The organism is Paraburkholderia nodosa (genome assembly GCF_001718195.1).
Lineage (GTDB): Bacteria > Pseudomonadota > Gammaproteobacteria > Burkholderiales > Burkholderiaceae > Paraburkholderia > Paraburkholderia nodosa_A.
In genome coordinates this window covers 401,562-516,599 of record NZ_MCNV01000002.1, presented here as the reverse complement: position 1 = coordinate 516,599, position 115,038 = coordinate 401,562, and the positions used below count along the sequence as shown (strand labels likewise).

At 62.9% G+C, this 115,038-nt stretch carries 104 protein-coding genes and 4 pseudogenes (2 of these 108 running past the window's edge); 55 read left to right on the top strand and 53 right to left on the bottom strand.

Annotated features, from left to right (window positions below; genetic code table 11):
• Positions 1-151, top strand: the 3' end of a protein-coding gene (locus BFD71_RS05615) for an SDR family NAD(P)-dependent oxidoreductase (protein ID WP_069262272.1). 596 nt of this gene lie to the left of the window's left edge; 151 of the gene's 747 nt are visible here — the last part of the coding sequence; the start codon falls outside the window, past its left edge; it ends in the stop codon at positions 149-151.
• A 35-nt stretch (positions 152-186) separates the two neighbouring features.
• Here BFD71_RS05615 and BFD71_RS40325 read toward each other — a convergent pair whose 3' ends face one another.
• Complete coding sequence (locus BFD71_RS40325; protein WP_141710580.1) at positions 187-372, bottom strand: hypothetical protein; 186 nt, start codon at positions 370-372, stop codon at positions 187-189.
• Positions 373-505: 133 nt separating this feature from the next.
• On the opposite strand from BFD71_RS40325, the gene BFD71_RS05610 reads away from it, so the two are divergent.
• The gene (locus BFD71_RS05610; protein WP_083245073.1) at positions 506-2,176 is read left to right on the top strand and encodes a phospholipase C; all 1,671 of its coding nucleotides are present in this window, start codon (positions 506-508) and stop codon (positions 2,174-2,176) included.
• A gap of 95 nt (positions 2,177-2,271) precedes the next feature.
• Here BFD71_RS05610 and BFD71_RS05605 read toward each other — a convergent pair whose 3' ends face one another.
• On the bottom strand, positions 2,272-3,642 hold the full coding sequence (locus BFD71_RS05605; protein WP_069262271.1) for an MFS transporter: 1,371 nt from the start codon (positions 3,640-3,642) through the stop codon (positions 2,272-2,274).
• 265 nt (positions 3,643-3,907) lie between these two features.
• Between BFD71_RS05605 and BFD71_RS05600 the strand changes: the two genes are divergently transcribed.
• Positions 3,908-4,648 (top strand): hypothetical protein, encoded by a 741-nt coding sequence (locus tag BFD71_RS05600; protein WP_141710579.1) that lies wholly within the window; start codon positions 3,908-3,910, stop codon positions 4,646-4,648.
• An 8-nt stretch (positions 4,649-4,656) separates the two neighbouring features.
• Here the strand turns inward: BFD71_RS05600 and BFD71_RS05595 are convergent, their stop codons facing one another.
• The 4 genes from BFD71_RS05595 to BFD71_RS05580 all read right to left on the bottom strand — a co-directional run bounded on the left by BFD71_RS05595 (position 4,657) and on the right by BFD71_RS05580 (position 9,421).
• Positions 4,657-6,417, bottom strand: coding sequence for a peroxidase family protein (locus BFD71_RS05595; protein ID WP_069262270.1), 1,761 nt, complete (start codon positions 6,415-6,417; stop codon positions 4,657-4,659).
• Between the two features lie 265 nt (positions 6,418-6,682).
• Positions 6,683-8,464, bottom strand: a complete 1,782-nt coding sequence (locus BFD71_RS05590; protein WP_069262269.1) for an ABC transporter transmembrane domain-containing protein — start codon at positions 8,462-8,464, stop codon at positions 6,683-6,685.
• A 68-nt stretch (positions 8,465-8,532) separates the two neighbouring features.
• The gene (locus tag BFD71_RS05585; RefSeq protein ID WP_069262268.1) at positions 8,533-8,835 is read right to left on the bottom strand and encodes a hypothetical protein; all 303 of its coding nucleotides are present in this window, start codon (positions 8,833-8,835) and stop codon (positions 8,533-8,535) included.
• Positions 8,836-8,851: 16 nt separating this feature from the next.
• Complete coding sequence (locus BFD71_RS05580) at positions 8,852-9,421, bottom strand: RNA polymerase sigma factor (RefSeq protein WP_069262436.1); 570 nt, start codon at positions 9,419-9,421, stop codon at positions 8,852-8,854.
• A gap of 176 nt (positions 9,422-9,597) precedes the next feature.
• Here BFD71_RS05580 and BFD71_RS05575 point away from each other — a divergent pair, with 176 nt between their 5' ends.
• Positions 9,598-10,539 (top strand): flagellar brake domain-containing protein, encoded by a 942-nt coding sequence (locus BFD71_RS05575; RefSeq protein ID WP_069262267.1) that lies wholly within the window; start codon positions 9,598-9,600, stop codon positions 10,537-10,539.
• Between the two features lie 11 nt (positions 10,540-10,550).
• On the opposite strand, the gene BFD71_RS05570 is transcribed toward BFD71_RS05575, so the two are convergent.
• The 4 genes from BFD71_RS05570 to BFD71_RS05555 all read right to left on the bottom strand — a co-directional run bounded on the left by BFD71_RS05570 (position 10,551) and on the right by BFD71_RS05555 (position 16,200).
• A complete protein-coding gene (locus BFD71_RS05570) occupies positions 10,551-11,561 on the bottom strand; it encodes a hypothetical protein (RefSeq protein WP_069262266.1) in 1,011 nt (336 codons plus the stop codon).
• Positions 11,562-11,563: 2 nt separating this feature from the next.
• Complete coding sequence (locus BFD71_RS05565; protein WP_069262265.1) at positions 11,564-12,085, bottom strand: (2Fe-2S)-binding protein; 522 nt, start codon at positions 12,083-12,085, stop codon at positions 11,564-11,566.
• Positions 12,082-14,745 (bottom strand): xanthine dehydrogenase family protein molybdopterin-binding subunit, encoded by a 2,664-nt coding sequence (locus BFD71_RS05560; RefSeq protein WP_256094499.1) that lies wholly within the window; start codon positions 14,743-14,745, stop codon positions 12,082-12,084. The genes BFD71_RS05565 and BFD71_RS05560 overlap by 4 nt, the downstream gene beginning before the upstream one ends.
• 102 nt (positions 14,746-14,847) lie before the next feature.
• Positions 14,848-16,200 carry a formylglycine-generating enzyme family protein gene (locus BFD71_RS05555; protein ID WP_370684248.1) on the bottom strand — a complete coding sequence of 451 codons (1,353 nt, stop codon included), beginning with the start codon at positions 16,198-16,200 and terminating at the stop codon, positions 14,848-14,850.
• 302 nt (positions 16,201-16,502) lie between these two features.
• Between BFD71_RS05555 and BFD71_RS05550 the strand changes: the two genes are divergently transcribed.
• From BFD71_RS05550 to BFD71_RS05510, 9 genes are all read left to right on the top strand, one after another.
• Complete coding sequence (locus tag BFD71_RS05550) at positions 16,503-16,928, top strand: DUF4399 domain-containing protein (RefSeq protein WP_069262263.1); 426 nt, start codon at positions 16,503-16,505, stop codon at positions 16,926-16,928.
• Between the two features lie 51 nt (positions 16,929-16,979).
• Positions 16,980-17,405: a DUF4399 domain-containing protein gene (locus tag BFD71_RS05545; protein ID WP_069262262.1), complete on the top strand. Its 426-nt coding sequence runs from the start codon at positions 16,980-16,982 to the stop codon at positions 17,403-17,405.
• 323 nt (positions 17,406-17,728) lie between these two features.
• Positions 17,729-17,998, top strand: a complete 270-nt coding sequence (locus BFD71_RS05540; RefSeq protein WP_069262261.1) for a hypothetical protein — start codon at positions 17,729-17,731, stop codon at positions 17,996-17,998.
• A 123-nt stretch (positions 17,999-18,121) separates the two neighbouring features.
• Positions 18,122-19,594, top strand: a complete 1,473-nt coding sequence (locus tag BFD71_RS05535; protein ID WP_083245092.1) for an efflux transporter outer membrane subunit — start codon at positions 18,122-18,124, stop codon at positions 19,592-19,594.
• Positions 19,595-19,708: 114 nt separating this feature from the next.
• Entirely contained in the window at positions 19,709-21,634 is a 1,926-nt protein-coding gene (locus BFD71_RS05530) for an FHA domain-containing protein (protein WP_256094498.1), read from the top strand.
• 22 nt (positions 21,635-21,656) lie between these two features.
• On the top strand, positions 21,657-23,042 hold the full coding sequence (locus BFD71_RS05525; protein WP_069262433.1) for an HlyD family efflux transporter periplasmic adaptor subunit: 1,386 nt from the start codon (positions 21,657-21,659) through the stop codon (positions 23,040-23,042).
• Between the two features lie 48 nt (positions 23,043-23,090).
• A complete protein-coding gene (locus BFD71_RS05520; protein ID WP_069262259.1) occupies positions 23,091-23,843 on the top strand; it encodes a peptidylprolyl isomerase in 753 nt (250 codons plus the stop codon).
• A gap of 18 nt (positions 23,844-23,861) precedes the next feature.
• Complete coding sequence (locus tag BFD71_RS05515; RefSeq protein ID WP_069262258.1) at positions 23,862-26,930, top strand: peptidase domain-containing ABC transporter; 3,069 nt, start codon at positions 23,862-23,864, stop codon at positions 26,928-26,930.
• Positions 26,930-28,249, top strand: a complete 1,320-nt coding sequence (locus BFD71_RS05510; protein ID WP_069262257.1) for a sigma-54 interaction domain-containing protein — start codon at positions 26,930-26,932, stop codon at positions 28,247-28,249. Before BFD71_RS05515 ends, BFD71_RS05510 begins: the two co-directional genes overlap by 1 nt.
• A 426-nt stretch (positions 28,250-28,675) precedes the next feature.
• Here BFD71_RS05510 and BFD71_RS42030 read toward each other — a convergent pair whose 3' ends face one another.
• The 4 genes from BFD71_RS42030 to BFD71_RS05495 form a co-directional block, all read right to left on the bottom strand.
• A complete protein-coding gene (locus BFD71_RS42030) occupies positions 28,676-28,966 on the bottom strand; it encodes a PAAR domain-containing protein (protein ID WP_083245070.1) in 291 nt (96 codons plus the stop codon).
• A gap of 89 nt (positions 28,967-29,055) precedes the next feature.
• On the bottom strand, positions 29,056-30,303 hold the full coding sequence (locus BFD71_RS05505) for a hypothetical protein (RefSeq protein WP_069262256.1): 1,248 nt from the start codon (positions 30,301-30,303) through the stop codon (positions 29,056-29,058).
• Positions 30,304-30,328: 25 nt separating this feature from the next.
• Positions 30,329-31,843, bottom strand: coding sequence for a T6SS phospholipase effector Tle1-like catalytic domain-containing protein (locus BFD71_RS05500; protein WP_256094497.1), 1,515 nt, complete (start codon positions 31,841-31,843; stop codon positions 30,329-30,331).
• Positions 31,840-32,304, bottom strand: coding sequence for a DUF3304 domain-containing protein (locus BFD71_RS05495; RefSeq protein ID WP_256094514.1), 465 nt, complete (start codon positions 32,302-32,304; stop codon positions 31,840-31,842). Before BFD71_RS05495 ends, BFD71_RS05500 begins: the two co-directional genes overlap by 4 nt.
• Position 32,305: 1 nt before the next feature.
• Here BFD71_RS05495 and BFD71_RS41320 point away from each other — a divergent pair, with 1 nt between their 5' ends.
• Entirely contained in the window at positions 32,306-32,746 is a 441-nt protein-coding gene (locus tag BFD71_RS41320) for a hypothetical protein (protein WP_176732817.1), read from the top strand.
• A gap of 505 nt (positions 32,747-33,251) precedes the next feature.
• On the opposite strand, the gene BFD71_RS05485 is transcribed toward BFD71_RS41320, so the two are convergent.
• The 7 genes from BFD71_RS05485 to BFD71_RS05455 form a co-directional block, all read right to left on the bottom strand.
• Positions 33,252-33,758, bottom strand: coding sequence for a DUF3304 domain-containing protein (locus BFD71_RS05485; RefSeq protein ID WP_069262253.1), 507 nt, complete (start codon positions 33,756-33,758; stop codon positions 33,252-33,254).
• 147 nt (positions 33,759-33,905) lie between these two features.
• On the bottom strand, positions 33,906-34,412 hold the full coding sequence (locus BFD71_RS05480; RefSeq protein WP_069262252.1) for a DUF3304 domain-containing protein: 507 nt from the start codon (positions 34,410-34,412) through the stop codon (positions 33,906-33,908).
• Positions 34,413-34,678: 266 nt separating this feature from the next.
• A complete protein-coding gene (locus BFD71_RS05475; RefSeq protein WP_069262251.1) occupies positions 34,679-35,188 on the bottom strand; it encodes a DUF3304 domain-containing protein in 510 nt (169 codons plus the stop codon).
• Between the two features lie 275 nt (positions 35,189-35,463).
• Entirely contained in the window at positions 35,464-36,798 is a 1,335-nt protein-coding gene (locus BFD71_RS05470; protein ID WP_069262250.1) for a DUF4123 domain-containing protein, read from the bottom strand.
• A 25-nt stretch (positions 36,799-36,823) separates the two neighbouring features.
• Positions 36,824-39,172 (bottom strand): type VI secretion system Vgr family protein, encoded by a 2,349-nt coding sequence (locus BFD71_RS05465; RefSeq protein ID WP_083245069.1) that lies wholly within the window; start codon positions 39,170-39,172, stop codon positions 36,824-36,826.
• Positions 39,173-39,534: 362 nt separating this feature from the next.
• The gene (locus tag BFD71_RS05460; protein WP_069262249.1) at positions 39,535-40,308 is read right to left on the bottom strand and encodes a PP2C family protein-serine/threonine phosphatase; all 774 of its coding nucleotides are present in this window, start codon (positions 40,306-40,308) and stop codon (positions 39,535-39,537) included.
• Positions 40,309-40,322: 14 nt separating this feature from the next.
• Positions 40,323-40,616 carry a hypothetical protein gene (locus tag BFD71_RS05455; protein WP_069262248.1) on the bottom strand — a complete coding sequence of 98 codons (294 nt, stop codon included), beginning with the start codon at positions 40,614-40,616 and terminating at the stop codon, positions 40,323-40,325.
• 476 nt (positions 40,617-41,092) lie between these two features.
• On the opposite strand from BFD71_RS05455, the gene BFD71_RS05450 reads away from it, so the two are divergent.
• Together BFD71_RS05450 and BFD71_RS05445 are read left to right on the top strand one after the other, a co-directional pair.
• Complete coding sequence (locus tag BFD71_RS05450; RefSeq protein ID WP_069262247.1) at positions 41,093-41,560, top strand: lecithin retinol acyltransferase family protein; 468 nt, start codon at positions 41,093-41,095, stop codon at positions 41,558-41,560.
• Between the two features lie 61 nt (positions 41,561-41,621).
• Entirely contained in the window at positions 41,622-41,864 is a 243-nt protein-coding gene (locus tag BFD71_RS05445) for a hypothetical protein (RefSeq protein WP_069262246.1), read from the top strand.
• 2 nt (positions 41,865-41,866) lie between these two features.
• Here the strand turns inward: BFD71_RS05445 and BFD71_RS05440 are convergent, their stop codons facing one another.
• The 3 genes from BFD71_RS05440 to BFD71_RS05430 all read right to left on the bottom strand — a co-directional run bounded on the left by BFD71_RS05440 (position 41,867) and on the right by BFD71_RS05430 (position 42,851).
• Positions 41,867-42,082, bottom strand: coding sequence for a hypothetical protein (locus BFD71_RS05440; RefSeq protein ID WP_069262245.1), 216 nt, complete (start codon positions 42,080-42,082; stop codon positions 41,867-41,869).
• A gap of 127 nt (positions 42,083-42,209) precedes the next feature.
• Positions 42,210-42,482, bottom strand: a complete 273-nt coding sequence (locus BFD71_RS05435) for a hypothetical protein (RefSeq protein WP_042267637.1) — start codon at positions 42,480-42,482, stop codon at positions 42,210-42,212.
• 96 nt (positions 42,483-42,578) lie between these two features.
• On the bottom strand, positions 42,579-42,851 hold the full coding sequence (locus tag BFD71_RS05430; RefSeq protein WP_069262244.1) for a hypothetical protein: 273 nt from the start codon (positions 42,849-42,851) through the stop codon (positions 42,579-42,581).
• 529 nt (positions 42,852-43,380) lie between these two features.
• Here BFD71_RS05430 and BFD71_RS05425 point away from each other — a divergent pair.
• Positions 43,381-45,480 carry a serine/threonine protein kinase gene (locus BFD71_RS05425; RefSeq protein ID WP_069262243.1) on the top strand — a complete coding sequence of 700 codons (2,100 nt, stop codon included), beginning with the start codon at positions 43,381-43,383 and terminating at the stop codon, positions 45,478-45,480.
• Positions 45,481-45,651: 171 nt separating this feature from the next.
• On the opposite strand, the gene BFD71_RS05420 is transcribed toward BFD71_RS05425, so the two are convergent.
• The 9 genes and pseudogenes from BFD71_RS05420 to BFD71_RS05400 all read right to left on the bottom strand — a co-directional run bounded on the left by BFD71_RS05420 (position 45,652) and on the right by BFD71_RS05400 (position 52,204).
• Positions 45,652-46,347, bottom strand: a complete 696-nt coding sequence (locus BFD71_RS05420) for a phosphatase PAP2 family protein (protein WP_069262242.1) — start codon at positions 46,345-46,347, stop codon at positions 45,652-45,654.
• A 255-nt stretch (positions 46,348-46,602) separates the two neighbouring features.
• Entirely contained in the window at positions 46,603-47,004 is a 402-nt protein-coding gene (locus tag BFD71_RS42795; RefSeq protein WP_083245068.1) for a DUF1488 family protein, read from the bottom strand.
• 149 nt (positions 47,005-47,153) lie between these two features.
• Positions 47,154-47,651, bottom strand: a complete 498-nt coding sequence (locus tag BFD71_RS05415; RefSeq protein WP_141710577.1) for a hypothetical protein — start codon at positions 47,649-47,651, stop codon at positions 47,154-47,156.
• Positions 47,652-48,169: 518 nt separating this feature from the next.
• Positions 48,170-49,813: pseudogene (locus tag BFD71_RS05410) on the bottom strand (phospholipase C); the annotation flags it as partial.
• Positions 49,795-50,094 carry a pentapeptide repeat-containing protein gene (locus BFD71_RS40320; RefSeq protein WP_256094496.1) on the bottom strand — a complete coding sequence of 100 codons (300 nt, stop codon included), beginning with the start codon at positions 50,092-50,094 and terminating at the stop codon, positions 49,795-49,797. The pseudogene BFD71_RS05410 and the gene BFD71_RS40320, both read right to left, overlap by 19 nt.
• A 4-nt stretch (positions 50,095-50,098) precedes the next feature.
• A complete protein-coding gene (locus BFD71_RS05405; protein ID WP_069262240.1) occupies positions 50,099-51,025 on the bottom strand; it encodes a pyridoxal-phosphate dependent enzyme in 927 nt (308 codons plus the stop codon).
• 116 nt (positions 51,026-51,141) lie between these two features.
• A pseudogene (locus tag BFD71_RS38920) lies at positions 51,142-51,279 on the bottom strand (AraC family transcriptional regulator); the annotation flags it as partial.
• 42 nt (positions 51,280-51,321) lie between these two features.
• Positions 51,322-51,495: a hypothetical protein gene (locus BFD71_RS41315; protein ID WP_176732829.1), complete on the bottom strand. Its 174-nt coding sequence runs from the start codon at positions 51,493-51,495 to the stop codon at positions 51,322-51,324.
• 442 nt (positions 51,496-51,937) lie between these two features.
• Positions 51,938-52,204, bottom strand: coding sequence for a hypothetical protein (locus tag BFD71_RS05400; protein WP_069262239.1), 267 nt, complete (start codon positions 52,202-52,204; stop codon positions 51,938-51,940).
• Between the two features lie 121 nt (positions 52,205-52,325).
• Here BFD71_RS05400 and BFD71_RS05395 point away from each other — a divergent pair, with 121 nt between their 5' ends.
• Complete coding sequence (locus BFD71_RS05395) at positions 52,326-52,856, top strand: isochorismatase family protein (protein ID WP_069262238.1); 531 nt, start codon at positions 52,326-52,328, stop codon at positions 52,854-52,856.
• A 19-nt stretch (positions 52,857-52,875) separates the two neighbouring features.
• Here BFD71_RS05395 and BFD71_RS41310 read toward each other — a convergent pair whose 3' ends face one another.
• From BFD71_RS41310 to BFD71_RS05385, 3 genes are all read right to left on the bottom strand, one after another.
• Positions 52,876-53,016, bottom strand: a complete 141-nt coding sequence (locus BFD71_RS41310) for a hypothetical protein (protein WP_176732828.1) — start codon at positions 53,014-53,016, stop codon at positions 52,876-52,878.
• Positions 53,013-54,242 (bottom strand): MFS transporter, encoded by a 1,230-nt coding sequence (locus tag BFD71_RS05390; protein WP_069262237.1) that lies wholly within the window; start codon positions 54,240-54,242, stop codon positions 53,013-53,015. The genes BFD71_RS41310 and BFD71_RS05390 overlap by 4 nt, the downstream gene beginning before the upstream one ends.
• A gap of 112 nt (positions 54,243-54,354) precedes the next feature.
• Entirely contained in the window at positions 54,355-55,275 is a 921-nt protein-coding gene (locus BFD71_RS05385) for a LysR substrate-binding domain-containing protein (RefSeq protein ID WP_069262236.1), read from the bottom strand.
• Positions 55,276-55,370: 95 nt separating this feature from the next.
• Between BFD71_RS05385 and BFD71_RS42025 the strand changes: the two are divergent.
• A pseudogene (locus tag BFD71_RS42025) lies at positions 55,371-56,306 on the top strand (alpha/beta hydrolase family protein); the annotation flags it as partial.
• Here BFD71_RS42025 and BFD71_RS38915 read toward each other — a convergent pair.
• The 5 genes and pseudogenes from BFD71_RS38915 to BFD71_RS05355 all read right to left on the bottom strand — a co-directional run bounded on the left by BFD71_RS38915 (position 56,228) and on the right by BFD71_RS05355 (position 61,750).
• Complete coding sequence (locus BFD71_RS38915; protein WP_083245066.1) at positions 56,228-57,166, bottom strand: DMT family transporter; 939 nt, start codon at positions 57,164-57,166, stop codon at positions 56,228-56,230. The pseudogene BFD71_RS42025 and the gene BFD71_RS38915 overlap by 79 nt on opposite strands.
• 138 nt (positions 57,167-57,304) lie before the next feature.
• A complete protein-coding gene (locus tag BFD71_RS05370; RefSeq protein ID WP_069262233.1) occupies positions 57,305-58,678 on the bottom strand; it encodes an LLM class flavin-dependent oxidoreductase in 1,374 nt (457 codons plus the stop codon).
• 49 nt (positions 58,679-58,727) lie between these two features.
• Positions 58,728-59,537, bottom strand: a complete 810-nt coding sequence (locus BFD71_RS05365; RefSeq protein WP_069262232.1) for a class I SAM-dependent methyltransferase — start codon at positions 59,535-59,537, stop codon at positions 58,728-58,730.
• 170 nt (positions 59,538-59,707) lie between these two features.
• A pseudogene (locus BFD71_RS38910) lies at positions 59,708-59,815 on the bottom strand (sugar O-acetyltransferase); the annotation flags it as partial.
• 36 nt (positions 59,816-59,851) lie between these two features.
• Positions 59,852-61,750: a potassium transporter Kup gene (locus BFD71_RS05355; protein WP_069262230.1), complete on the bottom strand. Its 1,899-nt coding sequence runs from the start codon at positions 61,748-61,750 to the stop codon at positions 59,852-59,854.
• A gap of 127 nt (positions 61,751-61,877) precedes the next feature.
• Between BFD71_RS05355 and BFD71_RS05350 the strand changes: the two genes are divergently transcribed.
• Positions 61,878-63,152 carry an NRAMP family divalent metal transporter gene (locus BFD71_RS05350; protein WP_069262229.1) on the top strand — a complete coding sequence of 425 codons (1,275 nt, stop codon included), beginning with the start codon at positions 61,878-61,880 and terminating at the stop codon, positions 63,150-63,152.
• Here the strand turns inward: BFD71_RS05350 and BFD71_RS41305 are convergent.
• Positions 63,138-63,293, bottom strand: a complete 156-nt coding sequence (locus BFD71_RS41305; protein WP_176732816.1) for a hypothetical protein — start codon at positions 63,291-63,293, stop codon at positions 63,138-63,140. The two genes, BFD71_RS05350 and BFD71_RS41305, sit on opposite strands and share 15 nt — an antisense overlap.
• Positions 63,294-63,661: 368 nt before the next feature.
• Here BFD71_RS41305 and BFD71_RS05345 point away from each other — a divergent pair, with 368 nt between their 5' ends.
• The gene (locus BFD71_RS05345; protein ID WP_069262228.1) at positions 63,662-63,874 is read left to right on the top strand and encodes a hypothetical protein; all 213 of its coding nucleotides are present in this window, start codon (positions 63,662-63,664) and stop codon (positions 63,872-63,874) included.
• 162 nt (positions 63,875-64,036) lie between these two features.
• Here the strand turns inward: BFD71_RS05345 and BFD71_RS05340 are convergent, their stop codons facing one another.
• Positions 64,037-65,536: an MFS transporter gene (locus BFD71_RS05340; RefSeq protein ID WP_069262227.1), complete on the bottom strand. Its 1,500-nt coding sequence runs from the start codon at positions 65,534-65,536 to the stop codon at positions 64,037-64,039.
• 159 nt (positions 65,537-65,695) lie between these two features.
• Between BFD71_RS05340 and BFD71_RS05335 the strand changes: the two genes are divergently transcribed.
• Positions 65,696-66,574, top strand: coding sequence for a LysR family transcriptional regulator (locus BFD71_RS05335; protein ID WP_069262431.1), 879 nt, complete (start codon positions 65,696-65,698; stop codon positions 66,572-66,574).
• A gap of 30 nt (positions 66,575-66,604) precedes the next feature.
• Here the strand turns inward: BFD71_RS05335 and BFD71_RS05330 are convergent, their stop codons facing one another.
• The 3 genes from BFD71_RS05330 to BFD71_RS05320 all read right to left on the bottom strand — a co-directional run bounded on the left by BFD71_RS05330 (position 66,605) and on the right by BFD71_RS05320 (position 71,289).
• Positions 66,605-68,731, bottom strand: a complete 2,127-nt coding sequence (locus tag BFD71_RS05330; protein WP_069262226.1) for a D-(-)-3-hydroxybutyrate oligomer hydrolase — start codon at positions 68,729-68,731, stop codon at positions 66,605-66,607.
• Between the two features lie 233 nt (positions 68,732-68,964).
• Positions 68,965-70,065, bottom strand: coding sequence for a TAXI family TRAP transporter solute-binding subunit (locus BFD71_RS05325; RefSeq protein ID WP_069262225.1), 1,101 nt, complete (start codon positions 70,063-70,065; stop codon positions 68,965-68,967).
• A 60-nt stretch (positions 70,066-70,125) separates the two neighbouring features.
• Complete coding sequence (locus BFD71_RS05320; RefSeq protein ID WP_069262224.1) at positions 70,126-71,289, bottom strand: zinc ribbon domain-containing protein; 1,164 nt, start codon at positions 71,287-71,289, stop codon at positions 70,126-70,128.
• Between the two features lie 831 nt (positions 71,290-72,120).
• On the opposite strand from BFD71_RS05320, the gene BFD71_RS05315 reads away from it, so the two are divergent.
• The 9 genes from BFD71_RS05315 (at position 72,121) to BFD71_RS05275 (ending at position 81,237) form a co-directional block, all read left to right on the top strand.
• Positions 72,121-73,941, top strand: a complete 1,821-nt coding sequence (locus BFD71_RS05315; RefSeq protein ID WP_069262223.1) for a S10 family serine carboxypeptidase-like protein — start codon at positions 72,121-72,123, stop codon at positions 73,939-73,941.
• 123 nt (positions 73,942-74,064) lie between these two features.
• A complete protein-coding gene (locus BFD71_RS05310) occupies positions 74,065-74,424 on the top strand; it encodes a 2-oxoglutarate dehydrogenase (protein WP_176732835.1) in 360 nt (119 codons plus the stop codon).
• A gap of 169 nt (positions 74,425-74,593) precedes the next feature.
• Positions 74,594-74,881 carry a hypothetical protein gene (locus tag BFD71_RS05305; RefSeq protein ID WP_069262221.1) on the top strand — a complete coding sequence of 96 codons (288 nt, stop codon included), beginning with the start codon at positions 74,594-74,596 and terminating at the stop codon, positions 74,879-74,881.
• Between the two features lie 206 nt (positions 74,882-75,087).
• Complete coding sequence (locus tag BFD71_RS05300; RefSeq protein WP_069262220.1) at positions 75,088-75,660, top strand: hypothetical protein; 573 nt, start codon at positions 75,088-75,090, stop codon at positions 75,658-75,660.
• A 257-nt stretch (positions 75,661-75,917) separates the two neighbouring features.
• On the top strand, positions 75,918-76,151 hold the full coding sequence (locus tag BFD71_RS05295; protein ID WP_069262219.1) for a hypothetical protein: 234 nt from the start codon (positions 75,918-75,920) through the stop codon (positions 76,149-76,151).
• Between the two features lie 151 nt (positions 76,152-76,302).
• Positions 76,303-77,370, top strand: coding sequence for a LacI family DNA-binding transcriptional regulator (locus tag BFD71_RS05290; protein ID WP_069262218.1), 1,068 nt, complete (start codon positions 76,303-76,305; stop codon positions 77,368-77,370).
• 72 nt (positions 77,371-77,442) lie between these two features.
• Entirely contained in the window at positions 77,443-78,417 is a 975-nt protein-coding gene (locus tag BFD71_RS05285) for a substrate-binding domain-containing protein (RefSeq protein WP_069262217.1), read from the top strand.
• A complete protein-coding gene (locus BFD71_RS05280) occupies positions 78,418-79,938 on the top strand; it encodes a sugar ABC transporter ATP-binding protein (protein ID WP_069262216.1) in 1,521 nt (506 codons plus the stop codon). It abuts the gene before it with no gap.
• A 24-nt stretch (positions 79,939-79,962) separates the two neighbouring features.
• Positions 79,963-81,237, top strand: coding sequence for an ABC transporter permease (locus tag BFD71_RS05275; protein WP_069262215.1), 1,275 nt, complete (start codon positions 79,963-79,965; stop codon positions 81,235-81,237).
• 61 nt (positions 81,238-81,298) lie between these two features.
• Here BFD71_RS05275 and BFD71_RS05270 read toward each other — a convergent pair whose 3' ends face one another.
• Positions 81,299-81,640, bottom strand: a complete 342-nt coding sequence (locus BFD71_RS05270) for a BON domain-containing protein (protein WP_256094495.1) — start codon at positions 81,638-81,640, stop codon at positions 81,299-81,301.
• A gap of 812 nt (positions 81,641-82,452) precedes the next feature.
• On the opposite strand from BFD71_RS05270, the gene BFD71_RS05265 reads away from it, so the two are divergent.
• From BFD71_RS05265 to BFD71_RS05220, 10 genes are all read left to right on the top strand, one after another.
• Positions 82,453-83,607 carry a porin gene (locus BFD71_RS05265; RefSeq protein ID WP_069262214.1) on the top strand — a complete coding sequence of 385 codons (1,155 nt, stop codon included), beginning with the start codon at positions 82,453-82,455 and terminating at the stop codon, positions 83,605-83,607.
• Between the two features lie 207 nt (positions 83,608-83,814).
• Positions 83,815-84,906, top strand: a complete 1,092-nt coding sequence (locus BFD71_RS05260; RefSeq protein ID WP_069262213.1) for a LacI family DNA-binding transcriptional regulator — start codon at positions 83,815-83,817, stop codon at positions 84,904-84,906.
• Positions 84,907-85,080: 174 nt separating this feature from the next.
• Positions 85,081-86,328: an ABC transporter substrate-binding protein gene (locus tag BFD71_RS05255; RefSeq protein ID WP_069262212.1), complete on the top strand. Its 1,248-nt coding sequence runs from the start codon at positions 85,081-85,083 to the stop codon at positions 86,326-86,328.
• A 106-nt stretch (positions 86,329-86,434) separates the two neighbouring features.
• The gene (locus BFD71_RS05250) at positions 86,435-87,460 is read left to right on the top strand and encodes a carbohydrate ABC transporter permease (RefSeq protein WP_069262211.1); all 1,026 of its coding nucleotides are present in this window, start codon (positions 86,435-86,437) and stop codon (positions 87,458-87,460) included.
• The gene (locus BFD71_RS05245; RefSeq protein ID WP_028204698.1) at positions 87,457-88,287 is read left to right on the top strand and encodes a carbohydrate ABC transporter permease; all 831 of its coding nucleotides are present in this window, start codon (positions 87,457-87,459) and stop codon (positions 88,285-88,287) included. The genes BFD71_RS05250 and BFD71_RS05245 overlap by 4 nt, the downstream gene beginning before the upstream one ends.
• Positions 88,288-88,354: 67 nt before the next feature.
• Positions 88,355-89,692 (top strand): GH1 family beta-glucosidase, encoded by a 1,338-nt coding sequence (locus BFD71_RS05240; RefSeq protein ID WP_069262210.1) that lies wholly within the window; start codon positions 88,355-88,357, stop codon positions 89,690-89,692.
• A gap of 13 nt (positions 89,693-89,705) precedes the next feature.
• Positions 89,706-90,836, top strand: coding sequence for an ABC transporter ATP-binding protein (locus BFD71_RS05235; RefSeq protein ID WP_069262209.1), 1,131 nt, complete (start codon positions 89,706-89,708; stop codon positions 90,834-90,836).
• A 28-nt stretch (positions 90,837-90,864) separates the two neighbouring features.
• Complete coding sequence (locus tag BFD71_RS05230; protein ID WP_069262208.1) at positions 90,865-91,086, top strand: hypothetical protein; 222 nt, start codon at positions 90,865-90,867, stop codon at positions 91,084-91,086.
• A gap of 688 nt (positions 91,087-91,774) precedes the next feature.
• Positions 91,775-92,005, top strand: coding sequence for a type II toxin-antitoxin system Phd/YefM family antitoxin (locus tag BFD71_RS05225; protein ID WP_069262207.1), 231 nt, complete (start codon positions 91,775-91,777; stop codon positions 92,003-92,005).
• Positions 92,005-92,394 (top strand): type II toxin-antitoxin system VapC family toxin, encoded by a 390-nt coding sequence (locus BFD71_RS05220; protein ID WP_069262206.1) that lies wholly within the window; start codon positions 92,005-92,007, stop codon positions 92,392-92,394. Before BFD71_RS05225 ends, BFD71_RS05220 begins: the two co-directional genes overlap by 1 nt.
• On the opposite strand, the gene BFD71_RS05215 is transcribed toward BFD71_RS05220, so the two are convergent.
• On the bottom strand, positions 92,373-93,422 hold the full coding sequence (locus BFD71_RS05215) for a LacI family DNA-binding transcriptional regulator (protein ID WP_069262205.1): 1,050 nt from the start codon (positions 93,420-93,422) through the stop codon (positions 92,373-92,375). The genes BFD71_RS05220 and BFD71_RS05215 overlap by 22 nt on opposite strands.
• Before the next feature lie 312 nt (positions 93,423-93,734).
• Here BFD71_RS05215 and BFD71_RS05210 point away from each other — a divergent pair, with 312 nt between their 5' ends.
• From BFD71_RS05210 to BFD71_RS38900, 9 genes are all read left to right on the top strand, one after another.
• The gene (locus tag BFD71_RS05210) at positions 93,735-95,030 is read left to right on the top strand and encodes an extracellular solute-binding protein (protein WP_069262204.1); all 1,296 of its coding nucleotides are present in this window, start codon (positions 93,735-93,737) and stop codon (positions 95,028-95,030) included.
• 60 nt (positions 95,031-95,090) lie between these two features.
• The gene (locus BFD71_RS05205; protein WP_256094494.1) at positions 95,091-96,008 is read left to right on the top strand and encodes a carbohydrate ABC transporter permease; all 918 of its coding nucleotides are present in this window, start codon (positions 95,091-95,093) and stop codon (positions 96,006-96,008) included.
• A 3-nt stretch (positions 96,009-96,011) separates the two neighbouring features.
• Complete coding sequence (locus BFD71_RS05200; RefSeq protein ID WP_069262203.1) at positions 96,012-96,842, top strand: carbohydrate ABC transporter permease; 831 nt, start codon at positions 96,012-96,014, stop codon at positions 96,840-96,842.
• 45 nt (positions 96,843-96,887) lie between these two features.
• Positions 96,888-98,018: an ABC transporter ATP-binding protein gene (locus BFD71_RS05195; protein WP_069262202.1), complete on the top strand. Its 1,131-nt coding sequence runs from the start codon at positions 96,888-96,890 to the stop codon at positions 98,016-98,018.
• Between the two features lie 108 nt (positions 98,019-98,126).
• A complete protein-coding gene (locus BFD71_RS05190) occupies positions 98,127-100,535 on the top strand; it encodes a glycoside hydrolase family 3 N-terminal domain-containing protein (protein ID WP_069262201.1) in 2,409 nt (802 codons plus the stop codon).
• Between the two features lie 88 nt (positions 100,536-100,623).
• Positions 100,624-101,391 carry an SDR family NAD(P)-dependent oxidoreductase gene (locus BFD71_RS05185; protein ID WP_069262200.1) on the top strand — a complete coding sequence of 256 codons (768 nt, stop codon included), beginning with the start codon at positions 100,624-100,626 and terminating at the stop codon, positions 101,389-101,391.
• A complete protein-coding gene (locus BFD71_RS05180) occupies positions 101,388-102,272 on the top strand; it encodes an SMP-30/gluconolactonase/LRE family protein (protein WP_069262199.1) in 885 nt (294 codons plus the stop codon). Before BFD71_RS05185 ends, BFD71_RS05180 begins: the two co-directional genes overlap by 4 nt.
• 153 nt (positions 102,273-102,425) lie before the next feature.
• Positions 102,426-103,052: a hypothetical protein gene (locus tag BFD71_RS05175; protein ID WP_069262198.1), complete on the top strand. Its 627-nt coding sequence runs from the start codon at positions 102,426-102,428 to the stop codon at positions 103,050-103,052.
• A gap of 181 nt (positions 103,053-103,233) precedes the next feature.
• Entirely contained in the window at positions 103,234-103,572 is a 339-nt protein-coding gene (locus BFD71_RS38900; protein ID WP_083245065.1) for a type II toxin-antitoxin system RelE/ParE family toxin, read from the top strand.
• 59 nt (positions 103,573-103,631) lie between these two features.
• Here the strand turns inward: BFD71_RS38900 and BFD71_RS05165 are convergent, their stop codons facing one another.
• Together BFD71_RS05165 and BFD71_RS05160 are read right to left on the bottom strand one after the other, a co-directional pair.
• A complete protein-coding gene (locus tag BFD71_RS05165; RefSeq protein ID WP_069262197.1) occupies positions 103,632-104,516 on the bottom strand; it encodes an amidohydrolase family protein in 885 nt (294 codons plus the stop codon).
• A gap of 38 nt (positions 104,517-104,554) precedes the next feature.
• A complete protein-coding gene (locus BFD71_RS05160; protein WP_069262196.1) occupies positions 104,555-105,052 on the bottom strand; it encodes a MarR family winged helix-turn-helix transcriptional regulator in 498 nt (165 codons plus the stop codon).
• Between the two features lie 111 nt (positions 105,053-105,163).
• Here BFD71_RS05160 and BFD71_RS05155 point away from each other — a divergent pair, with 111 nt between their 5' ends.
• The 5 genes from BFD71_RS05155 (at position 105,164) to mhpT (ending at position 112,585) form a co-directional block, all read left to right on the top strand.
• On the top strand, positions 105,164-105,991 hold the full coding sequence (locus tag BFD71_RS05155) for a p-hydroxycinnamoyl CoA hydratase/lyase (RefSeq protein ID WP_069262195.1): 828 nt from the start codon (positions 105,164-105,166) through the stop codon (positions 105,989-105,991).
• A gap of 35 nt (positions 105,992-106,026) precedes the next feature.
• The gene (locus tag BFD71_RS05150) at positions 106,027-107,478 is read left to right on the top strand and encodes an aldehyde dehydrogenase (RefSeq protein WP_069262194.1); all 1,452 of its coding nucleotides are present in this window, start codon (positions 106,027-106,029) and stop codon (positions 107,476-107,478) included.
• An 85-nt stretch (positions 107,479-107,563) separates the two neighbouring features.
• Positions 107,564-109,468: a feruloyl-CoA synthase gene (locus BFD71_RS05145; RefSeq protein WP_069262193.1), complete on the top strand. Its 1,905-nt coding sequence runs from the start codon at positions 107,564-107,566 to the stop codon at positions 109,466-109,468.
• A 12-nt stretch (positions 109,469-109,480) separates the two neighbouring features.
• Positions 109,481-111,268, top strand: a complete 1,788-nt coding sequence (locus tag BFD71_RS05140; protein WP_069262192.1) for an acyl-CoA dehydrogenase family protein — start codon at positions 109,481-109,483, stop codon at positions 111,266-111,268.
• A gap of 87 nt (positions 111,269-111,355) precedes the next feature.
• A complete protein-coding gene (gene mhpT / locus BFD71_RS05135; protein ID WP_069262191.1) occupies positions 111,356-112,585 on the top strand; it encodes a 3-(3-hydroxy-phenyl)propionate transporter MhpT in 1,230 nt (409 codons plus the stop codon).
• 19 nt (positions 112,586-112,604) lie between these two features.
• Here mhpT and BFD71_RS05130 read toward each other — a convergent pair whose 3' ends face one another.
• The 3 genes from BFD71_RS05130 to BFD71_RS05120 all read right to left on the bottom strand — a co-directional run.
• Positions 112,605-113,561, bottom strand: coding sequence for a PDR/VanB family oxidoreductase (locus tag BFD71_RS05130; protein WP_069262190.1), 957 nt, complete (start codon positions 113,559-113,561; stop codon positions 112,605-112,607).
• Positions 113,562-113,625: 64 nt separating this feature from the next.
• The gene (locus BFD71_RS05125; protein ID WP_069262189.1) at positions 113,626-114,678 is read right to left on the bottom strand and encodes an aromatic ring-hydroxylating dioxygenase subunit alpha; all 1,053 of its coding nucleotides are present in this window, start codon (positions 114,676-114,678) and stop codon (positions 113,626-113,628) included.
• 105 nt (positions 114,679-114,783) lie between these two features.
• Positions 114,784-115,038, bottom strand: the end of a protein-coding gene (locus tag BFD71_RS05120) for a GntR family transcriptional regulator (RefSeq protein WP_069262188.1). Its footprint extends 516 nt past the window's final position; only the last 255 of its 771 coding nucleotides appear in the window; its start codon lies beyond the right edge, outside the window — the gene reads right to left on this strand; it ends in the stop codon at positions 114,784-114,786.

The following is a 115,038-nucleotide window of genomic DNA, read 5'->3' as shown; positions in this document are numbered from 1 at the left end:
GCCGCTGAAAGCCGCGAACATCGCCGAGCGGCTGCCCGTCGGCCGCCTCGGTGAAGCCGATGAGGTCGCACAGGTCGTGTTGATGGTGGTCGGCAACGGCTTCGTCACGGGGCAAACCATTGCCGTCAACGGCGGCGTTAGTTTCATCTAGGCCGCCTGTTCCATTGCCGGCCGCCGCACTGCGGCTCAATTCATTTTATTCAGCTCGTTTGCTAACCGGCGCGCCCGGTGAGCAATCTTCATACCTGAAATCCCGGTGGCCTTTATCGTTGCGTCGGCAACTGAGCGTGCCAATCGAATGCCGAGTGCCGATTCAGCGCCAAACTTTCCAATCGAAAATATTTCGTAAGGAGTCTGACGCTGAGCATTCATAACCCGATGCTTTAATCCTCATGCCGTGTAGCCTCCGCATTCAGCTGGCATGAGCGCCACGATGCGAGCTGCATAACGCCTTCACCCGGCTTCACGGTGATCCCGACAATACGAAACCAACCAGGAGCCGAAAATGCAATGGCGTCACGTCGCAGTTGGTTCGCTCACAGCCGCAGCATTCGCATCGACAATTGCGTGGAGTGCTGGTGACGATCACGACAAGAATCATCCGGAACACAATCACACCGCCACTCCGATCAAGCACCTGGTCGTGATTTATGGCGAGAACGTCTCGTTCGACCATTACTTCGCGACCTACCCGCATGCGACCAACCCGTCCGGCGAGCCAGCATTCAAGGCGCAACCGGGCACGCCCGAAGTGAACGGTCTGACGGGCACGCTGCTGACGAAGAATCCGAACTTCACGAATGCGGCCAATGGCACGGGCGCTGCCAATCCGTTCCGTCTGGATCGGACCCAGGCGGCCACGGCCGACCAGAACCACGCCTATACGGCCGAGCAGCAGGCGTACGACGACGGCCATGCCGACCTCTTCCCGTTGTACACGGGTAACGGCACGAGCGGCGGCGCCGGCGCGTTCGGCACGAAGGGCCAGGTGATGGGCTACTACGACGGCAACACCGTCACGGCGCTGTGGAACTACGCGCAGCACTTCGCGATGAGCGATAACGCCTATACGTCGACCTACGGTCCGTCGACGCCCGGTGCGCTCGAAGTGGTCTCGGGCCAGACCAACGGCATGAAGGTTGTGCTCACGACCAAGAAGCCTTCGACCGCCGGTTCGTACTATGTGAACGACGGGCAGAACGGTTTTACGATGATCAACGACGTCGATCCGGCCTACGACCTCTGCTCGAGCGCGACCGACCAGGCGCAGATGACCGGCAAGAATATCGGCGACCTGCTGAACGCGCGTAGCGTTTCGTGGGGCGGCTTCATGGGAGGCTTCAACCTCGCGACGACGAACAGCAACGGCACGACCGGCTGCAAGCGCAGCACGGTCTCGCCGGTGGTGGGCTCGGCTACCGCCGACTATATTCCGCACCACAACTGGTTCCAGTACTATGCTTCGACCTCGAACCCGCAGCATCTGCGTCCGAGCTCGCTCGCCGCGATCGGTCACACCGAGGGCAAGAACGGCAACCCCGACCCGGCGAATCACCAGTACGATACCGACGACTTCTTCGCTGCCGTGAAGGCGGGCAATTTCCCGTCGGTGAGCTTCCTGAAGGCTCCGGCCTACCAGGACGGCCACGCCGGTTATTCGGATCCGCTCGACGAGCAGGCTTTCGTCACGAAGGTCGTGAACTTCCTGCAGGATCAGCATGACTGGGAAGATACGGCCGTGATCGTGGCATGGGATGACTCGGACGGCTGGTACGACCATGCCTACGCGCAGCCCACCAGCGCTTCGTACGACAGCGTGGCCGACCAGCTGACGGCCGCCGGCATCTGCGGCACGGGTTCGGCGCCCGCCGGCCTGAACGGCAAGCCCGTGAACGGCCGCTGCGGTCCGGGCACGCGCATTCCGTTCGTCGTGATCTCGCCGTGGGCGCGCGAGAACTACGTCGACCATACGCTGATCGACCAGGCGTCCGTGGTGCGTTTCATCGAAGACAACTGGCTTGACGGTCAGCGCATCGGCGGCGGTTCGTTCGATGCGACGGCAGGCAGCATCATGGGCATGTTCGACTTCGACCGCCGCGGCCGCGGCCACGAAGATCGCAGGCTGTACCTCGATCCGACGACGGGCGTGGTGCTCGACAAGGCACCGAAGGTTTGACCGTTGAGGATCGCTGATCGTTGTTGATCGGTAGAAAGAAGCGCGCCCCTGCCAGATTCGTCGGCAAGGGGCGCGCTGTGTTTTTCAGCAGCCGATCATGCGGGGCGGGAAGCGTGCCCGTGATCTCCTGTTCCGCGCGCGTCGTCGTATTCGCGCGAAATATCCTTGTTCGTGTAATCGCCCATGCGCCAGGCGGCGAGCAGACTGATCACACCGCACACGGCGATATAGATCGCGATTGCATAACCCGTGCGGTAATACGCGAAGAGCGCCGTTGCGATCAGCGGCGCCGGGCCGCCCGCAATCACGGAAGCCAGCTGATAACCGAGCGAGGCGCCGCTGTACCGCAGCCGCCCCGTGAACGATTCGGCGATGAACGCCGCCTGCGGACCATACAGCATGGCGTGCGGCACGAGCGAAAGCACCACGGCCGCGAAAATCAAAGCCGTGTTTTTCGTATCCAGCATGCCGAAGTAGATAAAGCCGAAGATGCCCGCGGCCAACGCGCCGATCATGTACATGCGCTTGCGTCCGATCAGGTCGGACACGTGCCCAAAGAACGGAATGGTCACGAACTGCAGCACGGCGGCAGCCAGAACCGCAGTGAGCATGAGGTCGCGCGAAACGTGCAGTGTCTTCACGCCATACGTGAAGACGAAGGCCGTGTAGATATAGAACGGCGCCTGTTCGGCCATGCGCGCCAACGCCGAGAGGAGAATGTCCTTGGGTTGGCGGCGAATGACCTCCAGCATCGGCGTTTTCTCGATCTTGTTCTCGGCGAGGAGCTTCGCGAAGATCGGCGTTTCGAGAATGCTCAGCCGGATATAGAGGCCGATCGCGACGAGCACGATACTCAGCAGGAACGGCACCCGCCATCCCCACGTCATGAAGGCGTCTCCGGAGAACGCGCTGACGGCGAGCACCACGAGATTGGCGATGAAGAGTCCCGCCGGCACGCCGAATTGCGGCCAGGAAGCAACGAAGCCGCGGTGCGAATTGGTGCGCGCCCACTCCATCGACATCAGGACCGACCCGCCCCATTCGCCGCCCACGCCCACGCCCTGGATGAAGCGCAGCACCGTGAGCAGAACGGCGCCCCAGATGCCGATCGAGGCATAGGTCGGAACGAAGGCCACGGCGAAGGTGGCGACTCCCATGAGCAGCAGCGTGACGATCAGCGTGGCTTTGCGGCCGACGCGATCGCCATAGTGGCCGAAAATGGCCGCGCCGACTGGCCGTGCGACGAAGCCCACGGCATAGATCAGAAAGGCCTGCAGGGTGCCGACTAGCGGGTCGGATTCAGGAAAGTACAGCTTCGCGAAGATAAGCCCGGTGACAATGCTGTAGAGGAAAAAGTCGTACCATTCGATCGTCGTGCCGATGGTGCTGGCAATTACGGCGCGGCGCAACTGGCGTTGGGCGTCTTCGTCCGAAAGGAGCGTGGCTCCCGGTTGATCGGCATTCATTTCGCACCCCCAAGGCAAGGGCGATATGGCCAATGCAAAACGCATGGCCAGGGTCCCGGTGGTGCGCAAAAAACGTGCCCCGATCGGCCGGGATGTTGGCTTCGCCGGATCGGGTGGAAATGATACGTCCCTCGGTATCGCTCCATCCTGATCGGCACGGGTTGAGACGTCGTGATACAGCTCGATGATATGTCACGTTGTGATGCAGTGTGCGCTTTTGAACGAAATCGCCATGCGGCAGTGCATCACGGAAGACGGAGGCGCGATGACTCCACCGCTATCCTCGCAGGCCCTCAGCCCTTCTGAGTATATTGCGCGGCATCTGCAGAATTTCGCCTCGAACACGCCGGCTTCGGCGAGTGTCGATCAGCACGCGCAATTGACGGTATGGAATGAGCACGTTTTCGTCGTCGCCGGCATTTTGTTCGTCGTGCTCGCGTGCATCGGCGCGCGCCGGGACAAGTGGGCGCTGTTTACGCTGAATCCCGGGGTGTCGTTCGGCCGGCGTCTTTATCTCTGGTGGTCCTGCGCCTGGCGTCAGTGGCTCGCGAGCGCGCTGCTCTTCGTGGTGGCCTTCTCCGTGTTGCGCTTATCGCTCGGAAAGATCGCGACGCCGCTCATGGCGTTCGCCGCGAACCGGGTGCCGCACGACCTCGCGCAATCTTCGCCGGCCATTTCGCTTGCGATTGCCGGCATGCCCTTCATCGTGCCCATGCTCGCGTATTTGCTGCTCAGCCTGCCGCTCGTGGGGTACATGGTGCGGCGCGGACTGGCCGCGCACGCCATGCCCGCACCCAGGCGTTTCGGCTTCTGGCGCGCCACGCTGCTCGGCTTGATCACGTATGCGTGGACCTTGCCGGCCAGCCTCGCCATTACCAATGTAGGGGTCTCCTCTGCGCAGCCACTTGCAAACGCACTGCGCGCGATACTGCTTGTGGCATGGGGCATGTATATCGTGCTGCCGCGCCAGGTGCGCAGCGTCGCGCGCCTGGCCGCCCCTCGGTAGCGGGGACTTCAGGCCGCCAGGTCGACGACCGCCTTCAGCGGTATCAGCCGCCATTCGCCGGCGGTCGCGAAAGCGATGATCTGCGAGAACGTGGCGGGCGCGTTGCTGAAGATCTCGGCTTCGAGCGCGGGCGCGCTACCGGTGCGATGGATGATCGAATCCGGGTCCTCGTCCAGCAGCCCGTAAAACACCTCGACGACGATGCGGCCCCCCACTGGGCCAAGGCGCGTCAATGCGCCGACGCCGAGCTTGCCGTCCTGCGTGCCGAGCATGTCGTCTTCACTGAACGTCTCGCCGACGGGCGCGAGTTCGAGCACCGGCCGTTGCGCTTCAGCGAGGATATAAAACCATAGCGGCGTATCGTCCTTGAACGTGTCGCCAAGCGCCGGGCTCTCGCCATCCGCATTCAGCGAGGCAATGCGATCGAAGCGGAAGGTCTTCGACGGATCGCTCGAAACCTGGGTGCGCACCACGAGTTCGTCGGGACCGAGCGGCGTCACGCCGAGCGCGCTCGCCACCGTTTCACCGCTTGGCAGGCCATAGACGTTGCCGCGCAACAGGTTGAGCATGGCCAGCGAACGAAAGCCCTTCGCCGATGCGAGATTGTTTGCCGCGTCGGGAATCGGCACATCGGACACGCTGTGCGGAAGTTTCGAAAGCGGATCGACGATCGATGGATCGAGCTTGTACGCGTATTGCAGACGCTTGACGTCGTTCGAGGCATTGTCGGCAACGCCGGTGGCGGCCTTGTTCGCGCCATCGAGTCCGGGCCCGCCTTTCTCGCCCGGCAACGGATGCTCGCGCGGGAAGAAGCGCTGCCAGTCGTCGATCACGTGTGTTTCGGGCAGCCGGTCGAAACCGACGAGGCTGTCCTTGTTGGCATTCGTGCCGTCGAATATCGGTGCACTGAAGTTGTCGTTCAGCACATAGCCGTTGCGCACGCCCGAGTGGCCATACCGGTACGCGGCCCCGGTGAATTCGCGCGGCAGGTTGCGTCTCGCCGGGCCCGGACCATAAAGCTTGTAGGCATGCGCGCGGTCCTGCTCGTGCGCGGTCACGAATGCATCGACGACGGACGAATCGACGATCCGATGCAGGAAATCTTCGACCAGCACGCGCTGATACGCCCAGCGCACCTGTGCGCGCGCCGCTTCGAACAGATCGCTTCCGCGCAGCGTGACGTCGGCTTTCGCGAGCCGCGCGACCACGCGGTTATGAAAACGCAGGAACAGCATCTGGATCTGGCAGACGATCGAATTCTCGTCGTTGCGCTTGTCGCCGATAATCGCGCGAGCGTTATAGGCATTCCCGGTTCGCGGCAGATCGTCGTGACCTTCGATCAGCGAGGCGCCCTGATAAATCCCTTTGTGCGGGTGGTTTTCGTCCGCATACATGTAGGGCGCGTCGTCGGGTCCTGGGCCGTACACGTTATCGAGGTCGAAGCGCGGCGTGCGCAGGTTCGTGGGCAACTGCCCGGTCTTGCGCGCCTGGATCAAGGTTAGCTGCGACGTGGTATCGAGCGTCAGGTCGTGATCGATGAACTGGCCGAAATACGTGTAGCCGGCCGGTACATAAAGGTTCTCCTCCGGGTCGGGATCGTTCGATACGGTGTCCGCTGCTGACTGCATGCCTCGCGCGAGTACGGCGAGGTGCGCAGGGTCATAGTGATTGAAGCGCGGCGGGAAAATCGAAGTCAACTCTTCGTTCAGGCCGCTCATTCCCGCATGGGCTTCGACGAGGTTGCGCGGTGTACCTTGGGGATTCATCATCGTTCTCCTAAGTAATTCATCGCAGAAAAGACACTCCGCAGGCGAGCTGGCGAAGGCCGTTCGACTTCAGGCTGAGTGGATTATTTTGAGGTGATGGCGGCGACGATCGCCGCAAACGGAGAGGGCGGATTGACAGGAAGCAGGATTAATTTTTCTGAAAGCTTTGAATGTGCGCTAACCCACGCTTGGGCGGCGCTTCGATTTGCGAACGTTCGACAACGCAGGCAGGCAATCGCGAATCGCGCCCAGGCGGCCCGGTTGATGGTTACGTGACGGTATTCGGGTGCTGCGCGCCGAACTGCAGCGCCGCGAGTTGCGCATAAAGCGGCGAACTCTGCAGCAGGTCCGCATGCCGGCCTTGCGCCACGATGCGGCCCTGCTCCATGACGATGATGCGGTCGGCCTGCTGCACGGTGGCGAGGCGATGCGCGATGACGAGCGTCGTGCGGTTCTGGGCAGCGTTGTCCAGCGCGGTTTGCACAAGGCGTTCGCTCGCGGCGTCGAGGGCGCTGGTGGCCTCGTCGAGCAGCAGAATGGGCGGGTTCTTGAGGATCGCGCGCGCAATGGCAATGCGCTGACGCTGACCGCCTGAAAGGCGCACGCCGCGCTCGCCGAGGAACGTGTCGTAGCCTTGCGGCAGTTCCTCGATAAAGCCGGCTGCCGCCGCCATGGAGGCGGCGCGCTGCACGGCTTCGAGCGTCGCGTCGGGCGAGCCGTAGCGAATGTTGTCGAGCACGCTGCCCGAGAAGATCACCGACTCCTGCAGCACGACGCCGATCGCCTGGCGCAGCGCCGCGAGCGACACCTGTTGCGTCGGCACACCGTTGATGCTGAGGCTGCCCGATTGCGGGTCGTAAAAGCGCAGCAGCAATTGAAAGAGCGTGGTCTTGCCCGCGCCCGACGGACCGACCAGGGCGACATGTTCGCCCGGGCGCACGTCGAGCGAGAAGGCGTCGAGCGCGGCAATGCCAGGGCGCGAAGGGTAGGAGAAGCCAACGTTGTCGAAGCGGATGCCCGCGCCATGAGCGGGCAGCGGTACGGTTGCCGCCGCCTGCGCCACCGGCGAGCGCGCGGCGAGCAGTTGCAGCAGCCGTTCGGTGGCGCCCGCGGCCCGTTGCAGATCGCCCCACACTTCGGCAACGGCGCCCACGGCGCCGGCCGTGAACACCGCGTAGAGAATGAACTGGGAGAGCTGGCCGGCGCTCATCTGCCCGGCCAGTACCGCCTGCGCACCGAGCCAGAGCACGAACACGACGGCGGCGAACACGAACACGATCACCACGGCCGTCAATCCGGCACGCGCCCGAATGCGTGTGAGCGCCGTTTCGAAGGCCGCTTCCACGGCGCCCCCAAAGCGCTTTGCCTCGAACGACTCCTGGGCATACGACTGCACCGTGGGCATGGCGTTGAGCACTTCGCCAGCCAGGGCGCTTGCGCTCGCCACCTTGTCCTGGCTCGCGCGCGAAAGCCGCCGCACGCGCCGCCCGAAGATGACGATAGGTGCGACCACAACGACCAGTGTCGCGATGATGTAGCCGGACAGCACCGGGCTCGTCGCGACGAGCATGGCCACGCCGCCGACCGTGAGGAGCACGTTGCGCAGGCCCAGCGAGAGGCTGGTGCCCACCACCGTCTGGATCAGGGTCGTGTCGGTGGTGAGGCGCGAGAGCACTTCGCCCGTCTGCGTGGTCTCGAAGAACTGCGGGCTCATGCGTATCACGTGGTCGTACACGGCGCGCCGCATGTCGGCCGTCACCCGCTCGCCGAGCCACGAGACCCAGTAGAAGCGCAGCGCCGTCGCCGCGGCGAGAATCAGCGAAACCACGAAGAGCGCGATGAAATAGCGGTCGATATGCGTGCGATCGCCGCTCGCGAAGCCACGGTCGATCAGGTACTTGAATGCCACCGGCAGCGCGAGCGTCGCGCCCGCCGAGGTCAGGAGCGCGAGGAAAGCAAGCGCCCAGCGTCCCGCATAGGGGCGCAGGAAGGGCAAAAGGGCGAAGAGGGGCGCGACGCGGGAAGGGCGGCGGGCGGCGACATCTGGCATGGAGCTTCCTGGCGGATCGACAATGAAGGGATTGTGCCAGCCCGAGGCGGGGCGAGGCTGGCACGGGTTTATTGCGCGGGCGGCGTGGCGCCATTGCGCAGTTGCTCGCGCTCTTCCGGCGTCATGTGCTGCCATTGTTGCCACTGGTGCCAGTGCATGCGTCGGCGGCAGCCGCCATGCCCGCGGAAACCGCCGAACAGGATCCGGCACAGCACCAGCAGTCCGATTGCGCGCGGATAGTCGATGGCATGCGCATTGGCGACGATCGCCGGTGCGATCCAGTTCCACAGGCCCATGACGATTGCGCCCAGCAGTGCGATGACCGCCACCATCAGCAGCGCCTTGGCGAATATTTTGCGGCGAAACTTCATTCCATTCTCCTTCGGTTCAAATCTCGAGGTCGTCCCATGACGCGCGCAAACGTTCGCGCAGATGCAGCACCGCATAACGTTTGCGCGCGAGCAGCGTGTTCACGCCCACCCCGCTCGCGGCGGCCAGCTCCTTGAAACTGCGCCCGTCCAGTTCGTGCGCGATGAACACCTCACGCTGACTGGCGGGCAATTCGTCGAGCGCGGCGCGCAGTGCGTCGAGCATCGCTGCGCGTTCGTAAGCGGCCTCAGGGCCGGCGTCGGGCGAGGGCAGCGCGAGGTCGAGGCGATACTCGCTTTCGCCCTCTTGCGGCTCGACGAGCGGCACTTCCTTGCGTTTGCGAAACCGGTCGACGATGCGATTTCGCGCCACGCGAAAGAGCCACGCACCAACCTGCTCGATGGGTTCCGGCAGCCGCCACGCCTGAACCAGTTCCTCGAACACGTCCTGGAGAATGTCGTCGGCTTCGTCCTGGTCAACTACGCGGCGGCGGATGAAGTTGCGCAGCCTCGAGCGCTCGCGGGCGACGGTCTCGGCGATTTCGCGGTCCTGCGTACTCGGCGGGCTGGGGGTGGGCGGCGGTTCCATACCCGTGTAGACGATCCGGAAATAGAAATATTGTGGCGCGTAATCGCGGGTTTTATGTGGCATGGATATTTCGTTAAACAAGACCCGAGATAGCCGCATATTTATTGACATCTGTCACTATATTTCGGTCACAATGCGGCATCGAACAAAACCAACAAATTCACACGCTATCGGTCATGCACCTTCACGAGCCTGGCAGCGGTACTGCGTCTAAAACGCTGGAACTGCTCGCGGACCCCGGGCAGTTGCCCCTCGAAACGCCGCTGCCATTGGCGGTGTTTCACCATGACGGAACGATGCTGCTGCCGCAAGGCGGGACGCTGAACGGCGAGCAGCGCGACTTCCTCTTCGCGCACTTCCAGCCTTATCGCAACACGGCAGACGAGGCGAGTCTAGCGAGCACGCAAGACAGCCTGGCCGACCGTGGCGAGCGTGGCAAAGGGCCGTTGACGCTGGACGACATGAATCTCGCCATTGGCGCGCTGCTAGGCATACGCAGCCAGGCGGGCATGGGGCGCGAGATGCTGCCGTGCCGGCTGATCGGTTTCCGGCCCGGCGGCGCGATGTTCGTCACGCCGCCCGCCGCGGCCAAACCCGCGTGGGAGCCGTTTCAGGGCGAACAGGTCGAGATCGTTGCGATCGCAACACAAGCCGTGTTCTGGCTCGTCTGCACCGTCGAGGCGGTCTGCACGCATCCGTTCCGCTATCTCGTGCTCTCCGAACCGGGCACGATACGCCGGCTGCGCGAACGCCGGGCCGTGCGCGTGCGCACGCAACTCGCGGTGCGCTATGGCGTGGACCTGACGGGCTCGGAACTGGACCGGCTCGGCATTGGCTGCGATATCAGCGTGCTGGGGATGTCGCTCGCCGCCGGGCGCAAGATCGGCGAGGTCGGCGAGCGCATATGCGTGGTGTTTCCGATCGAAGCGGGGAACGTCGGGGCGACGTTCCAGGCCGTCGCCGTGATTCGCAATCTGCGCGCCGATAACCCGCAGGCAGGGCTCACCCTGCACGGACTCGAATTCGACACGCTCTCTCCCGAGAGCCAGGTCGCCCTCAAGACGTTCGTGTTCGATCGGCAGGACGCCGTGTCTTACTGGGCCGGCATGCCGACCTGAACCGGGCGCGCTCAATGCAATGACCGGTTGTTCGAACTCGAAGGCATGGGTGTGAACGTGCAATTCGGGTCCTTGTGCGCCGCGTCTTTGCAGCAGTCCAGCAAGGCCTTGACCGACGCGAGATTTGCCTTGTCCCATTGTTCATTGCTCATGGCGTTGTCGGTCGGCATCCAGTGGTCCCATGGATAGCTGTTGGCGAGCCGGTCGTTGCCAGGCGCTTTCTGATTGCCCACAGAGAGTCCGAGAAAGGCGGTGCAGCTCTGCTCGCTGCCGATGCGGTGACAGCCAATGCAGGTGTTGCCCGGTGTGCTCATCGTCATGAGGTGATACGACGAGAAGGCCTGCCCGATGCTCGAATACTTACCCCATGGGTCGGTGGGCACCTTGTCCCACACTTGCCCGATATACGGGCTGAAGATGAAGGGGCCTGCGTCGTGGCATTGGAGGCAGGTGGGCTTTTCGGAGGCGACCACTGCGGGTGTCGCCCAGAATTCGACTGCGGAGGTGTGTCCTGCAGGTGGCTTTCTCTCGTTCGGCGGCGGCACGCGGGTCGCCACGAATCCACCACTCGCGGACACGCTGGCTTGCGATTTCGGTTGTGGCTTCGCCTCGAACCAGCAGGTCTTGCCGTTGCCTGAGTGATGCATCACGACGACTACGCCGTCATAGTGCGGGTCGTTATCGGGGCGCAGCGCGTCGCGCCGGCAATACGCGGAAATTTGCGTGTTGCCGCGCGATAGATTCAGGATCTTCGAAAACGGAATGCATTGACCTTTTGCTTCCGAAGTTGGACTCAGCAATGAAGGCTTGTCGCATCGCGTCGGGGACTCGTTTGGCCCGGGCGGCTTTCCATCGATCGTAATGGGAATCTCCGTTCCGTCATTGCAGTTGAACGGCGGGATTTCGCCAATTTCCTTCACGCACTGATCGGCGTATTCGAGCAAGGTCTGCTCATGCGTAAAAGCGGCAAGCGGCACGGCGAAGAGGAAGCACAGAGCGAACAGGCGGACGCGGACAGACATGGTCATCCTCCGCTTTTCATCTGCATTTGCGCGACTTTGCGAATCGCCTCGCGATACTTCACGTAGCCTGTGCATCGGCACAGGTTTCCGCCCACCCAGGTGTCGATTTCCGTTTCTAGCTGGTCTCCGCTGATGCGGTACGCCTTCACATGTTCGAGCATGGCGGTCGCGGCCATCAGAAAGCCGGGCGTGCAGTAGCCGCACTGAAACGCGAAAGATTCGAGGAAAGTCTGCTGCAGCGGCGAAAGCCTGTCGCCGTCCGCGAGGCTCTCCACGGTAAAGATATATTGATTCGCGACAGCGCTTACTGGTGTGACGCACGCCAGAGTCTTCTCCATCAGCGTGTCCTGGCTGCTGCGCAGGCCCACGGTGCACGCACGGCACGCGCCAATGCCGCAGCACACCTTGGTCCCTGTCAGGTCCAGGCGTTCGTGAAGGAATTCGGCGAGGCTCATATCGGTATCGGCGGCCGGTACCGTCACGGCGCGTCCGTTCACGTGAATCTTGACGTCGGCTTCGCTCACTGCAGGGCCTCGCGTATCTTGTCGGGCGTGACGGGGGTTTCCCTGAAGCGATGCCCGGTTGCCATGGCCAGCGCATTCAGCAGTGCCGGCGCAATGGGGCACATCACGGCCTCGCCGATGCCGCGCGCGCTGTGATGGTCCCCTTCCGGCGGCGGCAGCGCGATCAGTTCCTGCCGCGGGACGTCGGTCATGCGCGTGATGAGGTAGCGGTCGAGATTCCACGTGCCGTCGCCGGGGCCGTGATTGCCCAGCGGACACGCTTCGCTCAGCACATTGCTCATCGCCATGGCCACCGCGCCTTGCGACTGGCCTTGCACGATTTCAGGACAGATCAGGCGGCCGGCGCTGAGTGTCGTGACGACCTCTTCGACCTTTACGTGGCCGCTTTCGGGGTTCACGGACACCGCGACGAGCGCTGCCGAAGGCGCATAGTTCGTGCGCCCGAAATTGAACGTATCGTGTGGCGGCAGCAACTTGCCGTGAGGCAAGCCCTTGAGATGGTGCGTATCGGGGCCAACGGCTATGAAGTCGCAGTCCATCTCGACGGCGCCCGAGGCGAACGTGTACCGGCTTCTCCAGAATCCGCCGGCATAGGTCACATGGGCGGCGGCCACGGTAGGCAACTGCTGGCGGTTGATCTCGTCGAGCAACGCGGGCCAGCTGATTGCCGGGTGACCGGCCGCGGTCAGCTTGCCATTTGTCCACGTGAGGTCATGCCGCTCGATGTGCGGGTTGTTCCATATTGCGCGTGCGGCAGGCAGCACGCTTTGCAGCATCAACACCATCGCGGCGCGATCTACGGCCTGAAAGTGATGGAACGCACCGAGGCAGGCGCTCGAAGAACCGAAGGGGGCCGAGATCGCTTTGCTTCCGGTAGCATCCAGGATGCCCAGCTTTGTGTAATCGAAACCCGGTATCTGAAACGCCTCGACTTCGTTCATGGTGATTTTCTGCGCGTTCTGCCCAAGGCACGCCGCAGGAGCCAGGGCCAACGTCGTCGCCGCGCCATTGCCCATGTCCGTGTAATGCGTGAGCACATGCAGGCCCGCGTTCGGCTGAATCTGCACCATCGCGAATACGGCGTCTTTGCCGGTACCGTAGGCCTGGTTCGACATGGCGAGCCCAACGCCATACCGTAACCCGAGCGCGTGGCGTTGCGCGCGCACGCTTTCCCTGTTGCGCCATAACTCGTGGGCCTCAAGCTGGTTCAGCAGCTCGGCGAGTTGCAGATGGAACAGAATGGGTGCGCCAGTGAGCGTTTTGCCGTGCTGCTTGCGGAGCAGGTTAGTGCGTCGGATGTCGAATGGACTTTTGTGCAGCGCCTGGGCGGCCTCGTCCATGAGCGTTTCGATGGCGAGGTAAGCCTGAGGACCGCCGAAGCCGCGCTGCGAGCCGCCGAACAACGCGGGCGTATAACTCACGGAGCTTTGCGCAATGGCGCGCGGAATGTCGTAGCAACTCATGGCGCTCATGGCGGCAAGGTCGCCAACGGGGCCTGTGAGATTTTCCTTGGCGCCGCCATTGAAGCTGAAGGAACTGACGAGCGCCTGGAGCTTGCCGCTCTCGTCGAGCCAGATGGACTCCGTGAAATCCGTCTCCGCGCGTTTCAATCCGACCTGGAATTGTTCATAGCGCGATTGCTGCCAGCGCAACGCCCCCTTCGCGAAGGGCGCGGCGAGCGCGAGATAAACGGGAAAATACGATTCGTCGCGGCCGCCGAATCCGCCGCCTGGGTAGCAACTGATCACGTGAACGTGCTTGACGTTGATATTGCTGTCCTTGAACAACTTACATGCGGATATGCAGTCGCCGCGCGGTGATTGTGTGCCGAGCACCAGGTTCAGACAACCGGAATCCGCCTGAAACCACGCGAGTCCCGACTCCGGTTCCATGAAGACGGGATCGATTGCGGGCGTTCTGAAGGCGCCATCGAACTGGTGCCAGGCCTTGCTGTCGACCCTGGCGCTGGCCAGATCGTAAATTTCTTTACTTGCGCTGTCGCGTGCCTTGGTGAACTTCTCAAAGGGGAGGCTGCTACGCTGGAGGTTCGAAAACGACCTCGCGTCGTCGCGCACATAAACCTTGGACGCGGACGGATACAAAGTGGTGATGGCGCTTTCCGGTACCGTTGCGCCGTAACGGATCACGGACTCGTTGAAATCGAGCAGTTTCTTTGCGCGGCGATACGTATCGAAGTCTTCGAAGATCAACAAGGCGACGGGCTGGCCGTAGCAATTGGCAGGTTTGCCCTTCTGCGCGAAAAGATAGATATCCTGGCTAGCGACCGGATCCTTTTCGGCCGCGAGATAGATGCGATTGTCATTCAACGTCTGGTTGGATACCACGGCGATCGGGCGAAGATTGCGCGGCAATACGCTCAGATCGAAGCCTTCGAAATTCTTGTCGACGCAATTGCATCTCAGCGCATATAGCCAGTTTTCTTCTTTCGGCCAGCCTTCGAAGTCGCGCGCCTTGTAATCACGCGCGTAGATCTTCGCACCCGTGACCTTGCTCACGCCCTCGATGCGCCAGCGCGCCTTGCCGGGCTCCGGCGCCCAGTCGGGTGTGCCGTTCGGCGGCGGTAGTGCGGAGTGGGCGCGCGTCGCGCCTGGTACGGTTGGGCTGGCGGCCGTGAACGCGGTGATGGAACTGACTGACATCGTGACCGCGCCGCTCCCCATGGCCTTGAGGAATGTCCGGCGAGTGATCGGAACATCGCAAGCCATGTGCGTCTCCAGGCGAGACCCGCAGCGCGATCCGCATTATTTCATGTCGCGCGCTACGCGAAATCCATTGGCTTCGTAGCGAACGCTGCTGTCGTATTTGAAGCGCGTGGCGGCGAGCATATAGCCCGCGCCGTCACGCCACGATCCGCCGCGAATCACGCGCGTCTGGCAGTTGGGCTCGTCCCACGAGTGGCCATCGTTCGGCGCGTTCTTGTACGAGTTGTGCCAGCAGTCGCTGACCCATTCCCAAACGCCGCCGGCCATGTCGTAGAAGCCAAACGCATTGGCCGGGAACGACCCGACGTCGTCGGGCGCCTCGACGTGCCACGGCGGGCCACAGTCCTTGCAGTTCGCCGTGCCCTTGCGCATGTCGTTGCCCCACCAGTAGCGCGTTTCGGTGCCGGCGCGCGCGGCATATTCCCATTCCGCTTCCGTCGGCAGGCGGTAGGGCTTGCCGCTGATCTTCGAAAGCCATTTCACGTACTGCTGCGCGTCGTCCCAGCTCAGGTCGCGCACGGGGGCGTTCGGCGAGGCGTTGTTCTCGTTCGACAGGCGCGGGCAGGCGCTCGCGGCAACGCACGCGTTCCACTGCGCCACCGTCACCGCATACTTCGCGAGCGCGTAACTATGGCTGATCGTCACGTGGTGCGCGGGCCGCTCCGAGGCGTCGTCGGTGTCGATGCCCATGGTGAAGTTGCCGGGCGTCACCGCGACCAGCACCGGGCAAGCTGGGCAGTCCTGAATGTCGTGTGGACCCGGCTTCGAAATGGCCGGATTGCCCTTGGCAGCAACTGCCGCCGCAGCTGCAGCCGTTGCCGCGTTCGTCGCGGCGCCCGGCGGTGCGGAGGCGGGCGCTGCCGTGGTCTGCGCGGGTGGGGGCGGCGGTGTCTTTGCCTGAGGCGCTGGCGCGGGTGCCGGGGTGGGAGCGGCGGCCGCGGGGGTGTTAGCCGGGTGCGGGGTGGAAGCAGCGGGCGTGGCGGAGGCTGCAGCGGGTTTCGATGCCTCCGCACGCAAACGCGTCAGGCGGGCCTGCGCGAGCGGCGCGAAGCGTCCGTTCGGATAGGCCTTCAGATACGCCTCATAGTCGCTCGCGTATTGACTGTCCTTGATCGAATTCCAGAACGTGATTTCGTATTCCTGGGAGGTGTCTTTCGGCATCAGGCCAACGCGCACGATCGCGACGCCATAGCGTTGCCGCGCTGCGCCGGCCGCGGTGAGGCGCTCATGTCCGGCGTGGGCGCTTGCGTACCGGCCAGGAGCTTGCGGCTCGAGACGCGGCTGCTCGCGTGCCGGAGCCGAACGGTCATGCGCTGCCGGCGCGGCCGAACGTAGCGTCGAAGTCAGGCCTAGCGAGATCAAGAGGCACACAGGCAACACTAGCCGCCACATGTTCGTTCTCCCTATCAGGTGCCAACCCGGGTGCATACCCAGGCGTCATCGCCTTTCAATGCCGACGGTGCGCTACCCCGCTGCAGTCGCCAGCCGCGCTCGCATGAAACGCGGGCCGCCGCCGGCACAGGCACTGCCTGCGCACAACTACAAAATAGCACGCACGCCGCGCGATGCAGTAACTCGGTGGCACCGGCACGCGCGGCGCCGATTTATCTCCGTCCGCTTGAATCCGTCCTAAGCTGTAGAACACGCACCGAACTCCAAAGCGGCGCGCCGTCTGCCGAACAAGGAGCACGAAGATGCAACGAAGAGCAACCCTGTTGGCCCTGGCAGCGGCCGTTCTGATGCCGCGCCTCGCGTTTGCCGAGCGCACCCCGTCGCCGCCCGGCGCGGAGGTCTACATCATCTGGCCGCCCGACGGCGCGACGATTCCCACCGGCAAGTTCTGGGTGCGCATGGGCCTGCGCAACATGGGCGTTTGCCCCAAGGGGATCAACAAGGCGAACACGGGCCATCATCACTTGCTCATCGACACGGACCTGCCGCCGCTCGATCAGCCGATCCCGTCGGATCGCAATCATTTGCATTTCGGCGCGGGCGAAACGGAAGCCCGGGTCGAGCTTGCGCCGGGCAAGCACACGCTGCAGTTGCTGATGGGCGACTACAATCACGTGCCGCACGATCCTCCGGTCTACTCGAAGAAGATCACGGTCACGGTCAAGTAGCGAAGGACATCCGGCTTTGGCCGCAGCGCAAAAGAAGCGGGAGTGCACGCCATGAACAGGTTCCTCGTTTTTGCTGCCAGCCTCGTGCTGCTCGCGGGCGGTGCGGCGCAAGCAGGCACGACGCCGGTCGACCCGAACGCGCACGTTTATATCGGCTGGCCCAACGACGGCCAGGTCATGCCGGCCGGGCGGCCATTTCGCGTCTGGTTCGGCCTGCGCAACATGGGCGTGGCGCCCGCGGAAGTCGAGTTTCCCAATACGGGCCACCACCACCTGCTCGTCGATACGGACTTGCCGCCGATGGATCAGCCCATTCCATCCGATCGCAATCACCTTCACTTCGGCGCCGGCCAGACCGAAACGATGCTGCAGTTGCCGCCGGGCAAACATACGCTGCAGCTGCTGATGGGCGACGCCCACCACGTGCCGCACAACCCGCCGGTGTACTCGAAGAAGATCACCATTTACGTTAAGTGATCCATACGAATCGATCGCGAATGTTGCGGGATGATTCGAACGTTTGCGACGCTTTCACTTTCCCCCAGCAAACAGTGTTCGTAGCGCGCCAACATAAGCCGATCGACGCGTTGGCGCGCGCCCATCACCACGCACGACGCGCACGCGCCACGCGCCGCGCGTGAGACTCCGGGAATTCCAGAACAGTCCTTATGCGACGGGCGATGCGCGCCGTGCGCACGCGCACTCGTGCATCTGGCACGCCTCATGCCTTGTTGGACCCGAGCCCGCAACCATGCAGCTCACAATCCCAACAGTGTTGCATCCATTCCTGGAGAACTGCCATGAGCAAGCTGATGATCGCCGACCTGAGCGTCGCGCAAGAACTCGACCGCCGTGAAATGAGCGCCGTGCGCGGCGGCCTGGGCCTGTGGCCCGTCTGCTACCCGACGATGCCGAGCGTGAAGGTCGACTCCACCAACTTCTCCGCATCGCAGTTGATCGGCCAGACGAACACCATCCTGTCCAACACGGGCAACGACGTGGCGTTCGTGAACAACCTCCACGCTTCGACCAACCCCGTGCAAACGGCTCACAACACGATCAACTTCTGATCGTGCTGCCAGCCGTGGAGGCTTACCCGCCTCCACGGCGCCGCCCTCCACCGCATCCGCTGCACACCGCTTCTTCGTCGCGTCCTTCGCCGCCTTTCCCTTAAGGAGTCGATCGTGAACACACTGCTCTCGCCGTCCGCCGCGCACGTATGTCGCGGCGCGTCGCGCTGGCTGACCCGCGTCGTCGGAGCGGCCGGGTTGTGTGCCGTGGCGCTGTGCGGCTGCACGGATCTGGGCACGCCTGCGTATCGGCGCCCGGACATGCCTGAGAAGGACGCCTGGGCGCATACGAGCCGCACGTTTTCCGCGGCCGATACGGTCAATCCGCAGTGGTGGACAGAGTTCGACGATCCCTACCTGAATACACTCATCCAAAAGGCGATTGCGGGCAATATCGATATCCGGGTGCTGGCGGCGCGCATTGGCGTAGCCGGCGCGCAGATCGGGGAAGTGCAGGCCGGTGCACTTCCCACGGTCGACGCGGGCGCGGGTATCGACTATGAGAAGAGCACGGGGCTAGCGCTCTCGAAGACTTATAACGTCGCCACTCAGGTCAACTGGGACATCGATATCTGGGGCAAAGTCGAAAAAAGCGTGCAGGCTCAAAAGGCCGAGTATCACGCTAGCGAAGCGGATTGGCGCTCAGGCTATTTGACGCTCGTTACGAAAGTGGCGAGCACTTATTTCCAGATCCTCCAGTTCGACGATCAGATCCGCGACGAGGAAGACACGCTCAGGCGGAACAAGCAGATTCTCACCATCTACCAGCAGATGTACGCAAACGGTGTCGCGCCCAAGACCGAGGTGCTGCGCCAGAGCGCGGAAGTCAATGGCGTCACGAACGAACTGCTCGAACTGCACCGCGAGCGCGATACCGCCGAAAACGCGCTTTCCACGCTGGTCGGCGTGCCCGCCGGCGAGTTCAAGATGCCGTCGGGCCAGTTGCGCGAGCGCGTGAAGTTGCCGGATGTGCCCATGGGCCTGCCCGCGCAGCTGCTGGGGCGCCGTCCCGATGTGGTGGCCGCGCAGTACCGCATTCTCGAATCATATGACGAAGTCGGTTCCGCGCGGCTCGCGCAATTGCCGACTCTCAGTCTTACGGGCCGCGCCGGTACGGCCGCGTTCTCGCTCTCCGATCTATTCAAGGTGTTCACGCTGAGCTTCATGCCGAGCATCGACTTCCCGATGTTCGACCCCAGCGTGCATGCCCACATCAAGACGACCGAGGCCCAGAGCAAGGTCGCCGAAGAGCAGTATCGCCAGGTGGTGTTCACGGCGTTCGAAGAAGTCGAGAACGCGCTCGTGAACCTCGACGCGCATAAGAAGCAGCGCATCGAACTGCTGCAGCAGAACGAGCGGCTGCGCACCGTCGCGGCGCAGGTCGAGGCGCAGTTGAAGGAAGGGCTGGTGTCGCAGCTCGAAGTATTGGAGTCCGAACGTTCGCTCGCAAACGCAGAACAGTCGCTTTTGTCCAACCATGAACTGATCCTGAGCGACACCGTCACCCTCTACAAGGCAATCGGCGGCGGCTGGCCCGACGTCGATGTCGCCAGCGTGGCCTCGAATTCCGCTGTGTCGGCAGCGCCCGTCAAGTGAGCGCGCTGGTCGCAGCGGGCCGCGTCAGTTGTTTGACTCCAGCCAACAGTCGCCTACACTTTTCTCACACCCCGATCGCCATGTGCAAGGCGCGCGGCTCCACACGGAGAGTCAGTGCGCACGCGGCGCCTGCGCCACGCGCGTCCCGGCTCACAACTGCTGATCGCTGGCGGAATCATGGTGCCTGACGCCGCTTCCATTGCCGAGAGCCAGACATCGCTCGACCGAACGTTCGATATCGTGCTGCGGCCGATATCGCATGCAGAGCTGGGCGAGATCCGCATCGACAAGGATCTTTTCGCAGTCGGGCGGACCCAGCCGCCTTTTGCCGAGGCGAAGCCCGAGGTAGTCGTCGATGTCTCGCGCCGTCATGCGCGCATCTTCCGCGAGGGCGCGGCGGCCTACGTGGCCGACCTGGGCAGCAAGAACGGCACGGCGGTCAATGGCATCGAAGTCACCCAGAAGCCTCACGTTCTCAAAGACGGCGACGAACTCAGCTTTGCCGGCGCGCTCGCGTTTCGCGTGAGCTTCGCGCCGCGTACGGTGCGGGCGACCGCGCGGGCGACCGTGGTGACGCTCACGCCGGTGCGCGCCGATCTGGGTTTGCAGCAGATCGTCGTGACGAGCTTTCCGTTCCTCGTCAGCAAGGCCGACGAGACCTTTTCGCAGTATCACGACGCGTATCCGCACCAGGTGAACTATTTGTCGCGCCGTCATGCGCACATCTACGCCGAAGACGATGCGATGTACGTCGAAGATCTGGGCAGCACCAACGGCACGTTCCTTGACGGACAGCGACTCGACGATCATGCGGTCAAGCTCGAAGACGGCCAGCGGATCGCCTTTGGCGGCGAGCACTTCGTCTACCGGGTTGGCCTCGAAAGCACGAGTGGAAGCGATGCCACCGTGACGGCGACGCGCGAGCGCCGCGCCGCGGTGCTCGCCGAAGATGCAGACCGCACGACGTTCATTGGCAGCGCGCACTCGTTTCTCGATATTTTCTGCACGCCCCCCGCGCCTGCCCAGGACGACGAAATCAATCCCGATGCGCCGCAACCCGCGCCGGAGCCGGGCCACGACGCGCGACGCCGGCGCGGCAGGATCGAGGTCTTCCTGAGTGAGTTGAGCGAAGCGCTGGGCGGCAGCGGAAAGATCAACATGGGCGCGTTCGCGCGCTGGGGCGGCGGCGCGATTGCCGTGATCGTCGCGCTCGTTGCGCTCACGTATTTCCAGGGTGCGCCGCAGCGCGACATGCAGGCGTTGCTCACAAGCGGACAGTTCGAAAGCGCGGCGCGCATGGCCGATCAATATCTCACGCGCCACCCGAACGACAGCACGTGGCGCGCGATGGGGACGGAAGCGCTCATCAAGGCCGACGTGCCCGACTGGGTCGCCGCGATCAACGCTCGCGCGTTCGACCGTGCGCGTGCCATCGTGGAGGACATGCGTACGCTCGCGCGCCACAACCCGGACGCCGCGTCGCTCGTGGAAAACATCGGCTGGATCGGCGCACTGCAATCGTTCGTGCAGGGACGGGGCGGCCCGCAGGCGCCGATCCGCATCTATCGCGACGAGGCGCCGATCCATGCGCTGACGAGCCGCTGGAACGACGACCCCGGCGAGCATCAGCGTGCATTCGACCGGATTTCGGCCTACGTGCCGGCGTTTGCCGCCGTGTATGCCGATTCGCTCAGCCACCTGCGCAAGCTGCAGAGCGACGACTCGGTGTATGTGGCCGCGCTCGAGCGCATCCAGCAGACAATCGACAGCGCACTCGCGAGCGACCGCTTCGACGCGCTCACCGCGATGCTGAGCGACTATGCGCAGCGTTATCCGCGCCTCGCGGGGCTCGATGCCGTGCGCGCCGACGTCGACCAGTATCAGCAGATCGACAGCGAGGCGCACGCGGGCCATGTGCAGGCCGTGCACGACCGCCTGGCCGCCGCTCACTTCGCCACGCCGCCGTTCGCGGCCCATGCGGGCGCGCTCGAAAAGCTTGCGCTAGCGGGAGGGCATGGTGAATCCGCGCCAGCTCATTGAGCGCCTGCGCAAGGCGCTCGGCATGCATGATGGGCATGCCGCGCCCGAACCGCCGCGGCCGCTCGGCGAGGCGCTGGGCGACCACAGCGAGGAAGGGGTGGCGATCCTCACCGCGCGTCCGTGGCGCCTCATCGAAGCGACGATCATCACGATGGTGGCGCTCGTGGTGTGCGGCCTCCTGTGGTCGTTCGTCGGCCGCGCCGACGTCATCGTGAGCGCGCAGGGGGCGCTTGCCCCGGAGTCCGAGGTGCGCCGCATCTACGCGCCTGTGGATGGGGAACTCGTGGATATCTACATCGCCGAAGGTCAGCCCGTGGAGAAGGACGACGTCATTGGCCGCATCAATGCACGCGGCGCGATCCAGGCGGCGACCAACGCGCTCGACGCGCGCCTGAAACTCGACGACGCCGAGCGCGACTGGAAGGCGTTCCCCGAAAAGAAGGCGCTTATGGAGCGCAAGGCCGAGGCACTCAAGGCGCAGATGGACGTGGAAATGCATCTGCATGAAACGCGCGTGGCGGAAGGCACGAGCAAGCTCCAGCAGGCCGAGAACGCCCAGCTCGACGAAGCGCGCGGCAATATCGACAACGCGCGCCACGTGCGTGACCTCGCGAAGGAAGACCAGGACAAGTACGAGCGGCTGTTCGCGCTGCCCGGCGGCGGCGGGGTCTCGCAAAGCCAGGTCGAGGAAAAGCGCAGCGCGTTCCTGCAGGCCGATAACAACTACCGGATCGCGCAGGCGCGGCTCAGCGAATTGCAGGCGCAAACGAGCCACGACTTCGCTCAGGCGAAGGCGCAGCTCGAAGGCAGTGCCGGGCAGCTCACGTCGCTGCGCATCGAATACGACGCGACGGAGCGCGAAATCGCCAATACCGAGGACAAGTTGCGCCTGCAGGTGCAAACCGCGCGCCTTGCCGCCGACGCCGCGGCGCGCATCCGCTTCGAGAACATCGACAAGGACAACTTCCTGCTCGTGCTCGCGCCGGTCTCGGGCGTGATCACGGACGTGACGACGACGCAGCCCGGCGACAAGATCCAGGCGAACACGCCGCTAGGCGGCATTGCGCCGGCCAACGCGCGCCCGGTCGTGAAGGTGGCGATTGCGGAGCAGGACCGCGCGTTCCTGCATGAAGGCTTGCCCGTGAAGCTGAAGTTCAACGCGTTTCCGTACCAGCGCTATGGCGTGGTGGACGGCACGCTCGAATATATTTCGCCGACCACGAAGCCGCAGGTGCAGACGAAGGAACCGGTTTACGAGGGTCGCGTGCGTCTCGCGCGCGATCATTTTTCGATTGGCGGCGCGACGTATCCGTTGCGCTACGGTATGACGGCAACCGCCGAAATCGTAGTGCGCGAGCGGCGCCTGATCGATTTCGCGCTGGACCCGTTCCGGCAGGTCGCTGGCTGAAGATATTCACCAGTTCAGATTTCGGGAATCGGAAATCAGGGGAACGCAATGACGACAATCGTACGGATCGACGACGAAGCGATCGACACGGAAGATTTCATCCGCGTGCTGAAACTCACGGGGCAGTTCGAGAGCCTGGTCGAGCAGCAGGTGCGCGACCGGCTCACGGTCATCGCCGCGAAGAAAATGGGCGTAAAGGTGGAGCCCGACGAAATCCAGCAACGCGCCGACCAGTTTCGCCGCGTGCGGGGGCTGCACCGCGCGGCGGACATGAATCGCTACCTGGACGTGTTCGGCATCAGCCTCGACGAATTCGAGCACTTCATTACCGACACGCTCTATCAGGAGAAGACCTTCAACCTGATCTGCAACGACGAGGCGGTCGAAAGCTACTTCAAGCTCAATTCGCCGAAATTCGACAGCATCGAAGTGAGCCACATCGTGGTGGACTCGGAAGGCAAGGCGCGCGAGGTCATGTCGATTCTCGAGGACGAGCCGCAGGCGTTCGGCGAAATGGCGCGTGAGCATTCGATCGCCGATACCAGCGAGCGCGGCGGCGTGATCGGCAAGGTATTGCGTGGGTCGTTGAAGACCGACATCGAGGCGAAGGTGTTCAACGCGCAGGTCGGCGACCTGCTCGGCCCGTTTCCCGCGCCGGACGGCTCGTTCTTCGAAATCTTTTGCGTGACGGCAAAGCATCCGGCGTCGCTCGAAGCGGACGTCTCGTCCGAGGTGCGGCGGCTATTGCGCGAAGAATGGCTCGCGGAGCGCGCACAAGAACATATCATCGACGCGCACTGAGCGCGCAGAGTCACGCAGATGGACACCCAGGCGCCCCTACCTGCCAGCGCGCCGTCGCTGGTGGATTTTCTCGCATCGGTCGAACCGCTCTCGCTCTTCTCGCGCGAGGAACTCGACCGTCTTGCCGCGCAGATCGAAACGCACAACTACGCATTTGGCGACACGCTGTGCAAGCGCGGCGAGCCCGCAGCCGGACTCTATGTGATCCGCTCGGGCTCCGTGCGGATCATCGCCGAAGAGCGCGGCAAGGAAATGAGTCTCGGCGTGCGCAAGGAACGCGAAGTATTCGGCGAAATCGCCATGCTGCGCGACTACTGGCACGAAGTGTCGGTGCGCGCTTCCGCGAAAACCGAGGTGCTTTGCATCCCCCGCGCGGCGCTCGAGCCGTTGCTGGCTGCGAATCCGGCCGCGCAGTCGTTCGTGACGAGCTATGTCGCGATCAGCTCCGCGGGCGGCTTCGTCACGCGGCTTTTCGACCTGCGCGGCAAGCTTTCGCGCGCCGAGCTCGAAGAGTATGTGTCGAGCGTGGGCGTCAAGCGCGTGAGCGCGGGCAAGGAGATCATCCATCAGGGTGCCGGCGGTGACATGCGCCTGTATGTCGTGCGGCAGGGCGAGGTCAGTATTGCGCGCGAGGAAGACGGCAGCGTCTATCAGATCGCGACGCTCGGCGCGGGAGAGATCTTCGGCGAACGCGCTTGCCTGCTGCGCCAGAATCAGCCCGCGACCGCCACGGCGCTCACCGATGTACGGCTCCTGGTGATTCCCGAGAAGACTGTGCATTTCATGCTGGAGCGCAACCCGAAGTTGCGCGAGGTGCTGGAAGAGCGCGTGCGCTTCAACGAGCGCGAATTGCAGCGGCAGAAGAAGCTCGCCGAGCGCCGCAGCCGGCCCGTTGCCGTGGACAGCGGGGCGGATGCTGCATTTAGCGAACGCGTGGTCAAGCGCTTCGTGCTCATCGAGCAGGCCGAGGAGATGGATTGCGGCGCAGCGTGCCTCGCCATGATCTGCCGGCATTACGGCATACCCATGACGCTCGGCAAGCTGCGCGACCTCGCGAACGTGACGACGCAGGGCGCGACGCTGGACAGTCTCGCGCGCACCGGCGAGGCACTCGGCTTCACGACGCGCGGCGTGCAGTGCACGTTTGAGGCGCTGCAAGGGTTCGAACTGCCGTTCATCGCGCACTGGGAGGGCTACCACTATATCGTCGTGTACGGCGTGTCGAAGCAGTGGGTGAGGGTGGCCGACCCGGCGCTCGGCTTTCGCAAGCTGAGCGTCGAAGCGTTCGAGCGCGGCTGGAACGGCACGTGCCTGCTGTTCACCGAGGTCGAGACCACGGGCGCGCAGGCGGCGACGCGCTCGCCGTGGGTGCGCTTCATCGGCTACCTGCTGCCTTACCGGAAAATACTCGCCCACCTGTTTCTCGCGACCTTCGTGATCCAGCTGCTCGGCGTGGTGCCCCCGCTCATCATCCAGAACATTCTCGACAGCGTGATCGTCCACCAGAACGTGAGCCTGCTGCATCTCTTGATCGTGGGACTCATCATTTCGCACCTGTTTACGCAGCTCATGACGACGATACGCGCGCATTTGTCGAATTTCATGGTGCGCAGTCTCGACTTCGCGATGATGTCGCAGTTCTTCAAGCACACCATGTCGCTGCCGTTCTCGTTCTTCGCGCGCCGCAAAACAGGCGACATCTTCGCGCGCTTTCAGGAAAACCAGACGATACGCGCGTTTCTGACCGAATCGACGGTGACCACGGCGCTCAACCTGCTGATGATCTTCATCTACTTCACGATCATGTTCCTCTACAACGTGAAGCTGACGCTGCTGCTGATCGCGTTCGTGATTCCCATCATGGCGCTCACCGCCATTGCCACGCCGCGCATCAAGCGCTACGCGCGCGAGGTCTTTGCCGTGTCCACCGATGCGCGCTCCATGCTGATGGAGACGCTTGGCGGCGTCGAAACCGTGAAGGGCATGGGGATAGAAAGAGCGGTGCGCCTGAAGTGGGAGCGCAAGTACGCGAAGTCGCTCGAAGTGCAGTATCGCGCGCAGGCATTCAATATTCTCGTGGGTCTCGGCAGCCAGTTGCTCAACGCGGCGACCACGATCGTGATTCTCTGGGCGGGCGCCACGCTCGTGCTCGATCAGGAGTTGAGCATCGGCCAGCTCATTGCGTTCAATGCGTTCATGGGCAGCGTGCTCGCGCCGCTCATGGGCCTCGTCGGGCTCTGGAGCCTCATGAACGACGCGGCGGTCGCGATGGAACGGCTAGGCGATGTGCTCGACATCGAGCCCGAGCAGAAGCCCGCCGACCTCGGTTCGCGCGTGCTGCTTCCCGACCTGCAGGGCGACATCGAATTCAACGGCGTGTATTTCCGCTATGGCGGCAACGAAACGCCGTATGTGCTGGAGAACATCAGCTTCTCGGTGGGGCGCGGCCAGATGGTGGCGATCGTGGGGCGCAGCGGCTCCGGCAAGACGACGCTCGCGAAGCTGCTGGTGGGCTTCTACGCGCCGACCGAAGGCAAGATCAACGTGGACGGCTACGACATGAGCGCGATCGATCACGCGTACTTTCGCGCCCAGGTGGGCTACGTGATGCAGACGAACCTCGTGTTCTCCGGCACGATTGCCGAGAACATCGCGTGCGGCGATGCAACGCCGGACTGGCGGCGCATGGAGGAAGTGGCGCGCATGGCCGATGCGCACGCGTTCATCAGCAAGATGCCGCTCGGCTACGAGCAGGTGGTAGGCGAGCGCGGCATGGGCCTTTCGGGCGGGCAGATCCAGCGTCTTTGCATTGCGCGGGCGCTCTACCACGACCCGCGCCTGCTCGTGTTCGACGAAGCCACCTCGTCGCTCGACACGCAGTCGGAAAGCAACATCCTCTCGAACATGCACGACATACTCCAGGGCCGCACGGCGCTGATCATTGCGCACCGGTTGAGCACCATCATGCGGGCGGACAAGATCCTCGTGCTCTACGAAGGGGCGATCGTGGAGCAGGGGCGGCACGAGGAACTCGTCGAGCGCAAGGGCATGTATTACCAGCTCGTGCAAAAGCAGCTGGGGACGTGATGAAACTCTTCGATCCGCACGGATTCGGCAGCTCCGTTGTGTCATATGCGGGGCTGCTCGAGAAGATCGAGATCCTGCGCTCGACGCTGCGCTGGGCGCCGCGGCTCGAACGCACCGATATCGAAAAGCTCTTGAACCAGTCGAACGCGCTGCGCGACGAAGTCATGCAACTCTCGCGCAAGGAGCGCTTCGTCGAAGCGGCGGCAGAGGCGCCCGAAGCGCTCGATGCGCTGGCAAGGCCGGATGCCCTCGCGCCCACAGCGCACCGGCGGCGCGAGGCGCTGATCGAGCGCAGCTTCATCTTCGAAGGCATATTCGGCGACAACCCGAAGCTGCTCGCAGCGCTGGAGATCGCGGAAAAGGCGGCGCCCACCGATCTGCCCGTGCTGATCGACGGCGAGAGCGGGACGGGCAAGGAGTTGATGGCGAAGGTGATCCACGCCAACGGTGCACGCGCCGACCGACCGTACATCTCAGTGAACTGCGGCGCGATACCCGAGAACCTGCTCGAATCAGAACTGTTTGGACATCGCAGAGGGGCGTTCACGGGGGCGTCGAGCGATCGCAAAGGGAAGTTCGAAAGCGCGCATACGGGGACGATCTTTCTGGACGAGATCGGTGAGTTGCCGCTGCAGGGGCAGGTGAAGCTGCTGCGTGTGCTCGAATCGCACGAGATTCAGCGGGTGGGCTCCGATGAACCCATCGGGGTCGATACGCGCATCGTCGCCGCGACGAATCGCAACTTGCGCGAGCTCGCGGCGCAGGGGCAGTTTCGCGAGGACCTCTTTTATCGGTTGAGCGTGATTCATGTCACGCTGCCTGCGCTGCGAGAACGTAGCGACGAGATTCCGCTGTTGATTGCCTATTTCGGCGACGAGGCTGCTGCGCAGCTCAAGCGGCGGCCTATGAAGCTGACGCCCAAGTTGCGCGATTTTCTGCTTACGTATGCTTATCCGGGGAATATTCGCGAGCTGCGTAATCTCGTGTATCGGCTTTCGTGTCTTGCGGGTGAGACGGCCGATATCGAGCATCTGCCCGATGATATTCGGCCGAAGTCCGCTGCACTGGCTTTGCGGGTGGCGGAGGCCGAGGCGGCAGGCGCGCCTCTTTCACTGAGCGATGCCAAGCGTGCTGCTAGCGATGAGGCCGAGAGGGCGTTTCTCGAGCGCGGCTTGCAGGAGACCGGGGGTACGGTCGCGGAGCTGGCGCGGCGCTGTGATATGAATCGGTCGCACTTGCAGATGCTGCTCAAGAAGCATGGGATTCATTCCAAGGATTTTCGGCATGCCGAGAAGGTGAATCATGAGAAGGGGTCTTGATCTGGGTGCCGAGCGGTGCTTTTTGTCGTGGCTTTTGGCGCTTTTGGCCGTTCATGCCGGGAAGCCCTCTAACCTGGCTGATGCGGCGGGCAGTTTTTTCACTGTGCGATCTCCAGCCGGAAAGAGGCTCCCGAACAGTTCTCCCAGCATCATTGCGCCTCCGGCACCATGCCTGGCGGCAGGGGCATTGCAGCGTGGTTAGCGGCCGCGATGGCCGCGAGTGGCAATGGCGGAGGACTGCTGGCAGTCGCCTTCGACCCAGCCTTTGCGCTGCCGGTCAGAAAGATGCGCGCGGGCAATGAGAATGTCGGACCGGAACTTGCGTAGCATATGTCGTTACAGTCGAAGGTGAAGTTGCAATGCCAGATGGCAAAGCCGGTGGCCTGCCCTCGGAGGTGAAGCTGCCGCGGCAGTATTGGCCTACGCTCAAACATCCACGTAAGATGAGTATTGCGATGGAAGCAGACGTGGAGGTGGATCACACATGCACACGCACAGGTCATCGCTCAGTGCGCCTTCCCTGCCATCGGGTCCTGTCATTGACTGACGCGGCCCGTCGCGCACGATGTAGCCTGTAGACTGACATGCAGGACACCATACTTCGTCCTTCTCGTAGGCCTGCTCGTGTTCACCAACCCTGTCCTTGGGATCGCCACCCACTACGGTGCCATCCGCTGTCGTTCTGTCGCCCTTCAGAATGTCGTACCGCCTGACCATGATGTGACCTCCGGATTGATGAGATAAATCGTCTCGTGTTCCACACCGCAATCGAGTGGCACGCGGAACGCTCGCGGGGTGCCTGTTCGTCAAGTGACACTTCGCATAACCGAAAAACAGACTCCGGTCTTTCCAGCCGTCGCAACAAGCTGGGGCGCACCATCCTGCATCGCGCCATTGGCCGCGCACGCCACGGCAAACCACGGCGCCGCCGGCCCGGCATGGCCAACCATGTAGTCGATATCTGCCACCTTTGCGCCCATACCTGCCTTGACGACAGCTTTGGTTACCGCATTGGCGCCGGCACCATCGAGGCCGCCCTGCCAGATCCGTTTGATGTCCGCGGGCTTGCTACATCCCCATCGCAGGGTACGCGCGAGGGCGTCGTCTATGGCACAGTGATCTGTCCCGTTCGGCCGATGGAACATCGCGATCGGCGCGAGCGCGAATTTCTGGCATACCGCTTCCGGCGCAACGAGAAGGGCAACCATGGTTTCTGCACTCCCATCAAGAGGGAGCGCCTGACAAATTGCGTTCAGTCTCACGCAAACGAGAAGTCGTGCCTCCTCGTCGAGCCTGCGGTTGACCCGGTCAAGCCACGCGTCGGCGTACATCAGGTCGGACGTCTCTGGCATGAGTCTGACCTGAACCGGGCGCAGGTCCGTCCACGCCCATCGCCTTTCCCAGATCGCCAGCGCTTCGTCCGTGTCCACGACGCCCGGCAGCATCAACTGGACCTTCAACCTCAAATCTGGTGGGAGCGAACGTACCACTTCGGCAACCGCGTCGATCGCCACACTGAATGCCCATGCCAGGACATACCGTCGGCGCTCGTCGTCGTTCCTGAAACGCATCCCGCCCTCGTCTGTGTCCGGCTTCTCGAACCAGCGCGCATTGACCGGTAGAGCGCCTGACTCTGGGGCTGCCCGCGGTTCGAGCTTGGCGGATCCATCCAGCAATTTGCCAAAGTCATCGTCCTTCGCCTCACTGGCAAACCTGCATGTCGCTACAAGAATGCCGAGCGGGCGGCTTGCCCGGTCAAACACGTCGTTCACGTAGCTTTCGCGGGCGTCGTTCCACGCGATGGCGTCTAGCCGGCGCCCTTCGTAGACGCTATAGCGCCGAAGGACAACGAAGGTTGCGATTCCCAGCGGGTACACGGTAACGCATGTCCAGAACCAGGGTGTTTGAGTCGGCTCGCCCTTGGGCCAGAGAAGCAATACCATGAATATTCCAGCGATCACAATGACGAAAAACACGATGGTCCAGACGATGCGCGACGGCGGATTCTCCGGCATCGGTTCCAATGGCGGAAGCTTCGAGAAGTTGACAGCCATACCTGATTTCCTTCAGAAATCGCAATCAAGCAGTCGCAGCCTCTGGCGAGGGTTCTGCCATCGAACCGGACGGTTGCGTTGTCCCGGATTGGGCTGTCGCTACGCTTGCCCCCTCAACGTCAATGATCTGCCGTGGCTTGAGGTACCCGCTACCGTCGATGCGCAGGAACCCGGCTCGCGAGTCGTGCACGTATTGATCGAAGAAGCGGATCATGTTGGGCGACAGGGTCGGTGGGTTCAGCCACACATTCCAGTAAGCCAGTTGTTCGTCGGACAGCGGCTTGTTGTGAGGGCGATCACCACCGGCCGCTTCGATCACGCGATCGTATTCGCCTCGATCTGTCTTCCACAGCTGCGTCAGGTAGGCCCGCCAGTTCATCGTGTCCACGTCGATCTGCATTTGCTCGTGGAACTGCTGAATCCGCTCGAGTTGGGCCTGGATCTCCGGATCGGCCGAGCACACCCCGTTGTAGACGTCGCAAGGCCGCTCGCTGAACCGCACCTTCAACCAGCCATAGTAGAGGCGCATGTGCGCGAAGATCTGCTGCTCCAGAGTCCCGTTTGTGTTCACGGTGCCCATGTACTCATCGAACAGCGCCTTGACGTCGTCGTCATATTCGAAAAGGGCGAACACGTCCTTCTCGGCGAGCTTTGGTGCGGTGAACGGCACGCCGCTTATTGCTGCCTCAAGGCGCATGCGGTTCAGCGCTATGCGGGCGAGCAGGTCGGAGCGGGCCTGTTCCTCGGGCCGATAGCCGCCGCCCACATCGGAATGCACGCCCGGCAATACGATTTCTTCGTAGAATGCCTGCGTGCCGCGCACGGGCGTCACGGGAAAGCAGGCACGCAACTCATGGCCGGCGACGAAGTGCACACATCGCTCCACCTGCTCGGGCACCATCATGCGCATGTCGGAAAGGTTATGGGCTGGCAGCCCGACCGACTCGACCGTATCGAACACACCGAGAAAGCGGACGTGCAGCGGTGCCGACTGGCCGTCCACCGCCGTCGGACACGGCCAGTGCGGCACGCCGTCTTTCAGCGTGCACTTCTTCAGCAGCCGGTTCACGAACGCCCGGGCGAGTGTGGCACCGCGCGAGAATCCGAACACCGCGACATCGATGCGACTAACTTTGTGGTTTCGGCGAAGGGCGAGGTTTAGCTCACCCTCGGCTTTTGCTAAGCGAACGTCGCTACCCAGTCCAACGCCACCACCCATAATCTCGCTATCGCGGATCTTTTCCCACCAGCCAGGATTGCTTGCGTCCAGCGGCGTACCGACGCCCTGATAGTAGAGCGGAACGATCAGCGGCCTCTCGTCAGCAACGTGCCCCAAGTACAGGCGTGCGACATTTGACAACTGCTTTCGTGGTAGATCATTCTTGAGATTGTTTTCGGTACCGTCGAAGAAGAAGCTGAACCATGGCTGCTGCTCGCACATGGTGCAGGTCATGAACTCTTCCGCATGCTGCTGCGTGGCAGTCTTCATCGACCGCAAGAAGTGCATCGGGTTGTCGGTTATCCAGTCCTGCACTTTCATTCTCCCATTTGTCGCATGACTCGGCGCCCATAAAACAATTGATCTACTCGGGGACTTGGCTTGCCATCGTACTCTGCTGATTCAGAAACGAATTCGGCCTCGATATTGTGGCCGGGAAAGAAACGTACAATCAAAAAATTCATCGCGTCAGGCGCGCTCGACGTCGCACCCGCGACTGCCACGTCTTTGCTGTACGTCTTCCACTCTGACCTGGTTTCTTGCCGCCCCCCTACGCGCCACACTACCTTGATCGACTGGCCGACGCCCGGCATTAGTGAGCAACAGATGCTTCCAGACTTCCCACCTCGCGAAAATTCCGCCAACTGAACCCCTCCCACTCCGGTGTCTTTCCCCGAAGCCGTTTGAATCCAGAATTCATGGATGTAGTCTTCGGTATAGTTCGCTCCCCACGCCGACGCATCGACGTAGCCACTTGGCTGAACGACGGCGCACCCAGTCATCGTGCTCAACAACACTATGAAGAACCCACATATCACGCGTCTCATTGCTCACCCTTCGTTCGGTCATCGTCTACCGCCACCACGCCGTCGTAACGCCTTCTCTATTGACTCGCGACAACTTTCTCAGCGGCAAGACAAGATCTCGATTATTTCCCGTGCCATCGAAGAAAAAACTGAACCACGGCTGCTGCTCGCACGTGGTGCAGGTCATGAATTCTTCCGCATGCAGCTGCGTGGCGGTTTTCATCGACTGCAAAAAGTGCATCGGATTGTCAGTTATCCAGTCCTGCATCGTTATTCTCCTATGTGGCGCATCACGCGCTGCCCCGAAAACAGTTTGTCGACGCGAGGACTTGCCGAACCGCCCGATTCCCCTCGGTCCGGTATTAACTCTGCTTCTACGTCATGGTCGAGAAAGAATCAGACCATCAAGATGTTGTAGGAATCTTTCTTCGTTGGCATCGCGCCAGTGACCACGACGTCCCTGCTATACGTCTTCCACTCTGACCTGGTTTCTTGCCGCCCTCCAATGCGCCACACCACCCTGATCGTTTTCCCGACGCCTGGAATTCGCGAACAGCATTCGGAAGATCCCGTCCCCCCCTAGAGAATTCCTTGACCTGAATACCACTCAGCAGCGGATTCTTTCCGGACGTTGTTTCAAGGTGGAACTCAGGAATATAGTCCTCGGTGTAGTTCGCACTCCATGCCGATGCATCGACATATCCGCCTGACTGGCTAAGGGCGCACCCGCCCGCGCCAAATACCATCACCAGGAACGCGCGTACCATCCATCTCATTGTCTGCCTCGCTTTTTTTCGATTTCGGTTACCACGGTAGCAGCTAGCACGAGGTGCAGATCATAGATTCTTCTGCATGCTGCTGCGTGGCAGTCTTCATCGACCGCAAGAAGTGCATCGGGTTGTCGGTTATCCAGTCCTGCACTTTCATTCTCCCATTTGTCGCATGACTCGACGCCCATAAAACAATTGATCCACTCGGGGACTTGGCTTGCCATCGGGCTCTGCTGATTCAGAAACGAATTCGGCCTCGATATTGTGGCCGGGAAAGAAACGTACAATCAAAAAATTCATCGCGTCAGGTTCGATCGACGTCGCGCCCGCGATTGATACGTCCTTGATGTACGTCTTCCACTCTGACCTGGTTTCTTGTCGCCCCCCAACGCGCCACACCACCCTGATCGTTTTCCCGACGCCTGGAATTCGCGAGCAGCATTCGGAAGATCCCGTTCCCCCCCTAGAGAATTCCTTGACCTGAATACCACTCAGCAGCGGATTCTTTCCGGACGTGGTTTCAAGGTGGAACTCAGGAATATAGTCCTCGGTGTAGTTCGCACTCCATGCCGATGCATCGACATATCCGCCTGACTGGCCAAGGGCGCACCCGACCGCGCCAAATATCATCACCAGGAACGCGCCTACCATCCATCTCATTGTCTGCCTCTCTTTTTTTCGATTTCCGTTACCACGGTAGCAGCTCGCACGAGGTGCAGGTCATGGATTCTTTTGCATGCTGCTGCGTGGCAGTCTTCATCGACCGCAAAAAGTGCATTGAGTTGGCGGTTATCCAGTCCTGCATTCTTATTCTCCTATATGGCGCATCACCCGTTGGCCTAAAAATAGCCGGTCAACCCTTGGGTTTCGTGCGCCACGGGGATCATCGCCAGGAACAAACTCCGCTTCAATTTCATGCTTCGGAAAAAATCTCACAATCAAATAACTGTGACGGCTTGAATCTTTTGATACTTCCCCCTTCACCACGATATCCCGGCTGTATGTCTTCCACTCGGCCCTGGTTTCTTGACGCCCACCTACGCTCCACACTACCTTGATCGACTGGCCGACGCCCGGCATTAGTGAGCAACAGATGCTTCCAGACTTCCCACCTCGCGAAAATTCCGCCAACTGAACCCCTCCCACTCCGGTGTCTTTCCCCGAAGCCGTTTGAATCCAGAATTCATGGATATAGTCTTCGGTATAGTTCGCTCCCCACACCGACGCATCGACGTAGCCACTCGACTGACCGACGGCGCACCCGGTCAGCATGATCAACAACGGTACGAAGAATCCACATATCACGCGTCTCATTGCTCACCTTTCGTTCGGTGCATCGACTACTGCCACCACGCTGTCGTAACGCCTTCTCTATTGACTCGCGACAACTTCCAAGGATTACTTTCTCAGCGGCAAGTCAAGATCTCGATTATTTCCCGCGCCATCGAAGAAAAAACTGAACCACGGCTGCTTCTCGCACGTGGTGCAGGTCATGAATTCTTCCGCATGCAGCTGCGTGGCGGTCTTCAACGACTTAAAAAAATGCATCGGATTGTCGGTTATCCAGTCCTGCATTGCCGTTATTCCCCAATGTGGCGCATTACACGCGGCCCGACGAAAAAGAGTCTGTCCATGCGAGGGTTCGAAGGTCCGAAATCACCATCCCCGGGAAGGACCTCCGCCTCGACTTCATGATTGGGAAAGAAGCGTACAAGTAGTACGCTTTGGTCTCGCGTATCCGTGGGCATCCTTCCTTTCACCACGATGTCGCGACTGTATGTCTTCCACGCTGACCTGTCTTCTTGGCGCCCGCCGACGCGCCACACCACCTTGATCATCTGCCCCACACCAGGGATCAGCGAGCAGCATTCACGTCCACCTTTGCCGCCTCGCGAAAACTCCGAAACCTGAATACCTCCCATTCCGGTGTCTTTCCCCGAAGCCGTTTGAATCCAGAAGTCGTGGATATAGTCCTCTGTATAGTTAGTACTCCATGCCGACGCATCGACGTAGCCACTCGGGTGACCGATGGCGCAGCCGGCGAGTATGCTCAACGTCACGACGAGAAATCCACCTATCAGCTGTCTCATTGCTCGTGTTCCCTTTGTTCGATGACTACCGCCACATACCGTTAAGAGACCTTCTTCATCAATCTTCGGCTACTACTTCCAACAATTGAAGTCGGGGTCAGACATGCGCTGCTTCTCGCACCAGATTGTGAATGCAGTAGACATGCATCCTGTGAGTGATGTAGCCATAAGAAAAATGACCAAAAGTCGAAATGTTCCTTTCAAATTTCGCTCTATCTTTATCTAACGTCGCAGACGTGTTTCCGCTCGACGTCGTACTTGACGTTGGAGCTTCTTCACCACTGCCAAGCGGCCCCCTTCGGTTCATCAGCATGCATGCTCACGTAGATTCGCCAGTTGCGCGCAAACCTCACGACCGCTGTCCCTTCTCCATCGGCACGGGGCAGCTCCCCAGTCACCACAACCTCATCCGATGACGCTCCCGTTGGCCCGATCCACTTCACAGTGACAGGGGTGCCCGGAACCGGCACCCGCGCGGATGCGATTTCAATTGCCGCAGCCTCAAACCCTCTATCGTCAACGTCGCCCAGCATCGCGCTGCACGGATAGCTTTCACTGGATGACAGCAGTTCGATCTTTCGCCTGGGGATATCGGTGTCGTTCAAGATTTGGACGCGCACGAACGTGTAACCGCGCCCCATAATTTCTGTGTGGTAATCCTGTGCTGCGACTTCCGCGGCACGCAGGCGGGCGGACTCCGCCACCTCCCGCCAAACCGTTTGGCCCACTGCCATGTAGGCATCGATCAGCGTTTGCCCGCCGTCCGGAAAGCGCGTGAGGACAGCCTGCAGCGCAGGATGCTCATCGTACTGTCGTCCATACAACAGGCCCGATGCGGCGTACACACCCTGATCGACCTTGCCGGTCAGGCCATACTCGAATGCACGTTCAACGAGAGGCGTGATCCGCTGAAATTGCTCATTGGCGTCAAGCGAGTTGTCGAGCACGTCGGGACGGGCGCGTTTAAGCCATGCCAGCACCTGAGCGGGAGCGCCAACGCGGTAAATTTTCTCTTCCACATTTTCTGAGATGGGGAAAACGTCCCACGCCGTGGGGATCGGCAGATTCTCGCCGGGCAGTTCGACCAGTACGCCATGGAAATCCAGACACCACCATGCGACGCACGGGCCAAACATGTACCGCCGGATGTCGTCAGGCAGCGTCCGATACAGAACCGGCAGGTAAGACGGCTGATGAAAGAAGAACCACGATTCCTGGTCGTCCGATTCAAGCCGTGCGTGCAGCAGCGTCTGCAGGTGGTCGACGAGTGGTTCAACCTCATGCGTGACCCACAACCACGACACGAGCCGGCTATCGCGTCTGGCCAGCCCCAGAAGCACGCGGATCAGGCGCAACGGTTCAACGCCTTGCGGCTCGGGACATAAAACCAGCACGGGCCCCGTCTCCGACAGGTTGTCGAGACCGGTGTTAGCGTACAGCGATACGCGCGGCATCGTCTCAATGACGTCGGACAAGGCATACGGCCTGTCATCAGACATCGAGGCGAAATCGATCAGCGCATAAAGTTGCAGACGCGGATGAATCGCTTTGTACGCGGCGTACTGGGTTCGAAAACGTTCCAGCACAGGTTCAATTTCTGTAAGTGGCATACCGGATCAGTCGGTGGCAACAGAATTACATGCGTGCGAAAGGCATACCGGCGCGACTCGCGCGCTGCGCGCATTCCGTCTCAGCGGGTACGGGCAACACAGGCAGATCGCCAGCGAGGCTGGCTGGGCCCTGCCGGCTGAAGGCGGCCGATTTGATCTTCCGGTTACCCCGCGTGCCATCTTCAATGCCTGCGGACGAAATCCGGACATAGGACCCGCCGCATTTGAGGAGAAGCTCGCTTTTCGCTTCAATTGTGATCCGACCATTGGCACTGGTCATCCACATGTCCTTGTCCGACGTCAGGTGCATCTCATCGCTTTGTGCCTGAACCTCGACTTTGCCGCGCGCGGCATAGAGTTTCAGCCCAAACTTGCGCGCGAAAATCGACACGAGCTCACCGGCTGCGACCGTAAAGCGCTTCAAGACGCCGATATCGGCGTTCCCACCAGCGGTCGCAATCAGATGGTTGTCCGCACTCAGCTGGAGATCCGTCCCGGAAGCCAGTCCCATCCCGTCAGGTGCGCTCACAAGAACGCCGGCGCTCTTCAGGTCCCTGAGCGTTCCATTGAGCAGCTCGCGCTGACGCTCGTAGTCTGCTGCCACCGCTTGCGCCGCGATCGCAGCCTGACCGAGCGCCTGCATCTGCTGAAGGGCCTGCTCCAGTAATGCCTGAGCGGGTTGCATGTCCAGTTGCGTGCCCTGGGCAGCAGGTTGCGCGTGCGCCGAGATCAGGACGCCTTTAGCTCCTCGCACAGCGACGTGCTCGTCCGTACGCAACTCCGCACCTTTTCCCCGCTCCTTGCGACTGCCGTCGACCATATGCCCAAGATTGAGCTCGCTAGTCTGAAACGGCGTCGTCAGGTGAATATGCTCGACGCCTTCCTTGTCCTCCATGCGCATCTCATTCTGCGCAGCCGTGCGAATGAGATTGCGCGTATTGTTGAGATTGTTGACGAGATCCGGATGCAGGCTGTCATGCAGCGCTCCGATGATGATGGGCCGGTTTGGATCCGCGGCCGTAAATTCGAGCGCGACCTCCGCGGAATCGATCAACGGGAAGTGGTGACCGTAGTTGTCGCCGCTGTAGGGCTTGGCAAAGCGCACCGGCCGGCTCGTGCCACCCGGGCTCCACTCATCGAGATCGAACGGCAGCTTGATGACGTACCAGCCTTCTTCCGTCAGATAGGCATATTTGTAGTTTCCGGGTGACGTAATCCGGGCCGGCAGAATGCCCTTGATTTCCGGTTTCGGGATCGTGTCCATGGATGTTCGCCAGACCCGATCCGAAGGAATCCCCTCGAACGTCACGCGGTACGACTTGTTGCGCCCACCGTGCGAGCGTACCGACGTGATGAAGATCCCGTGTTTCGCATCGACCTGAACCGGGTCGACCAGCACGACCTCCCCGGCTTCCAGCCAGAACGGATTGCCGGTGCCGATGAACGTCACCTGACCCGCGAGGTGAGCCTCGTGCCGCAGACGGGCAATGCGCCGGCCTTCCTCCGGCGTCTCGTAGTGCTCGCCCCAGTGATAGTCGACGGCGTTGGTGGTCTTGTCGCCACGCGCCGTGTTCTCCTCGACCAGCAGCGAGACGTCGGCCTGGCGATGGTTGTAGTCGTGCAGGCGCACGGATTGTGGCACGCGCCGGGTACGCCGCCGCAGCGACTTGATCGAGTCGGCACCCACGCTCTCGAGGCCCGAATCACGACGATGCGGCACCGTACGCTGCTTGCGCGCGTACGCATCCAGATCGTCGCCGAACACCATCACCGCGTAATCCTTTTTCTGCTCCCACCGAAACCAGATGCCTTCTTCCGCACAGATGCGCTGGATAAACGCGAACGTCGTCTCGTGGTACTGGGTGATGTACTCGTGCCGCTTGTATGTACCGCGCAGGTTGAACCTGAAATCGACACCGGCCCGGTAACCGTAGTGCCGCAGCGTGTCGGTAATGATCTCTTCGACCGACTGCTTCTGGAACAGCCGGCTTGTCCTGCCACGGTTCAGGTCCGCCATCGCAGGCTCGAGCCTGACGCGGTAGCGCGTCTCGTCGGCGGAGGTCTCGTGCTCATCGAACTTCGTGATGATGCCGTGGACGGCCTGTGCGGGCGGCTTCTTGCTGAACTTTTCAGCGTTCTCGCCAAACATGCGTTGCAGGTGGCCCATGTTCGGGTCGACCGGATCGATGATGAACCGGGCTGGACGCCCGAGTACCTGATCCATCGGAATACCCGCTATCGGGCTTGTGAATTCAATCTCGTACTCGTAGAGCTGGCTGAGCCGGTCATGGCCCGCGAACTTCACTATCGAGAACGGCGCCGGATGGGGCGCCAGCTTCAATTCATAAGCCTGTAACGGCATGAGCCACGACATCGAAAACCTCCCGGATACGTCGCGAAAAAGGCGTTGGGACGCAAGAAGTACACTGAACGGAGCTGGCCAGCAATGCTCAATCGCCCGATCTTTGACCGGGCTCCCAGGAACAGCCAGATAAATCGTCAAGGATTGCCAGGTACAGGGGGGCTGTGCGAACCGTTCGCCGGTGTTCGCGCTGGCTCGCACGCCATCCGCGCGAGCCGGACGGAGGTCTGGCCGCGTGCGAACTGCAAAGTGCAAAGAGCCTCTGGGCGCGATGACCGCGGCAAAGAAAGGAGGTGCGGCCCCACACAGGGGCGACGCTGGGGTACCGAAGCGGAAACAAGGAAAGGCCAAAAACCAAAAACAAAAACAAAAAACTAACGCCCGACAGCAGGATTAACGAGCGTCCGATCCGACGCAGCCGGATCATCCACCCTCACAACGACAGCGGTAATGTTATCCCGCCCCCCAGCCTGCAAGGCCATTTCAACAAGCAAATCAGTGGCATGCTGGCAATCCCCAGCCTCGAGCGCCCGCACCATCTCGGGAACTTGCACTTCATTGCTCAGGCCGTCGCTACACAGCAAAAAGAGGTCTCCGTCGCGCACGACGATGCGGCCTTCGTCCAGATCAAGCCAGTCTGCCGCACCGACGGCCCGTGTTATCAAATGCTGCGATGGATGGTGGCGCGCCGCTTCGGCGCTCAAATGCCCCTGCGCCTGTAGCTCCGCCACGTAACTATGGTCGGTCGTGAGCGCTTCGAACTGTGCATCACGGTACAGATAGATGCGGCTGTCGCCCGCCCATAGCCAGCCAAACTCGCGCCCCTTCGCCATCAGCACGGCAACGGTGCTGCCTATCATGCGAACCCCGCGCCGCGCGGCTTCTTCGCGCAGCTGGTGGTTCACTGTTTGCAGCGTGCCGCGCGCCGTGGCCGAGAAACTGGTGAGGGTGTTGGATATGGCAAGCGCCCCAAGCGCGCGCACAATCATGCCGCTGGCCAGATCGCCCGCCGTGTGCCCGCCCATGCCGTCGGCCACTGCCCACAAGCCCCGTTGGGGCTGATCGAGACATGCATCCTCATTGAGCGCCCGCACACGGCCTACGTCCGTGCGCGATGCCGAGCTCCATAACAATCCGCCTGTCACGATCGAGCCTCCATAGGCTACGCGACGAGTCCGTTATTCCTGCCGTTCTGGCCCACGTTTACCGCAACGTTCGAGTTCGACGCCGAATTGGTCACATCGAGCGTCTGGTACTGATTGACGACCTGATTCGCGTAGAACGTGTTGTTGGTCTGATAGAGGTTGATGATCGGACCGAGCGGCGAAGGCTGCGCGGGCTCGTAAGGCTGTATCCAGCCGAATACCCACGGCGCGCCCGCGCCCCGGATAAACGACATGGCCTTGCGGTCGAGATCGCATTGCAGATGAAGGTCGGTGATGGCGAGCGAGGTCATGACAGGTCTCCGTCAAGATGATAGCCGCAGGTCCGCGGCGTTCCGACCATACCTTGCAAGCAGCATGCCATTTTTCGGCGAAACGCGGCGCTCGCGCGCCATCTCCCCGTGAGGCTTGCCCCATATGACATCGCACTCACGGAGCGCGGTCCGCGCGTGCCCGCGTCTCGTGCGGTCGCGGTGCGATGGTCGTGCGCTCGCCAACACGTTGCGTGCCTGTCGTCATCAGGACTCCGACACATACACAGTGCCGCTTCCTGAGCCGGATTGGCGGCGACCCGATGGTTCGACGCCGACACAATCGAAGCACACGAGTTGGTGCAACGCCGACACACGAGCGCCTCCAGCGCGCACAGTATCCCGCTCCGCCTTATAGAACCGTGATCGGCCGCCTGGCATATCTGATGCAGGGTAGTTGGCAACCGGCAAACGTCGAGCAGCACAGGAAGCCGGCAACCCGCCAGACGGATGCAGCCATGAGCCCCGACCTTCAACCGACGATGCACGCAGACGAACCGCCGCTCGGCGCGCATCTCGTATCGCGTCGCGCGGGCTACAGCCATCACGGCATCTATGTCGGCGGTGGGCGGGTCGTTCATTACGCCGGCTTGTGCGTATCGCTGCATCGCGGTCCGATCGAAGAGGTCACGCTCGAACGTTTCGCCGCCGGCTACGAAGTCGCCGTTGTCGCGCATCCGTGCGCAGCTTTCGTGGGCCGCGAAGCCGTCGCGCGGGCGCGCTCGCGTCTCGGCGAAGACCGCTATCGACTGCTCAGCAACAACTGCGAACACTTCTGCACCTGGTGCGTGGACGGCAAGGGCCGCAGCGACCAGGTCCGCACCTGCATTGCCCATCCGCTGGCCGGCTTGCGCGCGGTGCGCGCGCTGGTTCACGCGCGCCGCGTGCAGGCCAGCCGCGAAACGTACGTCGCGCACGCGGTGTAAGCGCCATATCCAGTCGAGACCAATACGACACGTATCGCCGCTACTTGCATCGGAGATCACCATGAATTCCGCCGAAACCTCGCTGCGCACTCTCGTCGACAAGTGGCTTGCACCCAACGCGCGCGTGCCGGCCCGTGTAGTACGTTTCAGCCGCACGCACGAGCAACGGCTGCGCTATGTTTGCGTCGAGGCAGTCCATCCCGCGCGCACGATTGCAATCTTCTTCTTCCGTCACGACGACGGCACGTGGTGCGTATTTCCGCCTGCCAGCACGCGTCCGGCGATGACCGCACGCGCTGCGTGAACTCAACGCAGCAGCGTCGGGCGGGGCCGCGCCGCGGGGACGGTTGCCGGCCCTCGCTGCGCGGGCGAGCCTTCGATCTCCACACGTACGCCGATAAACGGCCGCGGCACGAGTAGCGTGCGCTGCGAAGCGACGCGGGCGCCGCCCACGATCGCGGCCATTGCCTGCCTGTCCAGTTCCACGCTTTCCGGAAGGTCCTTGATGACGATAATGCTCATGGTCTGCTCCACGATAGCGGATTGGGCTCGAGGGGTGTCGTTCGAGTATAGGCGGTGGCGCGCGGCGCACGTAAACAAGCAGGCGGCGCCTCACGGCGCCGTCTACATTTTCCCTTCGCGGCAGCGGCTAGAACGTCACGCCGGTGTTCGCGTATTGCGAGGGATTGACCTTGAGATTCAGCGGCCCGAAGCCAGCGCCGATATAACCGATGTTATTGAGCGCGGCGACGTCGACCACCTGAACCTGGGAGATGTTCTGCACGATGTTGGGCGAGACGGTGATGTTGGCAATCGAGCCATAGCCACCGTAAGAGCTGCCGTTGCCGCCGCGTACGGCTGTCATGGCGCGGCGGTCGAGTGCCGTTCCGGGAGCCAGCTCGCGGATAACGAGGGAACTCATGATGAGCCTCCAGTTGCTGATGAATAGGGCGGGTGGACCCGGGCGGGCGCGGCACGCGAATGAACGCAGCGTGCGGCCGCGCCGCCGGCGGGACGATCAGAAGTTGATCGTGTTGTGGGCGGTCTGCACCGGGTTGACCGTCGCGTGAATGTTCTGCGCGAAGGCGACGTCGTTGCCCACGTTGTTCTCGATGGTGTTCGTCTGGCCGATCAACTGCTGGGCGGTGAAGTTCGTCGTGTCGTACTTGAACGACGGCGCCGGGTAGTAGCCGGGCCAGAGGCTCAGGCCGCCACCGCCGCGAACGGCGCTCATTGCTTTGCGGTCGAGTTCTTGCGCGACGCTCAAGTCGGCGATCATCAGCTTGCTCATGACAGTTCTCCAGAAGGGCAGTACGGTGTAGTTGGCGATTGAGCTGCAGTATCTTGCGGGCTCGCTCCTCCTGATGCACAGGCTGTGCCAGCGGCTTCGCGCCAGCCTCACGAACCGCTCGACGCCTTGTGCGACAGGGCTTTGCGGCAAGCCAGCCGGTGTGTGCGGGACAGGTGGCGGCACTTGCGCGCGAAAACGCTGATGGTGGAAGCCCAACAGCGCTGGGCGCGCTCGTTGGATTCGCTGCAACACGTGCGAGCCAAAGGCCTGGTTCAGGCACCGATTGCACTGCGCCGTGCCGCAGATTAATCTCTCATCAGACCTTGTTGCATGGTTGCAGGCGCGCGCCGGCTGAGATCACGGTGCGCGCAGGTCCGGCGGCGACTCTGTATGCTTTAAAGATGACGAGACCGCGCTGCAGCGGACTCGACGGGGATCGCGGCAGCAGCTACACGCGGCGCGATCGTGCGCCGGGAACGTGTGACGCAAAGCGCCTCGGCCATCCTGAAGCTGAGTTGAAGGCATACGAATGATGAGCCTTGCGCAGCTGATCCAGACATTCCAGAGCGGGGCGCTCTCACGCGAGGCGTTCTTCGCCGAGATCGACCACGTGCTCGCGGTCGACGCGGCCAATTGCGCTCGCCTGCGCGAAGCGGTGGACGCGACGCAAACGGTCCATCCGCTGCCCGATGCCGTGTATGCCGAGGTCCTGCGCCGCATCGAACATCGCCAGGACAACGCGGCGGCCGTCGACGACTCCACTCGCATTCACGAAGCCCTGGCCGCTGCGCGTAGCGCCACCACAGGCGACGATGCGGACCACGTGAAGGGAATCGGCGATACGCTCAATGGTCGCTTCGTGCTCGAAGAATGTCTGGGTGTGGGTGGCATGGGCACCGTATACAAGGCGCTCGATTTGCGCAAGCTGGAAGCTTCGGATCGCAAGCCTTATATCGCGATCAAGGTGCTGAACGTGCAGTTCCGCGGCCAGCCGACTTCGCTGATCGCATTGCAGCGTGAAGCCCGCAAGGCGCAGACGCTCGCGCACCGCAATATCGTCACGGTGTACGACTTCGACCGCGACGGGCCGCTCGTCTACCTCACGATGGAATATCTCTCGGGCAAGCCGCTCAGCAAGCTGCTGCGCGCGCCGGGTTTCGCGGGCATGCCATTCGAAAAGGCGCGGCCCATCATTGCCGGGATGGGGCAGGCGTTGGCCTACGCGCACGAGCGCGGCTTCGTGCATTGCGACTTCAAGCCCGCCAATGTTTTCCTCACCGACGGCGGCGATGTGAAAGTGATCGACTTCGGCATTGCGCGTGTGTTCCAGCGGCCCGAAGAAGATCCCGACGTCACTGTGTTCGATCCCGCGACGCTCGGCGGCATCACGCCCGCCTATGCGAGTCCGGAGATGTTCGAGCATCGGGAGCCGGACCCGCGCGACGATGTCTATGCGCTCGCCTGTGTGACCTATGAACTGTTGACTGGCAAGCACCCGTTCAATCGCAAATCGGCCACGCAGGCACGCAGCGACAAGATGCGCGCTGAGCGAGCGCCTGGCCTCGATCGCGGCCAGTGGCGCACCTTGAGCGCGGCGCTTTCGTTTGACCGCGCCTCGCGCACCGCGAGCGTCAATCAGTTTCTCCAGGGCATGGGCGTGCTCAAGCATGCACCGGCGTTCCCGGGCGCGCGGGTTGGCGCCATTGGCGTGGGGGCGGTCGTCGTCGCTGCGGGGTTATGGGTAGGATATCGCGTGCTTTCGGGACATGGGCAAACGGGCGCGAGGCCCTCGATGGCCGCTATGGCGCCCGCTGGCGCGACGAAGGCGGCCTCGGAGGCGCCGGCCTCGCCGGTGCTTGGCGCAGCGCCAGCCGCGGTTGTGGCGAGCATGCCTGCCGCGAGCGGGGTTGCAGTGGTTCCCGCATCGAGTGCGCCGGTGGCCGACGCGGCGTCGATCGCCGCGCTGAACACGACGCTCGCGCGCATTCCGTGCTCGGCGCTTGCGGCGTCGCTGCCCGAGCACGTGGTCCAGGTGCGAGGCTTTGCCAACACGGGCGAGAACATGGCGCACGTTCACGACGCGCTCGCGCAAACGCCCGGAGGGCTAGCCGCGAAACTCGACGTGACCGCGGTGGAGAACCACAACTGTGAAGTCGTGAGCGCGTTCGCGCCATATTGGCGCGCCAATCATCTGGCTGGCGGCGGCGCGACGATCCATACCCGGCCACTCGACGCACGTCTGACGCAGGGCATGCCGCTCATCGTCGATATCACCACGCCGCATTACGAGTCATACGTCAACGTGGATTATTTCGCGCTCGACGGCAGTGTCGTCCATCTGGTTCCCAGCAATGTCGAGCGCGACAATCAGGCGCCGCCCGGCTTCTCGGCGACGGTCGGGGGATCGGGATACTGGCTCGTGGACAAGCCGTTCGGCACGGAGATGATCGTTCTGCTGATCACGCCGGCACCGTTGTTCGATGGGCTGCGTCCGGCTTCGGAGTCTCGCTCGGCTTACCTCGCGGCAGTGGGGCAGCAGTTGAAACAGATGGAAGCACACTACGGCGAAGGGCGTATCGTTGCCGATTTCGTGCAGATCACGACGCACGCGCGCAGTGATGCACAGTAGTGCGAACTAGTTCACCGCGAGGGTCGTCATTCCCCCGTGATTGATTTCATCGCACCGAACGCCCAGCAGATGCGTTGCCATCGAGACGATGCCTGTTGCCATCACCATCGCGGAAGCGGTGGGCGGAAAAGCCGGCAGCCAGGATTGGCGTGGACTCGACGTCGGCATCTGTCATGTCGCTGTGTGCCATACCGAATGGGCGAGGCGCAGAAGATCGTCGAACTGTGTGACCAGTTCGAAACAGAGCAGAAAACCGACCGCCGCGACCGGCCCAGGGTAGCGCATGACGTAGCGCATGAAGGGTTTGACCGTGCGCCGTCTCACGGCTCTGCGCGTCATGATCCAGGTGATCACGATGCCGATGAAGGCACCGACGAGCAGATCCGTCGGGTAGTGATAACCCAGGTACGCACGCGGAAAGCAGACAAATGCCGCGACAGACAGGAACGCAAGAATGCCGATGCCTCTCCAGACGAGGAAGATCCCCATTGCCACTGCCGTCCACAGCATCGCGTGATCGCTCGGAAAGGAACTCCAGTGCATCAGCCCGGCAAGCTGTACGGGCGACGAGGCGAAATGCAGATTCAGCCCCGGTGTGAATAGCGGCCGCTCCCTGTACGGCAGAATGCGCGCAAGCAGGCGCCCCACCGCGAGTGCAATCAGGCCGCTCGCCAGCGTGGCGAGTACGATCTCGCGGCGCCAGCCGCGCCGCTCGTGTGGCTGGAACCAGATCCACCACAACAACGGGATCAACAGATAGCCCTTGAACGTGTAGAAGTCGGCAATTACCCCAATGGCGTAATTGACCTGTTGAGGAAGCTGGAGTTGAGTGAGGGCTCCCAGAATGACGGTATCGAAGCTGTTCATTATTGTGGCCATCCCGCTGATGAATTCGTGAGAAGGGCGGTCTCGAACAGAATCCTCAACCGCCTCCGTGCCACATACGCAAGGCATTTTTCATGTTCTTTTCAAGCCAGCGCACACGGTGAAAGCAGTTCGCAGCGGCGAGCTGCTGCGATGCAATCTCATACGTGCGCATATAGCGTGCCTTGGATCACACTGCAGTGCGTCAAGGACCCGGCGGCATTCGTATTCAAGGAAATCAGATCGCAGTGCGCGCCCTCACGTCAACGCACTTCCAGCTTCTAGAGGGTCCATGTCTGACGGTAGGCATGCGCTCGTGATTGCCATCTCGTCGCGTCGGGCAGCTTCCAGGAATTCGCCGTTGTGCCTGATGTCGGCTTCGTTCGTTTCTGGCCTGTATAAGCAGTCTCGCAAGAAAAGCTGGCAGCGTCCAGCGTAGATCCGATGGGGAAGAATTTGTCTTGTGATTGATTCGATCTCCTTTCTATGTGTTGCGAAGGCCGCTAACAGGCCGGCGCGGCCCGAGCGCGCACGAAAATAGTCTTCCAGGGCCTCCGGAGATATTTCGCACATGACCCAAGTGCCGTCGACGACGGCGCGATACCGGATCGTGCCACTCGCGTGGTAGAAGGCTTCTTCATCTGGGAATTGTATAAACACGGTCGCATACCTCTTTGACTGCCGGACCTGCCCTCAGCAACTGGTGTTCCTCGCACGTCTGATGAAGCGCTGAAAGCCTGCATCACGAGTTCGCCGTTTGAATCGAAATCAATTCTCAGTTCGTTCACAGCAAATAATCCCGGACGATGCTAGTTACCCTGATCGGACGACGCGCTGCTGCTGTGGGGAGGCGATAACGGTCCGTAGCGAAGGTGTTGCGCCACCGACATGGGCACCTTGGGCGAGAACATGCCGACGATCGTGAGCGCATAAACGATCGCCGCGACGCCCGCCACAACGCGTACGGGGCGGGCGATCGCTGAATTGCCGAGGCCGATGTTGAGGTAGAACCAGATGCCGAGCAGCGCGAGCAGCAGCAGGCGCGGCATGGGCTTCCAGCCGTCGCGCCCGACTTCGGAGATAGACCAGACGAGTGCCGCGACGAGCGTGAAGAAGACGCTCCAGACGCCCGCCGAGCGGCTTCGCACCATGAGGGTACCCGAGCCGATCAGTGCGAGGCCGGTGACGACGTAGTAGGGCGTGGAACCCATTGCGACGAGCCACCCGCCAAGCACAGCGAAGGCGGCGCCCACCAGTACCAGGACCTCCCCCGTCTCGGCAGGAGAGGCCTCGTGTCGGTTCGACATAGAAGAGCCCCCGCTCATGCAAATGTCAGGCATCGCGTCGCGCAACGCCAATCGCCGTCAGGGTCTCTGTGGGCCATCCGGCAATCGGCATACACGGCAACGTGCTTCGCTTGTGTTGCAATCGCCGTACCTTCCCGAGCATCAGAAAATTTGCAAGGGTCTGTGTAAAGGCGAGGCGTTATTCATTCGATACATAGCGCCACGTTTTTATCTCGGGCTGTGACCGAAGCCACAATCAGACATAGCGCTGATGGCGCGCTGGGGCGCTTGCATGGTAACCAGAAAATGAAGGAGAGACAGATTTGGATTCCAAATCAACCATATGAACTATCGAGAGGCTGAAAACTGAGGGAACGAAGCGACGCGACACGTTGACATATCTACAAGAAGTCAGTGTAGAAATGGCGCGTACTGCATCGTTTACCCTTGCATTGAATCGAAATCAAAACTGGAATGGTGAGAGCTTTCGAACTCCGCGCTGTCTGGCGCCAGACCTTCGCAGGCCGGTCGACTGGCAGCCCCGTCGGCGGGTCGAGAAACAGCTTGCGCTGCGCGATGTCTTCGTAGCGGCGGCCGAAGTCGAACATGCCCATGATGCTGCCGGCCTTGCTGTCGAACGACCCCCCGCCGATACGTTCTCCGTCGAGCCAGTTGTCTTCGATGAAGCGAACGACCGACGACTGGTCGATCAACGTATGGTCGACGTAATTCTCTTTCGCCCAGGGCGAAATGACGAGAAACGGAATGCGTGCACCCGGGCCGCAGCGGCCGTTCACGGGTTTGCCGTTCACGCCGTCCTGCGCGGAGCCGGTACCGCATTTTCCCTGACCGTTGAGGTGATCGGCGAACGAATCGTATGACGCGCTCGTCGGCGATGCGTACGCGTGGTCGTACCAGCCATCCGAGTCATCCCACGTCACGACGATGGCGGTGCTGGTCCAGTCCGGCTGGCGCTGCAGAAAGTTGACGACCTTCGCGACGAACGCCTGTTCGTCGAGTGGATCCGAATAGCCCGCGTGACCGTCCTGGAAGGCGGGAGCCTTGAGGAAACTCACGGCCGGAAAGTTCCCGGCGCTCACCGCGCCAAAGAAGTCGTCGGAATCGTACTGATGATTGGCGGGGTCCGGGGTCCGGCCATCACGTTCCAGGGTATGCCCGATCGCCTCGATCGAACTCGGGCGCAAATGTTTCGGGTTCGACGTTGACGCGTAGTACTGGAACCAGTTGTGGTGTGGAACGTAGTCCTCCTTGGCAGCACCGACGACTGCCGATAGCGTGCTGCGCCTGCACGCGGTCGTGCCATTGCTGTTCACGGTCTCGAGGTTGAAGCCGCCCATGAAGCCGCCCCACGAAATATTGCGGGCGTTCAGGAGGTCGCCGATGTTTCGGCCCGTCATCATGACGGTGTCGCGCTGGCTCGAGCATTGGTCGAAGGCGGGATCGACGTCGTCGATCAGCGTGAAGCCGCCCTGTCCGTCGTTCACGTAGTAGGAGCCCGGGACCGAAGGCTTTTTCGTCGTCAGCACGGGCCTCACGCCGTTGGTTTGACCCGAGACCACCTCCAGCGCGCCTGGCGTCGACGGGCCATAAGTCGACGACCAGGCATTGTCGCTCATCGCGAATCGCTGCGCGTAATTCCATAGTGCGGTGACCGTGTTGCCGTCGTAATAGCCCATGACCTCGCCATTGTTTCCGGAATCGCCGTCCCGGTCGCTCTTACCTTTGCCCGTGTACTTCGGGAACAGATCGACGGCGCCGTTGTCGTAGGCTTGCTGTTCTGCCGCATAGGCGTGATCCTGGTCGGCGGTCGCAGCTTGCGTACGGTCGATGCGGAACGGGTTCGCTGCGCCCGCGCCATTGGCCGGATTCGTGGCATTCGGATTTCTGGAGAGGAGGGGTCCAGAGAGGCCGTTCACCGCGGGCGTACCGGGCAGTGCGTTGAACGCCGGTTCGTCTGAAGGATTTGCCGCATGCGGATAGGTGGCAAAGTAGTGATCAAACGAGACATTCTCTCCATAGATCACGACCAGGTGCTTGATCGGAGTGGCAGTATGAAGGTCGTTCGGCCGATTCATGTGCTGGTCGTCATTTGCACCCCATGCAATGTGTAATGAGAATGCCGCGGCTATGAGCAAACCAAGCGCTAGATGACGCCAGTGCATGTCGAGCTCCTGTAAGTTGCGTTCCTCGTAGCGCAATGGGAGTTCCCGGCTGACGTTGCCGTGGCGATCGCAAGCGAGGGCCAGCTCGCGCTGGCCCTCGCCGGGTTACAACACGCGCAGGCCGCGAGATGCTGGAGCACATTGGAGAGTCGAAAGCCGCTTAGGTCTACAGACCGTAGGTCCGCGCCATCAAGGCGGCTGTTGCGTAACTGTGCGTTGCGCAGGCTGCCGCTTCGAACACGGCGCCGCGAAGATCCGATCGTTTCCGCCGCTGCGGGCACCAGGTCATCGGCTATCTGCCTCGCTTGCCCACGCGCGTATCTGATCGATGGTGGCCGTCGCGCCGCCGCATACGACAACCAGAATATTCCGGTATTTGGCCAACGCGGGATGCCTCTCGTAGGCGACGGACAGCGCTGCGCCGCAGGCCGGCTCAACCAGAATGCGGTGATCCGCAAGAAAGCGCTCGCAGGCAGCGAGTGCGCTGGAGTCCGATACGACGATACTGTGGACAGGGTGCTCGCGCACGCAGCGCAAGGCCTGCTCGCACACCCGCTTGGCGCCGAGCGAAGTGGCGACGCTGGAGATACAGGGCAATGCCACCGTATGACCCGCCTCGACAGCGGCATGAAGCGAAGCGGCGCCATCGGTTTCGACGGCCAACACCGGCACGTCGTGCCAATGATTGCGCTGGAGGCCTTCCACGACGCCACAAAGCAGGCCGCCGCCGCCAACGGAAAGCACGATGGCATCGGGTTTGAAGCGGGCCTGGGCAACTTCATCGATCATCGAGGCATGGCCGTGCCACAGCAGTGGATCGTCGAAGGGATGCAGAAACGCGTCCGTCGCGCCCAGCAAGGTCAGCGCGAACTGGTTGGCCTCTTGCCAGGAACTGCCGTGCACCACGACCTCTGCAGCTTCCAGGCGGAGCAACTCCCTGGCGCGTTCCGTCGTCGTTTCCGGCACCACGACAAGCACGGGAATGCCCAGGCGCCGGCCCGCATAAGCCACGGCAAGACCCGCATTTCCCCCGGACGACGATACGAAACGCTGCGCGCCACGGCTTTGGTGAACGGCGCAAGCGTGGCCGATGCCCCGGATCTTGAACGATCCACATGGCTGCAAGGCGTCGAGCTTGAGCCACACGGATTGTTCACCAGGGACGCTCAGGGCGCGCGACTCCACCAACGGGGTTTCAAAGTGCAGATGCATTGCAATGGGCTTCCAGGATTGCGATCGGACCAACCGTTCTTCTGCTGATCCTAGAGAGGAAGAGAGAGTCTGGCTTGTAAGATATTGACGCGTGAGGCGAGCGAAGGCCCATCGGCTCAGTATGCAGACGGGGCCACGCCAAACGCGTGACGGAACGCCCTGTTGAAATGACTTTGATCGTAAAACCCGACGCCTTGGGCACGCTCGTGAGGCGAAAGTCGCGAGTTTTGCCGGTCCTGGTTTTGCCGTGTGAGGCGCCGTCAGTCTGCACACACCCGTGACTCGCCCGTGTATGGCTACGTCGACCGGTCGCGATTGCGCGCGCGCGTGGCGCCCGTGATCACCGCGACGCCGAGCAGTATCACCGCCACAATCTCGATGATGTGCACCGCAACATGCAGCGCCATCAATGCCCACGCCACGCCGCCAATGAAAATGATCCATCCGATCAGATAGATGAGCAGAGTCATCGTTCTTCTCCTTGTGGTTTCGGCCTGGGTGCAGTGCGAACAACGCCATTGGCGAAAGAGCGGTCCCCCGCCTTTCACCAGGCGAAAAAGGTCGAAGCACATTGCGCGCCTGACTTCGCCATGGCGCGCGGAGCAGCTGGCGCTGATAAATCGATCCGCATTATAAGGATGCCGAACGGATTTGATCATGCAGGACGCGCATGCGGTAGCCGAACGCACGCAAGGCGTAGCGTCACCCGCGCCGTCGCTTCGTGCGTTGTTGTGCTCCGCGCTGACAGCGCAGGATGGTGTGCCGATAAGGTTTGCTAACCAACCATACCGGCAGTCTTGATAAACGGACGGACGCGGACGGCAAGTCGCGCCTCAGAAGCCTGTTGCTTCCAGCAGGCTTTTATCCGGGCAACGACAGCAGACCGTTTGGCAGGAACGGCGCGCGGGCTAGTTAGTGCCCATGCGCCTCGCGGAAACCGGCGTCCTTTTCGAGTCGGCGGCCGTGGCTACCGACGTGGAATCCCGCTGAGATCACAAACAGGACTCCGGCGAAAGGCCAGATATAGATTGCCAGCGAGAAGCAAACCCAAATCGCTTCTTGTGGCGGATACGCCTGGAGTGCCCAGACAAGACAGGCAACTGGCAACAGCATCAGACACACCGCCGACCGGGTGAGAAAGGTGGCGGCTTTTGCTTTCTTTAGCGTCTCTGCTTGCATGCCTGGCTCCATAGGGAATGGCATTGGGACATAGAGTCGCACGGTGACCATTTGTCGCATACTTAGTAATATCCCTGACAGGTGCCATTTTCCGCACTGCAATCTCCGAAAAGGATGCGTGATGCTGCATAGCGTTTCCGAATCGATCGTAGTTCTTATCGACTTGCAAATGAGACTGATGCCGGCGATTCACGACGGCGAATCCGTTGTCGCTCAAGCCATTCGGCTTGGGCGGATTGCTCGGGGTCTCGATGTTCCGGTCATCGGGACAGAACAGAATCCGGGCGCGCTCGGCGAAAACTCGCAGGAAATAAAGGACCTGTGCGCGAGAACTGTTGCAAAGCACCATTTCGACGCCACCGCCGATGGTCTGTTTGAAGCGCTGCCCGAAGGGCGAACCCGAGCGATCGTCGCGGGATGCGAGGCGCATGTCTGCGTATTGCAGACAGCGATGGGTTTGCTGCAGTGCGGTCTATCGGTCACTGTCGTTACTGACGCGACAGGCTCGCGGAAAGTCGCCGACAAAGAGACGGCCATTGCGCGGCTGAACAAAGCGGGCGCTGAAGTGGCGACGGTCGAGATGGTCGCGTTCGAATGGCTGCGCTCGTGCCAGCACCCGCGCTTTCGCGACATACTGCAGTTGATCAAGTAAGCGGCTACCAGCGGCGCGCTCATCTGCAAAACGCGGCGCCGGTGAGCAAGGCAAGCATCGTCGAAGGCGCGAGATACTCGACGAACGTCCAGACAATAAGCGTTACGAACGAAACGGCCAGCATGACCTGCATGATGCGCCAGGCCACGACCTCACTCACGAAGGCTGGCCGGTGATCATGGTGCGCTGCGCGACCCGCTCGTCGTCGATCGGCAAGTGCATCAATCCCGCGATGACGCCAAGCGCAATCGAGCCCTGCCAGAGCAGGCCGTAGCTATGCGTCGCGTCGAACACCACGCCGCCCAGCCAGACGCCGAAGAAACTCCCGATCTGATGCCCGAGAAATACGAAGCCGAAGAGCGTCGAGATATAGCGCACGCCGAACATCTGCGAAACGATCCCGCTCGTCAGCGGCACGGTGCCGAGCCACATGAAGCCCATCGCGAACGCGAACACGTAAAGCGTGAGGGGCGATAGGGGCAAGGCGAGGAACAGCGCCATTACGCCCGCCCGTGCGAAGTAGATCGCCGAGAGCAGATACTTGCGCCGCAGAAACCCCCCTGCGTAACCGCAGAGAAACGTGCCTGCCGTGTTCGCCAGCGCAATCAGCGCGAGCGCCAGGCTCGCTTCGCGCGCGCTCATGCCCTTGTCGAGCAAATACGCCGGCAGGTGCGCGCCGATGAACGCAAGCTGGAAGCCACACGACAAAAAGCCCAGATTGAGCAGCCAGAAGCCGCGATGCGCGAACGCCTTTCCGAGCGCTCGGCGCAGGGTGTCGTGCGTATCGATCGCGCCGCTACGCTGCAGCGGCCGATCGCGCAGCCATGCCGCGAGCGGCGCGCTGGCGAGCATCATGGCGGCGAGCACGAGAATGGCCGTGACCCAGCCGAACCTGCCGATCATCCCTTGAGTGAGCGGCACGATGCAGAACTGGCCCACGCCGCCGAACATACCCGCCACGCTCAGCGCCCAGCTGCGCTGGTCGGCTGCAAAGAGCCGCGAGAGCGCGCCATAGACGGCGCCGAAAGCCGTTCCGGACAATGCCACGCCGAGCACCACGCCGACGCCAAACGTGTAGACGCCAGGCGTCGCGCTCAATGCCATCATCGCGAGGCCGAGCGCGTAGAGCAGGGCGCCCGCGAAGATCACACGTGCGGAGCCGAAGCGGTCGGAGATCATGCCCGTGAGCGGCTGTGCAACGCCCCACAGCAGGTTTTGCAACGCAAGCGCGAGGCCGAACGTCTCGCGCGACCAGCCGCGCTCGAGCGTGACAGGCAACAGAAAAAGCCCTTGCACGTTGCGCACGCCGAGCGCCGCACCCATCACGACGCCACCTGCGATCACGAGCAGCCAGCGGCGGCGCCATGCATCGTCCATCCCGGTCATCGTTCGCCTCCTCGCACTGGGCGCTTCGCTGTTGCGCAGCGTGGTGCCTAGTAGAGCGCGGGAAAGCGGGCTGGCTCAAGTGAGTTTTCGGCACGCTTCGCATGCGTGCCGCTCATGCGACATGGTTTTGGCGAGCCTGATCGACGATCCAGTCGATGACGGCGCGCACGTCGTCGCGCGGCGCTTCGTCGGCCTGATGCAGCCAGTAGGCATAGCCAGTCGGACCCTCGGCGCGCGCATTGCCGATGGCGGCGAGCCTGCCGTCGGCAAGCAGCGGTTGCACGAGGGCAAGGCGCCCGAGCGCGATACCGCGGCCGGCGGTGGCGGCCTGAATGACCTGGTCGTACTGGTTAAAACGCAGCACGCCGCGAAGCGGAGCGCCGTCAAGGCCGCGCGCGCCCAGATGATCCGCCCAGCGCAGCATCGGGCGGCGTACGCCCTCGAATTCGAGCAGCACGTGGCGCGCGAGCGTGGCCGCGTCGAGCTTCTTCACGTTCAACGAAGGATGCGCGACCGGCAATACGTATTCGTCGTACAGATGCACAGCGCGATTGGCTGCCTCCGGCGCGATGCGGGCCGGCGCGTAGCGCAGGGCGAGATCGATGCCTTCTGCGCGCAGATCGAGCACCTTCTCTGAGGTCGCAAGGCGCAGATCGATATCGGGAAGCTGGCGTTGCAACTCGCCGATGCGCGGCAGCAGCCACAGTCCTGCAATGCCGATGCTGGCGGTGATCGTCACCGGCTGACGTGCTTGGGGCGCGGCCAGCGCGCCGACGATTTCCTGCATCTGCTGCACCGCGCCGTCCGCAACGCGCAGCAGGCGCTCGCCCTCCGCTGTGAGCGCGATCGAACGATAGCCGCGGCTGAAGAGGCGCACGCCTAGCGCTTCTTCGAGCGCGGCGATCTGGCGGCTCACGGCGGATTGCGTCACGCACAGGTCGTCGGCGGCGAGCGTGATGCTCATGCGCCGGCCCACCGCGACGAAACCGCGAATGAGGTCGAGAGGAGGGAGTTTCACGAGCGGCACTGACATGCATTTTCCTCATGCGAAAGCTGCGCAAAGATTGATTGATGCAGCGGGCAAGGTCAAGTGAAATCGATACTCCGGATTCTTCAGGGAGCACGCTCATGGATTCAGCCGATCCAGCCGAGGCACGTCCCATCGCTGTCGCCATCACTGCTGCCGATGGCTTTACGCTTCGCGCATATGTGTGGCGTCGTCACGCGCTGCCGAACGCGGACGCGTCGCGTCCGGTGGTCATCGTCAATTCGGCGACGTCGGTGCGCTGCCACTACTATTTCCGCTTTGGCGCATGGCTGCACCAGCAGGGTTTCGACGTGCTGGTCTACGACTACCGTGGCATTGGCGGCTCGCAGCCCGTCGCGCTCGCCACACTCGATGCGAGCTGGCTGGAATGGGGAGAGCGCGATTTCGAAGCGGTGCTGCGCTACGCAAGAAGCCTGTTCCCTGGGCAGCCGATCGATGTCGTGGGGCATAGCATTGGCGGCTTCCTGATCGGGCTCGCGCCGTCGAATCATCTCATTCGACGCGTCTTCACCGTCGGCACGCAATACGCGTATTGGCGAGATTACGCGCCGCGCAGCATGCCGCTCATGCTCTGGAAATGGCATGTCGTGATGCCGGTTTTGACCGGCCTGATGGGCTATTTCCCCGCATCGTGGTTCGGATGGATGGAGGACACGCCGCGCGGCGTCGCGAGGATATGGAGCCGGGGCCGCGCCCGCTTTGAAGACACGCTCGGCGATGGGGCGCTCGCACGCACGCCCGAGCAGCGCACGGACATCGTCGCTCGTTTCGGCAACATGCGTGCGCCGATTCTCGCCGTGAGCTTCCACGACGATCCGTTCGGCACGATTCGCGCGATCGAACGCGCGCTGTGTTATTTCACACAGAGCCTGTCGACGCATGTACGCATCGCGCCCGCGTCAATTGGCGAGCGCAGCATCGGACATTTCGCGTTTTTTCACTCGCGATTCGAGCGCAGCCTGTGGCCGCTCGCGCGGGATTGGCTGGCCGATGGCAGCGTCATCGCGATGACTCCGGCAACGACGCACCCGAGCCCCAGCCACGCCGAGGTCGAAAGCGATTCACCGAGCCAAGCAATGCCGATCGCCACGCCGATCGGCACGCGCAAATAGGCCTGCGCCGTCGTGCCGACCGAGCCGAGCGTCTGGACGAGCCGGAAGTAGATGACGAACGCGATTGCCGTGGAAAAGACGGCGAGTGCGATCAGCGCTGCGATCGATTGCAACGACGGATGAAGCGTCCACGGGCGGTCTAAGGCCAGGCTCACGGGGACCAGCAGTATCGCACCGACGATGAGAGACCCCGCAGCGGGTGCGACCGGCGAGAGTCCCTTGAACGAACGGCCGTAGATCGCCGCACCGGCGTAGCAAACCGTCGCGGCGACGATCGCCAGTTGTGCAACGAGTTGCTGGCCGAGTCCTTCGAATGCACTCACGCCGACCACGAGGCATATGCCAGCGAGACCCGCGGCGACGCCGAACAGCTTGCGCGCGTTGACCGGTTCGTGGCGGGTAATCAGCCACGTGCCGAGGAACGCCATGACAGGCGAGGTCGAGTTGAGGATGGTCGCCAGACCGGCTTCCACCGAACGCTCGGCCCATGCGATCAAGGTAAAGGGAATCACGCTATTGAGCAGCGCCTGCACGGCGAAGCGACGCCACACGGCCGGGTCTCGCGGTACCGGAATGCGCTTCCACAGCATCCAGAACAGAAGGAGCGTTCCGGCAATCGACGTTCTCGCGGCGATGAGCGTCAACGGCGGTATGGTCGTCACGCCGACTCGAATGAACGTATAGGACGCGCCCCACAGCGTGGAAAGTGCGAGGAGCAAAAGCAGGTCGAGTCCGGCCGATTTGCTCGCGGTCGATGTTTGCATGCTGGGCGGTCGATTTCACGCAGACGCGGTGAGATTACGAGCCACGCTCCAGGGATAGAGCGCGTATCGACAGTATGCGGGCATCTTCGGTGCGAATATTTCGGCCTGGGATGAAATGTGGATTGTCGATGAACGGAATCACGAAGCGACGCGCAATGCGTCTTCGCGCTGCGTGGCGTAGCGGTTCGCGGGACGAGGCAGGCCAAGATGCTCGCGCAATGTGCGCCCCGTATATTCCGTGCGAAAAAGTCCGCGACGCTGCAATTCGGGCACCACGTACTGCACGAACTCGTCGAGGCCGCCAGGCAGCCAGGGCGACATGATATTGAAGCCGTCGGCGCCTTCCTCCTCGTACCATTGCTGAAGCTGGTCCGCAATGCTTTGCGGCGTGCCGATCACCTGTTGATGCCCGCGCGCGCCCGCAATGCGCAGATAGAGATCGCGTATGGTGAGGTTGTCGCGCCGCGCGAGATCGAGCAGCAAGCGTTGCCGGCTCTTGCCGCCGTTGGTTTCCGGCAGGTCGGGCACGGGGCCATCCACGGGATACTGCGAGAGGTCGAGGCCGCCCGACATGTTCGCGAGCAGCTGCAGTCCCACGCTCGGGTGGATCAGCGCCTGCAACGCGTCGAACTTCTCCTGCGCTTCTTCCTGCGTGCGGCCGATCACGGGGAAAATGCCCGGCATGATCTTGAGATGCTCGGGGCGGCGGCCGTAACGCGCGAGCCGCCCTTTCACGTCGCGATAGAACTGCCTGGCTTCATCGAGCGTTTGATGCGCGACGAAAATCACTTCGGCGGTTTGCGCCGCGAGTTCCCTGCCGGCTTCCGAGGCGCCCGCCTGCACCACGACGGGCCAGCCTTGCGGCGAACGCGCGACGTTGAGCGGGCCGCGCACCTTGAAGTGCTTGCCGCGATAGTCCAGCGTGTGCAGCTTCTGCGGGTCGAAGTAGAGGCCGCTTGCCTTGTCGCGAATGAAGGCGTCGTCTTCCCAGCTGTCCCAAAGCCCGGAAACCACGTCGTAGAACTCTTTCGCGCGCTCGTAGCGCAAGGCGTGATCGAGATGCTTGTCGAGGCTGAAGTTGTGCGCTTCGGTTTCGGTGCTCGACGTCACGAGATTCCAGCCCGAGCGGCCGCCGCTCAGATAGTCGAGCGAAGCGAATTTGCGGGCTACGTTATAGGGCTCGTTGAACGAGGTCGACACCGTGGCGATGAGCCCGATGTGCTTCGTGACCACCGATAGCGCGGAGAGCAGCGTGATCGGCTCGAAATGATCGGCGCGCGCGGTGCGCGAAAGCGAAGGCACATGGGTGTCGCGCACGCTCACGCTATCGGCGAAAAAGACGGCGTCGAATTTGGCGCGCTCGGCCGTTTGCGCCAGCTCGGCGTAGTGCGCGAAGTCGAGGCCCCCGGCTGCGTGTGCATCGGGGCGACGCCACGCGGCGATATGGTGGCCCGTCTCCATCAGGAAGGCGCCGAGGCTCAATTGTCCCGCGCGTCGCGGTGCTGCGCTCATGTGTGCTCCTCGAATGTGGTTGGCGTTCGCTACGGAATGGAAGGCAGATTCAATGCGCGAGCGGCTTGTGCGCCGTGGCGATGATCATGCGCCGCGTGAGCGCATAGCCACGTGCGTTGCGATGGGGTTCGAGCGCGCCCGCGAGCCGTGCGCGTACGCGTGCGATGTCGTCGGGCGTGAGCGAGGCGAGGAAATTGCCGAACGAACTGGACCGGCTAAAGGCGAGCACGTCGTCGACGTTGTCGAAAGTGTCGCCGAAGGTGCGGATCTCGTTGTGCGTCACGTCGAAGCCGGCGCCCTGGAGCAGCGCTGCCGAGCGCTCGTGCGTGAGTTTGTTCGGCGCGCCGATTCCAGCGCGCTGCCATTCGGGCTCGCCCGAAAATAGCGCGCGCAGCACGACATGCAGGTCGTGTGGCGCTTCTTCGGGCATGGTCGTGAAGCCGATCCGGCCGCCTGGCTTGAGCACGCGCCACGCTTCGCGCAGCGCTTGCGCCTGATCCGGGATCCAGTGAATCACGCTGTTGAAATACACCACGTCGTAGTGCGCATCGGGCACCGTTTCCAGCGCTTCGGCGCGGCCGACGCGCGCGGCGAAGCGGCCCTGCGCGCGTTCGAGCGCGCGCTGCACGCGCAGCGGCAACGGATCGAGCCCGAGCACTTCGCCGTGTTCGCCCACGCGCTGCGCCGCCGATTCGGTGAGACGGCCCGTGCCGCAACCCACGTCGAGCACGCGTTCGCCTTCACGCAAGCCGAGCACGTCGAGCAGTTGCAGACCGTGATGAAACTGGCGAATGCCAAGCCGGTCGTATTCTTCGACGAGCGTGGCGGAATCGAGCTGAAGGCTGGGCGCGTTCGACATGTCGTGGTCCTGACCAAAGTTTGGCAGGACCATTCTTGCCGATCGGTTATCTCACCACAAACAAGCAATTGAGCTATTCATAGTAGCGCGAGCGCGTTCGCGACGATTGCGCTGCTACAGCGGATTTTCAAACTGAGGGGGCAGTTCGTTACGCTCGTCGGTGGCAATCCCCGGTTGATCCTGGCCGTGATCGCCATCGCCCGTTTGAGGTTGGCCGTCATGGCCGCGGATTCCGGCGTTCGTCTGGCAATTATCGTGGTGCGGTCGTCGTTCACCATGCGTCGTTTTTCTCGAGTGATACGCCGGATCGTGCCTCAGAGGTTGATCTGTCCACCCATCTCGACAACCCGGTTCGCGGGGAGGCTGTAGTATTCGGCCGCCTGCGCTGCGTTGCGCGCCATGAACGCGAACAGCTTCTCGCGCCATAGCGACATGCCTTTGCTCTGTGCCGTTGCGAGGATCGTGTCGCGGGCCAGGAAGAACGACGTGGCCGCGGGTTCGTACTGCCACGTAGGTATCTGCTTCTGCACGAGCAGGAGCAGTGCCGGCACGTTGGGCATTTCCATGAAGCCGTGACGCGCGGCGACCGCATAGCAACCGTGCCCAAGATCGCTCACCGAGACTTTTTCGCTTTCGGGCACGTGCGGAACGTTCTCGGTCGTGCCGGCCAGAAAGATATTGGTCTCGTGCATCACGCCGTTATGCTTGAGATTGTGCAGGAACGCGCTCGGCGTCATGCCGGGCACGCCGCCTGGAAACACTGCCGTACCGCCCACGCGGGGAGGCGGGTGCGATCCATCGCACAAGGAGTGAATGAATGCCGGAAGCGGCAGGTTGTCGCTTTTCACGCGCTCGACGACCATCTCCCGCCCGCGATGCCATGTCGTCATGATAGTGAACAGCACGCCGCCCGCCAGCAGCGGGAACCATCCGCCATCGAGGACCTTGCTCGCATTGCTCGCGACGAATATCGCATCCACGACGGCCAGCGGCCCGATCACTGCCAGCGTAGCGACCGGTTTCCAGTTCCACAGGCAGTGGGTGATGAAGTACATGAGCAGCGTCGTGAGCAGCATCGTCGAGGCGACGGCAATGCCATAAGCGGCCGCGAGATTATCGGAAGACCGGAAGAACACGACGAGGAATACGACCGCCGCATAGAGCGAGATGTTGATGAACGGCACGTAGACCTGACCGACTTCGTGTGTCGAAGTGTGGACGACGGGGATGCGGGGCAGCAACCCGAGCTGGACAGCCTGCTTCGTCATGGAAAACGCGCCGGAAATGACGGCCTGCGAAGCGATGATCGTCGCGGCGGTTGCCAGCAGAACCAGCGGAAGCAATGCCCAGTCCGGCGCCTGGGAGAAGAATGGCTGCGTGAGCGCCGAAGGCTTCGACAGCACGAGCGCGGCCTGGCCAAAGTAGTTGAGGATGAGGCTCGGCAGCACGAGCAGCAGCCACGCGAGCCGGATCGGCGTCTTGCCGAAGTGTCCCATGTCCGCGTAAAGCGCTTCGCCGCCCGTCAACGCAAGGAACACAGAGCCGAGGACGACGAATGCCGTGCCGGGTGCATGTGCGATGAAGCTCAGGGCGTAAGACGGCGATGCGCCGCGCAAAATGCCGGGGTTGTGTGCGATATGAGCGACGCCGAGTACGGCAAGCGTCAGGAACCAGACGATCATGACCGGCCCGAAGACTTTTCCGACCGTGGCCGTGCCGTGTTTTTGAAGCTTGAACAGGCCGGTCAGGATCACGAGCGAGATCGGCACGACCCACGCGGCCAGATGAGGATCCACGAGTTCGACGCCTTCGACTGCCGAGATGACCGAAATCGCCGGCGTGATCATCGAGTCGCCGTAAAACATCGCGGCGCCGAACACGCCGAGCGTCAGCAGCACGGTGCGCAGGCGCACGGGCGCCACACGAGCGGCCAGCGCCGTGAGCGCCAGAATGCCGCCTTCGCGGTCATTGTCCGCCCGCATGACGAAGCTCACGTATTTGAGCGTCACGACAATGATGATCGACCAGAGGATCAGCGAAACGATCCCGAATACGTTGGTCTGGCTAATTCCGCCGGCGGCTTTCAGGCATTCGCGAAGTGTGTAGAGCGGGCTGGTTCCGATGTCGCCGAAAACCACCCCTATGGCGCCCAGAATCAGGGCGGCGGGGGCGTCAGTAGTTTGACTGGATGAACGCGCGGATATAGAGGCCATGGGTAAGGAAAATGAAAATCAACGTCCCTCGGGACAGGCTGCGGAGCACAAGCGTCAGGCCTGGCGGCTCCCGACTCGCACGCTACAATCGCCCGACAGATACTACAGGCGCATCCTTTCAGAACGCATGACTCGTCTCCTGACGCTCAAGCAAACCGTTTCGCGTGGACTGCGGGGGCTCGCCCTGTGGGGCCCAGGTCTGCTCGTGATGCTGGCCGACTGCGACGCCGGCAACGTCGTGACGGCCGCGCAGGCCGGCGCGCAAACGGGGCTGCGGCTCTTGCCCGTGCTGCTTGCGCTGGTCCCACTGCTCTACATGGTTCAGGAGCTGACCGTGCGCCTGGGTATTTTCACCGGGCGCGGTTATGGCGAACTCATCCGCTCGCGCTTCGGACCGGTTTGGGCCGCGCTCGCCGCGGCCGGACTGGTCGTGGCCGTGCTGGGGTCGCTCGTGACGGAGTTCACGGGCGTTGCCGGCGTGGGGGAAATGTATGGCGTATCGCGTGCCGTCACGCTGCCGCTCGCCGTCATTCTGTTGACCGGTATCGTCGTTACGGGCTCGCACAAGCGCGTAGACCGGATCGCGATTGCCATCGGCGCGTTCGACCTGACGTTCTTTGCCGTCGCATGGAGTGCGCGTCACAAACTTCAGGTCATGGTCCCGCAAATGACTCATCTGGCAGCGGGCGGCCGTGAAGCCGGCTACCTGGCGGCGGCGCTCATTGGCGCGACGTTCAATCCGTGGATGGTGTTCTATCAGCAGGCGGCGGTCGCGGACAGCCTCACGGCGAAGGACTTCACGTTGGCCAGAGTCGAGACGGCGGTTGGCGCTGTCCTCACGCAATTGCTGACGGCAGCGGTGCTCGTCGCTGCGGCGGCTACGTTGTCGGCGCATGGCGAGCCGCGCTCCCTCGGCAGTATCGGCGAAATCAGCAATGCGCTCGTTGCGGTAACGGGCCCGTTTGCGGGGCGCCTGCTCTTTGGCGCAGGCGTGCTCGGTGCGGCGCTGGTGGCCGCCATCGTGAGTTCACTCGCGCTGGCATGGGGGCTCGGCGATGTATTCGGGTACCGGGCCTCGCTCGATGACCGTCCCGGCCGCGCGCCCTGGTTCTACGGCGCGTATGCGCTAGCCGTTGCAGGCAGTGCCTGGGCTGTCTGGCTCGCACCCGACCTCGTCTCCCTGAACGTTGCCGCGCAAGTGGTCAACACGTTGATGTTGCCGCTCGTGTTGGGGTTGCTCGTCGCCCTGAGCCTCACCGCGCTCCCTCGACGGTATCGGCCTCGCGGGCTTTATTTGTGGCTTGTGGTTTTCGTGGGTGCGGTCGTGTGTGCCGCGGGTGTGTGGGGCGCGGTGCAGGGTTTGCGTCCTTTACGCGCGATCCCTGACTTACAGATTCTTTAATAATGCGTAGTAGACGGCGGCGAATACCACGACGATGCCGATGTTCACGGCCAGCCGTAGCCACAAGAGATTTTTCAGGAAAACCACATCCACGCCGACGATAACGGCTATCAACAACAAGATGTAAATCGCAACGTACACGTTTCTCATCGTTTCAATGGCCAGTCAAAAGATCCCGGTGGCCAACTGCCAGAAGTCAGGATACGCCGGGACCGCGCGCCTCACACATCGCATACGTTTTCATTCGTTTCACAGCCTGGTGCGGCGCATCAGCCGGGGTCGTCCCATGCTGCCGGACGCTGGTTTCCGGGTTTCTGTTGTTTTGTTGCTATCTTGCTGAAATCGATGTTGCGAAAGGCTTTTCTGGCTATAGTTAAAGTGCTTTCTCAAACACTTGATGCGACGCGGTAAGAATTGCGCCTTGCATCAAGAGCGTTCGGTTTGCGCAGGGCGTTTTCGCGGTTTCCGGCGAAAAGGCTGCAAAACCAACCGATCTCTGGGAGGACCAGATGAGACGCACGAAGACGCAGTCACTGCGTTATCAGGTCGAAAAATGGCTCGCACCGACTTCGCCGGTGCATGTCACCGCGTTTGGCCATACCCCTTCCGGCAGGGCACGCTATGTGTGCGTGGAGACGCGCCAGACAACGGGTTTTCACGCGCTGTTCTTCTTTCAGCACGACGACGGTTACTGGAATGTATTTCCTCCCGTGGGTGAATAGCCGCTGCAAGGAAGAAAATATAATCAGGCATCCAATATAAGCGAAAGCAGTTTCACTGCATCGCCTGCTACTGGCTCCAGCAGGGCACCTGCCTCACGTCCTGCGCGCTCGGCACCGTGCTCCGCGCAGATCGACTTCTGATAGCGAGGACTCCGGAGCAAATCACTGCGTATTGGTTTGTGTGCCGGTTTGTGTGCCGGGACCGTTTGCATGCGTGCGCCGATGCAGCGGTCCCAGCGCGGTGGAGAGCAGCGCGCAGGGCAGCAGGATCGCGACGAGTGCGAACATCGTCGTCTTGAACGCATGTGCGTAGTCGATCACACCGGGCGCCGCACCGAGCGTCGAGAAGAACAGGCCGCCTAGTGTGGCCGCGCCGACGGCGGCGCCGATCTGCAGCGTTGCCGTGACCATGCCCGAGGCGATGCCCGCGCGCTCGGGCTCCACTTCGGCCAGCACGATGCGCACGACGGAGGGCAAAACGAGCCCTTGGCCGATGCCGATCGCCGCGAGTCCGAGATAGAAACCGGCGCCGGGCTGTACCGCCCCCGCGAGCGCAGCCGCAATCGCGAGTCCGCCCGCGAGCATCACGAAGCCCAACGTCAGCACGCGATAGCCGCCGAACCGGTGCACGAGGCGCGGCATCAGCAGCGGGCTGGAAAGAAAGCCGATGCCGAACGGCAGGATCGCGAGTCCCGAAGCGAGCGGCGTCCAATGCAGGCCGCCTTGCAGATAAATACCGTAGGTCAGGAAGAACGCGCTCATCGTATAGAAGAGGAACGCCAGCACGAGACCGAGCGCGATGACCGGATTGCGGAAGAGGCGCACATCGAGCAGGGGATCCTTGCCGTTGGCGAGGCTGCGCCACTCGACGCGCAGCAGCAGACCGAGCATGGGCAGCGAGCCGGCGAGGCAGGCGAGCATCCACAGCGGCCAGCCCGACTCGCGTCCGCGCGTGAGCGGATAGACGAGCATCAGCAGAAACAGCGACAGCAGCAGGGTGCCCGGGACATCGATGCGCTTGCCGCGCGGCGGCCGGCTTTCCGGGATGAAGCGCCAGCTGCCGATGAGCGCGAACACGCCGATAGGCAGGTTGACGAGAAAGATCGCGCGCCATCCCAGACCGAACGGATGCAGGCTGATGAGCGCGCCGCCGCCAAGCTGGCCGATCACCGCGGCCACGCCGAAAACGAACGCGTAAAGCCCCATCACGCGCACCTGTTCGTGCGGCGTGAAAACGCTGCGGATCGTGGCGAGCACTTGCGGCGCGAGGGTCGCGGCGAACAGGCCTTGCAGGATGCGTCCGGCGACCAGTGCCGTGCCGCTGGTGGCCAGGCCGCAGAATGTGGAGGCGACGACGAAGCCCGCCATGCCCACCATGAAGATGCGCTTGCGGCCGTACAGGTCGCCGAGGCGCCCGCCCGTGATCAGCATGACGGCATTCGCGCACGCGTAGGCCGAGACGACCAGCTGGAGTTCGGACGCGTTCGCGCCGAGTCCGTCGCGGATGGCGGGCAGCGCGAGGTTCACGATGAAATAGTCGAGCGGCGGCAGAATCGCGCCCACCAGCAAAACGACCAGCGCCCAGCCGTGATGGCCGTGGCTGGTATCGGCTGCGGCGGCGCGAGGCGCCACGGCACAGGCGGCGTACGTATTGTCAGACATGAGTGTGCTCAGCGATAAAGGGCCGGATTTCGTCAGGCTGCGCTATTCAGCACGCGCGCAGCGTGAGCGTCCAGTCGACATTCTGATCCACCTCGATCTGACGGAAAAGCGGGAATAGGTGGTACTATCCATCGAGTTATTCGATGGATGTTGAATGTCATGCGTGGCTTCGAATTCGACCAGTTGAAGACGTTCGCGGCTGTGGCGAACGTGGGCAGCCTTTCGGCGGCCTCGCCGTTGCTGCACCTTTCGCAATCCACGATCAGCGAGCAGGTGCGCAAGCTCGAAGCGCGCGCGGGCATGCCGCTTTTCGTGCGTAGCAAGCGCGGTGTGGAGCTCACGCCCGCGGGCACACGATTGCTCGACCATGCGCGGCGTCTCGTGGCGCTCAACGAAGCCGCTTTCGACGACGTGCGCGGCCAGGCCATCAAGGGCGAGTTGCGCGTCGCGATCACCGAGTACTTCCGCACGAACGAGGTGGCCGGTCTGCTCGTGCGGCTGCGCGACTGCTATCCGCAGCTGAGCTTGCACGTGAGCGCGATGAAGAGCGCCGATATCGAGCTCGCGTATGCGAAGCGGCAAATCGATCTCGGCGTGGTCATGCATCTGTCGCGCGGCCCGTTCCGACCCGCCGCCACCGACGCGGACGCGCGCTGGGAGTTGCTGCGCGAACCGCTCTATTGGGTCGCGTCGCCGACGCTCGCCGAGCAGTTGCCGCAAGCCTTGCCGCTCGTGCTGCTGCCGGGCGACTGCATGATGCACCAGGTCGCGGTGCGCTCGCTCGAAGAAAACGACATCCCGTACGTGCTCGTTCACAGCGCGTCGGGCGTGGCCGGGCTGCAGTCCATGCTGGCAGCCGGTCTGGGCGTGGGATGCCTGTGCGCTTCGGCAATCGGGGAGGGTCTCACGCGGCTCGGCCCGAAGCACCGGCTGCCGGCCTTGCCCGACGCCGTGTTCTCGCTCCTGCCGCCGCATCCCGGCGAGGGGGACACCGTGACACAAGCGAGAGAAGTGCTGGCGCGGCAACTGCTGGTGTGATGCGCTCGCCGCGCCGGCGTGCTTCGCGACTCAATGCGGCACGTTCACGACGCCGTCGTTCGCGCGAATCGCGTTGCTGCCCGGATTCTCCACGATGGCCGGCAGGTTCGCGAGACCCAACGGCGGCGCGGCGCCCGGGTTGCCGCCGCGCGGGATCGTGCGGATGACCTGGGAAGGCGGCAGCGGCGTGCCATTCTTCAGGTGATTCCACATCAGATTGAGCGCCGCGATGTTGTAGTAGTGCACCGGCACGAAGTGCGTATCGAAGCCCGGCACGGCGAGGAATGCATCGAAGTGCTGCCCGTTCGTCACCTCGTACAGCGACAGGTGGCTGTGCGAACCTTCCCGTTCGCTGTTTGCCGCGAGATACGCGCGCGACGCATGATTGATCGGCACGAGCGCGTCGCTGCGGCCTTGTACGATGATTGCGGGCTTGCCATGCAGGTTCGCATGTACGCTGATCGCCTGGACGCTCTGGCGCATGCGCGGATCACCGTTCGTCCACAACGCGCGCAGACATGCCGCGCCCGCGAAGCTGGCGTCGGGCGTGGCCAGCCGATGGTCGGCGCCGCCAGGCGGCGTGACGTTGTAGACGAGATTGACGCCATTGGTCGGCGGCACGCCATTGCCCACGCCAAAGATGGTCAGCATTGGCGAGACGGCGGGCGCAACGCCCGCGGCGCCCGTCGATGCGTTCGTCGTGCCGAAGCTGAATCCGCACAGGTTGTCGAGCACGCTCGAGCGCGTGTAGGCATCGGCGTAGGTCACCGCAACAGCCGGCACGGCCTGTGAATCCCACATCGGCGCCTGCAGCAGATCGGAGTCCGCTTCATAGCCGGCTTCATGCAGGCGTTGGAGCGCGTCGTTCGCCTGCGCCTGCGTATCGCCGCCGTGGACGTAGCCTGCCGCCGCGAGCGACGTGCAGCGCGCCTGGCGAATGGCTGTCGTGGTCGCCACGGGCAGCGCGGTGAGATAGGGCGCGCCGGCGGCGGCGTCCGCGAGCGCGGCGCAGGGTTGCAGCAGGTTCGCGAGCGTCATGTAGTCGGCCAGCGGTTTGCCGGCCGCGGCAATGCGCTGCCCACCTTCCCTGACTTGCGCGTCACCGGGCATGCGCACATTGATCTGCGGTTCGCCGACCACGACCGCCGTGATCCACTTGCCCGTGTCCTCTTCGGCTGCCGCGAGCGATGCGCCGCCGCCGTTGCTCACGGAAGCCGCGATCGTCGTAATGTCGCCGGGCGCATAGCGCACGCCGTGATTCGATGCGTCGACGCGTTGTGCGAACTGCTGGTTGAGCACCCAGTACGCGAACTGGACCGCTTCGAGCGTGTCCTTGCCCCAGTCCGCTTCGGGGTTCAACTGCGAATGCGCGTGCTTGAACGCATAACGGTTCGGAAACTTCTGGTTGTAGGCGGCAAGCGCGCCCGCCGGCACGTCCGCGGTGAAAATACTCGTGCGCCCAGCCGTTGCTGCGTTGGCCGTGACGCCATCGATCAACGTCACGAGGCCGCTCATCAGTTCTTCTGCGCCGTTGCCCGTGCCCTTGTCGGTATAGGCGACCGCGCAGCCGCGCTTGAGTCCCCACTCGCCGGCCGCCGAGATCGCGCCGTACACGCCGCGCGAGCCCGACGACGTGGCGGTCACGATGCACGGGTTCGCCGGATCGAAGCTGGTCGGCACCTGCACGAGCAGGCTGACGTTCCGGCGGCCGCTGCCGTCGTCGGCGAACGCGAGATATTCGGTGCCGGCGATTTTGCCTTCGCCCAGTGTGTCGTTGCCGTACACATCGACATTGGGCCCCCAGAAGCGGCCATAACCGCCGTTCGCGCTCATATCGACGAGCGCCCGATAGTTCGACCAGATCGCGAGCCGGCGCAGTTCCGCTGCTGTCGGCGCCAAGTGGTCGGCGATGGCAGGCTGCGCCCCGGCGAGGCCGGTTTTGCCGAGACCGGCGGTCAACAGATCGTCGCTGACGCCATCGTAGCTCGTGGTTTGCAGACTGCTCGCCACCACGAACGACGGCAGCCGGTTGAATTCCGGGTGATGGGCGTCGTTTTCGGCAGCGTGTGCGCCGGGAACGAGCGCCGCACCTGCGATGGCGATCGCGGCACGCAGGTGCGCCGTTTTACGCCGGACTGTGAACGGGGTATCTCTCATGGGTGTCTCCTTGTTTGTTGTTAGGCTAGGACGCACTGCATCGGGAAGACCGTTTCGACGTGCCGGCATTACGGCACTCATGGACATTAGGACATCCTGAAAGCAGATACCAGGAGAGAATGCATGTGGCACAAGGGGATCGCCTTCCACGCCGTGCTGGCGTTTGAAGGGTCCACTTGTTTGCTGTTCACGCGCGTCGGGGGCCGCGTTCGGCTGGCGGATTCGTCGGGGGATTATTTGCAGAGCAGGAGCAGGCGCTCCTGATCCGGGCATGGCCGCCCGTCGACTTTTTGTGCGGCGGGAGCGCCTCGCGCCGCGGTCGAACCCGTGGCGGCCTGCATCGCGGCGCGATGCGCGAAACACGCCTTCAGGCGTCGCTCAACGGGCGGATAGTATTGCCAGCCTTTGCCGAGGCCCGGTAGATCGAGCTTGACCTGCTTCCATTTCGGATGGCCGTGCTCCTGCAGGTTGTCGAAGTTCGCGCAGAGCGAATCGGCAAAGCGCTTCAGGTTGCCGACCGTATCGCGCAGGTTGTAGTCATAGGTGACGAGAAAGGCCTTGACCGTCCATGTCGGCACGTCTTCCTTGAGCCAGTTCGGGTAGCTCGACACGTGAATCGTCGCGGGATAGTAGGTCTGCTTTGCGCGCGCCGTTTCCGGCGCGTTCGCATCGACGCGCAGGAAGCGGATCTGCTGCAGCAGTTCGGGGTTCATGTCGGTAAAGAGCTTGGCGGGTTGCCCGGCGACGATGATCGCCACGTCGATCTTCTTGACGATGAGTGCGGCAAGTGCGTCCTCGTTGCTCAGGTGCTGCGCGTTCTGCTCCGGAATCGGCTGGCCGAACATGAGTCGGTACAGCGTCGTCGCCGACTGCGCGGTGCCGCTGCCGATCAGCCCGACGCTCATTACCTTGTCCTTGATTTCGTTGATCGTCTTCATCGGCGAGTCGTTACGCACCACGAAGTAAATTTCTTCGTCGTAGAGCGGCATGATGAGCCGCAGCGGCCGTATCAGCGTGCCGGCCTCTTCGTTGCCGGAATTGGCCATGTCGACGTAGGCCTGGTAGACGTCGGACTGCACGAGCGCGAGCTTCACGCCGGGCTCGAAACGCATGCGCTGCACGTTTTCGGCCGAGCCTTTCGATGGGATCACTTCGAGATCGATGCCCGCCGGCTGCGCGACCCATTTCGCCAGGTCCTGGCCGATCTGAATGTACGTCCCGCGCTCCGGGCCGGTCACGATGCGGTAGTGCGCGTCGACCTCGGCGGCGACGGCGAGCACAGAGAAAAGCAGGGCGATCAGCGCCGCCACTCCCGCTAGAGTCGTTTTCAGCATGGTCTCTCTCCCGCCTTGTTTGCGATCTACGGCAGACTTCTATATGTTATGGAATCCTGTTCAATGTGCGGCGCCAGATGGCGCGGCGTGCTTCCAGCCGTTTTGCAGGATCGCGCGCTCCTGTGCGTCGATGCTGTTGTTGCCGCCGGCGGGACTCGCGGCCGTCGCGACATTCGCCGCGGTCGGGGCATTCGCCGCGTTCGCCGTGTTCGTCGCGCCGGGCAGCGGAGGCGGCGACGCGCCCGTATTCCAGTCCTGCGACGAGGGCAGCCGTACGGTGTTCGCGCCGTGCGGCAACGCCGCTGCCGCGTTCGTTTGCGGGGCGCCATTAGGTGGGCTGAGTGGCTTCCAGGCGGTCGATACGATGGCGCGCTCCATCAACGATTGCGCGACTTGACTGCTCGAATCGATCGCGAGCGCTTCCGAAGCCTGTTGTTGCACGCAGGCCCAGGCACGCTGCGCGACACAGCGGTCTGCGTTTTGCAACGCGCCATCGCGCCGTTGCTCGCGCGCGGCGATATCGTTTTGTAGCGCGCGTGCCTCCTCGTTGTCCCCGCCGCGCGCGAGCACGGCGTTGGCCGCAGTCTTCGCGTCGAACAGGTTGTTTTCCGCGAGGCTGTTGCGCGCGGCACGCAGAGCTTCGGCCGTGTCGGCGAATTGCGGCGCGGGGTGCGCGTTGCGCGGGGGGGATTGCGGATGCTCGCTGGTCTGCGTGCCGGCGGCAGGGGGCGTCTCGTTGGCCTGTCGCCCGGACGCATCAGTCGAAACCGATCCGCCCGATGAGTGCAGGGTCTCTTCGCTGGCGGTGGCCTCCCGCTGGCGGTTCGCACCGAGCAGCAGATACGTGCCGTACGCGAACGCAAGAATCAGTGCGAATACGAATAGACCCCTGGGGAAGATCCATTGCCCCATCTGCGAAAACCGCAACCCGTGTGAAAGCGCCAAGGCGTGCTGCGCGGCATGCGGGTAGCCGGTCTCCAGCGACGGCCCGTCGGATGCGGGTAAGCGCGCCTGCGCGAGCTTCGCGGCCGCGGGTGCGGGGGGCGCCGCGGCCGTGGCGCCGAGCGGTGTCAATGTGGCCTTCGGATGGGTGCCGAGCGAAACGGTGTCGAGTGGAAGATCTGTGCCGCAGTAAGGGCAGAATTCGAAGTTTTCGTACAGCAGTCCGCCGCAATGCTTGCACGCTGCGGGGAAATTCTGGTCGCGACCAATCTGAGCGGACATGATGTCGTCCCACCGTTATGGCGATGCCATTTCGGCATGCTCAGAATCGTCGTTGAAGCGATCGGCAAGGCGTCGCGGAACTCACGATCTGCATGCGCAGGAAAGCGACGGGGCCCGACCGAGCGCAGCCGTCTGGTCAAAATATGGTTGATTTCGCACAGCGCGTCAATCTCCGTTGTTGCCCGGCGCACATATGCGTGCTGGCTGCGTGCTGGTAAGGATTGCCTTGCGGAATTTTTTACCATGGTGGCGTTTTATTTATAAGAATAGCTAAATGAGCGGACGGCTTCTTGACCGTCACGCACTTCACCTGGAAGTATGGCCCCAATTGAATGGGTGACAGGCGCGCAAGCGATGGATTGCATTCATTCATACAATCCGTGGGCATTGTCGAGCATCCATTTCGCTCTTCGTTCGCGCTCGCGTGGCACCGAGATCTCGCATCGCCGACCCGCATGCACGCGGCCGTTTCGTGCTCGACGCAATTGCTGCGTGCGCAACGAATCAGCGCGCATAGGTTCAAGAACTATCCCTTGACAAAGTACTGCGGCGCCTCCTATTTTTCCTCTGCTATCTTTCATTACCAAATATTTCCAGCGAAATTCCGTCGGCGAAACTCAGTGGTTTCTCCCGATGCTTTATGGATTATTTAGGCATCCATAGTAAATAGATGTCGCTTAAATTGAATCGACTTTGTCAGGAATGGAAAGTTAAATGTCAGCCGCCTCGCGCAGGTAATTGTGTTTGAATTTCGGTGCCTTTTTCAAGGCGTTATTACCGGCGACCGCGGCCCCCGCGTAGTGTGAAGTCATCATTCGAAGGGGTATAACAATGCATCCGGACAGTAAACCCAGTGTGGAGTTCAGCCGCAGTTGGCGCGAGCTGCGCCATGCAGGCGCAATCGCTATCGGCGTGTTGATGCTAGCGGCTTGCGGCGGTGGAGATAGCCCGACTTCGTCGGCCGCGAGCGCCATGAACCAGTTTTCGGCAAGCGCTAAAGCCGCCGTACAAAATTCAAATTCGCCAAATGCCAACCAGCCTTATACCGACCCGATCGCCTATTCGCCGAACGCTACCGATGGCCTTGCCGCGTCGCAGGTCGCCGAAAAGGCCGCGATCATGCATTACCAGTGGACTTCGGGAAAAACGACCATCAACTACACGACGACAACGGGCCATTTGACGGCTTCGGACGCAAACGGCAATCCGGAGGCGACGATGTCGTATGTCGCCTATACCGCGCCGAGCACGAACGGTTCGCCGCGGCCCGTGACGTTCATCTATAACGGCGGGCCGGGTTCTTCGTCGATCTGGCTGCGTCTCGGCTCGTTTGCGCCAACGCGTGTCGCGACGCCCGATCCGCTGCTCACCAACTGGCCGAACTTTCCGCTCGTCAACAATGCGGAGAGCCTGATCGATACGACGGACATGGTGTTCATCGACCCACCGGGCACGGGGCTCTCGGAGGCCATTCTGCCGAACACGAACCAGAAGTTCTGGGGCTGCGATACGGACGTGGACGTGATGCGCGATTTCATCAAGCGCTATCTGGCCGTGAATAATCGTAGCAGTTCGCCGATCTATCTCTACGGCGAATCGTATGGCACGCCGCGCACCGACATGCTTGCGCTTGCGCTCGAAGCGGCGGGCGTGCAGTTGACTGGCATCGTGCTTCAGTCGTCCATCCTGAACTACTTTGCCGATGCGATCGAGGCGACGGCCATCACGAATTCGACGGCTGGCCTGGTGCTCGATACCGACACACTCGCGGGCTATTACCCCGGCTATGCCGAGGTGGCCGCCTACTTCAACCTGGTTTCGCCGCCATTGATCGATCAAGGCCTCTTCGCGTTGCAGTCGGAGATCTTTGCGACGGGCCAGTACCAGCATTTCCGCAAATACGCGCAATCGTGGGTGCTGAGTCAACTCGGCATTCCCGACGCGCTCGGCAAGCCGGTCTTTCCGCCCGAGAAAACGCTGGATTCGTGGCGTTGGCCCTCGAGCCTCACATTGCAGGCGCTCAATGGCTATTTCAACGTGAATCCGTTCAGTAACGAACTGATCCCGGGCACGACGATCGGTCGTTACGACGGACGCGTATCGCTGCCGAATTCGGATCCGCGCTTGCAGAGCGACGGCGACCCGTCGGACATCCTCATCTCGCAGCCGTTCACGACAGCACTCGCTACGCAAATGCCGGACTATCTCGGCTATACGGCGCCGAATGCGACGTACATGCCTCTGAACGACAACATCATCGGAGTCTGGGACTTCTCGCACGACGGTCAGCCGTTGCCCGATACGCTGCCCGACCTGCTCGGCGCGATCCAGCTCAATCCGCAATTGAAGGTGCTTGCGGAGAACGGCTATCACGATCTTGCTACGCCGTTCTTCAATACGGAGAAGCAGCTTGCGCGTCTGCAAACGGTGGCCGGTTTGAGCCCGAACCTGCAGGTCAACTTCTTCCAGGGTGGACACATGATCTATCTGGACGACGTGGCGCGCCCGAAGATGAAGGCCGATCTCGTGAGCTACTATGGTGGTCAACCCATACCATTGGCGCTTTCGCTCTGGACGCTTCCGCAGCCGTGGCCCGACGAGAGTCCCGCGGGTACGCCGACTTCCACGGCAGTCGCCGCAGCGGGCCAATAACCTGACAGGCCGGGGCCTTTCCTCGAGCGTCGATCGTCGATAGCCGATTGAGGCCCGCTCCTCACACATTGAAGGCGAGCGATCATGTCTACATTCAAAAAGCTGTGGTGCATTGCGCCGTTCATGCTTGGCGCGGTTGCTGTCGTCACAACAGGCATTGCCCAGGCGGCAACGCAAGCGGTGGCGCCCGTTCAACTGCCGAAGGGTGGCCACGGTGTGGATGGCCCATTTTTCCCGACGAGCCGGCCAGCGCCGCTCACACCTTCCACCGGTACGCAATTGCAGCAGCAGGCGCAACAGCGGGTTGAGGCTCGCCTGGGTGCGAATACTGCATTGAACAACGGCGCTTCGATCACGAAAGCGCAGGCGCAAAGTAGCGGGCTGGGGTATATCTCGCAGCATTTCGATCAGATCGACACGGCGCATACAGGCAGGGTGTCGATGAGCGACGTGCGGCAATATCTGCAGAAACAGGGCCAATGAGGCCGCAGGTCTGTCGCACTGCATTGATCGGCGTCGTGAGCGTGCTGGCGGCCCGGGCGCCCCGGCCAGTTTCGCGCTCGACGCCGCTGCCATCGCGCTGCCTCAGGATGCGCCGCACTACAGGGTGGGAGACAACTTGCGAGCCGGCGCGCGCTATGAAGCGGACTGCATGGCCACCGCCCCTTCGGGCATGAGGGTGCAGCGCCGGGCCCAATGCGAAGTGGACGGCGTGGAGACGGTCAAGACGAAGGCGGGCGTTTTCTCCGCGATCAAGATCACGATGAGCGGCGTCTGGCAGCCGCAGTATGGCCCGGGCGGCGGCCCGATGGAGGAGACGCTCTGGTATGCCCCGAGCGTCGAGCGGGTAGTGCGCGAAGAATTTCAGGGCCGTCTGGCCGGAAGAGGCGCACCCGCAACGAACGCAATCGAACTGGTGCACTACGCAGTGAAGCCGTAACGCCGTTCCCATCGAGTTTGTCTGCACACGAAATCTCCTGTTGCCTCGCTCTCTCCATCAAATGATGGAGGCGCAAGCGTGCGCGGTTCCATAGGCTTAGGAAGCGGAGCGCACACCGGCACGAGCCGGCGCCTCGCTCGACGGCTGCTTTTGGCCCGCTGCGCGTTATGAAGCCAGACGCCTGCTATGGTGACAAGGAGATGACCATGAAGATCAAGCATTCAAGCATTTTGTCGGCAACAGCCTTTGCACTGCTCTCGCTCAGTGGCGTCGCGCAGGCCGACGGGCGCCTTTGCTCGAACGCAACGCTAAGGGGAGCTTATGGATTTCACGGACATGGTGAGATCCTTGGCTTGCTGGATAGCAACAACAAGCTGCACCCGTTTGCCTCACCTTCGACACTCGATGACGTCGCCATCGTGACGTTCGACGGTTCGGGTAAATTCTCCCGCACCGACTTCGGCATGATCAATGGCTTGCCGAAAGGCGGGCAGACCGCCTTCAATCCGTACCAGAGCGGCACCTACACGGTGAACTCCGATTGCACGGGGATCATGAAACAGGTCTATGGCAGCGGCGGACCGGTGCTGGCCGGCGTCGAGACCGACCTGCAGATCGTGGTTTCCGACGACGGGACACTCATCGAATCCGTTGTCTACAGGGCGTATTCGCCCGCGTCCGGTCCCACCGCCGACGGCACGACGTGTCCACCGAACTGCGAACAAGGTGTGCAGGAACAATTCGAAGGAAAGAAGGTTCTCGTTTACGGCTTCCGTTAAGCACGCCTCTCATTTTCGGGACGGCCGCGTTGCACGTATTCGTTTCGCGCAACGTGGTCTTTCCATTGCCGCAATGCTTCGTTCCTTTCCCCTTTGTATGGCGATATTCAGACGTGGAATTTCGCGCCGAATAAGCGCGAAAGCCACGGCATCGAATTAATTCGGCATATCCGGCGCATGCACAGCTTTGCGCGGCAGCGGCGGGGCCGATGGTACGCTTGGGCTTCTCAAGATCACGTGGCTGGAGATTGCCTATCATGAAGCGCTTGTGCTGCGCAGCGTTCCTTGCCTTACTCGTTGCCGGTTGTGCTTCGCCGTCGCCGCCCGCCGCCGACACCACCACCTACATGCTGCACACCCCTGATGGCGCGAAGCCCGGTTCACCCACATCGAAGCCGCCGAGGCTCACCGTGGGCGTTAGCGATCCCGACACCCAGTTGATTCTTCCGTGGTTTCTCAACGACATCATCAACTTCGTGAATTACCGCTAGTCCTCGCGCGCGCTCCCCGGCGACCCGGAAAAACCCTCCCTTGAAGCCTGAAAATCCATTTCCTACTCTATGAAACGTTTCAGTTCGGACGGGTAACGGACGGGTAACGGACGGATAACGCCGGCGCATCACCTCGGGCGGAAAGACCAGCATGGACGACCGCAAGAAAAGTGCCAGTACGCTCAAGGACGTCGCGAATGCGGCGGGAGTCTCGCTGGGCACGGCGTCGAAGGTGCTCGCGGGTGCAGCAAACGTGAGCGAAGCGCGCCAGCGCCAGGTCTGGGAGGCGGCTCGCAAGCTCGGCTACCGGCGCAATAGTCTGGCCGCCGAACTGCGCAGTTGCCGCTCCACGTCGATTGGTTTTGTCGTGCCCGACCTGACCAATTCGTTCTTCATCGAACTCGTCTGCGCGCTCGAAGACCACGCGCTCGAATCCGGTTACCGGCTCATCCTCGCGCACGCCCAGGAGGACCCGGAGCGCGAAGCGGAGCGCATCCGCTTCGTCCTCTCGCGCCAGGTCGCGGGCATGATCATCATTCCGTGCCACGGCTACGAGCACGCAATCAGCGAACTGCGGGAATGCGACGTGCCGCTCGTGATGGCCGATCGCGTGGACAACAGTTTTCCCGCCAACACGGTCACGACCGACAGTCATCGTGCGGCGATGGACGGTACCGCGCATCTGATCGCGCTCGGTCACCGCCGCATCACGTTCATCGTCAATGCGCTCGATCTCGTGAACAGCCGCGAGCGGGCCCAGGGCTACCAGGACGCAATGCAGCGCGCCGGGTTGGCGCAGCACGCCAACGTCGTGGTGTGCGGCATGAGCGATACCGAAAGCCACGCGACGACGCTCGGCGTGCTCGCCGCGCGCGAACGCCCCACTGCGCTCTTCACAGGCGCGAACGTCGCGACGCTCGGCGCGCTGCGGGCGATCCGCGATGCGGGCCTGCAACTGCCGGACGACATCTCGCTGCTTTCCTTCGACGACGCGCCGTGGATGTCGGTACTGCGCCCCGGCATCAGTTCGATTCGTCAGCCCGCCGAAGCGATTGCCCGCGGCATCTGGCATCTCCTGCACAAGCAGTTGCTGGGCGAGAGCCCGGAGATCGTGCACTTGCGCATGCGTGCCGACTTGCGCGTGCGCGACAGCACGGGCCCGGTGCGGTATGACGAATGGGGCGAAGCGGCGCGCGCCTCCGCCGCACCGCCGCTATAACGTTTTATTTTTCGCAGCACCCGAGGCCGGCCGCACGCGCCGCCCGGTTCAGACAACAAAGGAGACAGGGCAATGGACAGTCAACGACGCATTCTGGTTGCGGGTCTGGTCGCCGTGCCGCTTGCCGGCGCAGCGGGTCTTCTCGGGACGCTCAGTGCGCCCGCGTTCGGGCAGCAGAAGAAATACCGCTTCGGCTTCTCGCAGGTGACCACGGTCGAGCCCTGGCGAGTGCAGTTCAACAAGGACATGAAAGCCGAAGCCGCGAAGCATCCCGAGGTCGATCTGATCATTGCCGACGCCGGCGACCGCACCGACAAGCAGAATGCGGACATGGAGAATTTCATTGCCCAGAAAATGGATGCGATCTTCATTTCGCCAAAGGAGTCGGCCGGGCTGACCGGCGTGGTGGAAAAGGCCTATAAGGCGGGCATTCCTGTGTTCGTGCTCGACCGCGAGGTGAACGGCGAATCCTATACGCAGTTCATCGGCGGCGACAACGTGCAGATCGGCCGCGAAGCCGGCGCATTCATCGTCAAGCTGATGGGCGGCCCGGGTCACGCGCAGGGCAATCTCGTCGAGGTCTGGGGCGGCTTCGGCGCGCAGCCGGCGCACGACCGCCACGACGGCGCGGCGAGCGTGATCGGCAAGGAGTCAGGCATCAAGCTCGTGGGCGAACGCGTGGACTGCGACTGGAAGCAGGACAAGGCGTACGAGTACATGAAGACGGTGTTGCGCGTGAATCCGAAAATCGATGTGGTGTACGGGCACAACGATCCGATGGCCTACGGCGCCTATCTCGCGGCCAAGGACGCGGGGCGCGACAAGAGCATCAAGTTCGTGGGCATCGACGGGTTGCCGCAGGAGGGCGCGACGTGGGTCTCGCAAGGCCTGCTTGCCGGCACGTTCATGTACCCCACGCCCGGCGCCGAAGGCATACGCCAGGCGCTCAAGCTCCTGCACGGCGAAAAGATCCCGAAGAAGGTGACGTTGCCGACCCAGGGTATCTTTGCGGACAACGCCAAGGCGTATATTGCTAGCCACTCCTGAATGAATGCCACCGCCACCGCGCCGCTCATCGAGGCGGCTGGCCTGTCGATTTCGTTCAACGGCAGCGCCGTGTTGTCGAGCGTCGACTTCGATGTCGTAGCGGGCGAGGTGCATGCGCTCGTCGGTGAGAACGGCGCGGGCAAGTCGAGCCTGATGAAGATGCTGGGCGGGCTCTATACGCCCGACAGCGGCACGATACGCGTGCGGGGCGTGCCCACGCGCCTCGCGAGCGTCAACGACGCGATCGATGCGGGGATCGCGGTCATTCATCAGGAGTTGAATCTCGTCGATACGCTTTCCGCCGTCGACAACATATTCCTTGGCAAGGAACCGCGCACGCGCTGGGGCTTTCCCGACCGGCGCGCCATGCGCGCGGCAGCGCGCAGCGTACTCAGCCAACTGGGCTTTCGCGCGAGTCCCGATACGCTGGTCGGCGCGCTGCGGGTGGGCGAAAAACAACTCGTGGAAATTGCCAAGTCGCTGGTGGCCGAAGCTCGGGTGCTGATCATGGACGAGCCGACCTCGGCGCTCTCCGACGCGGAGACCTCCGCACTCCTCGCGCTCACGCGGCAACTGCGCGAACGCGGCATGGGCATCGTGCTGATCAGCCACCGGCTGGGCGAAGTCTTCGCCGTGGCCGACCGCGTGACCGTGCTGCGTGACGGCCGGCGCATCTCGACGCTGCCGGTCGCGCAGGTGGAGTCCTCGACGGCACTCGTCTCGATGATGATCGGCAAGGACTTCGCGCCGCCAGAGCGCGGCGCGGACGAGGCGCCACACGCTCGCAGCACGAGTGTGGAAGTGCGCAATCTGTCGCTGTGGGGACCGGCGCGCGCGATGGTGCGCGACGTGTCGTTCGCGGTGCGCGAGGGCGAAGTGTTCGGCCTCTCGGGTCTGCTCGGCGCGGGCAAGACCGAAGTGCTCGAAGCCATCTACGGGATTTCGGCCTACCAGCAGGAGGGCGCCATTGCCATTGCCGGGCGGAACCGGTCATTCAGGTCGCCGAACGAAGCCGCAGAATCGGGTCTTGCCTTCGTGACCGAAGACCGCAAGAAAGATGGCCTCGTGCTCGACCAGTCGCTCGAAGCGAATTTCGTGCTGCCGTCGTTGCCGCGCGTGCCCGGCTTTCCGTTCTACCGGCGGCGCAGGCTGTGCGGCTGGGCCGCCGAACAGGCGCGGGCCTCGCGGGTCAAGCATCGCAGCCTCGCGCAAAGCGCCAGTAGCTTGTCGGGCGGCAATCAGCAGAAGCTCATTATCGGCAAATGGCTGATGACGAAGCCGCGCATCCTGCTGCTCGACGAACCGACGCGCGGCGTCGACGTCGCCGCCAAAGCGGAGATCTACCGCCAGATACTCGACGCGGCGCGCTCGGGCGTGACGGTGCTGATCGCCAGTTCGGAAATCGACGAATTGACCTTGTTGTGCGACCGCATTCTCGTGCTGTGCGAAGGGCGCGCCAAACAGATCGTACCGCGCAGCGATTTTTCCGGCGACCTGCTGATCAATCTTGCTTCGCCTTGAATCGATACTGACTGGAGACTGACCATGCTGCATGTGCAGGACCATGTCGCCGAGCCGGACGCGCCCACGCGCAGGCGTCAAATCAGCACGCTCATGACGCACCTGAAGTACTACCTGGGGCTGATCCTGTTGCTCGTGGTGGGCGCGTTCACTTCGCCTCACTCGACCGATGGCAGCAACATCTTTCTTTCCAGCGCCAATATCTCCGACGTGTTTCGCGAGGTCGCCAACGTCGGGGTGATGTCGATCGGCATGACGCTCGTGATCATCACCGCGGGTATCGATCTTTCCGTCGGCGCGATCATGGGCCTCGGCAGCGTGCTGACCGCCATGCTGCTGACTACCGAGGGATGGAACCGGGCGACTTACGCCTCGCTCGTGCTCAATGCGATTGCCGTGTTCTCGATCGTGTTCATCGTGCTCGGTGCATGGCGCAGGCCGCTGCGTTCGCATCGCGCGCATATGGGCGCCACACGCGCGTTGCGCGGCGGCATTGCGCTGCTGTGCGCGGCGCTGGCGTGCCTGTATATCGCGTTGCACGCGGCGCACCGCATGCCGCTCGCCGGCGTGCTCTGGATCGTGCCGCTTGCGGGCTTCACGGTAGGCAGCATCAACGGCTGGATCATCACGCGCGGGCGCATGCAACCGTTCATCGTCACGCTCGCGGCGATGGTCGGCGTGCTCGGCGCCGCGCGGCTGATCGCCGGGCAGGACACCGCCGTCTATTCGATTTATAGCGGAACGAATGCGACCGCCGAAATCGAGAATCTGCGCGCGCTGCTGTTCAATCTGATCCCCGTGCCTGCGCTTTTCTTTCTCGTGATCGCGCTCGTCTTCAGCTTCGTGATGAACCGCACGGTGTTCGGCAAATATCTGTACGCGATAGGCGGCAACGAGAAATGCGCCGTGGTTTCAGGGCTCGACGTCAACCGCTACAAGCTGATGGCCTACGCCATTTCCGGCCTGCTCTCGGCGCTCGTTGGTGTGCTCTATGCGGCGCAGTACCGCCAGGGGAAGGCCGATGCCGGAACCGGCTGGGAACTCGATGCGATTGCGGCCGTTGTGATTGGCGGCACGAGCCTGGCCGGCGGAGTCGGACGGATATCGGGCACCGTGGCGGGCGTCCTCATATTCGGCTTCCTCGGCAACATCCTGTTGCTCAACGATATCGACAGCAATACGCAGCTAGTCCTCAAAGGCCTGATCATCGTGATTGCCGTGTTTCTGCAGCAGACCGACTATGGGCGCGGCGGCTGGATCAAACGGATCAGACACAGCATCGCGCAGCGCGATCGATAAAGAACGGCGCGCGGACGAGAAGCGCGCCGTCCGCGCGGCGATGCATTCGATCGCATTGACCTCAGCGTCCACGCGCAAGCCAACTGTCCACCGATTGCACGCCCTCGACCGAAGCCGCGCTGCGCTCGGCCAGCGCGACCTGTTCGTGCGCGTCGACCCATCCGAGCAGCGTGACGGTGCCCCCGCGAGCAAAGACAAAGATATGAGAAGTGTTGACGCCGTTACGCGCAAAAGCGACCCGGACGTTGTGCGCGAGTTGCGGGTTGCTCGCGCCTGAGTCGGTTTGAGCCTGTGCGGCCGGCACCATGGCGCTGGAAATCAGCAATGCGAGCGTGGAAGTGATGATGGCTTTCACGATACCTCCTTGCAGTGTGGCAAAAATGCCGGTCACATCCGGCAGCAAGTCTTCCGGTCCTTCTTCAACGCAGGGCCGCGGAAGTCAGAGGGCAAAACCAGCCCGCGCAGTGCGCGGTGCAATGGTCACCGCAAGGACGCGTCAGGGGTTCCGCCAGCCGGGCATGGAACGGCAGCGCCGTCGCCCGGCGAAAGTTGCGCTGGTGCGTGCTGGTGCATTGCGTTCGGACGGGACGTCGCGCGCGACGTGGCGGGGAACAGCGGGAGTCGAGGCGCGGGGAATTGCGTGGCGCGATGGTCTAAAGCCGGAAAGCCCGCGGGATTGATTCAACGCCCGCGCTGAATGTGCTTACCGGAGAATCTCGACTCGTTGCCCGGCAGGGTATACCTTGATCATAGTCGCTATTGCCCAGGCCTGCTGGTGACAGCGCTATCAGCAGATTTGCAACGCTGCGGACGCAACAGGCAAGAAACTCTCGTGTCGCCGTTGCAACTTCACAACGTCACAGCGTCGCTTTTGAAAGCGCTGTCAAGCGCGATTTGGCCGAAGTAGCACGGCTGTTCGGTACATTTCCCTCGCTGCGCATATTTTCCCTCACGACCGCAAACGGAGTTGCGAGCTTTATGACCATAACGGAATGGTCACAAAGCAGGGGCCTACTCCGGGGCCGCGCGTCGCGCAACTGTTATCGGTAACAGAGTTTTCCCTAGCCCGCCGGTTCGATACACGGGGCAGGGGCGTCCCTATAATCGCCTCGAAATGTGATTCGGAACATTTCAGTGAGGCAGCCTGGTAGGGAACGTGTAGAGCGCACGCGACCTGCGCGGTTTGGAGACGCCAAAATATATATAGGATAGCTAATGAAAAAGAAGATTATTGCATTGTCGGTGATGGCAGCTGCGACGACGATGGCGCACGCGCAAAGCAGCGTCACACTGTATGGCCGTATCGACAACGGCGTGCAGTACGAAACCGGCCTGCCGGGCGGTAACAGGTTCTCGGCACAGAGCGGCGACTGGGGTTGCTCCTGGTTCGGCTTGCTGGGTTCGGAAGATCTCGGCGGCGGCACGAAGGCGGTGTTCCAGTTGGAAGGCCAGCTCAATACGATGACGGGCGCCTCGGCAGGCAACCTGTTCGGTCGTCACGCCACGGTGGGCTTCAGCAACGACCGTTTCGGTCTGTTCAAGATGGGTAATCTCGGCGCCGGCGAACTTTCGCAGGACAGCTGGGGCGCGGACCCGCAGTTGATGCAGCGTTACGCGATTTCGACGCTGGTGCGCGGCCGCAACTGGGCGAGCACGAGCAACGGCGCGGAATATGATTCGCCCACGCTGTTCGGCGGTCTCGTGTTCAAGGGCCAGTATTCGCTGACCAACAACACGAGCTGGAACTCGGCACCGGTCAACGCGAAGGGCGTCCCGACGGGCCAGGGCCGTACGAACGCGATCGAAGGCATCTATACCTGGGGCAGCGGCGATTTCCGTGTGATCTATGACGAAGTCCGCGGCGCGGACGGTTCGTTCAACAACGTGTATTCGGCTTCGCGCTCGATTCTCGCTGGCGGCACGTACGTGATCGGTCCGGTGAAGATCTACGCTGGCTACCAGCATTTGAGCGCACCGAGCGCCACCAACGCAAGCATGGGCGTGACCGACGCGTCGCAGCCGGCTGGCGTGCGCGCACCGACGACGGTGGACCACGAGTGGATCGGCGCTGGCTGGCAGGTGAACGACGCTTCGGCGATCACGGCTGCGGTGTTCCACGCGAACGCGAACAACGGCAACGGCAACGCCACGCTGTTCACGCTCGGTACGACCTACAACCTGTCGAAGCGTACGTTCCTGTACGCGGAAGCCGGCTACGTGCACAACAGCTCGACGTCGAACATCAACCTTGGCAACGGTTCGTACGGCAACAACAACTTCGACGCGACGACGGGCACGTCTTCGAACGACAACCCGAACTACGGCCACAGCCAGACCGGCGTGTTCGCGGGCATCATGCACATGTTCTGATTTGACTTCGTTTGACCTGTAGTTGTTGTGATCTCTTTGTGTTAGGTACTGCTTAATTCTCTACATAGAGAGGCTGGTGCGATCTCTCCTCCACCCTGGTCGCACCGGCTGCTTTTTCTGCGTTCTTTTAGCCCCTTCGAATTCGTATCCGGGAGCGCTTTTTTCAGTGTTTGAAAGCGCTTTCATGAAAATGTTCAGGCGGAACTCATGACCGACGGCACCAACGAAGCACCCGGCGCGCCCAGTGTCCAGAGCGGACCCACTCCGGGTCCCAACGTGACGCTGGAAGAAATTGCGCGTGCAGCCGGCGTGTCTCCGAGCACGGTGTCGCGCATCCTGAACGGCACCGCGCGTGTTCTCCCCGAAAAGCAGCGCGCGGTGGAAGAGGCGATCGCGCGGTTTAACTATCGTCCGAATGTGCTGGCGCGCAGTCTTGCGAGCGGCCGCACCGAAACTATCGGTGTCCTGACACAAGCCGTGTCGAGCCCGTTTTACGCCGAGTGGCTGCGCGGTATCGAAGAGGCGCTTTCCGAGCCGGGCTTCACGCCGATTTTCGTGAGCAGCCGCTGGAATGTCGTCGACGAAAAGGCGCGCCTCGAAGAATTCATCGCGCGCCGCGTGGACGGCATCATTCTGTTGCATGCGCAACTCGACGAATCGACGCTCACCGAATACTCGCGCTACGCGCCCATGCTCGTACTTGGGCGCTCGGTGCAAAACGGCACGGCGCTCGCTGGCCTGCCGATCGACAACCTGCAGGGCGCACGCGACGCGACCCGCCATCTGATCGAGCAGGGCCACCGCGAGATCGCGTTCATTGCCGGCCCGAGCAGTCACGAGGACGCGATCGAGCGTCTCGACGGTTACCGCATCGCCCTGGAAGAAGCGGGTATCGGCTTCGACGCCGATCTGGTCGAGCAGGGCGATTACCTCGAAACGGGCGGGCTCGCCGCCATGGAGCGGCTGCTGATGCGCCGGCCGTCGTTGAGCGCGGTGTTCTGCGCGAACGACCAGACCGCGTACGGCGCGCGTCTCGCGATGTTCCGCCGCGGCGTACGCGTGCCCGAAGATGTGTCGCTGGTCGGCTTCGACGATCTGCCGACTTCTTCGTACATGACGCCGCCTCTGACGACGGTGCGCCAGCCGACCTATGAAATCGGCCGTCTCGCCGCGCAAGGCATCGTGCAGATGATCCGCAAGCAGCCCATCGCCCTGAGCCCCATTCCGCTCACGCTGGTGACGCGCGAGACGACGCGTCGCATCGGGCCGTCGCCGAGCCGGGGAGACGCGGGTGCATAAGGTTCGAATCCAGATCGGGCCGTTTTTTTAGTTTTGCGGTGAAAGCGCTTTCAAACAGATGAGCGCGGCAAGCAGGGCGTCAGGCACTGCGAATGAATACAACAGGGGAAGTAGTTCGTAGCAGCAGGGGAGCAATTGAACGTCACTCACAAACGTTTCACCAGGAGACATGTAATGAATTTCCGTTTTTCAGGCACTGCCGCTGCAGTTTTGCTCAGCCTGGCTACCGTGGCTGCGCATGCCAGCACCACGCTGACCGTCGCGGTGTTTCCGAAGCTCGACCAGGAAATCAAGGACGCGATTCCCGCGTGGAAGAAGCTGCATCCGGACGTCGACATCAAGGTGTCGTCGCTTGCGATCGCCGATCACCACAACGCCATGACCACAGCGCTCGCAACGAGCTCGGACCTGCCCGACGTGATGGCCGTCGAAGTCGGCTTCATTGGCCGTTTCGCAGCGGGCGGCGGTCTCGAGAACCTGGCGAAGCCGCCCTATAACGCAGGCCAGTACAAGAGCCAGTTCATCAACTACACGTTCGCGCAGGCTACGACGCAGGACGGACAGATTGTCGGCATGCCGGGCGATATCGGCCCGGGCACGCTGTTCTACCGCAAGGACATTCTCGACAAGGCAGGCGTGACCGAAGCCGACTTGACCAAGTCGTGGGAGTCGTATCTGGCGGCCGGGCAGAAGATCAAGAAGGCGACCGGCGCGTACCTGATGGCGTCGTCGCGCGATATCGAAGACATCTATATTCGCGCCGACCTGAAGGAAGGCGATGGCGTGTACTTCGACAAGGCCGGTAATCCGGTCGTGACCTCGCCGCGTTTCGTGAAGGCATTCGAGCTGGCGAAGAAGGCGCGTGATCTCGGCCTCGACGCGAAGATCACGCCGTGGTCGAACGAATGGGCCGAAAGCTTCAAGCGCGGCACGGTCGCCACGCAAATGATGGGCGCATGGCTCGGCGGCCACCTCTCCTCGTGGATCGCGCCGGATACGAAGGGCCTGTGGCGCGCAACGAATCTGCCCGACGGCGCTTATGCATCGTTCGGCGGCACGTTCTGGTCGATTCCGGTGAAGGCCACGCAAAAGCAGCTGTCGTGGGAATTCATCAAGTTCCTGACGACGCGCCCGGACGAGCAGCTCGCTTCGTTCCGCTCGATCGACGCCTTCCCGGCGCTGCTTTCGGCGCAGCACGACGACTTCTTCGCGCAGCCGGTGGCGTTCCTGGGCAACGAGAAGGCACGCCTGATCTGGCGCGATGCGGCCGCGCATATCCCGGCGATCCAGCGCAGCAAGTATGACCAGGTTGCCGAAGAGGCGGTCCACTCGGCGCTCGACAAGGTGGTCGACAGCAACGAGGACATCCACCAGGCGCTGCAGGAGGCACAGGCTGAAATCACGCATCGTGTCCGCCGTTAAGCGGCTCTGATGAAACGGCGCGGCACGCATCGCCGCGCTTTGAAGCCCGCTGCAACAGCGTGGCCGGTCGCCCCGGCCGGCCACGCCCGAATGGACGGAATTATTGATGAACTCTCCTCTGCCCACAACTGAACAGGTTTCCCGGGAAGGGCTCGTGCCCGATACGCACGCGCCGCTCGCCCACGCTCGTGGCAAGCCGCGGTTCAATCCGGTCAAGATTGCACCGTACCTCTTTCTCGCGCCGTTTTTTCTGCTGTTCGCCGTGTTCCTGGCCTTTCCGCTGCTGTTTTCGCTGTATCTCTCGTTCCAGAGTTGGGACGCGACAGCGGGTCTGGCGAGCATGAAGTGGGTGGGCCTGTCGAACTTCACCTTCACGCTGACGGACCCGTGGTACTGGAAATCGCTCTACAACACGGCTTCGATGGCGGTCATGTCCGGCGTGCCGCAGCACCTCATTGCGCTGCCGCTGGCGTTCTTTCTGCAAACCGCATTTCGCCGCTGGCGCAATTTCGTGGTCGGGCTGTATTTCCTGCCTTTCATCACGTCGAGCGTGGCGATCGCGCTAATCTTCTCGTCGCTGTATTCGACCGACTTCGGCATGATCAATCTCGCGATCGCCGAGATCGGCAAGATTCCGGGGCTGCACTGGATCGTGCCTTCGAAACCGATCGAGTGGCTGTATAACCCCGCGAACGTGAAGCCGGCGGTTTCCGTCGTCGTCTTCTGGCGCTACGTGGGCTGGAATACGGTGCTTTATCTGTCCGCGCTGCAAACCATTCCGAAGGATCTCTACGAAGCGGCGCGCATCGACGGCGCCAATGGCTGGCAACAGTTCACGCGCATCACGATTCCGCTTCTCAAGCCGATGATCTTCTTCGCGGTCACGCTTTCGATCATCGGTGGGCTGCAACTGTTCGAAGAGCCGTTCATCCTGCTCCCGAACGAAGGCATGGGCACAAGCCAGTCCGGCCTGACGACGGCGGTCTACATGTATCGCACGGCATTCCACGACGGCGACTTCGGCACGGCCAGTTCGATTGCGTGGCTGCTCTTTATCACGATTTCCGCGCTGATGTGGCTCAACACGCGCATTTTCCACCGCAGCGGCATGAAAGAAGAGGCACAGCGATGAAACTGTCGAAAAACAAGGCGCGTTATACGGGCTACGCCGTCGTGCTGGCGGGCGCGGTGCTGATGTTCTCGCCGTTCTGGTTCATGTTCGTCTTCGCTACACATACGAGTTCCGAAATTTTCTCGATGCCGCCGCCGCTGTGGTTCGGCAACGCGTTTCTCGACAACATGGCGTCGCTCATGCGTCACATTCCGTTCTGGCGCAATCTGGGCTGGAGTTTTTATACGGCCACGATCCAGACCGTGCTGACGCTGCTCGTCACCTCGATGGCCGGTTACGCGTTTGCGATGTATGAGTTCCGCTTCAAGAAGACGCTCTTTGCCGTCGCGCTCACGGCCATGCTGGTGCCGCCGTTCCTCAGCATGATTCCGACCTTCATGACGATGAATCTGCTCGGCTGGATCAATCAGCCGCGCGCGCTCTACGTGCCCGGCGCGGCTGCCGCGCTCGGCGTGTTCCTCATGCGCCAGTACATCGCGTCGGCCATTCCGTCCGACCTGATCGAGGCGGCGCGCATCGACGGCTGCGGCGAGTTCCGCATCTACTGGAGCATCGTGCTGCCGCTGCTTGGGCCGGCACTGGGCACGCTCGGGCTCATCAGCTTCATTCAGGCCTGGAATAACTTCCTCTCGGCGCTCGTGGTGCTGCGTTCGCCCTCGATGTACACGCTGCCCCTCGCGCTGCGCATTTTGCAAAGCCCGACCAATTCGGACTGGGGCGCGGTAATGGCAGGCTCGGCGGTCGCCGTGGTGCCGTTGCTGGTGCTGTTCGCTTTCACCTCGCGGCGCTTGATCGACGGTTTGACGACCGGCGCGGTCAAGGCTTGAGTTTCGCTTCGTTCATTTCATGCCGCTCGAGCAAGAGCGGACACGACTATTCAGGATACCTACCGTTATGTCAACGTTTCAATTCAAGGAAAATTTCGTCTGGGGTGTGGCCACCAGCTCGTATCAGATAGAAGGCGCAGCCCGTGAGGACGGCCGTGGCGAATCGATCTGGGACACGTTCTGCCGCGTGCCCGGCAAGGTCGTGAAAGGCGAAAGCGGCGACGTGGCCTGCGATCACTACCATCGCCTCGAGGAAGATCTCGATCTGATGGCGCAAATGGGCGTCAACGCCTATCGCTTTTCGATTGCATGGCCGCGCGTGCAGCCGGATGGCCGCGGCGCGTACAACGAAAAGGGCCTCGCGTTCTACGAGCGTCTGGTCGACGGCTTGCTCGAGCGCGGCATCCAGCCGTTCGCGACGCTGTATCACTGGGACTTGCCGCAAGCATTGCAGACGGAGCAAAACGGCTGGGAAAGCCGCGATACGGCTTATCGTTTCGCCGACTACGCCCGCAAGATCGGCAGTGTGCTGGGCGACCGCGTGGCGTCGATCGCCACGCACAACGAGCCCTGGTGTACCGCATGGCTCGGCAACGCAACGGGCTACTTCGCGCCGGGCAATGCCGACCTGAAGAAGGCTGCGCACGTGGCGCATCATCTGCTGCTTTCGCACGGCCTGGCCGTTCAGGCCATGCGCGCCGATGGTGTGAAGGCGCCGCTCGGCATCGTGCTCAACCAGTCGCCGGCACACGGCGCGACCGACGCGCCTGAAGACCTCGCAGCCGCATCGCTCGAATACGCGAAGTTCGTCCGCTGGTACATGGACCCGATCTTCAAGGGCGAATATCCGGCCGAAGCGCTGCAATGGTATGGCGCGAACGGCCCGCAAGAGGTGATCCGCGAAGGCGACTTCGACATCATCGGCACGCCGCTCGACTTCCTCGGCATCAACTACTACACGCGTATCTTCGCGAGCGCTTCGGGCAACAAGCGTCCACCGGGCGTGCACGGCTTCACGGACATGGACTGGGAAGTCTACCCCGAAGGTCTGACCGAACTGCTCACGAAGCTCAATGCCGAGTACAAGCTGCCGCCGATCTTCATCACCGAGAACGGCTGCGCGTCGAAAGACGTGCTCGAAAACGACCGCGTGCAGGACACCGACCGCATCCGTTTCCTCGATCTGCACCTCGCCGCATTGTCCGAAGCCGCACGACAAGGCGTGGACGTGGCCGGCTATTTTGCATGGAGCATGCTGGACAACTTCGAATGGGCGTCCGGTTACGACAAGCGCTTCGGCATGGTGTACGTCGACTACGAGACCCAGAAGCGGACGCTGAAAGACAGCGCGCACTGGTATGGCAAGGTCATCGCGGAACATGCCGCCGCCGATCAAGCGTACTAAGGAGGACATAACAATGGGCGAACTCGTATTGCGCAACGTCGTGAAGACGTATGGCGAAGGTCCGCAGATCATTCAGGGCATCGATCTTCATATTCCTGATGGACAGTTCACGGTATTCGTCGGGCCGTCGGGTTGCGGGAAGTCGACCATGCTGCGCATGATCGCCGGGCTCGAGGAAGTGAGCGGCGGCGACATTCTGATCGACGGCCTACGCGTGAACGATCTGCAGCCTGTGGACCGCGGCGTGTCGATGGTGTTCCAGAGCTACGCGCTCTACCCGCATATGACGGTTGCGGAGAACATGGGCTTTTCGCTGAAGCTCTCGGGCAAATCGAAGCGCGAAGTACGCGAGGTCGTGGGCCGCGCTGCCGAAATCCTGCAGATCACGCACCTGCTCGAGCGCAAGCCGAAGGCGCTCTCGGGCGGCCAGCGGCAGCGCGTCGCGATTGGCCGCGCGATCGTGCGCAAGCCGCGCGTCTTTCTGTTCGACGAGCCGCTGTCGAATCTCGACGCGGCGCTGCGCGTGCAGATGCGCATCGAACTCGCGAAGCTGCACCGCGAACTCGGCACGACGATGATTTACGTCACGCACGATCAGGTCGAGGCGATGACGCTCGGCGAGCAGATCGTGGTGTTCAACAAGGGGAACATCGAGCAGACGGGCGCGCCGCTCGAGCTGTACGACCGGCCCGCGAACCGTTTTGTCGGCGGCTTCATCGGTTCGCCGCAGATGAACATGCTCGGCGCGACGGTCGTGTCGCAAAACGGCGTGCAGACCGTCCTCGCGCTTGCGGGAGCGAGCCACCGTATCGCGTTGTCGGGCCGCCCGGATCGCGCACTCAATGGCGAATTGACCCTGGGCGTGCGCGCCGAACACCTGAGCATCGGCTTCGCGGACGAAGGCATCGCCGCTCGCGTGGAGCTGGTCGAACATCTGGGCGATGTCTCGATCCTGCACGCGCGTCTCGACGGCATGGCGCACGCCGTCGCGCTCAAGCTCGACAAGAAGGACGCGCAATACGAGCCGGGCGCGCGCGTGGCCATCAAGGTGGCCTCGTCCGCGGTCACGCTGTTCGATGCGAAAGGCGACGCGGTGGCGTTCGAGCGTCCCCAGGTGGGAGAGCACGTTCAAGCCGTCGTTTGACGTGCCGGTTTGGTCCGGGAAGAGTGCCATGACGAACAAAGGGTCGAAGGACGATTTCGCGTCCGCTGTCAATGCGCGCAGCAGGCAGGCCGCGACGTCCGATGAAACGCGCGATGTGACGGAGAGGGAGCGCGAGTCGCAACGCGACCGCCAGGAGAAACGGCGCGAGCCGCTGCATGCGTTTATCGTTCATTTCGACGCGGAGCCTGCGACGAAGCCGCCGCCGGATGAGCCGGACCAGCGAGTGTGACGATATGGGGGCAGGGATGATTATGAGTGTCGCGAATCGGCGTTACGACTTTTCTTACCGCCCATTTAACGTTAGCCGGAACGGTACTTTTTTGCAGTACCCTGTGGCCAGCTTTCCAGCCGCTCTTTCCTTGCTGGGCCGGGATCCGGCGCGGTTTACGCGGACTCCGCGTCGATTCGCCAAGCCCAGGTAAACCACGCATGGCGGCGCCGGAAGCGGGCATTTAACATGAATTAACGTTAAGGGTAACGTTATTATGTTTCTGCTTAATCGATGGTCTGCAGCAAAGGTAATCACCTCCCCCAACGCTCCGCTTTCCTGCGGCAGCGTCCGTATCGGCAAGCGAAGCGTACACCGCTACTCGCGCATATCCGCCGGCAAGCAACACACCCTGTTGTCGTGCCTCGCGGGTCGCTCGATCACAACTCGGGCTGCTTGACGGGCATCCATCAGACAGACCGATTATATGAAAGCGCAAGGGCCGCGGGGCGGATTCGGGCGAAACATGTTAGCGGTAAAAACCCGCAGTTCGTTGGTGCGAGATATACCGGTGCAGGGCGTAGTTCAGGCAGGAAACGGTTGGGCAACGCCGATAAAGAGCCATTGGGGTGCGAAGCGCAATTTCGTTGCGTGCGCAACGACCCGATGCAATAAAAATCCGATAGAATTTTGATGGGTGGAGAGCGTCATGGAAAAGCGAGTATCCAAAGCCATTTTCAAGTCCCGCGCCTGCGAGCTGTTCCGCCAGGTCGAAACGCTGGGCGAAACCGTCGTCGTGACGGACCGGGGACAACCCACCATTGAAATCCGGCCGTATCGCAGCAAGACGGAGAATCCGCTCGAGCTGCTGCGCGCGTCGATCACGCATTTCAATCTCAAGCACGCGCTTGCACCGGTTCCCGCCGAGCAGGAAGAGTAATGATCACGCTCGACACGCTTGCGCTCGTGTGCTGGCTCGGCAAACAGAAAGCGCTGAGTCAGGCCGCGCACGATGCGATCGACCGTGAACTCGACGGCGGCGAGATCCTCATTTCAGCCATCAGCGCGCTGGAAATCGTGGAGTTCGTGAAGGCGGGCAGCCTGGGGCTTTCCATGGATGCCCGTAGCTGGCTCTCGACGTTTCTGAAGCTGGATGGCGTGCGCCTGATTCCGGTCGATTCGGAAATTGCGTTCCGGGCGGCGACGCTGCCGCCCGCGCTCACTTCGCATCAGAGGCTGATCGTTGCGACCGCCCGCACGCATGGCGGCGCGCTCGTGACCTCCGATGCGAAGGTGCGCGCCTCGACTTACGTCGAAACGATCTGGTGACGCGAGCGGCGGTGGCGCGCTCGCACCGGTCCGGTCGAGTCGCGCACCACCAGCTCGGCAGGCAGCGTGATGCGCTGCGAAGCGGCGTCGATGCCGGCGATCTGCGCGAGCAGCGTATTGACCGCCGAACGCGCCATTTGCTGAAACGGCTGGCGAATCGTAGTGAGGGCAGGATGAAACTGCTCGGACATGGGAATGTCGTCGAACCCGATCACGGAAATGTCGTCGGGCACGCGCAGGCCGGCTTCCCTGACTGCGGCGATCACGCCGAACGCGCTCTGGTCGTTGGCCGTGAAGATCGCGGTGGGTGGATCGGGGAGATTGAGCAGGTCGAACGTGACGTCGAACGCCATCATTTGCGAGAGGTCGCCCGCGGCGACCAGCGCGTCTTCACGTGGCAGGCCGAGCTTGGCGAGGGTGTCGCGATAGCCGCGCTGGCGGTCGCGCACGCCTTCGATGGTTTCGTCGCCGGCGAGAAACGCAATGCGCTTGTGGCCGAGTTCCGCGAGATGCTCGACCGCGAGACAGGCGCCGCCGTAATTGTCGACGGACACCGAAGGAAAGCCCGTGAGCGTGCCGCGCTGATCGACGACCACTACGGGCACTTTGGCCGTGGCGAGTGCTTCGAGGCAGAGCGATTCGCGCGGCAGGATGGCGAGAATGCCGTCGGAAAATTGCTGGATCAACCCGAGCAGGTCGTGATGCGTATGGCGGTCTTCGTCGAACACGGTGTACACGAGCATTTCCATGCCCGCGCCGCGTGCCGCGCGGCCCGCGCCGAGCACCAGTTCGCTCGAGAACTGCGTGTCGAGCGTGGGCGTAATGATGCCGATGATGCCGTTGCGGCCGCCCGAGAGTTTCTGGGCGGTGCGGTTCACGACATAGCCGATGTCCGAAGCGATTCTCAGTACTTCGTCGCGCGTTTCGCGCGACACGCCCGGGCGTCCATTGAGCGCGCGCGACGCGGTCATCTGCGACACCCCGGCAAGCTTGGCGACGTGCTCAAGCGTTGGAGTTTGCCTTGCCATGCGTGGTGTGGGCTTACGAGAGGTCATGTCTGCGAAGACTCGCTCGTGACTCGCTGGTTACTTCGCGGATGGGTCGCTCGTCACGTTAGCGATACCGTTTGTGTGCTGGTTATTCTATCAGATGCGCGCTTGTGCAACCGTCCCCGTGCGTACCACCCTTGCGCAGGGCGCAAGCTCCCACGGGGGCTCACCAGGAAAATCCCGCATAGCCGTAGTTTGAGTCTCGGCTTAACATCCACTAACGTTAAGGCTAACGTTAAACCCGCAGATAACTCAGGTAGCTCTCAAAATTCCTAAAGAGGGGACACAAACATGGCGTACCCAGGTTTCTCCACGGCGCGGGCCATTGCCGGCGCCACGGCACTGCTGTTTTCACTGTCTGCAGTCGTTTCGAACGCCGTTGCGGCGGAATCCAAAACCATCACGGTATGGGATCAGCAGACCAATGCGTCGTCGAGCAAGATCATCCGTGACGCGTCGGACCGCTTCGAAAAGGCCGATCCGGGCTACAAGGTCGAGAATTCGCACGTCCTGAACGAGGCGTACAAGACGAAGCTGAAGGTGGCGTTCGGTGCGAACCAGCCGCCGTGCGTGTTCGAGAACTGGGGCGGCGGCGGCCTGCAGGAATATGTGAAATCCGGTCAGATCGTCGACCTCACGCCGTACCTGAACAAGGACCCGGCGTATCGCAACCGCTTCATGCAGTCGTCGTGGAGCGTCACGACGTTCGGCGGCAAGACCTACGGTGTCGCTGCCGAAAACGCCGCGGCCGCCGTGATCTTCTACAACAAGGAAGTCTTCAAGAAGTACGGCATTACGCCGCCCAAGACGTGGGATGAACTGATGCACGTCGTGGATGTGCTGAAGCAGCACAACGTGGCAGCGTTCTCGCTTGCGAACAAGAACAAGTGGACGGGCTCGATGTACTACATGTACCTCGTCGACCGTATCGGCGGTCCGCAAGTCGTGAGCGACGCGATCGCAGGAAAGGGCAAGGGCTTCGAAGATCCGGCGTTCATCGAAGCCGGCAAGCGCATTCAGGAGCTCGTGAAGGCGGGCGCGTTTGCGCCGGGCATCAACGGCCTCGACTATGACTCGGGTGCATCGCGCCGTCTGCTGTATACGGGCAAGGCCGCGATGGAGCTGATGGGCGCCTGGGAAGCTTCGACGATCGCCAACGAAAATCCGACGTTCTCGAAGGATCTCGACTTCTTCCCGTTCCCGAGCGTGCCGGGCGGCAAGGGCGACCCGCGCGACCTGATCGGCACGGTGGGCGATGGCTTCCTGAGCATCTCGACCGAGTGCAAGACGCCGGAAGCCGCATTCAAGCTGATCCAGTCGCTGACCGACGACCAGGCGATGCAGGCGCGCGCGTCGGATGACCACAAGCTTCCGCCGGTCAACAACGTCAAGATCGACGATCCGTTCACGCAGCGTCTGCAGCAACTGCTTGCCGCGGCGCCGAGCGTGCAGCTCTGGTACGACCAGGCTCTGCCGCCGGCGTTGGGCGAACTGCACAAGGACACGACGCAGGCGCTGTTCGGTCTGTCGGTGACGCCCGAGGCGGCCGCGCAGCAAATGGAAGCCGCTTCGAAGAAGGGCGGTTGATCTCCAGCACTCAGGAAAAGTCCGGCTGGCGCCGCAAGGCGCCGGCCGGCAGAAAAGCTCGTGAATATTGCACTTTCCGCTACACCCGAACGCCGGCTGAAGCTCTCCTCGCAAACGCTCGTCACGGTCGTGTTTCTCGCGCCGGCGCTGCTGCTGCTGGCCGTGTTCCTGCTTTATCCGCTCGTTTCCAGCTTGCGGCTGTCGCTGCTCGACTGGAATGGTCTCGGCAATACGGCCCGCTATACGGGGCTCGCGAACTGGGCGCGGCTCGCCCATGACACGGTGTTCTGGCAATCGCTCAAGAACAACGTGATTCTCGCGCTCGCCTCGATTGTCATTCAGCTTCCTGTCGCGCTGGCGCTCGCCGTGCTGCTGGAAAAGGCCGGCCGTGGCTCGCGCGTACTCAAGGTTCTCTATTTTTTGCCGCTGCTCATGTCGAGCGTGGCGATCGGCGTGCTGTTCAAGCAGATCTACGATCCGAATTTCGGACCCCTGAATGTCGCGCTGCAGGCATTCGGGCTCGATGGTCTCGCGAAGGACTGGCTGGGCGACCCGCACTTCTCGCTGGGCGCGACCATCGCCGTGATCATCTGGCAGAACGCTCCTTTCTACATGATTCTGTTCCTCGCCGGCCTCTCGTCGATGCCGGCCGAGGTTAACGAGGCAGCGCTGCTCGACGGGGCTTCCGAGTGGACCATCTTCTGGCGCATCAAGCTGCCGCACCTGCAGGGCACGGTGCGCACGGCCGTGATCCTTTCCGTGCTCGGCTCGCTGCGTTACTTCGATCTCGTCTTCGTCATGACCGGCGGCGGCCCCGAGGGCTCGTCCGAGGTGATGGCCACCTACATGTATCGCACGGTGTTCAGTTCGTTCCAGCTCGGCTACGGCAGCACCATCGGCTCGGCGATGTTCCTGATCGTCATCGCAGTGGCGGCGGTGTCGATGTACTTCACGCGCCGCTATGCAACCGAGGTCTGAAGCATGATCAAGAAATTCCGCTTTCCCCGTGTGACGATTCCGATCCTCGCGCTGATCTGGCTGGCCGTCACCACGGTGCCGTTCATCTTCATGGTGGTGTCGAGCGTCAAGAGCCAGGAAGAGACCTTCACGACTTCCGTGTGGGCGCCGCCAAGCCACCTTTATTGGGGCAATTACGCGGCCGTGCTGAAGGGGCCGTTCTTCACATATTTCCGCAACAGCCTGTTCACGGTGGGCGTGTCGGTCGCGCTGATCGTCGTCATCAGCGCGATGGCGGCCTATGTGTTTGCGCGCATGCGCTTCAGGCTGAACAAGCTGCTCTTCGGTCTCGTGGTGGCGGGCATGATCGTGCCGCTGCATGCGACGCTGGTGCCGATCTACCTGCTTACGCGCAACCTCGGTCTTTACGATACGCAGTTCGCGCTGCTCGGCCCCTACGTGGCGCTCAGCCTGCCGGTGTCGATCTTCATCCTGACCGAGTTCATGCGGCAGATTCCGCGCGAGCTCGAAGAAGCCGCGCAGCTCGACGGCTGCAGCCCGTTCCGCATTTTCTGGCGCATTTTCTTCCCGCTTTCGGGACCGGGGCTCGCCACGGTGGCGATCTTCAACGGCATTGGTCTCTGGAACGAGTTCATCTTCGCGTACATGCTCACGTCGACGTCCGAGCACCGTACGCTGCCCCTCGCGATCTGGGACTTCATGGGGCAATACGCGTCGAACATACCCTCGATGCTTTCCGTTCTCGTGCTCACGTCGTTGCCGTTGATCGTCGCTTACGCGTTCGGTCAGGAGCGCGTGATCAAGGGGATGATGGCCGGCTCGCTCAAGGGCTGATTCAGGTCTGATTCGCACCGCTAACCGAACTTCGCATAAAACGATATGGCAAGCATTTCCCTCAACAACGTACAGAAGGCCTACGCGAGCGGCAACGCGGTGATCCGCGACGCCAACCTCGAAGTCGGCAAGAACGAATTCTGTGTGTTCCTCGGCCCGTCGGGCTGCGGCAAGTCCACGCTGCTGCGCATGATCGCCGGACTCGAATCGATCACCGACGGCGAACTGCGCATCGACGGTGAACGCATGAACGAAGTCGAACCCGCGAAGCGCAAGGTCGCGATGGTGTTCCAGAACTACGCGCTCTATCCGCATATGAGCGTGTACGAGAACATGGCATTCGGTCTACGTCAGGCGAAAATCGACAAGGCCGTCATCGACAAGAAGGTGCGCAGCGCGGCTGCCGCACTGCAGCTCGATAGCTATCTCGAACGCCGGCCCGCAGCGCTTTCGGGCGGCCAGCGCCAGCGCGTGGCGATCGGGCGCGCAATCGTGCGCGAGCCGGGCGTGTTCCTGTTCGACGAGCCGCTTTCGAACCTCGATGCGGCGCTGCGCGTGCAGACGCGTACCGAAATCGCGCGTCTGCATCGCGAGTTCAGCGAGGCGAGCGCCGTGTATGTGACGCACGATCAGGTGGAAGCCATGGCGCTGGCCGATCGCATCGTGCTCCTGCAGGCCGGCGATCACATGGAGCGCCACGGCAGCGTCGCGCAGGTGGGGGCGCCCCTCGATCTGTATCACCATCCGAAGAGCCGGTTCGTCGCGGGCTTCATCGGCTCGCCGAAAATGAACTTCTTCGCAGGCACGGTGGTGGGTGGCGACGATGGCGGCGTGGACATCGACCTGCAAAGCGGCGAGCGCGTGCGTGCGCGCGTGGACGGCTCGCGTGCGCGCGCCGGCATGAAGGTGACGCTCGGTGTGCGTCCGGAGCATCTGCGTGTGGCCGGCGATGCACGCAACGAACAGACGCTGGCGTGCCGCGTGAAGCTCGTCGAGCACATGGGCGAGCACAGCTACATCCACGCAACGCAGACCGGCTCGGGCGCGGCGACACTGATCGCCAAGGTGCCCGGCGACAGCGTGTTGACGCACGATGAAGTGGTCAAGCTTGCGCTGCCCGCCGAGGCATGCCACGTGTTCGACGAACACGATATGGCGCTGCGTCGTCTCATCTAAGCCGGGCGCCGCTTTCGCCGCGCGCCCGCGCAACGCCATTTTCAAAAGCACAACTAAACGGACGGCGAAACATCAGCGCCGTCTCGTGCAATACCAGGGAGTGAAGCAATGTCGCTTGAACACACCACAGAGATTCCGCTTTACCGCCGCTCCGACGCACCGACCGCGCAGCGCGTGGCGGATCTGCTCGCGCGCATGACGCTCGATGAAAAAATTGCCCAGCTTCACGCCGCGTGGCTGGTGCTTTCGGCCGACGGCGAGCACAAGGCGCGCAGTATCGACTTCGCGCAAAGCGCCAACAGCCTCACGGTGAACCAGATTCTCGAACACGGTCTTGGACAGATCACGCGTCCGCTCGGCACCCACACGGTCGATCCCAAAGAGGGCGTGCGTGCGCTCAACGAACTGCAGCGCAAGATGGTCGAAGATACGCGCCTGGGTATTCCCGTCATGTCGCACGAGGAATGTCTCGTGGGCCTGATGATCAAGGACGCCACGCTGTTTCCCTCGCCGCTGAACTACGCGGCGACGTGGAACCCGGATCTCGTGGGCGAAGTGGGGCGCATCATCGGCGAGCAGGCACGCTCGATCGGCTGCCACCAGGGCCTGGCGCCCGTACTCGACGTGTCGCGCGATCCGCGCTGGGGCCGCACCGAAGAAACGCTCGGCGAAGATCCGTATCTGGTGGGCGTGCTCGCGTGTCACTACGTGAACGGTTTGCAAGGCGAGCGCCGCGACGTGCTCGCCACGCTCAAGCATTTCGTCGGCCACTCCGCGAGCGAAGGCGCCCGCAATCATGCGCCCGTGCACGTCGGACCGCGCGAGTTGAACGACGTGTTTCTGCTGCCGTTCGAAATGGCGGTCAAACTCGCGCACGCGGGCTCGATCATGCCGGCGTACCACGATATCGACGGCGTGCCCTGCCATGCGGACCGCACGCTGCTGCACGATACGCTGCGCGAAAAGTGGGGTTTCGAGGGGCTCGTCGTTGCGGACTATGCTGCCGTCGACCTGCTCTACAGCCATCACGCGGTGGCGCACGACAGCGCGTCGGCGGCGGCGCTCGCGTTCAATTCGGGACTCGACGTCGAGTTGCCGGGGCACGAGTGCGCGGTCCATCTGAAAGAAGCGCTCGATCGCGGCGAGATCACCGAAGCGACGATCGACACTGCGGTGTCGCGCGTGTTGAGCACGAAGTTCCGCCTTGGCCTGTTCGAGAATCCGTATGTGGACCCCGAGCGCGTGGACGTGAAGGGCACGGCGGCGGCCGATACGGCTTATCAGGTCGCGCTCGAATCGGCGGTGCTGCTGCGCAATGAAGGCGGCGTGCTGCCGTTGAACGCCAATGGCGCGCAAACAATCGCGGTGATCGGCCCGACCGCCGACGACCCGCTCGCGCTGCTCGCCGGCTACAGCTTTCCGGTGCACCTCATCAACTCGGGCGAGCAGTCTGTCGCGTCGATCGCCACGCCGCTGGGCGCACTGCGCGCGCTGCTGGGCGATTCGCGCGTGCTGCATGCCAAGGGTTGCGACATCATCAAGACCCGCCGTGCGGGTGCGCCGGTTTTCCCGGGCGACGTGTCGCTCGACCTGAGCGCCGACGCCAACCGCGACGAACTGATCAGCAAGGACACCGATGCGATTCCCGACGCGGTCGATGCTGCGGGAAAAGCGGACGTGGCCGTCGTATTCGTCGGCGATCTGGCGGGCTTGTTCCAGTCCGGTACGGTGGGCGAAGGCTCCGATACGGACAGCCTGGAACTCCCGGGCGTGCAACTGCAATTGCTCAAGGCCGTAGTCGAGAGCGGCACGCCTACGGTCGTCGTGATGACGGGCGGCCGCCCGTACAACCTCGGCGGCCTCGAAGATCGCATTGCCGCGCAGATCATGGCATTTGCGCCGGGCGAGCGCGGCGCCGAGGCGCTTGCCGATCTGCTGGTGGGTCGCGCCGGGTTCAGCGGCCGCCTGCCGCTCTCCGTGCCGAAGAGCGCAGGAGCGGTGCCGTATGTGTACAACCATCGCCTCAAGAGCGCGGGCACGCCGATCGCCTACCACTTCGGCAGCCGCTATCCGTTTGGTTTCGGCCTCGGCTACACGCAGTTCCGTTACGGCAGTCTCGCGGTGGCGCAACACGAAGTCCCGCTCGAAGACGGCACCGTCGAACTGAGCTTCACGGTCGAGAACACCGGCTCGCGCGACGGCACGGAGATCGTGCAGATCTACGTGCGCGACCAGCATGCTTCGACGGCGCGGCCGGTACGCGAACTCAAGGCGTTCGCTCGTGTGCCGCTCGCGGCAGGCGCGCTCACTCGCGTGAACGTGAAGCTGCCCGTCGATATGTTCAATTTCACCGACGTACGCGGTGAGCGCATCGTCGAGCCGGGCAAATTCGATCTGATGGTGGGCAGTTCGAGCCGTGATATTCATCTGAGCGGCACGGTCACGGTGGTGGGTAGTGCCGCGCGCACGCTCCCGCGCGATTGGCGCATGCTGAGCGCCGTCGAAGTCGTCTCGTAAGCGAACGGGAAGCGGCAGGTCAGGGCGGCGAGCCATTTGCGGCTCGCCGCCCTGTTTGGGTTCTGACAAGTCAACACTGGAATATTTGATGTCGTACGCAATCTATCCGAGCCTGGCGGACAAAACCGTCGTTATCACCGGCGGCGGCAGCGGGATCGGCGCCGCGGTCGTGGAGGCATTCGCGCAGCAGGGCGCGCGCGTGTTTTTCCTCGATGTGGCCGAAGACGATTCGCTCGCGCTTCAGGAGAAGCTTCGCGGTGCGAAGCATCCGCCGCTGTTCAAGCGCTGCGACCTGTGCAGCGTGGACGCGATCGAGAGCGTGTTCGCGTCGATCGTCGATGCCGCGGGCCCGATCGACGTGCTCGTGAACAACGCGGGCAACGACGACCGCCATGATATTGGCGAGCTGACCGCGAGCTACTGGGACGGGCGCATCGCCGTCAACCTGCGCCATCAGTTCTTCTGCGCGCAGGCCGCCGCGCGGGGCATGCGCCAGGCGGGGCGCGGCGTGATCCTGAACTTCGGTTCGGTGTCGTGGCACGTCGCGTTGCCGAACCTGCCGATCTACCTGACCGCCAAGGCCGGCATCGAAGGTTTGACGCGCGGCCTCGCGCGCGACCTGGGCGGCGCGGGTATTCGCGTGAACTGCATTATCCCGGGCGCCGTGAAGACGCCGCGGCAGATGAACCTGTGGCAAACGCCGGAGAGCGAGGCGAAAGTCGTCGCGGGGCAGTGTCTGCAGCTGCGCATCGAGCCCGAGCACGTGGCCCGCATGGCCTTGTTCCTCGCATCCGACGACGCCTCGCGCTGCTCCGGGCGCGATTACTTCGTCGACGCGGGATGGTACGGAGAATGACGATGCCGCATCCCGTGTGCGTCTGGCCGATCGGCGCCGAGCTGGCCGAAGGGCCGCTCTGGCAGGCCGCGGAAAACGCGGTCTATTTCGTCGATATCAAGGGCCGCCGGATTCATCGCTTCGTGGTCGCGACCGGGGAGCGCACGACGTGGTACGCGCCCGACCAGGTCGGCTTCATCGCGCCGCTGGGCGACCGGGCTTTCGTGTGCGGCCTGCCTGACGGCCTGTATCGTTTCGACGCCGTGAGCGGGGAATTCGACAAGCTGGTCGATGTCGAGCCGCATCTGCCGGGCAATCGCCTCAACGACGGTTTCGCCGATACGCGCGGGAGCCTGTGGTTCGGCTCGATGGACGACGCCGAGCAAGCGCCGAGCGGCACGCTGTATCGCGTGGACGCAGGCGCGGTGGTGAGCACGCAGGACAGCGGCTACGTGATCACCAACGGCCCGGCCATGAGTCCGGACGGCCGCACGCTCTATCACAACGACACGATGCGTCGCGTCGTGTATGCGTTCGATGTTGCCATTGACGGCACGCTGTCGGGCAAGCGCGTCTTCACCGCCATTTCCGGCGACGGGTACCCGGACGGCATGGCCGTGGACGCAGAGGGCTACGTGTGGGTCGCACTGTTCGGCGGCTGGCGCATCGACCGTTATTCGCCCGAAGGCGAACTGGCCGGCCAGATCGCGTTTCCGTGCGCAAATATCACGAAACTCGCGTTCGGCGGGGACGATCTGCAGACCGTGTACGTTTCCACCGCGTGGAAGGGGCTCACGGCAGCCGAGCGCGAGAAGCAGCCGCTGGCGGGCGGCCTGTTCACGTTCCGCTCGCCGGTGCCGGGGCAGGCGCCGGGAAGCTGTGCGGCGGCCTTCGCACGGTAGGGAGCCTCGACCCCAGCCTCGACCCCAGCCTCTACCCTATAGGACCAAAGTCCGATGGTCGGGGCGTCCTGCAGTGTTAGGCTCCGAGAACACACGCCATGGTCCCGGACCGGCGCAGCAAGCGTGGCACCTGATCGTCTCAAGGGGACTACCATGCTCTACCGATCGAATACGCGCATTGCGTTCGCGCGCTGCCTGGCGCTCTCAGTCGTAGCATGCGGCTTCTTTGCGGCCTCGGTACCCCTGTGCCGCGCGGCTGACGAGGACGCCTCTGCCGCCTCGGAGGCCATGCCAGCCGGGGCCTCCGTCGACACGGAAAGCGGCACCATCAGTTTGATCGATCAGAAGAATGCACTCATCGTCGTGACCGTGCCGGGTCACGACGACCTGAGCTTCAACGTGAAAGATCATCCCGATGTGCTCAAGGTCATCCGGGTCGGCGACAAGCTGACGACCCACTACATGGAGCCGTACGTCACCGGATTGACGCCGGCCGAGGGCGCGGCGGTGACGCGCCTGAGCCACACGGCAAAGGTGACCCAGCACTCCTCCGGCGCCGACCAGGAAAACTTCCAGGTACTCCGGGTCTTCAGCGGCGTGGCGCAAGTCACCGGCGTCGACCGCAAGCTCAACCTCCTGACCGTCGTCGACAAGTCCGGCACTGCCCGTTCCATTCGGGTCAGCCGCCCGGATCTGATCGAAGTGATGCAGTCCCTCAAGCACCATAGCCACGTGCGGATCAAGTACGAATCCGAGATGACGATCATCGTCGCCCGTTAGCGGATACGCTGTGGGGGCGCCCGTTTCTTCCGGCCCTAAAAGGTGGTGCGTGCAATCGGACCGATAATTCTCGCCGATCACGTGAAGCCAATCAGCTACCTCAAGAGTGAAGCCGCGCAAATCGTCAAGGATCTGACCGATTCAGGGGAGCCGCTCATCATCACGCGGAAACGCTTCGCTAATGCAGGCCCTGCTGCTGAAGTACCGCGTCCTGCCGACCGCGCGGATCGGTATCGATGAGCTGAGAAGCTACATCGTCCGCGCATCCGGATGGGAGACCTGGCGTCAGACGTCGGCTCAACTCCAGGACACCATTGCGCAGACCCGCGAGTTCCCGGAGAGCGGCCATGTGCCTGCCGAACTCGATGGCTTTGTCGACGACACTTTTCGACAGATGTTTTCGGGCAAGAACCGGATCATCTATCAGGTCCGCGACGACACCGTTTTTATTCACCTCGTGATCGACACGCGACGCGACCTGCAAGCGCTTCTCCATAGAATCGTGCTCCGCTTGATGTAAATTGCATGGGCGCAGCGTATCGAATACCGTGGCCGTGTCTCGCCGGGCGCGCCGTTTCTTCAGGTTTTCGCGCCGAGATCCAGCAGCCGTACCGCATTCTCCTTGAGGATCAACGGGCGCACTTCCGGCTTGATGTCGAGCGTATCGAAATCCGCGAGCCAGCGATCCGGACGGATCAAGGGAAAGTCGGAAGCGAACAGCACTCGCTCGCGCAACAGCGTATTCGCGTACTTCACCAATTCCGGCGAGAAGTATTTCGGCGACCAGCCCGACAGGTCGATATACACGTTGGGCTTGTGCAGCGCGATGGAAAGCGCCTGCTCCTGCCACGGCCAGGAGGGATGCGCGATCACGATCTTCATGTCGGGGAAATCGGCGGCCACGTCGTCGAGATAGATCGGCTCCGAGTACTTCAGACGCAACCCGCCGCCGCCGCGCATGCCCGAACCCATGCCCGAGTGGCCGCTATGAAACACCGCGGGCAGGCCATATTCGGCAATCACTTCGTATAGCGGGTAAGCCAGCCGGTCGTTGGCGAAAAAGCCCTGCATGGTAGGGTGAAACTTGAAGCCGCGCACGCCATGCGCCTCGATCAGCCGCCGCGCCTCGCGCGCGCCGAACTTGCCCTTGTGCGGGTCGATGCTGGCGAACGCGATCATGATGTCGGCGTTCCGCTGCGCGAAGTCGGCGATCTCTTCGTTGTCGATGCGGCGACGCCCGATATTCGCCTCGCAATCCACCGTGAACATCACGAAACCGATGTTGCGCTCGCGGTAGTGCTCGATCGTTTCCGGAATCGTCGGGCGGCGGCCTTGCTTCAACACGGTGCCAAAATACTTGTCGGCGGCGTCGTCGAACTCCTTCGCGAAGAGGTCGGGCGGCTGGCAGCACGACACTTCGGCGTGGACGTGCGTGTCGATCGCAACGAGCTGGTCGATGTTCAAAGGCGTCTCCTCCTTATTGTCACTCGCCGCACGAGCGCTTAAGCAGCGCGCAGATTGCGCACGCAGGCATGCAGCAGCGCGTGGAGTTTTTCCGCTGTTTCGGTGTCCATATCGTCGAGCATTGCGCCTTCGACGTGGTCGGCGGCGGCGTCGCATTCGCCCAGCAGCGCGTTGCCGGCTTCCGTGAGCGAAAGCAGCACCACGCGGCGGTTCATCGGGTCGGCTTCACGCATGACCCAGCCGTTCGCCTCCATCGTCTTTACGACTTCGTTGGCGGCCTGCGGCGTGATGAACGAGCGCTCGGCGAGTTGCGCATTGGACGAGCGGCCGCGCGCACGCAGCACGGAAAGCGCGGTGTACTGCGGCAGCGTGAGCCCGTGGCGCGCGAGCGCTTCGGTCAGGCGGCGCGACACGACGCGGTCGAGCTGGCCGATCAGGTAGCTCAGGCGCATGGGCGGCACGGCGTGCGGGCTGCCCTCGGCGGCTGGCTGCGCGATTCGGGCGCGCGGCGCAGTGGGTGAGGTTTTCTGGTTCATCGCGTTTTACGGGTTTGTACCGACGAGATCATATTCTACTTTACATATCAGGTAGCTTGATAGTAAATTGATTTCAAGCCGCGAGTGCGGCAGTGTCTACGGAGAGAGAGAATGAGTTACGAAGGTCGCTGGAAAACGGTCAAGGTTGCGGTCGAGGGCGGCATCGGCTGGGTGACGTTCAACCGGCCGGAAAAGCGCAACGCCATGAGCCCGACGCTCAACAAGGAGATGATCGACGTGCTCGAAACGCTCGAGCTCGACGCCGAGGCGCAAGTGCTCGTGCTGACCGGCGAAGGCTCGGCATGGACGGCCGGCATGGACCTGAAGGAATACTTCCGCGAGGTCGATGCGGGCCCCGACGTCCTGCAGGAGCGCATTCGCCGCGACGCGAGCCGCTGGCAATGGCAGCTGCTGCGCATGTATTCGAAGCCGACCATCGCGATGGTGAACGGCTGGTGTTTCGGCGGCGGCTTCTCGCCGCTCGTGGCGTGCGATCTCGCGATTGCCGCGGACGAAGCCACGTTCGGTCTTTCGGAAATCAACTGGGGCATTCCGCCGGGCAACCTCGTGAGCAAGGCGATGGCGGATACGGTGGGCCACCGCGAGGCGCTTTACTACATCATGACGGGCGATACCTTTACGGGCCAGCAGGCCGCGAAAATGGGCCTGGTCAACAAGAGCGTGCCGCTCGCGCAACTGCGCGAGGAAGTGCTCGCGCTTGCCGCGAAACTGCTCGACAAGAACCCGGTCGTGCTGCGCAACGCGAAGCACGGCTTCAAGCGTTCGCGTGAACTGACGTGGGAGCAGAACGAGGACTATCTCTACGCGAAGCTGGACCAGGCCAACCATCGCGACAAGGAAGGCGGCCGCGAGCAGGGCCTCAAGCAGTTCCTCGACGACAAGAGCATCAAGCCGGGCCTGCAGGCATACAAGCGCTAATCGATAGCGGCGCACCAGACAGAGGAGACAACGACATGCATGAAACCCGGCTTCTGATCGGCGGCGAGAAGCGCGCCGCGTCGAACGACAAGACCTTCGAGCGCATCAATCCGGCCACGCGCGCGGTGGCCACGCGTGCGGCAGCGGCCACGGTGGAAGATGCGGACGCGGCCGTTGCCGCGGCCGCGCGCGCCTTCCCGGCGTGGGCCGCGCTCACGCCCACGGAGCGCCGCAAGCGCCTGCTGGCCGCCGCCGAGCGCATGGATGCGCGCACGGCGGACTTCATTGCCATCGGCGCGGCGGAAACGGGCGCAATGGCGAACTGGTACGGCTTCAATGTGATGCTCGCCGCCAACATGCTGCGCGAAGCGGCCGCCATGACCACGCAGATCGACGGCGCGGTGATCCCATCCGACCTGCCCGGCAGCCTCGCGATGGCCGTGCGCCAGCCGTGCGGCGTGGTGCTCGGCATGGCGCCCTGGAACGCACCGGTGATTCTCGCCACGCGTGCGCTCGCCATGCCGCTCGCGTGCGGCAATACTGTGGTCCTGAAGGCTTCCGAAGGGTGTCCCGGCGTACATGCGCTGATCGGCGAAGTGCTTAACGAGGCGGGGCTGGGCGAGGGCGTCGTCAACGTGCTCACGCATGCACCGGAAGATGCACCGGCCATTGTCGAGCGCCTGATCGCCAATCCCGCCGTCAAACGCGTGAACTTCACGGGCTCGACGCGCGTGGGGCGCATCGTCGCCGAACTTTCTGCTCGGCATTTGAAGCCCGCACTGCTCGAACTGGGCGGCAAGGCGCCCGTGCTCGTGCTCGACGATGCCGATCTCGACGCGGCAGTGGAAGGCATAGCGTTCGGCGCGTTCTTCAATCAAGGGCAGATCTGCATGTCGACCGAACGCGTGATCGTCGACCGCAAGATTGCCGATGCGTTCGTCGACAAGCTCGTTGCGAAGGCACGCACGCTGAAGGCCGGCGACCCCACGCAGCCGGGCTCGGTGCTGGGGACTCTGGAGAGCGAAGCATCGGCGCGACGCATACTCGCGCTCGTGGAAGACGCGCGCGAGAAGGGTGCGAAACTGCCGCTGGGCTGCGAGGTGAACGGCGCGATCATGCAGCCCGTGATCGTCGAAAACGTCACGCGCGAGATGAAGCTCTACGCCGACGAATCGTTCGGCCCCGTGGTGACGGTACAGCGTGTGGACAGCGACGAAGAAGCGGTGAAGGTCGCCAACGACAGCGAGTACGGGCTTTCGGCGGCGGTGTTCAGCCGCGATATCGCGCGCGCCATGAACGTGGCGAAGCGCATCGAATCGGGCATCTGCCACATCAACGGGCCGACGGTGCACGACGAAGCGCAAATGCCGTTCGGCGGCGTGAAGGCGAGCGGCTATGGCCGCTTCGGCAGCAAGGCTTCGATCGCCGAATTCACGGACCTGCGCTGGATTACCGTGCAGACCGGCCCGCGCCACTATCCGATCTGAACGCGCGCATCACGACATGAACCACCGGGCCGTCTGCGCCGATCCATCGCGCAGCCTGGCACCGGTCAAGCAAAGGAGACAGGCTTTGGATTCGGAGCCGACCCAAACGCATGCTCGCGCCGTCGTGCAACCGGACTTCGCCGGTTATCGCGCCGTCGCGATCGGCTCGGCCGCGCCGCAGATCGAACGGCGCGGCGACTGCTGGTATTTGCGCTCGAGCGAGGCGCTCGACGACTTCCCCGAACGCGTGACCGACCGGCTCGTGAGCGGCGCGCGCGAGCATCCGGAGCGCTGGCTCGTGGCGCGCCGCGGCGTCGACGGCCAATGGCAGGGCATCAGCTACGCGCAGATGCTCGAACGCGCCCGTGCGATCGGGCAAGCCTTGATCGAGCGAGGCTTGTCGGCTGAGCGCCCGGTCGCGCTGCTCTCGGGCAACGATCTCGAACATCTGCAGATGGCGTTCGGCGCGCTATGGGCCGGCGTGCCCTATGCGCCCATTTCTCCCGCTTATTCGCTCGTCTCCAGCGATTACAACAAGCTGCGGCACACGCTGGGTCTGCTCAATCCCGGCCTCGTATTCGCGGCGGACGGCCCCGCTTTTGCCGCGGCGCTCGACGCCGCGGTGCCCGCCGATATCGAGCGCGTGGTCGTGACGCCGGCTGGCGGCGGCCGCCGCGAGACGCCGTTTTCGACGTTGCTCGAGACGCAGGCGGGCAGCTTCGAAGCCGCGCAGACGCGCGTGAGCGGCGACACGATCGCGAAGTTCCTCTTCACCTCCGGCTCGACGCGCCTGCCGAAGGCCGTGCCCACCACGCATCGCATGCTGTGCAGCAATCAGCAGATGCTGCTGCAGACGTTCCCGCAGTTCGGCATCGAGCCGCCGGTGCTGGTGGACTGGCTGCCGTGGAATCACACCTTCGGCGGCAGCCACAACGTGGGTATCGCGCTCTACAACGGCGGCACGCTCTATATCGACGACGGCAAACCTGTGGCCGGCCGCTTCGAAGAGACGCTGCGCAATTTGCGCGAAATCGCCCCCACGCTCTACTTCAACGTCCCGAAGGGTTGGGAAGAACTGACTGCCGCGCTCGAAACCGACGCGCAGCTGCGCGAGACGTTTTTCTCGCGCGTGAAGATGTATTTCTTCGCGGGCGCGGGGCTCTCGCAGGCGGCGTGGGACCGGCTCGAACGCGTGACGCAGGCCCATTGCGGCGAGCGCATCCGCATCATGGCGGGCCTCGGCATGACCGAGACCGCGCCGTCGTGCCTCTTCACGACCGGCCCGGTGATGGGCGCGGGCTATATCGGCCTGCCCGCGCCGGGCTGCGAGACGCGTCTTGTACCCGTGGACGGCAAGCTCGAAGCGCGCTTTCGCGGCCCGAACGTGATGGGCGGCTACTGGCGCGCGAACGAGGCGGACCGTCACGACGTGTTCGACGAAGAGGGCTACTACCGCACCGGCGACGCCGTGCGCTTCGTCGATGCCGGGCGGCCCGAACTCGGCCTGCTGTTCGACGGACGCATTGCTGAGGATTTCAAGCTCAGCTCCGGCACGTTCGTGAGCGTGGGGCCCATGCGCGCGCGCATCGTCTCGGGCGGCGCACCGTACGTGCAGGACGCGGTGATCGCGGGCATGGACCGCGACGACATCGGCGTGCTGATCTTTCCGCGCCTCGACGAATGCCGCCGGCTCGCGGGGCTCGATGCGAGTGCGCCCGCGCGCGACGTTCTGGACGCGAGCGCCGTGCGCGACTTCTTTGCTGACCTGATGGAGCGGCTGAACCGCGAGGCGACGGGCAGCGCGACCCTCGTCACGCGACTGCACCTGATGGACGCGCCGCCGTCGCTCGATCTGGGCGAGATTACGGATAAAGGGTCGATCAATCAGCGCGTCGTGCTGAGCCAGCGCGCGGCGCTCGTAGACGCGTTGTACGCCGCGCGGGGCACGCAAACGCGCGTGATTTTCGCTCGTCATCTGCAGCACGTTTGAGGAACGTTCACGATGAGTCTCGACTATCAGGTCCCGCTGCGCGACATGCGCTTCGTGATCGACGAATGGATCGAAGCACCCGCATGGTGGCGCAGCGTTCCCGCATGGGCGGACCTCGACAGCGCGACGGCGCAGCAGGTGCTCGAAGAAGCCGCACGTTTCGTGATGGAACGCGTCGCGCCGCTGAACCCGGCGGGCGACCTCGAGGGGTGCCGCTTCGAGGGCGGCGAGGTCTCGATGCCCACGGGCTTTCGCGAGGCGTATGCGGATTTCGTCGCGGCAGGCTGGCCGACGCTCGCGCTCGACGCCGACGCGGGCGGCCAGGGCCTGCCGCAACTGCTCGAAGTCGCACTGCAGGAAATGCTCGCGGCGGCCAACCACGCATGGCTGATGTCGCCCGGCCTCACGCATGGCGCGACGGCGTGTCTGATGGCGCACGGCAGTGATGCGTTGAAGCGCGACTGGCTGCCGAAGATCGCGAGCGGCGAGTGGCTTGCCACGATGTGCCTGACCGAGCCGCAGGCGGGCAGCGATCTCGCGCTGCTGCGCGCGCGAGCGACGCCCGACGCGGCGCACGGCGCCTGGCGCATCGACGGCAGCAAGATCTTCATCACGGGCGGCGAGCACGATCTGACCGACAACATCGTGCACCTCGTGCTCGCGCGTCTGCCCGATGCGCCGGCGGGCACGAAGGGCCTCTCGCTCTTCGTGGTGCCGAAATGGACCTTCGGCGAGACCGGCGAGCGCGTGCGCAACGGCGTGCATTGCGAGGGCATCGAAAAGAAGATGGGCCTCAAGGCGAGCCCGACGTGTTCGATGCGTTTCGAGCACGCGCTGGGCTGGCTGGTGGGCGAGCCGCATCGCGGCCTCGCTTCGATGTTCGTCATGATGAACGCGGCGCGCCTGCAGGTGGCGATGCAGGGTGTGGGCCACGCGCAGCTTGCCTGGCAGCGCGCGCACGCCTACGCGCACGAACGCGTGCAAATGCGCGCCGTGAGTGCGCCTGCGCAATACGAGGGCGAGCCGGCGCAGGCCGCGCCGATCGCGTTTCATCCGGCCATGCGGCGCATCCTGCTCGACTTGCGCGCGACGGTGGAGGGCCAGCGGGCCATCGGCTACTGGATCGGTTACTGGCTCGACGTGGCCGCGCGCCACCCCGATGCGAACGAGCGCCAGGCGGCGGGGCAGCTCGCCTCGCTGCTCACGCCTGTCGCCAAGGCGTTCTTCACCGCCAATGGCTTTGCGGCGGCATCGAGTGCGCTGCAGGTGTTCGGCGGCTACGGCTATATCCACGAATACGGCGTGGAGCAGACGGTGCGCGACAGCCGCGTCGCCATGCTTTACGAAGGCACGAACGAAATCCAGGCGATCGATCTGCTCGTGCGCAAGGTGCTCGGCGATGGCGGCGAGGCGTTGCGCGCGTTGCTTGCGCATGTCACAGCGGACGCCACACGCTGTGTCGCTTCCCACGATTCTGCGCTTCACCGTGCAGGCGCACGGCTCGATGCGTTGGTGGCGGACGTGCAGCGCATCACGGGCGAAATCAGGCAGGGCAGCGCAGACGATCGCGAGTTGCCCTACCGCGTGGCCGACGACTATCTCGCGCTTATCGGCTGGCTGCTCGTTGCATTCGCCTGGGCGCGCACGCTGCGCATCGCGATGGATGCCTCGGCCGACGATCCGTTCTATGCCGAAAAGCGCGTCACGGCGCACTACTTCTTCGCTTACCCGCTCATGGCGTTCGATCACCGGCTGCGGCTCATCGAAGCGGGCTGCCGCACTCCGCTGCCCTATGCATGAAATTTTTTTAGCACGTAGGTTAGGTTAACTAACTAGTGACGGCGCGGTGAAAGGCCGCGACATTCCATTACAAAACGAGGAGGCAACGTGTCGTCATCGACTACGCAGGTGAGCGCGCGCACGGCGGCGGGCACCGCATGGGTGTTGGGTTTGTGTCTGATCGTGGCGGTGCTGGAGGGCGTCGATCTTCAGTCGACGGGCGTGGCCGCGCCGCGCATGGCGCGCGAGTTCGGTCTTTCGGTGAGCCAGATGGGGCTCGCGTTCAGTGCGGGCATGCTCGGGCTCCTGCCCGGGGCGATGATCGGCGGACGCCTCGCCGACCGCATCGGGCGCAAGCGCGTGCTGCTGCTCTCGATGGTCGCGTTCGGCGTGTTCTCGATCTTCACCGCCCATGTGTGGAGCTTTGCCACGCTGCTGGTGGCGCGCGTCTTGACCGGCGTCGGCCTTGGCGGCGCCATGCCGAACCTGATCGCGCTCTCGGCCGAAGCCGTGGCGCCGCGGCTGCGCAATACGGCGGTCAGCATCATGTATTGCGGCATGCCGCTCGGCGGCGCGCTCGCGGCGCTGATCGGCGTCCTCAGTGCGGGCGACACCGAATGGCGGCATATCTTCTATGCGGGCGGCGTCGGACCGCTCGTGGTCGCGCCGCTGATCCTCGCCTGCCTGCCCGAATCCGCGGCCTATGAAGCGGCCTCGAGCCGCGCGCAGTCCACGCAGAGCGGCCCGCCGCCCACGTGGCGCGTGCTGTTCGGCGACGGTCGCGCCGCGGTGACCGCACAGATCTGGATCAGCTTTTTCTGCACGCTGATCGTGCTGTACTTCCTGCTCAACTGGCTGCCCTCGCTGATCGTGAGCCGGGGCCTTTCGCGCAGCCAGGCCGGCGTCACGCAGATCTTCTTCAACGTGGGCAGCGTGATCGGCGTGCTCGGCATCGGCATGCTGATGGACCGCGTCAGGCCCGGGCGAGTCGTCGCGGCTGTCTATGCCGGCATCGCGATTTCGCTTTTCATGCTCGCGGGCGCGGGCAACCTGTTCTGGATCTCGGTGTCGGTGCTGCTCGCGGGCATGGGCGTGGTGGGCGCGCAGTCGATGCTCTACGCGCTTTCCGCGGCGAGCTACGCGACCGTCATGCGCGGCACCGGCGTGGGCGCGGCAGTGGCGGTGGGCCGCGTAGGGTCGATCGTCGGTCCGCTCGCGGCAGGGCAGTTGCTGGCGGGCGGCGCGAGCGCCACGACGGTGATAGGCGCAAGCGTCCCGGTTACGGTGGTGGCGGCGCTCGCCGCGCTGCTCGCGGTGAAGCGAGCGCGCGAATCCTGATGGGCGCCGCCGCGCCGTATCAGAGGTCGAGCACGAGCATGGGCGAGCGCGAGCGCGAGCAGCACGGCAGCAGCTGGTCGTTGGCGGCGCGCTCCTCGTCGGTCAGGTAGAGATCGCGATGGTCCGGCTCGCCGGATAGCACGCGCGTGATGCAGGTGCCGCATACGCCTTGCTCGCATGAGACCGGCACCTCGACGCCGCCCGCGCGCAACGCTTCGACGATGGTCGTGCCGGCCGGGATGTCGATCACGCGCTGGCAGCTCGCGAGGGTGACCTGGAAGGCGCCGTTCGTGTCGGCGTTCGCGCTCGCGCCTGCTTGGGCCGCGCCGAAGTACTCGCGGTGCACGTTCTGCGCGGGCCACCCCGCGCTGGTTGCGGCTGCGAGCACGGCGTCGATGAAGCCCGCAGGGCCACATACGTAGGCATGCTTACCGTCGTGCGGAGCGCCAAGCACGCGCGCGAGGTCGATGCGTGCATCGGCGCCTTCGCTGTCGAAATAGAAGTGCGTGTGCTCGGCAAAACCCGCTTCGGCAAGACGCTCGCGAAAGGCGGCGCGCTGTGGGTCGCGCGTGCAGTAGTGCAGTTCGAACGGGCGGCCTTCCTCACGCAACTGCTCGGCCATGGCGATGAGCGGCGTGATGCCGATCCCGCCCGCGAGCAGGATGGTATGCGTGGCTTGTTCGTCCAGCGGGAAATGATTCTTCGGGATGCTGATTTCCAGGTTCGTACCGGCGTCGAGCGCGTGCATCGCAACGGAGCCGCCGCGCGAAGCCGGGTCGCGCAACACGCCGATGTGGTAGGCGCCACGAACGGAGGGACGGTTGCAAAGCGAGTACTGGCGCACGAATCCATCCACATGGACGTCGATGTGCGCGCCCGCCGCGAAGGCCGGAAGCGGTGCGCCGTCGGCGCTCGCCAGTTCGAACTCGCAGATGTCGGTGGCGACGGGAATCTTGCGCAGAAGGGTGACTTTCATGATGCGTTGGGGCAAGGGAAGGAGAGCGGCCGCGCGTGCCCGCGCGACCGTGGCTTTGGTCGAATCAGTCCGTTGCGGCAGTGGCCGTTGTGTTGCGTTCTGCGGCGATCAGCCGGTCGAGCACGCGGCGCGACTGCACGCCGCCGGCGTCGATGTTGAGGCTCAGAATGCGGCGTTCGGGCCACGTGAGCAGATTGCGCTGCTGCGATTCGAGCATCTCGAGATCCTCCGAGAAGATCTTGCCCTGGCCCGTGCGGATCGTTTCGGTGAGCGCGTGATCGTGCACGGCGAAGCTGCGCGCCATGCCCCAGAAGTACCAGATCGACGTTTCGGTTTCCGGCGTAATGAAGTCGACGACGATGCTCGATGCCTTGTCGCGCGCATCGGCGTCATATCCGCCTTTGCCTGCGTGCGCCACGCCCACTTCGATCATCACGTGGCTGGGCGGCGAGAAGTGGCAAATTTGCCAGCGGTCGCAGGGCACGTTGTCGGCGAGGCCGTTGCCGCGCAGCGCTGCGGCCCAGAAAGGCGGCGGCATGATGTTGTGCATGAAGCGGCTGGTGGTGACCACGTCGCCGTTGACCGTGGTCTTGGGCGGTGCTTCCTCGATCTCGGGCTGGCCGATGCTCGAGGCGTGCACGTAGGTCTCGTGCGTGAGGTCCATGAGGTTGTCGACCATCAGGCGATAGTCGCACTGGATGTGATACAGGCCGCCGCCATACGCCCACGCGGGATTGTCGGCCCAGTCGAGGTGATGGATCTTCGCCGGGTCGGCTTGCGCCGCATCGCCGGGCCATACCCAAATGAAACCGTAGCGCTCGACCGCGGGATAGCTGCGCACGGACGGAATGCCGCCCACACGCTGGCACGGCATGCTCACGCATTTGCCGCTGGCGCCCACGGTGAGGCCGTGATAGCCGCACACCAGATACCCTTCGCGTACGCTGCCGAGCGAGAGCGGCGCGCCGCGATGCGGGCAGAAGTCTTCGAGCGCGGCGACGCCGCCTTCGGCCGTGCGCCAGAACACCATGCGCTCGCCGCAGATTTGCCGCCCCAGCGGCTTACCGTCGATTTCGTCGGGGGTGCATGCGACATACCATGCGTTTTTCAGGAACATATGTCTCCTCCAGGGCGCCTGGCTGCGCCTTCGTTCAGGGTGAGGGGCGGCACGCATGCCGCCGTTCGAATCAAGCCGTTTAGCGAGCGTGTATACCGCGCGCCACTAGCGCGGATTGCGGCGAATGAGATTGCCGCCAATCAGCCTCGTCATGGCGCGCTGGTTGTCGAGCACGCGCTTGAGGTTTTGATGGGCGATATGCGAATGCTCGCGCATCAGCGCTTCGGCGCGCGCGCCTTCACGGCTTTCGATCGCTTCGAGCACGGCGCGATGCTGGGCTTGCGCGACGATCAGCGTTTCGCGCGCACGCGGGTCGAGCGACTGCACGACGACGAACGCGCTGGCGGATGCAAACGGCAA

Coding starts and splice junctions, on each gene's coding strand:
- BFD71_RS05450 (WP_069262247.1), top strand. CDS start 41,093: ATGAGCCCCGACCTTCAACCGACGATGCACGCAGACGAACCGCCGCTC.
- BFD71_RS05195 (WP_069262202.1), top strand. CDS start 96,888: ATGGCAAGCATTTCCCTCAACAACGTACAGAAGGCCTACGCGAGCGGC.
- BFD71_RS05560 (WP_256094499.1), bottom strand. CDS start 14,745: ATGTCAGTCAGTTCCATCACCGCGTTCACGGCCGCCAGCCCAACCGTA.
- BFD71_RS05225 (WP_069262207.1), top strand. CDS start 91,775: ATGGAAAAGCGAGTATCCAAAGCCATTTTCAAGTCCCGCGCCTGCGAG.
- BFD71_RS05570 (WP_069262266.1), bottom strand. CDS start 11,561: ATGTCTGTCCGCGTCCGCCTGTTCGCTCTGTGCTTCCTCTTCGCCGTG.
- BFD71_RS05210 (WP_069262204.1), top strand. CDS start 93,735: ATGGCGTACCCAGGTTTCTCCACGGCGCGGGCCATTGCCGGCGCCACG.
- BFD71_RS05480 (WP_069262252.1), bottom strand. CDS start 34,412: ATGAGACGCGTGATATGTGGATTCTTCGTACCGTTGTTGATCATGCTG.
- BFD71_RS05180 (WP_069262199.1), top strand. CDS start 101,388: ATGACGATGCCGCATCCCGTGTGCGTCTGGCCGATCGGCGCCGAGCTG.
- BFD71_RS05235 (WP_069262209.1), top strand. CDS start 89,706: ATGGGCGAACTCGTATTGCGCAACGTCGTGAAGACGTATGGCGAAGGT.
- BFD71_RS05160 (WP_069262196.1), bottom strand. CDS start 105,052: ATGAACCAGAAAACCTCACCCACTGCGCCGCGCGCCCGAATCGCGCAG.
- BFD71_RS05280 (WP_069262216.1), top strand. CDS start 78,418: ATGAATGCCACCGCCACCGCGCCGCTCATCGAGGCGGCTGGCCTGTCG.
- BFD71_RS05405 (WP_069262240.1), bottom strand. CDS start 51,025: ATGCATCTGCACTTTGAAACCCCGTTGGTGGAGTCGCGCGCCCTGAGC.
- BFD71_RS05140 (WP_069262192.1), top strand. CDS start 109,481: ATGAGTCTCGACTATCAGGTCCCGCTGCGCGACATGCGCTTCGTGATC.
- BFD71_RS05315 (WP_069262223.1), top strand. CDS start 72,121: ATGCATCCGGACAGTAAACCCAGTGTGGAGTTCAGCCGCAGTTGGCGC.
- BFD71_RS05465 (WP_083245069.1), bottom strand. CDS start 39,172: ATGTCGTGGCTCATGCCGTTACAGGCTTATGAATTGAAGCTGGCGCCC.
- BFD71_RS05485 (WP_069262253.1), bottom strand. CDS start 33,758: ATGAGATGGATGGTAGGCGCGTTCCTGGTGATGATATTTGGCGCGGTC.
- BFD71_RS05275 (WP_069262215.1), top strand. CDS start 79,963: ATGCTGCATGTGCAGGACCATGTCGCCGAGCCGGACGCGCCCACGCGC.
- BFD71_RS05250 (WP_069262211.1), top strand. CDS start 86,435: ATGAACTCTCCTCTGCCCACAACTGAACAGGTTTCCCGGGAAGGGCTC.
- BFD71_RS05440 (WP_069262245.1), bottom strand. CDS start 42,082: ATGAGCATTATCGTCATCAAGGACCTTCCGGAAAGCGTGGAACTGGAC.
- BFD71_RS05545 (WP_069262262.1), top strand. CDS start 16,980: ATGAACAGGTTCCTCGTTTTTGCTGCCAGCCTCGTGCTGCTCGCGGGC.
- BFD71_RS40325 (WP_141710580.1), bottom strand. CDS start 372: ATGAATGCTCAGCGTCAGACTCCTTACGAAATATTTTCGATTGGAAAG.
- BFD71_RS05605 (WP_069262271.1), bottom strand. CDS start 3,642: ATGAATGCCGATCAACCGGGAGCCACGCTCCTTTCGGACGAAGACGCC.
- BFD71_RS05320 (WP_069262224.1), bottom strand. CDS start 71,289: ATGTCCGCTCAGATTGGTCGCGACCAGAATTTCCCCGCAGCGTGCAAG.
- BFD71_RS38915 (WP_083245066.1), bottom strand. CDS start 57,166: ATGCAAACATCGACCGCGAGCAAATCGGCCGGACTCGACCTGCTTTTG.
- BFD71_RS05130 (WP_069262190.1), bottom strand. CDS start 113,561: ATGAAAGTCACCCTTCTGCGCAAGATTCCCGTCGCCACCGACATCTGC.
- BFD71_RS05325 (WP_069262225.1), bottom strand. CDS start 70,065: ATGCTGAAAACGACTCTAGCGGGAGTGGCGGCGCTGATCGCCCTGCTT.
- BFD71_RS05305 (WP_069262221.1), top strand. CDS start 74,594: ATGGCCACCGCCCCTTCGGGCATGAGGGTGCAGCGCCGGGCCCAATGC.
- BFD71_RS05310 (WP_176732835.1), top strand. CDS start 74,065: ATGCTTGGCGCGGTTGCTGTCGTCACAACAGGCATTGCCCAGGCGGCA.
- BFD71_RS38900 (WP_083245065.1), top strand. CDS start 103,234: ATGCAGGCCCTGCTGCTGAAGTACCGCGTCCTGCCGACCGCGCGGATC.
- BFD71_RS05355 (WP_069262230.1), bottom strand. CDS start 61,750: ATGGCCTCTATATCCGCGCGTTCATCCAGTCAAACTACTGACGCCCCC.
- BFD71_RS05395 (WP_069262238.1), top strand. CDS start 52,326: ATGCTGCATAGCGTTTCCGAATCGATCGTAGTTCTTATCGACTTGCAA.
- BFD71_RS05520 (WP_069262259.1), top strand. CDS start 23,091: ATGACGACAATCGTACGGATCGACGACGAAGCGATCGACACGGAAGAT.
- BFD71_RS05295 (WP_069262219.1), top strand. CDS start 75,918: ATGAAGCGCTTGTGCTGCGCAGCGTTCCTTGCCTTACTCGTTGCCGGT.
- BFD71_RS05525 (WP_069262433.1), top strand. CDS start 21,657: ATGCATGATGGGCATGCCGCGCCCGAACCGCCGCGGCCGCTCGGCGAG.
- BFD71_RS42030 (WP_083245070.1), bottom strand. CDS start 28,966: ATGGTCAGGCGGTACGACATTCTGAAGGGCGACAGAACGACAGCGGAT.
- BFD71_RS05300 (WP_069262220.1), top strand. CDS start 75,088: ATGAAGATCAAGCATTCAAGCATTTTGTCGGCAACAGCCTTTGCACTG.
- BFD71_RS05425 (WP_069262243.1), top strand. CDS start 43,381: ATGATGAGCCTTGCGCAGCTGATCCAGACATTCCAGAGCGGGGCGCTC.
- BFD71_RS05515 (WP_069262258.1), top strand. CDS start 23,862: ATGGACACCCAGGCGCCCCTACCTGCCAGCGCGCCGTCGCTGGTGGAT.
- BFD71_RS05430 (WP_069262244.1), bottom strand. CDS start 42,851: ATGAGCAAGCTGATGATCGCCGACTTGAGCGTCGCGCAAGAACTCGAC.
- BFD71_RS05445 (WP_069262246.1), top strand. CDS start 41,622: ATGAATTCCGCCGAAACCTCGCTGCGCACTCTCGTCGACAAGTGGCTT.
- BFD71_RS05575 (WP_069262267.1), top strand. CDS start 9,598: ATGCACCTTCACGAGCCTGGCAGCGGTACTGCGTCTAAAACGCTGGAA.
- BFD71_RS05550 (WP_069262263.1), top strand. CDS start 16,503: ATGCAACGAAGAGCAACCCTGTTGGCCCTGGCAGCGGCCGTTCTGATG.
- BFD71_RS05155 (WP_069262195.1), top strand. CDS start 105,164: ATGAGTTACGAAGGTCGCTGGAAAACGGTCAAGGTTGCGGTCGAGGGC.
- BFD71_RS05260 (WP_069262213.1), top strand. CDS start 83,815: ATGACCGACGGCACCAACGAAGCACCCGGCGCGCCCAGTGTCCAGAGC.
- BFD71_RS05345 (WP_069262228.1), top strand. CDS start 63,662: ATGAGACGCACGAAGACGCAGTCACTGCGTTATCAGGTCGAAAAATGG.
- BFD71_RS05185 (WP_069262200.1), top strand. CDS start 100,624: ATGTCGTACGCAATCTATCCGAGCCTGGCGGACAAAACCGTCGTTATC.
- BFD71_RS05385 (WP_069262236.1), bottom strand. CDS start 55,275: ATGTCAGTGCCGCTCGTGAAACTCCCTCCTCTCGACCTCATTCGCGGT.
- BFD71_RS05175 (WP_069262198.1), top strand. CDS start 102,426: ATGCTCTACCGATCGAATACGCGCATTGCGTTCGCGCGCTGCCTGGCG.
- BFD71_RS05510 (WP_069262257.1), top strand. CDS start 26,930: ATGAAACTCTTCGATCCGCACGGATTCGGCAGCTCCGTTGTGTCATAT.
- BFD71_RS05190 (WP_069262201.1), top strand. CDS start 98,127: ATGTCGCTTGAACACACCACAGAGATTCCGCTTTACCGCCGCTCCGAC.
- BFD71_RS05200 (WP_069262203.1), top strand. CDS start 96,012: ATGATCAAGAAATTCCGCTTTCCCCGTGTGACGATTCCGATCCTCGCG.
- BFD71_RS05455 (WP_069262248.1), bottom strand. CDS start 40,616: ATGACCTCGCTCGCCATCACCGACCTTCATCTGCAATGCGATCTCGAC.
- BFD71_RS05350 (WP_069262229.1), top strand. CDS start 61,878: ATGACTCGTCTCCTGACGCTCAAGCAAACCGTTTCGCGTGGACTGCGG.
- BFD71_RS05600 (WP_141710579.1), top strand. CDS start 3,908: ATGACTCCACCGCTATCCTCGCAGGCCCTCAGCCCTTCTGAGTATATT.
- BFD71_RS05230 (WP_069262208.1), top strand. CDS start 90,865: ATGACGAACAAAGGGTCGAAGGACGATTTCGCGTCCGCTGTCAATGCG.
- BFD71_RS41315 (WP_176732829.1), bottom strand. CDS start 51,495: ATGACTCTGCTCATCTATCTGATCGGATGGATCATTTTCATTGGCGGC.
- BFD71_RS05370 (WP_069262233.1), bottom strand. CDS start 58,678: ATGAGCGCAGCACCGCGACGCGCGGGACAATTGAGCCTCGGCGCCTTC.
- BFD71_RS05470 (WP_069262250.1), bottom strand. CDS start 36,798: ATGCCACTTACAGAAATTGAACCTGTGCTGGAACGTTTTCGAACCCAG.
- BFD71_RS05590 (WP_069262269.1), bottom strand. CDS start 8,464: ATGCCAGATGTCGCCGCCCGCCGCCCTTCCCGCGTCGCGCCCCTCTTC.
- BFD71_RS05245 (WP_028204698.1), top strand. CDS start 87,457: ATGAAACTGTCGAAAAACAAGGCGCGTTATACGGGCTACGCCGTCGTG.
- BFD71_RS05330 (WP_069262226.1), bottom strand. CDS start 68,731: ATGAGAGATACCCCGTTCACAGTCCGGCGTAAAACGGCGCACCTGCGT.
- BFD71_RS05555 (WP_370684248.1), bottom strand. CDS start 16,200: ATGTGGCGGCTAGTGTTGCCTGTGTGCCTCTTGATCTCGCTAGGCCTG.
- BFD71_RS05240 (WP_069262210.1), top strand. CDS start 88,355: ATGTCAACGTTTCAATTCAAGGAAAATTTCGTCTGGGGTGTGGCCACC.
- BFD71_RS05265 (WP_069262214.1), top strand. CDS start 82,453: ATGAAAAAGAAGATTATTGCATTGTCGGTGATGGCAGCTGCGACGACG.
- BFD71_RS05500 (WP_256094497.1), bottom strand. CDS start 31,843: ATGAAAGTGCAGGACTGGATAACCGACAACCCGATGCACTTCTTGCGG.
- BFD71_RS05290 (WP_069262218.1), top strand. CDS start 76,303: ATGGACGACCGCAAGAAAAGTGCCAGTACGCTCAAGGACGTCGCGAAT.
- BFD71_RS05220 (WP_069262206.1), top strand. CDS start 92,005: ATGATCACGCTCGACACGCTTGCGCTCGTGTGCTGGCTCGGCAAACAG.
- BFD71_RS05580 (WP_069262436.1), bottom strand. CDS start 9,421: ATGGAACCGCCGCCCACCCCCAGCCCGCCGAGTACGCAGGACCGCGAA.
- BFD71_RS05495 (WP_256094514.1), bottom strand. CDS start 32,304: ATGACTGGGTGCGCCGTCGTTCAGCCAAGTGGCTACGTCGATGCGTCG.
- BFD71_RS05540 (WP_069262261.1), top strand. CDS start 17,729: ATGAGCAAGCTGATGATCGCCGACCTGAGCGTCGCGCAAGAACTCGAC.
- BFD71_RS05390 (WP_069262237.1), bottom strand. CDS start 54,242: ATGACCGGGATGGACGATGCATGGCGCCGCCGCTGGCTGCTCGTGATC.
- BFD71_RS05125 (WP_069262189.1), bottom strand. CDS start 114,678: ATGTTCCTGAAAAACGCATGGTATGTCGCATGCACCCCCGACGAAATC.
- BFD71_RS05400 (WP_069262239.1), bottom strand. CDS start 52,204: ATGCAAGCAGAGACGCTAAAGAAAGCAAAAGCCGCCACCTTTCTCACC.
- BFD71_RS05595 (WP_069262270.1), bottom strand. CDS start 6,417: ATGATGAATCCCCAAGGTACACCGCGCAACCTCGTCGAAGCCCATGCG.
- BFD71_RS05475 (WP_069262251.1), bottom strand. CDS start 35,188: ATGAGACAGCTGATAGGTGGATTTCTCGTCGTGACGTTGAGCATACTC.
- BFD71_RS05285 (WP_069262217.1), top strand. CDS start 77,443: ATGGACAGTCAACGACGCATTCTGGTTGCGGGTCTGGTCGCCGTGCCG.
- BFD71_RS05340 (WP_069262227.1), bottom strand. CDS start 65,536: ATGTCTGACAATACGTACGCCGCCTGTGCCGTGGCGCCTCGCGCCGCC.
- BFD71_RS05150 (WP_069262194.1), top strand. CDS start 106,027: ATGCATGAAACCCGGCTTCTGATCGGCGGCGAGAAGCGCGCCGCGTCG.
- BFD71_RS05420 (WP_069262242.1), bottom strand. CDS start 46,347: ATGAACAGCTTCGATACCGTCATTCTGGGAGCCCTCACTCAACTCCAG.
- BFD71_RS05585 (WP_069262268.1), bottom strand. CDS start 8,835: ATGAAGTTTCGCCGCAAAATATTCGCCAAGGCGCTGCTGATGGTGGCG.
- BFD71_RS05335 (WP_069262431.1), top strand. CDS start 65,696: ATGCGTGGCTTCGAATTCGACCAGTTGAAGACGTTCGCGGCTGTGGCG.
- BFD71_RS05365 (WP_069262232.1), bottom strand. CDS start 59,537: ATGTCGAACGCGCCCAGCCTTCAGCTCGATTCCGCCACGCTCGTCGAA.
- BFD71_RS05435 (WP_042267637.1), bottom strand. CDS start 42,482: ATGAGTTCCCTCGTTATCCGCGAGCTGGCTCCCGGAACGGCACTCGAC.
- BFD71_RS05215 (WP_069262205.1), bottom strand. CDS start 93,422: ATGGCAAGGCAAACTCCAACGCTTGAGCACGTCGCCAAGCTTGCCGGG.
- BFD71_RS05415 (WP_141710577.1), bottom strand. CDS start 47,651: ATGTCGAACCGACACGAGGCCTCTCCTGCCGAGACGGGGGAGGTCCTG.
- BFD71_RS05610 (WP_083245073.1), top strand. CDS start 506: ATGCAATGGCGTCACGTCGCAGTTGGTTCGCTCACAGCCGCAGCATTC.
- BFD71_RS05255 (WP_069262212.1), top strand. CDS start 85,081: ATGAATTTCCGTTTTTCAGGCACTGCCGCTGCAGTTTTGCTCAGCCTG.
- BFD71_RS05505 (WP_069262256.1), bottom strand. CDS start 30,303: ATGGCTGTCAACTTCTCGAAGCTTCCGCCATTGGAACCGATGCCGGAG.